The following is an 82,038-nucleotide window of genomic DNA, read 5'->3' as shown; positions in this document are numbered from 1 at the left end:
AATTAAGGGGCGGGCCATCCATAAACGGATATGCGTTTCGCCCGTGACCAGCGGGTTATCGGCAAAGCGCGGGTCTGCCTGCGCATCGGGCACCTGAAGCGCCTCGGACCCGAGCATCGCATGGGCACAGAACGAGGTCGGTCGCGGCGTTTCCAGCGCATCGAGCCCGGTACGGGCGATGAACCGCTGGCGTTCCTGTTCGACCAGGCTGACAAGGCAGATCGGCGCATCGCACAGCTGCGCGGCGAAGGCGGTGATCTCGGCCAGTTCGGGATCGTCCTGCAACGCATCGACGCCGAAGGCGGCCAGCACCGACAGGCGCTCGTCCTCGCCGCAAAAGGCAGGGGAAGGGGCCGTTCCGGCGGGCCATTGCTGGGCGACAGGCGCATTCATCGGCAGCGCCCATACCGCTTCTGCCTGCGATTCCCAAGTGTTGCTCTGCCGCGCACGATATTTGCGCCGCGCCCCCCGCGCCGCTATGCGCCGGAACGCACGAGGAGAGACTATGCGCGCCACCCCCGATTTTGATTTCCAACTCGGCGAAAGCGCCCAGATGATCCGCGAGGCGGCGGCCCGCTTTGCCGACGAACAGGTCGCCCCGCTGGCCGAACGGGCCGATCGCGAGGACTGGTTTGCGCGCGAATTGTGGCCGGCAATGGGCGCGCTGGGGTTGCATGGCATTACCGTCGAGGAAGCGGATGGCGGGCTGGGCCTCGGCTATCTCGAACACGTCATCGCGGTCGAGGAAGTGAGCCGCGCCAGCGCCAGCGTGGGCCTTTCCTATGGCGCGCACTCGAACCTGTGCGTCAACCAGATCCGCCGCTGGGGGAACCCCGAACAGAAGGCGCAATATCTGCCCCGCCTGATCAGCGGCGAACATGTCGGCAGCCTGGCGATGAGCGAGGCGGGTGCGGGCTCGGACGTCGTCTCGATGAAGCTGCGGGCCGATGCGGTTGAAGGTGGTTTCCGCCTCAACGGCACCAAGTTCTGGATCACCAACGCTTCGGAAGCCGATGTTCTGGTGGTCTATGCCAAGACCGCGCCCGAAGGTGGCAGCCGGGGCATTACCGCGTTTCTGATCGAAAAAGATGATGCGGGTTTTTCCATCGGCCAGAAGATCGACAAGATGGGGATGCGCGGCAGCCCGACCGCCGAACTGGTGTTCGACGATTGCTTCGTGCCCGAGGATCGCGTGATGGGCCCGCTGCACGGCGGCGTCGGCGTGCTGATGAGCGGGCTTGATTACGAGCGCGTGGTGCTCGCCGGCCTTCAGCTCGGCATCATGCAGGCCTGTCTCGACACCGTCATCCCCTATCTGCGCGAGAGGAAGCAGTTCGGCAAACCGATCGGCAGCTTCCAGCTGATGCAGGCCAAGGTGGCCGATATGTATGTCGCGCTGCAATCGGCCCGCGCCTATACCTATGCCGTCGCCAAGGCGTGCGACGCCGGCCAGACCACCCGGTTCGACGCTGCCGGCGCAATCCTGCTGGCGAGTGAAAACGCCTTCCGCGTGGCGGGCGAAGCGGTGCAGGCGCTGGGCGGCGCGGGCTATACCAAGGACTGGCCGGTCGAACGCTATCTGCGCGACGCCAAGCTGCTCGACATCGGCGCAGGTACCAACGAAATCCGCCGGATGCTGATCGGGCGCGAACTGATCGGAGCGGCGGGATGAGCAATCTTCCCAGGAAGAAGATTTATCCCCTCGTGGGAGAAAGCCAAAAAAACCGTGACGGGACTTACCGGCAAGCAATTCTCCAACGGGCAATGCCTGGCGAGCACATTAAGTTGGCTAGGGAGCCGGACAACGAGCACGATCGGAATTGCGTGCTTGCAGTGAACGAGGAAGGTTGCGCGATCGGATCACTGAGCAAAGAAGACTCGGCGATCATTGCGCCGCTGCTGGACTCGGGATTGAAGCCGACCGCCTTTATCCATGAACTGACCGGCGGAATGCGCGACTACCCAAACTTTGGTTGCGTTGTGAGCATTGTTTGGGAGGGCAGAGCCAAACCAGAGCCAAAACGCCTCAAAGGTGAGCAAGAGTTCTACGAGCATGCTCCGCTCTGGGAAACGCGGTCGACGCGATCTGAATCCACAAAGCGAAAATCGGCATCATCGGGCGGGTTTCTCCAATCCTTGTTGAAAGCTCTACTGAAGTGACCGCTCCCATACTCACCACCAAACTCGACCGCGACAGCGCCGAGGCGAAGGCGCGGTTCGCGCACAATAAGGGGCTGGCGGACGAGCTGCGCTCCAGGGTCGCCGAGGCGGCGCTGGGCGGGCCCGAGAAGCATCGCGAGCGACATGTGTCGCGCGGCAAATTGCTCCCGCGCGAGCGGGTCGAGCGGCTGCTCGATCCGGGCTCGCCGTTCCTCGAGATCGGGCAGCTTGCCGCCAATGGAATGTACGAGGGCGACGTTTCAGGCGCCTCGATGATCTGCGGGATCGGGCGGGTCAGCGGGCGGCAGGTGATGATCGTCGCCAACGATCCGACGGTGAAGGGCGGATCGTACTACCCGATGACCGTGAAGAAGCATTTGCGGGCGCAGGAAGTCGCGCAGGAAAACCGGCTGCCCTGCATCTATCTGGTCGACAGCGGCGGGGCGAATCTGCCCTATCAGGCCGAGGTCTTCCCGGACCGCGATCATTTCGGTCGCATCTTCTTCAATCAGGCGAATATGAGTGCGCTCGGCATCCCGCAGATCGCCTGCGTGATGGGCAGCTGTACCGCGGGTGGCGCCTATGTGCCGGCGATGAGCGACGAGACGGTGATCGTGCGCGAACAGGGCACCATCTTCCTCGCCGGCCCGCCGCTGGTGAAAGCCGCGACGGGCGAGGAAATCAGCGCCGAGGATCTGGGCGGCGGCGACCTCCATGCGCGGAAATCGGGCGTGGTCGATCATCTGGCCGAGAATGACGAACACGCGCTGACCATCGTGCGCGATATCGTCAGCCACCTGGGCGAAAACCCGCAAGCCGCCCGCGCGGTCGAGCTGCGCGAGCCGAGACCGCCCAAATTCGACGCCGACGATCTTTATGCGCTGATCCCCGATGATGTCCGCGCGCCTTATGACGTGCATGAGGTGATCGCGCGGCTGGTTGACGGCAGCGCGTTCCACGAATTCAAGCAGCATTTCGGCAGCACGCTGGTCTGCGGCTTTGCCCATATCTGGGGGATGCCGGTCGCGATCCTCGCCAATAATGGCGTGCTGTTTTCCGAAAGCGCTCAGAAGGGGGCGCATTTCATCCAGCTTGCCTGCCAGCGCCGTGTACCGCTGCTGTTCCTGCAGAACATATCCGGCTTCATGGTCGGCGGGAAATACGAAGCTGAAGGCATCGCCAAGCACGGCGCCAAGCTTGTCACCGCGGTCGCCACCGCCACCGTACCCAAAATCACCGTGCTGATCGGCGGCAGCTTCGGCGCGGGCAATTACGGCATGGCCGGCCGCGCCTATTCGCCGCGCTTCCTGTTCAGCTGGCCCAATGCGCGCATCTCGGTGATGGGCGGCGAACAGGCGGCTTCGGTGCTGGCGACGGTCCACCACGACGCGGCAAACTGGACCCCCGAAGAGGCCGAGGCGTTCAAGGCGCCGATCCGGCAGAAATACGAGGATGAGGGCAACCCCTATTACGCCACCGCGCGGATGTGGGACGATGGGGTTATCGATCCGGTGCAGACCCGCGACGTGCTCGGCCTGGCGCTGGCCGCCACGCTGGAGGCGCCGATCCCGGAACGCCCGGCCTTCGGCGTGTTCCGGATGTGAGCCGCCGCCCGGCTTTCCTCTCGCGGGCCGTCCATCGGATCCTGATCGCGCTGTATGATTGGCGCGGTTACCGCTTTACCGGCGTGCCGCCGGGGGTGACGAAATGCATCATCACTGGCGCGCCGCATACCTCGAACTGGGATTTCATCTTCGTGCTTGGCGGGGTCAGGGCGCTGGGGTTGAAACCGGCCTTCATGGGCAAGAACACGCTGTTCCGCTGGCCGATGACGCGGTTCATGCACGATATGGGCGGCATTCCGGTCGATCGCAGCCGGCGCGGCGGGCGCTATGTCGAACAGGTTGCCGCCGCCTTTGCCGAGGCGGACGAACTGGCGCTGGTGATCGCGCCCGAAGGCTCGCGCAGCGGTGACGGCATCTGGCGCAGCGGCTTCTGGCATATAGCCAAGGCCGCCGGCGTGCCGATCGTGCCCGCCTGGGTCGATCAGGCCAACCGGCGCGGGGGAATTGGCGAGCCGATCTGGCCGAGCGACGACTACGCCGCCGACCTGGCGCAGATTGCTGCCTTCTATCGCGCTCACCGGCCCGATTGTCCGCGTTTTGAGCGGCTTGCCGCGCAGAGCCGGCGATTGGCAGCGGACCTTCATTAATCCGCCAGAAACAAAATTGCCATTGCGCACCTCATCGGGCGAAACGAACAACGCGTTCGACCGTTCGGGCAGCGAGTTCAACCAACGAGGAGTCCCCTTCATGCGCACTCAATTCGCCCTTGTCGCCCTTGCCCCGCTGGCCCTTGGTATGGCGGCCTGCGGCAAGAAGGAAGAGACCGTCACCACCCCTGACGACACGACGGCGACGGCCACCACGGCCGGCACCCCGACCACTGCGGCGACCGATTTCCCGGCCGTGGCGGCCAATGCCCGCACCAGCGTGCAATATGCCGGCACCTATACCAATGGCGCCAATTCGCTGACCCTCAACACCGACGATACCTACACCTTGGTGCGGGACGGCAAGACCTCCAACGGGACCTTCAACTGGTATTCGGACAACAGCCGCATCCTGATCCGCGACGGCGGCACCACCCACGTCTTCGCCATCGCCAATGGCGCGCTCTACAAGCTGGCCAGCGCCGATGCGCCGACCACCGGCACGATGACCGCCGAACAGACCTGGCGCCGCACGGCAAACTGATTTCCCCAAGGGGGCGGCAGCGCCTCCGCGAGCAGGCGGGCGGCCGGAGCGATCCGGTCGCCCGTTTTGCTATTCGCGGGTGAGATCGGCGATCCGCCCCGTAGCCGGTAACGCCAGCGCCGGATGGGCGGCGAGCCAGGCCTCCAGCGCGTCGAGATCGACCGCCCCGGTCACCGCATCGCGTCCCTCGTTGAAAAGCGTGAAGCTGTCGCCACCGGCGGCGAGGAACGAGTTCATCGTCACCCGGTAGCTGGCCGCAGGGTCGATCGGCTGGCCATCGAGCGCCGCGCGGACCACGCGCGCACCCGCCGGCCGGCCCATGTCGAAGGCGTAGGTGAAGCCGGCGGAGGGCGAAAAGGTCTGCACGAAGCCGTCATCATCGAACTGTTGTTCGAGCAGCGCCAGCAATTGCGCGCCGGTAAAGCTCTTGGTGACGAGCGTGTTACCGAAGGGCTGGACGGCGTAGATGTCGCCATAAGTGATCACACCACCTTCACGCGGGGTCAGTGCGGCGCGGATGCCCGAATTGTTCATCAGCGCAATCTGCGCGCCCGCACCGCGCGTGGCGGCCAGCTGCGCGTCGGCGATCATATTGCCGAGCGGGGTTTCCTCGGTCGCCGGCCCGCCCTTGCGTCCATCCCCGGTAATCCGCCCGACCGGCCGTTCGGACGCGGCCCGCGCCGCTTCGACATAGCGCCCGACATAGGCGGCGATTTCGGGATGCGGGGCCAGCGTATTCAGCGCCGGGTCGAGCGGCAGCGGATTGCCGCGCGCATCGCGCCCTTCGCTCTGCACCACGATATTGTCCGCCCGCTTCGCCACCACCCCGCGCACCGGATCGACGCTGAGGACGATGTCGGTCAGGAACGAGCCGCCATAGCCGGCACTGGTAACAAGGAACGGGCGCGCCGGATCAATCGTGCCGTAATCACAGACATAGGTCGCATGGGTGTGACCCGAAATGACCAGATCGACCCGCGGATCGAGCCGGGCAAGGATGCCGAGCAGCGGGCCCGAAACGCCGCCGCAGCTCTTGTCATTGTAGCCGACCTCGGTGCGCATCCCCTGATGGATCGCGACCACGATCGCATCCGCCCCCTCGGCTTCGAGCCGGGGAACCAGCGCGTTGATCGTCTCGGCCTCGTCGGCAAAGGTCAGCCCGGCGACCCCGCTCGGCGTGACCAGCGTCGGCGTGTCCTTCAGCGTCAGCCCGATCACGCCGACCGCCACCTCGCGCGCGCCGGTGCCGAACCGGCGGATCGCATAGGGTGCGAACAGCGTGCCGCCATCGGGTGTGCGGACATTGGCGGCAAGGAACGGGAAGCGCGCGCCGGGATAGGGGTTCTCGACCGCGCAGGGCTCGCGCAGGGTCAGCTTTTCGCAGCCGCCCTGCTGGATGCGGCGCAATTCCTGCCAGCCACGATCGAATTCGTGATTGCCGACCGCGTTGAAATCGAGCCCCAGCCGGTTCATCGCCCCGATCGCCGGTTCGTCGAGGAACAGCGAAGAGGCCAGCGGACTGGCCCCGATCAGATCGCCGGCCGCAATCGCCAGCGAATGTTCGCTCCTGGCGCGGATCGCCTGCACTGCGCTGGCCAGCCAGGCGACCCCGCCGGTCGGCACCGGCCGGTCGCTGCCCTCGGCCTGGCGGATCATCACCGGGCGGCGGATCGGTTCAAGATTGCCGTGAAAATCATTGAGCCCGACAATGCGAATCTCCACCGGTTCCGGCGCCGCGGCCGGTATCGTCGCGCAGCCGGCCAGCAGCGCGGCAGGCAGCAGGGTGACAAAGGCGACACCGTGTCGCCTTTGGTTGGATTTCGCAAAGGTCTGGCGCATAAGGCTTTTTCCGGCTTTGACGGCGGGTGACATGGCGGGCGGCGACAGGGGCACCGGCCGCGCCGCCTGATCGCGCGACCTTTGTGCCAGAGCGGGCCGGCGTAGGACAGGGCGTGTTGCCGCCTTTCGTCATTGCCCCGCGCTGCGGGGCTGTGCGTCCGTGGATTGCTTCGCTCCGCTCGCAATGACGAGGGATACGTAGGTCGTCATTGCGAGGCGCCGCAGGCGCCGCGGCAATCCAGGGCGGCAGGGCCAAGTGCCTAGATTGCTTCGCTACGCCCGCAATGACGAAGTGATGATGCGCGCGCGAACCACTCCCGTCACGTCAGATGTCGAGATTGGCGACGTTCAGCGCATTGTCCTGGATGAATTCGCGGCGCGGTTCGACCACGTCGCCCATCAGCCGGGTGAAGATCTCGTCGGTCACGTCGGCATCCTCGACCTTGACCTGCAGCAGCGCGCGGTTGTCGGGGTCGAGCGTGGTTTCCCACAGCTGTTCGGCATTCATCTCGCCCAGCCCCTTGTAACGCTGGATCGAAAGCCCCTTGCGCCCTGCGGCGAGCACCATGTCGAGCAATTGCGTCGGGCGCGAGATCGTGCCGGCCTGACGGACGGGTTCCTCGCCCGCAGCTTCCGCGTCGTTCTCGCCCGCCGGTTCGGACGGCTCGGCGGCGGCGCTTTCGCGTGTCAGCCGCACCGGCGCGGTATAGCTGGCGGCCTGTTCGGCGGCGAGCGCGTGCAGCTTCCTCGCCTCGGCACTGCCGAGGAAGGCGCCGTCGATCTCGTGCACATCGGTCACCCCGCGCCATAGCCGTTCGAAGCGGACCATTCCGTCCGCGCCGAGCGCTGCCGACCAGCGGGCATCCTCGTCGCCCGCGGTCAGCCGCGCGGCGGCGAGGTCGAGTGCGCTGGTCCGCGCCGGCCCATCCGCTTCGGGATCGAGCGCGCCCGCCAGCGCCATCTGTTCGACGATCCCGCTATCATAGCGGCGCGGCACGAAGGCGAGCAGATTGCGCATCCTCAGCGCATGATCGACCAGTTCGCGCAGTTCGTTCTCGCCGCGCCGGCCGGTTTCGGTTTCGAGCAGCCGCCCGGCAAGGCCCGCATCGACCAGATAACGGTCCAGCGCGGCATTATCCTTCAGATAGACCTCGCTGCGGCCCTTGCTGACCTTGTACAGCGGCGGCTGGGCGATGAACAAATGCCCGGCGCGGATGATGTCGGGCATCTGGCGGTGGAAGAAGGTCAGCAGCAGCGTGCGGATATGTGCGCCATCGACATCGGCGTCGGTCATGATGACGATCTTGTGATAGCGCAGCTTGTCGAGATTGAATTCCTCGCGCAGACCGGTGCCCATCGCCTGGATCAGCGTGCCGACCTCCTTGGACGAAATGATCCGGTCGAACCGCGCGCGTTCGATATTGAGGATCTTGCCCTTGAGCGGCAGGATCGCCTGCGTCTTGCGGTCGCGGCCCTGCTTGGCGCTGCCGCCGGCGCTGTCGCCTTCGACCAGGAACAGCTCCGATTTTGCCGGGTCGCGTTCCTGGCAATCGGCCAGCTTGCCGGGCAGGCTGGCAATGTCCATCGCCCCCTTGCGCCGGGTCAATTCGCGGGCGCGGCGGGCGGCTTGGCGGGCGGCGGCGGCATCGATGATCTTGGCGATGATCGCTTTCGCGTCGGCCGGATTTTCCTCCAGCCATTCGGTCATCTTCTCGCTCATCAGCGATTCCAGCGGCTGGCGCACTTCGGAGGAGACCAGCTTGTCCTTGGTCTGGCTGGAGAATTTGGGGTCGGGCAGCTTGACCGAAACGATCGCGGTCAGCCCTTCGCGCATATCCTCGCCCGACAGCGTGACCTTTTCCTTCTTCATCAGGCCCGAGCGCTCGGCATAATTGTTGAGCGTGCGGGTCAGCGCCGCGCGGAAGGCGGCCAGATGCGTGCCGCCATCGCGCTGCGGGATGTTGTTGGTGAAGGTCAGCACGTTCTCGTAATAGGAATCGTTCCATTCGAGCGCGACGTCGATCCCGATGCCGTCCTTTTCCGCGCTGACCGAGATCGGCTCGGCGATCAGCGGCTGCTTGTTGCGGTCGAGATATTTGACGAAGGCCGCGATGCCGCCTTCGTAATAGAGGTCGTGCTCAGCCACTTCCTCGTGGCGCTTGTCGCGCAGCAGGATGCGCACGCCCGAATTGAGGAACGCCAGCTCGCGATAACGATGCTCGAGCTTGTCGAAATCGAATTCGGTGACGTTCTTGAACGTGTCGGTGCTGGGCAGGAAGGTGACGCGCGTGCCGGTGCGCTCGCGCCCGGCAGGGCCGCGCACTTCGAGCGGGGCGACCGCATCGCCATGTTCGAAGCGCATCCAATGTTCCTTGCCATCGCGCCAGATGGTCAGTTCGAGGAATTGCGACAGCGCGTTGACCACCGACACGCCGACCCCGTGCAGCCCGCCCGATACCTTGTAGGCGTTGTCGTCGCTGGTGTTCTCGAACTTGCCGCCAGCGTGGAGCTGGGTCATGATGACTTCGGCGGCCGAGACGCCTTCTTCCTTGTGCATCCCTGTGGGAATGCCGCGGCCATTATCCTCCACCGAGACGCTGCCATCGGGGTTGAGCTCGATCAGCACCAGGTCGCAATGGCCGGCCAGCGCCTCGTCGATCGCGTTGTCAGAAACCTCGAACACCATGTGGTGCAGGCCGCTGCCATCGTCGGTATCGCCGATATACATCCCTGGCCGCTTGCGGACCGCGTCGAGCCCCTTGAGGACCTTGATCGAATCGGCGCCGTAATCGCCGCTGCGGGGGGCATTGGGGTTGGTGCTGGCAGGGGTATCGTTCATGCCGATCATATAGGGATGAGCGGCCCGTTTCCCAAGCGCGGAACGCCCCGCTTCCACAGCTGCCACAATTGTTTCAGCGGCAACTACTTGATTCGCGAGCGGCGCTGGCGCAAGCCGGGCCATGCTCTCGGTGCTCGACATTTTCCGGATCGGCATCGGGCCGTCCTCCTCGCACACGGTCGGGCCGATGCGGATCGCCGCGCTGTTCGTCCGCGCGCTCGACAAGGCCGGGGTGCGCACGGCGACGGCGCGCGTGGCGATCGACTTGCAGGGCTCGCTGGCACTGACCGGGATCGGCCATGGCACGCCCGAGGCGGCGATCCTGGGGCTGATGGGGTTCGAACCCGAGACGACCGACCCCGACGAAGCCGCTGCCGCGCTGGCGGACCTGACGACACGCGGAGTGCTTGCGCTGGGCGGAAGCGGGCCGGATATCGCGTTCGAGAGGCAGCGGGACATCGCCTTGTCGGGGCACATCATCCCCGTGCTGCATCCCAACGGCATGGTGCTGACCGCCTATGCCGCGGCGGGTGCCGCGCTGTATTCCGGCACCTGGTATTCGACCGGCGGCGGCTTTGTCGCCAGCGAGGCGCAACTGAGCCGCCCGGCCAAGGACGACCGCGTCGCCGCCGGTGCCGCCGTGCCCTACCCGTTCGGTTCGGCCGAGGACTTGCTGGCGCTGTGCGCGCGCGAGGGCCAGCCGATCTGCCGGATCGTGCTGGCGAACGAAGACGCGATGCGCCCGCGCGCCGATACCGAAGCCGGGCTCGACCGGATTGCCGCCGCGATGGAAGCCTGCATCGCGCGCGGGCTGACGCAGCGCGGGCTGCTCCCCGGCGGATTGCAGGTGGAACGCCGCGCGCCCGATCTGTGGGCCAAGTTGGAGGCCAATCCGCAATCGAACGAGCGCGAACAATTGTTCGACTGGCTCAATTGCTATGCGATGGCGGTGAACGAGGAAAACGCTGCCGGTGGCCGCGTGGTCACCGCGCCGACCAATGGCGCGGCGGGCATCATCCCGGCGGTGATGCGGTTCTATTGCGGGGAAGGTTCATCGGCCGATTGCACCCAAGCGCGCCGGCGTTTCCTGCTGACGGCGGGCGCGATCGGCCTGCTCTACAAGCAACGGGCGAGCATTTCGGGCGCGGAGATGGGCTGTCAGGGCGAGGTTGGGGTCGCTTGTTCGATGGCCGCGGGCGCGCTCGCAGCCTTGTGGGGCGGCACCCCGGCGCAGGTCGCCAGCGCGGCGGAAATCGGCATGGAGCACAATCTGGGCCTCACCTGCGACCCCGTCGGCGGGCTGGTGCAGGTGCCCTGCATCGAGAGGAACGCGATCGGCGCGGTCAAGGCGGTCAACGCCGCGCGCCTCGCGCTCCACCGCACCGGCGCGGAAACGCTGGTCACGCTCGACCAGGTGATCGAAACGATGCGCCAGACAGGGCTCGACATGTCGAGCAAATACAAGGAAACGAGCCAGGGCGGGCTCGCGGTCAACGTGATCGAGTGCTGAGTTGGGCTCGGCCCGGTATGTGAGGGTGGTGGGCAATGCGCATGATCCGGACTTTCGCCGCAACCGCGCTGTTGACCGCGCTGGCGGGCTGCGCCGATCCGCCGCGCGATCCTGCCCAGACGACTGAGCGCGTGCGCGACAGCGGTATCGTGAGGCTGGGTGTCATTGCGGGCGCCCCGCCCGATGCGCGCGCCGATGCGGCGGTAGCTTCGGTCGCCCGCGCGCTCGGCGCCCGGGTCGAGCGGCGCGAGGACCACACCGAGGAACTGCTCGAAGCGCTCGAACTGGGCGAACTCGACCTCGTCTATGGCCATTTTTCCGACGCCTCGCCCTGGGCGACGCGAGTCCATTTCGGCGACCCCCCGGGCTGGGGGCGCAAGGCAGGGGCTACCGAGACGGCCCCGCGCTTTGCCTTTCGCAACGGAGAGAATGGCTGGATCATGCGGCTCGAACGCGCCGGTGGCGCGCAGTGAGCCGACAGCCACCCGAGATCGCAAAGGATTTCCGCCACGCGATCCGCCTCGAATGGTGGACGCTGGTGTGGATGAGCACCGTCATCGCCGCGATGTGGCTGACCATGGGCGGCAGCAAGGCGATGCAGTCCGCGCTGATCGAAGATGTGCTGAGCCTGGTGCCGGCGCTTACATTTCTGCTCGCCGCGCGGTTCGAGAACCGCGAGCCGACGGCCAAGTTTCCCTTCGGCTTCTACCGCGTCAACTCCCTCGCCTTCCTGGTCTCGGCGGTGGCGCTGGGGCTGGTGGGGGCGTTCCTGATCTATGAAAGCGCCACCACGCTGCTGGCGCAGGAACACCCGACGCTCGCCCCGGTGGAGATGTTCGGGTATCAACTGTGGTCCGGCTGGCCGATGATCGCCGCGCTGGTCTATTCCGTCGTTCCGCCGGTCATAATCGGACGGATGAAGGAGCCGGTCGCCAAGCGCCTGCATGACAAGGTGCTGCATACCGACGCGCTGATGCAGAAGGCCGACTGGCAGACCGGCCTTGCCGGCATTCTCGGCATCACCGGGATCTATTTCGGATATTGGTGGGCCGACAGTGCGGCAGCCTTGTTCATCGCGGCCTCGGTGATGAAGGACGCGCTGACCAATATCCGCATCGCTTCGGCTGAGTTGCTCGACGGGGCTCCGCGCGCGCTCGACAGGGCGGATATCGCCGCGGATGCGCAGCGGCTGCACGCGCGGCTCAGCGCGCGCTGGCCCGAGGGGGAGGTGCGGCTGCGCGAATCGGGGCGCTACATCGTCGCCGCGGTGGACGGGGTCGGGCCTGACAGCGCCGAAGTTCCGCCGCTCGAAACGCTGATGGGTGACGATGACGGCTGGCGGCTTTCCCGGCTGGGGCTCGCCCCACGCCAGGCCGCAGCGGACGAATAGCCGCGGCGGCCCATCGCCGGCTTGCGGGCGCGCAGCCTGTGGTTAGGGTGGGCGGCATGACCGACAGCCCCGCACCGCTTCTAGCCGCCGAATACGGCTCGTTTTCGCACATCATCGCCCACTGGGCCGCAACGCAGCCCACTGCGCCGGCGCTGGCGGACGATGCCGGCACCCTCAGCTGGGGCGAGGTGGGCGATCGGGTTGAACGGATCGCCGCGCGGCTGCAGGCCGGCGGGCTGGAGCGCGGGCAATCGGTGGCGATCCTCGGCACGAGCAGCGTGGCCTATGCGCTGATGTTCCTCGCCGCGGTGCGCGCGGGCGGGGTGGCCGCACCGCTGACCACCAGCGCCAGCCCGGCGCAACTGGCCGGCATGGCCGCCGATAGCGGCGCGCGGCACCTGTTCATCGACCGCGCCAAGCTTACCGAGCTGGGCGATGATTTCATGCCCGACATGACCCATATCGTGCTCGACGAGGAACTGGACGCCTGGATGGCGCCCGTCGGCACGGTCGCGGCGCCCTATGATCCGGCCCCCACCGATCCGTTCAACATCATCTATTCGTCCGGCACCACCGGCACGCCCAAGGGCATCGTCCATTCGCATCTGATGCGCTGGCGGCAATTCGCCACGACCGCCGCGGCGCTAGCCGCATCGGGCGGACCGGTGCGGGCGCTCGCCTCCACCCCGCTCTATTCGAACACCACCATGCTCGCCTTCCTCTCGCCGCTGCTGGCGGGCGGGTTCGTACGGATCATGGGCAAGTTCGACGCCGCGCGCTGGCTGGCCCATGCCGAGCGGGACCGCACGACGCTGACCATGCTCGTGCCGGTGCAATATCAGCGACTGCTCGGCTCAGACGCGCTCGACGCCACCGACCTGTCGGCGATGCGGCTCAAATATTGCACCTCAGCGCCCTTTTCCGCCGCGCTCAAGGCCGAGGTGTTGCGGCGGATGCCGGGCGGGCTGGTCGAAGCCTATTCGATGACCGAAGGCGGGGTGGTCTGCACGCTGGCTGCCCACGAATTCCCGGACAAGCTGCACACGGTCGGCCGCCCGGCGCCGGGCAGCTATCTCAAGGTGCTGGACGACGAGGATCGCGAGGTACCGCCGGGTACGGCCGGGCATCTCGTCGGGCGCAGTGGCACGATGATGAGCGGCTACAAGAACCAGCCCGACAAGACGCGCGAGGGATACTGGACCGACCCGGCGACGGGTGAGATCTGGCAGCGGATGGGCGATATCGGCCGGGTCGATGAAGACGGCTTCGTCGAGCTGGTCGGCCGGGCGAAGGACATGATCATTTCGGGCGGGTTCAACATCTATCCGGCCGACCTCGAGGCCGAACTGGAAAAGGAACCGCAAGTGGCCGAAGCCGCGGTGATCGGGGTCGAAAGCGAGCAATGGGGTGAAACCCCGGTCGGCTTCGTCGTGCTGGCCGACCCCGCCGCCGATGTCGAGGCGGTGCGCGGCGCGGTCAATGCACGATTGGGCAAGACGCAGCGCCTGTCGGCGCTCCACGCGATCGAGGCAATGCCGCGCAGCCATATCGGAAAGCTGCTCAAGACCGAGCTGCGCGCGCTGATCGCCGGGGTGCAGGATAAGGGGCCGGCGACGGGGGATCGGGGGGGGGAGAGGAGCCCGGCCGCCGGCTTGACCGTCATGTAGGCACGCTCGCCACCACGGCAAATGCGAAAAGCCGAACAGGTGTTGCGTTTGCTGCAACGATCTGATCGCGTCCCGTTCGCTTTACGACGCCCGGTGCCTCGCCTATCCGCCCGCCATGACGCCCGACCAGCACCCCGATTCCATCCTGATCGTCGATTTCGGCAGCCAGGTGACCCAGCTCATCGCCCGGCGCGTGCGTGAGGCCGGGGTCTATTGCGAAATTGCCTCGTTCACCCAGGCCGAAGCCGCGTTCGCGCGGATGCAGCCCAAGGGGGTCATCCTCTCGGGCTCGCCCGCCAGCGTGCCGTCAGAAGGCAGCCCTCGCGCGCCCGAAGAGCTGTTTGAAGCCGGCGTGCCGATCCTCGGCATTTGTTACGGCCAGCAGGTGATGAGCCATCAGCTTGGCGGCGAAGTGCGGCCCGGCCACGAGACGGGCGATGGCGGCGAATTCGGCCGGGCGTTCCTGACCGTGACCGAGCCGTGCGCGTTGTTCGACGGGCTGTGGCAGGTCGGCGAACGCCACCAGGTATGGATGAGCCACGGCGACAAGGTGACCCGCTTTGCCCCCGGCTTCCGCATCGTCGCCACCAGCGACGGCGCGCCCTTCGCGGTGATCGCGGATGAGGACCGGCGCTTCTACGGCACCCAGTTCCATCCCGAGGTTGCGCATACGCCCGACGGGGCGAAGCTGATCGCCAATTTCGTCCACCGGGTCTGCGGGCTCGCCGGCGACTGGACCATGGCCGCCTATCGCGACACCAAGATCCGCGAAATTCGCGAACAGGTCGGAAACGGGCGGGTAATCTGCGGCCTGTCGGGCGGGGTGGACAGCTCGGTCGCGGCGATCCTGATTCACGAGGCGATCGGCGATCAGCTGACCTGCGTGTTCGTCGATCACGGCCTGCTCAGGCTGAACGAGCGGGCACAGGTCGAAAGCCTGTTCCGCGACCATTACAACATCCCGCTGGTGGTGGTCGATGCCGAGGAACGCTTCATGCGCGGCCTCGCCGGGGTCACCGACCCCGAAGCCAAGCGCAAGTTCATCGGCGGCGAATTCATCGCCGTGTTCGAGGAGGAAGCGGCGAAGCTGGGCGGGGCGGAGTTCCTCGCCCAAGGCACGCTCTATCCCGATGTCATCGAAAGCGTCAGCTTCACCGGCGGGCCGAGCGTGACGATCAAGAGCCACCACAATGTCGGCGGGCTGCCCGAACGGATGAACATGGCGCTGGTCGAACCCTTGCGCGAATTGTTCAAGGACGAGGTTCGCGTGCTCGGCCGCGAGCTGGGGCTGAACGACCAGTTTGTCGGCCGCCACCCGTTCCCCGGGCCGGGCCTCGCCATTCGCATCCCCGGCGAGGTGACCAAGGAGCGTTGCGACGTGCTGCGCAAGGCCGATGCGATCTATCTCGAGGAAATCCGCGCGGCCGGCCTGTATGATGCGATCTGGCAGGCCTTCGCCGTGCTGCTGCCGGTCAAGACCGTCGGCGTGATGGGCGACGGACGCACTTACGACAATGTCTGCGCGCTGCGGGCCGTGACCAGCGTGGACGGGATGACCGCCGACATCTATCCGTTCGATGCTGGCTTCCTCAGCCGCGTCGCCACCCGCATCATCAACGAGGTGCAGGGCATCAACCGGGTGGTGTACGATTACACCAGCAAGCCGCCGGGCACGATCGAGTGGGAATAAACGCGCGGCCGGGCACAAAGGCCCGGCCGCGTGTCAGGTGTCGTTTTCGTCAGTTGAACGCGAACTGGCCGCGGATTGCGCCGTTCGGGTAATCGCTCGTATTTATCTGGATGTAATAGGCGGCCGGGTTGCTCTCGATCCGGTCTTCGGTCCATTCGGCGCGGCCGACGCAGTTCTTCCAGCCGCCCTCATTGGCCTGGCTGAGGTTCAGCACCGCAGGCCCCGTTGCACCGGGGGCGCCGCGGTGAATGCGGACCGAGGTGACGCTGCCCAGATTGCGGACATTATTGACGTCGTAACACACCTGGTTGAGCTCATCGGTGACGGTGAGATCGGCCGTGGCATAGCCATCGGGATCGCCGCGTCCCACCACCTGTGCCCCGGTAAGCGTCGCGTGCCGGGTTTCGGCGACCAGTTCGGCCGCGCCTTCTTCCAGCGTCGCGCAACCTCCCAGCATGGCCGCACCGCTCAGCGCCAGCGCGCCGGCCATCAGCTTGAATTTTGTCATCATCCTTCTCCTGCACCTGGGGCCGCTTCATGATGAGCGCTGCCCGGCAGGAGAACGCGCTGCGGCGCCCTAGCGTTCCGGCGCTCAGCTGGCGGTGCGGACGCGGCGGTAGGGGACGAAATCGGTCAGGAATACCGTCCCAGTCTGCATTCCGATCATCGTGTCATACGTATGGACGATATCGGTGTTGCACAGGCGATTGCCGAAGGTGCGGGTAAGCAACGCATCGCTATCATCGAGAAAGCGCGCGTCGCGCGGTACATTGACCCACAGCGTGTTACCCTGGCGAAAGACGATCGCGGTGCCGTCGATCACTGTCGATTGCATCGTCGGGAACGAGCGGATGCAGCTTTCAGGTGCCCCCGGTACACGCCCTTCGAGCATGCGCGCGAGCCGTTCCTCGCCCCGAGTCGGCTGCGGCGCATCCGCCTGTGCCGCGGTGCCAGCGGCAGCGGTCATCAGGCCGGCAAGGACAAAGGCGGCGAGTGTGCGAATCGGGCGGGCCATGCGACATCTCCGGCAGCGCACAACGCGCTGATCAGCGCATGGTGCGCGCGCGATCCTTAACCGGCGCTGAGTATTATGCTGGTGGAGGGACGGGCGTGTCTGCCGGGTCGGCACCCGTGTCATTCGGTGCGAACGTTTCGCCCGTCACGGCCGGATCGGCAGGGCCGCCGGCGAGGATGAAGCGGCGGTCGCAATAGCCGCAATCGACAAAGCCATGCTCGTCGATCTCGAGCCAGACGCGCGGATGGCCCAAGGCGGCGGCGGCAAAGCGGTCGCCGCCGCGGATCGCGCCGGCCCCGTCGCACGACACGCGGGCGGTTTCGACCAGGGTGGTTTCGGGCGGCTGAGTGATCATCTGCGCGCGCATAATCCGCCGCACTGTGCTTGGCAATTACCGCGCGGGGCCGGGCCTACTGATAGGCTATCTCTACCCGGAAGGTGCCGACATAGAACCCCGGCGGCTGGTTAGGCGGTACGGTCAGCCGGCCACCGACCCGGAAGTCGAAATCGGTGCTGAAGAAATAGGCCGGCAAGCCAAAGCCGCCGCGCCGCTGGAAATCGGTCGTGAACGCAGTCACCTGCATGGTATGCGCGGGGTTGGTGCGGCTCGTCAGTACGATCGTGTCGGTACCGTCGGGGCCGAGATAATTGAGATAGTCGCGGCCGATCCGGCGCTTGATATTGAACACTGCCGGATGCGCGCCGCTCACCGCGACAACCCCGCCCGACGTGCTGACAAAGCCGTCAGGGGCGATGGTGATCGAGCCGCTTCCCGCCCCGCTGCCGGGAAAGATTCGCCCGAAATCGAGGTCTTCGACCGTCATCACCCGCAGACTGTCGCGCACGCGGATCGTCGCAATGCCTTGCGTACTTCCCGCCGCCGCCTGGAGCGGCGCGCACAGCAGCGCGCCCGCCAGCCCGGCAGCAGCGGCCCCCCGCCAGTCGCACAATGTCCGTCCGTGTCCCATCCACTGGCGGTGTTAGCGGGAAAGCAATGACGCTGGGGCAAACGCAGATGGTTAACACCGCCTCAACGCTCGCCCGCTTGTCGCTGGCGGCCAGACCGCGCTAGGGCGGCCGTATGGACACGCCTGCCCCACCCGCCATCGAAATCCGCGATCTCGTCAAACGCTATGCCCCGGCCAAGGGGCAGGCGGAGGGCAAGCTGGCGCTGAAAGGGGTCAGCTTCGACGTCCCGCAGGGCGGCATCTTCGGCCTGCTGGGCCCCAATGGGGCTGGCAAATCGACGATCATCAACATCCTGGCCGGGCTGGTCCGCAAGACCGGTGGCCATGCGGCAATCTGGGGGTTCGACATCGACGAGCACCCGCGCAACGCCAAGCGCAGCATCGGCATTGTCCCGCAGGAAATCGTTTTCGACCCGTTCTTCACACCTTACGAGGTGCTGGAAAACCAGGCTGGCTTTTACGGTATTGCCCGCGCGCTGCGGCGGAGCGAGGAGCTGCTGCGCGCGGTGCATCTGGCCGACAAGCGCGACGCCTATGCCCGAACGCTGTCGGGCGGGATGAAGCGGCGGCTGCTGATCGCCAAGGCGATGGTCCATGCCCCGCCGATCCTGGTGCTCGATGAACCCACCGCCGGGGTCGATGTCGAATTGCGCCGGCAGCTATGGGAACTGGTCACGCAGCTCAACGGCGAAGGGGTAACGGTGGTGCTGACCACGCATTACCTCGAAGAAGCCGAGCAATTGTGCGACCGGATCGCGATCATCAATCATGGCGAGCTGATCGCCAACAAGCCGACCCGCGAACTGGTGGGCATGATGGGCGAAAAGGTTGTCGAGGTGACGCTCGACCGTGACATTGCTGCTCCGCCGGCCGACCCGGCCTTCCTGCGCAGCGAGCTGGCGGGCGAACGCAGTGTGGCGATCACTTACGACAAGGCGCAGGTGACTGCCGGCCAGGTGCTCGCCCGCCTGCAGGCGCTGGGCTACGCAATCGAGGACGTCACCACCCGCGAGGCCGACCTCGAGGACGTGTTCGTCCAGCTGACCGCCGATCAGCCAGGCTGATTGTCAGCTGCCCCGCGCTGAGCTTTTGCCCCGCCGCCCGCGAGCCGCTTTCGCGGCGCCAGTCCCGATAGGCGTGCCGGCGGATTTGGGCGCGGCAATGGCGGCACTGGCCGGTCAGATCGGCGCTGCCATCGGCTGCCGGGCGCACGCGGTTGCGGTCAGCCTCGTGCCGGTTCAGCAGGCAGTGCAACAGACGCATGAGCCGCGACCCTCCGCGATCGGCCGGCTCGCGAATCGCCGCCGGCTGTCGGCACCTGCTTGCGGCGCGTCTGCGCAACAGCCATGACGGGGCAATGACAGAAGTTCGACACGAGGCGCCGATGCGGCATGACGTGATCGTCGTGGGCTCGGGCGCGGCCGGGCTGACCACGGCGCTGGCGCTGGCGACCACCCGCAAGGTGCTGGTGCTGGCCAAGGGCGGACTCGACACCGGCTCGACCGCCTGGGCGCAAGGGGGGATCGCCGCCGTGCTCGATGCCGGCGACACCTTCGAAGATCACGTGCGCGACACGATGATTGCCGGTGCCGGCCTCAATGACGAGGAGGTTGTGCGCCACGTGATCGAAAGCGCGCCGGCGGCGATCGACCGGCTGTGCGATCTCGGCGTGCCGTTCAACCGCGAGAGCGGCAATCTCCACCTGACGCGCGAAGGCGGGCACAGCCACCGCCGCATCGTCCATGTCAACGATGCCACCGGCTGGGCGGTGCAGGAGGCGCTGATCCGCGCGGCGCAGGCCAATCCCAACATCACCCTGCTGCCGGGGCGCGCCTGCATCGACCTTATCACCGGGCGCCATGCCGAGAAATATTCGGGCTCGGGCCGGGTCTGGGGGGTCTATGCGCTCGACCAGGACAGCGGCCAGGTCGAAGCCCATGTCGCCCGCGCGACCGTGCTGGCGACCGGCGGGGCGGGCCGGGTCTATCAGTTCAGCACCGCCCCGCGCGGCGCGACAGGCGACGGAATCGCCATGGCCTGGCGCGCCGGCGCGCGGGTGTCGAACATGGAGATGATGCAGTTTCACCCGACCTGCCTCTACCATCTCGAAACCAAGAACTTCCTCATCACCGAGGCGGTGCGCGGCGAAGGCGGGCATCTGATCAATCCGCGCACCGGCAAGCGGTTCATGGCGTTCTACGACGCCGACCGGATGGAGCTAGCCCCGCGCGACGTGGTCGCCCGGGCGATCGATTCCGAAATCAAGCGCTTCGGGCTCGATTATGTCCATCTCGACATCAGCCATATGCCGGCCGACTTCGTGGCGGCGCATTTCCCGATGATCCACGACAAGCTGCTATCACTGGGCATCGACATGACCACCGGGCCGATCCCGGTGGTCCCGGCGCAGCATTATACCTGCGGCGGGGTGCTGGTGGGGGTGGATGCGCGCACCGACCTGCCGGGCCTGTGGGGCGCGGGCGAATGCACCGAAAGCGGGCTGCACGGGGCCAATCGCCTCGCCTCCAACTCGCTGCTCGAATGTTTCGTGTTCGGCGATGCCGCCGCGCGCGACATCCTCGCCTGCTGGGACGAACTCGACCAGCCGCCGGCGGTGCGCGCATGGGACGAAAGCAGGGTGATCGATTCGGACGAAGAGGTGGTGATCAAGCAGAACTGGACAGAGATCCGCCGCTTCATGTGGAACTATGTCGGGATCGTGCGGACCACCAAGCGGCTCGAACGCGCGGCGCACCGGATCGACCTCTTGCGGCGCGAGATTGGCGAGTATTACGGCGCCTTCCGCGTCACCACCGACCTGATCGAATTGCGGAACCTGCACCAATGCGCCGAGCTGATCGTCCAGAGCGCGCTCAGGCGCAAGGAAAGTCGGGGCCTGCACTATACGCTCGACCATCCGCAGACCGACGCGGTGGCCAGGGATACCGTGCTCGTTCCCTGATGTCCCTGACGCGGGTTGCACCGCGCGCAACAGCGGGTGCGCGCTCGCCGATTGACCGGCCCCTGGCAACGGGCCGAAACTGATCGCTTGAAGCCGGCGCAACCGGCGAGTCGCGCATTCGAGGGAGAGGCACCCATGGCCACACGCAAGACCGGTACGAACAAGGACAGCAAGCCTGCCCGCCGGCGCGGCCCGGCGCGGACCAAGCTCGCCGCGACGCCGCTCGACAAGGGGCTGGCCGACGAGCGGGTCGCGGCCAAGCGAGAGGCGGAGGTCGCCGCTGCCAAGGGCGTGGTCGCCGGCGGCAATCCGCCCACCGGCGAGGGGGTCGGCGCGCTGGTTGCGGGCGCTGCGCCCGATGATGCCGTCCGCCTGCGCCGCGAGCTGGGCCTGCCCAAGCCCGAGGGCCGCCCGCGCCGCACCAGCAACGAGCTGGCCGACGACTGGCGCGACGGTTGCTATCCCTACAAATACAAGATGCTGCGCAAGGATTACGAGCGCGAGAAGTTCATCCTCCAGACCGAGCTGCTCAAGCTGCAGCAATGGGTCAAGGAAGCGCAGCAGCGGGTGATCATCCTGTTCGAAGGGCGCGACGCTGCCGGCAAGGGCGGCACGATCAAGCGGTTCATGGAGCACCTCAATCCGCGCGGCGCGCGCGTCGTCGCGCTGGAAAAGCCGAGCGAGGTCGAACGCGGCCAATGGTATTTCCAGCGTTATGTCGGACATCTGCCGACCACCGGCGAAATCGTCATGTTCGACCGCAGCTGGTACAACCGCGCCGGGGTGGAGCGGGTGATGGGCTTCTGCACCGAGGAGGAGTATCGCGAATTCCTCCGCCAGGCCCCCGAATTCGAGCGCAATCTGGTGCGTAGCGGCATCCACCTGATCAAGTTCTGGTTCTCGGTCAGCCAGGAAGAACAGCGCCGCCGGTTCAAGGAGCGCAAGGTGCACCCGCTCAAGCAATGGAAGCTCTCGCCGGTCGATCTCGCCAGCCTCGACAAGTGGGACGATTATACCCGCGCCAAGGAGGCGATGTTCTTCGCCACCGACACCGCCGACAGCCCGTGGACGGTGATCAAGAGCGACGACAAGAAGCGCGCCCGGCTCAACGCCATGCGCTATGTGCTCCATTCGTTGCCCTACAAGGGCAAGGACAATGACCGCATCGGCCAGGTTGACGATCTCATCATCGGCCGGCCCAACATCATCCACGAACGCGGCGAATATCGCTTCGGCCGGGGCGGCAAGGACGACTGAGCGCCCCTAGGCGCACAAACTTGCCGGGCTCGATTCGATTGCTACCAAGAGCGGCGCGGCGATCTTTGCCCGGCAAAATTTTTGCCCAATTGCATTTTCCGGCTTGCGCGGCGCGCGGGCCCAGCAAATCCGCCGCGTCGCGGCGTTGCAGCAGACTAACACACCCTTGCGGAAGCCCGGTCCGGCACGGTTAACCGCCGCAAACCCTATTGCGCGCGAGTCGTGTCTGATTCACTATCTAGTGGTTGGACGCCTGGGGGCACCAACAAGAGGTTGTAATGAGCGGGGCGATAAAGCCGGCCATCTCGGCGTTCCGATTCGCGCCGGTCAACAGGCTCGGGGCCCGCTGGCGGGGATAAGTTTTGGCCCGGCGGGGGCCCGCAGATGCTAGGGCGGTCAGCCGCCTGATTCGAACGGAGCGGGAACATGAGGTCCCGCCCAAACGGGGGTGGGAATGGAATTGAGAACCGGGGACCAGACGGCGATGCATCTTGATCATGACGATACAGCCGCCGCCACCACCGCGCCTGAGCGGGCCCCTGACATGGCAAGGACGAGCGCGATGACGATGGACCGCAGCGACAAGGGTAGCGAAGCGCTGGTAACCGCCGATGGCGCCGCCGCGCTGGCCGGTGCGGCACTGGCGGCGGCAGCTTCTGTCGCCCCGGCCGAAAGCGATTCCAGGAAGGTCAACGATCGCCGCTTCACCATTGTCATCGATGCCAGCCGCGACGCGCTGCTGACCGATTTCGGCAAGGCGACGCTCGATGATCGCTATCTCCTGCCGGGCGAAGGCTATCAGGATCTGTTCGCCCGCGTGGCCGATGCCTATGCCGACGATCAGGATCATGCCCAGCGGCTGTACGACTATATCAGCCGGCTGTGGTTCATGCCGGCAACCCCGGTGCTGTCGAATGGCGGGACCGGGCGGGGCCTGCCGATTTCGTGCTATCTTAATTCGGTCGATGACAGCCTCGAGGGGATTGTCGGCACCTGGAACGAGAATGTCTGGCTTGCCAGCCGCGGCGGCGGGATCGGCACCTATTGGGGCTATGTCCGCGGGATTGGCGAGCCGGTTGGCCTGAACGGCAAGACCAGCGGCATCATCCCCTTCGTGCGGGTGATGGACAGCCTGACGCTGGCGATCAGCCAGGGCTCGCTGCGGCGCGGATCGGCCGCCTGCTATCTCGACATCAGCCATCCGGAAATCGAGGAGTTCCTCGAAATCCGCAAACCCAGCGGCGATTTCAACCGCAAGGCGCTGAACCTCCATCACGGCGTGCTGCTGACGGACGAATTCATGGAAGCGGTCCGCAATGGCGCCAAATTCGCGCTGCGCAGCCCCCGCGATGGCAGCGTGCGCGGCGAGGTCGATGCCCGCAGCCTGTTCCAGAAGCTGGTCGAAACCCGCCTTGCCACCGGCGAGCCCTATATCGTCTTCTCCGACACGGTGAACCGGATGATGCCCAAGCATCACCGCGATCTGGGGCTCAAGGTTTCGACCTCGAACCTGTGCAGCGAGATCACCCTGCCGACGGGTCGCGACCATCTCGGCAATGACCGCACGGCGGTGTGCTGCCTGTCCTCGCTCAACCTCGAAACCTGGGACGAATGGGCCGGCGACAAGGCCTTTATCGAGGACGTCATGCGCTTCCTCGACAATGTCCTGCAGGATTATATCGATCGCGCGCCCGACGAGATGGCGCGGGCCAAGTATAGCGCCGCGCGCGAACGGTCGGTCGGATTGGGCGTGATGGGCTACCACTCCTTCCTCCAGGCCAAGGGCCTGCCGATGGAAAGCGCCATGGCCAAGGTGTGGAACCTCAAGATGTTCAAGCACATCAGCACCGCGGCAAACGAAGCTTCGATGGTGCTGGCGAATGAACGCGGCCCCTGCCCCGATGCCGAGGACATGGGCGCGATGGAGCGGTTTTCGTGCAAGATGGCGATCGCGCCGACCGCCTCGATCTCGATCATCGCCGGCGGCACCAGCGCCTGCATCGAGCCGATCCCGGCCAATATCTACACCCACAAGACGCTGTCGGGCAGCTTCGTGGTCAAGAACCCCTATCTCGAAAAGCTGCTCGCTGCGAAGAGCAAGGATTCGACCAATGTGTGGAACTCGATCCTCGAGAAGGGCGGCTCGGTCCAGCACCTCGATTTCCTGACGGCCGAGGAAAAGGCGGTGTTCAAGACCAGCTTCGAGATCGATCAGCGTTATCTGCTCGAATTCGCCGCCGACCGCGCGCCGTTCATCGACCAGGCGCAGAGTTTGAACCTGTTCATCCCCGCCGATGTCGACAAATGGGATCTGATGATGCTGCACTTCCAGGCGTGGGAGAAGGGCATCAAGTCGCTCTATTACCTGCGCTCGAAATCGGTCCAGCGCGCCGGGTTCGCCGGCGGGGTCGAAGCCGACAACACCTCCGACGCCCCGCGCATCGAGGTCGCCCCGGTGGGCGGCGAAACCGATTACGAGGAATGTCTGAGCTGCCAGTGAGGGCCGCCTCGCCCGATCATGCGCTGGATCAAAGACAGGGCTTTGCGGTTCTGGCATGAGATAGGGCAAGGGCGGGGAGCATCCGCGCCGGGCAGGGTTTTGAAGGGGCAGTTGGCATGGGAAATCCGTTTATCTGGGTGATGCTGATTTCGGCATTGCTGTTCCTCGGGACGGCGGGGCATCTGATCACCAACATCCCGACGCTCGCGGAAATGTTCGGCAAGCGCCGGCGCGATGCGCATGATGGCGAGGTGATTGTCGACCGCCGGTCCGAAGGGCACGGCGCCAGCCACACCACGATGTGGGCCTCGCTCGCGCTGCACGTGCTGGGGATTATCGGGCTGGTCGTATCGACGCTGGGTCTTGCGGGCATGGTGTTCAAGCGCGACCCGGCGCTCGACGGCGCGCCCGCCGAAGTGACCCCGCTGCCGGTCGATGGCGGCGAAGGCGTTGCGCCGGGCGGCGGCGATCCGCGCGCGGCCGCCGGCACGCAGGCCGGGTCGGTGGTCACTGGCGAAAAGCCGCAACCTGCCGGCGCGGTCAAGGCGCTTGAAGAGCGGGCTGCCCCGGGTGAGCCGGCGGCGCCCGCAGCGCAGCCCGGGGTGCCGCCCAGGCCGGGCGAAATCCCGGGTAACCAGACCCGCCAGTAATCCGCGCCGGGGCGGCCGGCGCGCCGCCTAGTCCATCTGGCGGCCTTCGCCTTCCTGCGGTTCGTCGAGTTGCCCGCCATCGACCGGGCGCGGCGCGGGGGCGGGGCTGTTCTTGTCCAGGGGTGCAGCCTCATCAGCGGCGGGCGCCGGCCCGGTCCGGTCCGGGCGGGTTGCCAGGGACGGGCGTGGCCGTTCGGGCGGCGGCTGGCGCTGCGGTGATGCGGGCGTGCGATCGGCCCCTGCCAGCTCGCGGTCAGTGCCCGTCGCCGCGATTTTGACCGCCGGCGTCGGCTCGGCGGTGTTTTCCAGCGGGGCGTCCTCGCCCGAGATTTCGGCAGGGTGGGGGTCGGGCATGGTCATCGCGGTGTCGCTCTCCTCTGGGGCGACAACGCACCGGGCCCCGCCCCCGTTCCGCCGATCGCGCCGGCCCCCAATGTTCGCGCTTTATCCCCCACTTCCTCGCCCCACTTCGCTATCGAATCGCCGGCGATTTTCCGTATAGTGGAGGTTCGCGATCACGCCCACGGAGACACAAGATGTCGTTGCTCGAAGCCCGCAAGACCTACAAGCCCTTCGAATATCCGTGGGCCTACGATTTCTGGAAGCGCCAGCAGCAGATCCATTGGATGCCCGAAGAGGTGCCGCTGGGCGAGGATTGCCGCGACTGGGCGCAGAACCTTTCGGCGCACGAACGCAACCTGCTGACGCAGATCTTCCGTTTCTTCACCCAGGCCGATGTCGAGGTGCAGGATTGCTACCACGAGAAATACGGCCGCGTGTTCAAGCCGACCGAGGTCAAGATGATGCTGGCCGCGTTCAGCAACATGGAAACGGTCCACATCGCCGCCTATTCGCACCTGCTCGACACGATCGGGATGCCCGAAAGCGAATATGGCATGTTCCTCGAATATGAGGAGATGAAGGCCAAGCACGATTATCTGCAGCAATTCGGCGTCGACAGCGACGAGGATATTGCCCGCACGCTGGCGATGTTCGGCGGCTTTACCGAAGGGCTGCAACTGTTCGCCAGCTTCGCCATGCTGATGAACTTCCCGCGCTTCAACAAGATGAAGGGGATGGGGCAGATCGTCAGCTGGAGCGTGCGCGACGAGAGCCTCCATTGCGAAGGCATCACCCGCCTGTTCCACGCCTTCGTCACGGAACGCGACTGCCTGACCAAGACGGTGCGCGAGGATATCATCGATTGCTGCATGAAGACGGTGCGGCTGGAAGATGCCTTCATCGACCTCGCCTTCGAGGACGGCCCCGTCCCCGGCATGACCGCGGGCGAGATCAAGCGCTATATCCGCTACATCGCTGATTGGCGGCTGGAGCAATTGGGTCTGCCCAAGCAGTTCCTGATCGAGGACCACCCGCTGCCCTGGCTGACCCCGCTGCTGAACGGAGTGGAGCACGCCAACTTCTTCGAAACCCGCGCGACCGAATATTCGAAAGGCGCGACCAAGGGCAATTGGCAGGACGTCTGGGCCAGCTTCGACAAGCGCCAGTCCGCCCGCCGGGGCGAGGTCGAGCCAGCCAACGAGGCCGGCGCCGATGCGGGCGAGCCGGACATGTTCGAAGCCAAGGGCGTGGCGGCGGAGTGAGATAAGGTTGACGCCACGGCGGACAGGGACCAGAAGATCTCGTTATGTTCGCTTCTGACAGCCCGCTCGCCGCACACCTTGACCTGATACGCACCGCGCGTGGGCGGCAGTTCGGCACTGCGTGCGCGGCTGGGGCGGAAAGCGCCGAGTGTATGCGTTTGCAGGCCGAGCTTGCCGAACTGGCCGGCACCTATCGCGCCGAGCTGTTGCGACCCTGCGCCCTGGATGACGGCGCGCTGCCCGCTGATGGTTTCCGCCAACTCTGCCGCGCGCGCCGGACGGCGCTGGCGCGGGAGGTGGACGCGGCCGAACGGCGCGAAGCGGCCACCCGCCGCGCCGCAGCCGAACTGCTTGGCGAACATCATGCGCTGGCCCAAGCGGCGGAACGCTACCGCGCCGAGCTCCGCCGCGCCGCTGACCGGCGTGAGCAAACACGGGCTGACGATTGGGCGGGGCGCAGTTTATCCGCGCGACGATAGCTGGTGCGGCGCTTTCGGGGCGCGCAGCATGAGCGGCGCGGTCACACAGCGCGATGTGGCGGCCGGCCTTAGCCCCGCGCAGCGCGCGCAGCTGATCTATGCGCAGGCCCGCAGCGAGATGAGCCAGCGCCTGTGGCAGGCGGCGCTGGGCGATGATGAGGGGGATCGGGCCGGCAGCAGGGCGCAGGCCGCCGATCTGCTCGGTTTTGGGGGGCAGGATTGCCGCCACAGCTGCGCGGTTGGCGGGCCGATGATCGCGGCGCTGTCGTCGCCGCCTGTTCCGCAGGAGCCGGAAACGCCGCCGCCCGTGCCGCTCGTGCCGCTCGCTGCCGTGTCCGCTGCGACGTCCACCCCACCCTCTGTCGCCGGCGCCGGTCTGGGGCCGAATGCGGCGCTGGCGCCGGCGCTCAATGCTGCGGCCGAGCGCACCGGGCTCGCCCCATCCGCGCTGGCGGCGATTATCGATGCCGAGGCCGGCAAGCACCCCGACGGGCGCTGGAACACCCATTCGCGCAACCCCCGCTCGAGCGCGGCGGGGCTGGGACAGTTTCTCGCCGGCACCTGGCTCGACCTCGCCGCGCGTCCGGGCAGTTGGCTGGCCCAGCGCGTGCGCGAGGCGGGGCTGACCGATGGCGCGGGGCGCGTGCTGCCACAGGCGCGCGCACGGGTGCTGGCGATGCGTTATGATCCGGTGGCCTCGATCGAGAGCATTGCCGATTTCGCGCGCGGCAATCTCGACCGGCTGGCGCGGTCGGGTGCCGCGATCGGCGCGGGCGAGGAAGGGCAGGCGCGCGCGGCCTATCTGGCGCATCATCTCGGCCTGGGCGATGCGCTTACCTTCCTGCGCGGCGGGATCGGCGAAGGGCGCGCGCGGGTGCTGCTGGCGGCGCAGATCGGCAGCGATGCGGCCGCGCGGCGGATTGCCGCCAGCGGCAGCGCGGCGGCGGCGCACCGAGAATGGCTGGGCAGTTATATCACGCGCAAGATCCGCCCCGACCGCTACGCACTCTGACCCCCGTGCTGCGTATTACCCCTTACGCAAAAGCACGGGGGCCTTGGGCAAAGAGGTCTTACCCATAACCGCCGCATTCTCCCCTTCGACACGCGACGGGACGTGTCCTGACGGGGGTTCGAAAAATGTCCAAGACCACGCGCAAACTGGAGGAGCTGGTGCTGGCCGCGCTGGCCAACCGCGCCGCTGCGGGCGATGCGCCCGGCGCCCGGCAACGCGCCGAATATGACCGGCTGTTCAGCGGTATCCTGACCCTGATCGCGCCGCGCATCCGCCATTTCATCCGCCAATACGGCTTGGCCGACCACTGGGACGATGCCGAACAGGTCTGCGCCATCGCGGTCCATACCGCGCTCGCCAGCTACGATCCGGAGAAGGCCAAGTTCACCACCCATATCAACTGGCAGCTGCGCGGCGAACTGCAGGGCCTGCGCTTCCGCCTGATGGCCGATCAGCGCCCCTCCGCCCGCAAGGTCGCGGCCAGCACCATTTCGCTCAGCACGCTGGTCGGCGGCGACAGCGGCGAGGGCAGCACCACGATCGAGGACACGCTGGAGGATGAAGGCGCGCTCGACATGGCTGAAGCCGGCGCCAGCGCCTATCTCGCGCGCTCGGCCACGGCGGCGCTGATCGATGCCTATATCGCCGAAGACCGCGCCGCCGCGATGAAGCAGCTCAAGAAACGCGCGCGGCCGTGCAAGGCGCTGGTGCGCGAGCAGCGGCCCGACCTGCCGGTGGGCTTTCGCGCCGGCAACGCCTTCATCGATCCGCGCGAGATCGAGCGGCTGGAGGAACGGCTCGAACGCGACCGGCTGATCGTGGTGCGGACCCTGTTCGAACAGGACAGCCAGTACCAGATCTCGTCCGATACCGGGCTTACCCGCGAACGGATCCGCCAGATCAGCCGGCGCGCGGCGCGCGGCATGGCCGGGCTGTCGCAGCGCGATCCGCGTTTCCAGCTGGTCGCCGAAGGGCCGGTCGCCGGCCACGCCTGAGCGGCCAGACCGGACTGTTGTTCAACCGAGCAGGAACACCGCGTGCTCGGCCCGCCAGCCCGCCGCCGCCGGGCTGGTCAGCCGGTCGCCGCTGAGGAACCAGGCCTGTTCGACCCGGATGCCCCTTTGGGCGGCAAAGGCACGGAAATCGCGCACGGTGACATGGTGGATATTGGGCGTCTCGTACCACGCCACGGGTAGCAGCCGCGTCACCGGCATCCGCCCGCTCCACAGCAAGCTCGCCCGCACGCGCCAATGGGCGAAATTCGGGAAGCTGACGAAGGCCCGCTTGCCAATGCGGAGCAATTGTTCGACCACATCGGCCGGGCGGTGCATGGTCTGCAAGGCCTGCGACAGGATAGCGTAATCGAACGCCCCATCGCCATAATCGGCAAGGTCGCGGTCGGCATCGCCCTGCATCACCGACAACCCACGCGCGACGCAGCGTTCGACGCAGGCCCCGTCTAGCTCCATCCCCCGCGCATCGACCCCGCGCGCACCCAGCGCCGCCATCAGCGCCCCATCGCCGCAGCCGATGTCGAGCACCCGCGCGCCCGGCGCGATCTGTGCGGCAATGATGGCGAGATCCGGGCGCAGCGCCGCGCTCATCCGAGGAACCCCGCCACCACCCGATCAAGCGCCGGTACGTCGAGCAGGAAGCTGTCATGTCCGAACGGTGCGCTCAGCTCGACGAAGCTGACCGGCGCCCCGGCAGCGTTGAGCGCGTGCGCGATGTGCCGCGATTCGGCCGTCGGATACAGCCAGTCGCTGTCGAAACTGACGAGGCAGAACCGCGCGTCGCAGCCGACAAAGGCATCCGCCAGCCGCCCGCCATGTTCCTCGGCGAGATCGAAATAATCCATCGCCCGGGTGATATAGAGGTACGAATTGGCATCGAACCGGCGGGTGAAGCCGCTACCCTGATGGCGCAGATAGCTTTCGACCTGAAAGTCCGCATCGAAGCCGAAGGTCTTGGCATCGCGGTCCTGCAGGCGGCGGCCGAACTTGTCGGTCAACCCGTCTTCCGACAGATAGGTGATGTGCGCTGCCATCCGCGCCACGCCGAGCCCGGCATCGGGCGCGCGGCCGGCGGCGTAATAGGCGCCGCCCGCCCAGGCCGGATCGGCCATGATCGCCTGCCGCCCGACTTCATGGAAGGCGATGTTCTGCGCCGAATGGCGCGCCGTGGTGGCAATCGCCAGCACCCGCGCGGCCCGCGTCGGAAAATTGGCGGCAAGGCTCAGCGCCTGCATCCCGCCCATCGATCCGCCGACCACCGCGTGCAGGCGCGCGATCCCCAACCCGTCCAGCAGCGCAACCAGCGCGCGGACCATGTCGCGGATGGTGATCACCGGAAAGTCGAGCCCGTAGGGCTGCCCGCTTGCTGGCGCGATGCTCGCTGGCCCGGTCGAACCCATGCAGCTGCCGATGACATTGGCGCAAATCACGTGATAGCGGGCTATATCGATCGGCAGGCCCGGCCCGACCATCCGGGTCCACCAGCCGGGCTTCCCGGTCAGCGGATGCGGGTCGGCAAGATACTGGTCGCCCGTCAGCGCATGGCACACGAGGATGGCGTTATCGCGCGCCGTGTTCAGCTCGCCATAAGTGCGATACGCAATGACGGCGCCATCGAGCACGCGCCCGCTATCGAGCGGCAGCGGCGCGGGCAGGCGATAGACCGGGCTGTGCAGGGGCGCATCCATGAAGGCTCCCGATTGCGGGAGGGGGCACAGGCTGTCAATCGCGGCCAAGCCGCGCTATCGCGGCGCGCCATGACCCCCGCGCCCGACCGCCAGCCTTCGCCCAAACCGTGGATCGCCGCCATCGCGCCCTATGTGCCGGGCGCGGCCAAGGCGGCGGACGGGCGGGCGCTGATCAAGCTGTCGGCCAATGAGAACCCGCTCGGCACCAGCCCGGTCGCGCTGGCGGCGCTGTCCACAACGGGCGATCTGGCGCACTATCCCGATCCCGACAGCACCGCGCTGCGGGCCGCCATCGGGGCGTTGCACATGATCGATCCGCAACGCATCGTCTGCGGCACCGGATCGGATGAATTGCTCAATCTCGCGGCGCAGGCCTATGCCGGGCCGGGCGACGAGGTGCTGTTCACTCGTTACAGCTTTGCCGTCTACGATATCGCCGCGCGCCGCTGCGGGGCGACGCCGGTGATCGCGCCCGATCGCGAATACGGCACCGATGTCGATGCGCTGCTGGCTGCCGTTACCCCGGCGACGCGCGTGGTGTTTGTCGCCAATCCGAACAACCCGACCGGCACCTGGATCGACAGAGAGGCGATGGCCCGGCTGCACGCCGGCCTGCCGGCGGAGGTGCTGCTGGTGATCGACCAGGCCTATGCCGAATATCTTGCACCGGGCGAGGATGATGGCGGGCTCGCACTGGCTGAGCAACACGAAAATGTGCTGGTCACACGAACCTTTTCGAAGATCTACGGGCTTGCCGGCGAACGGATCGGCTGGGCGACCGGGGCGCCCGCGCTGATTGCCACGCTCGGCGCGATCCGCGGGCCGTTCAACGTGACCACGCACGGCCAGCTCGCGGCGGTTGCGGCGCTGGCCGATCAGGCCTTTGTCGAGCAATCGCGCGATCACAATCTCGCCGAAGGGGCGCGATTTTGCGCTGCGATCGCGGCGCTCGGCAATCACGGGCTACGCGCGGTGCCAAGCAAGGGCAATTTCGTGCTGGTGCTGTTTGAAGGGCGGCTGAGCGCGGCTGCCGCGCTCGCGGCGATCAATGCGGCGGGCTATGCCGTGCGTCATCTGCCGGGTCAGGGGCTGCCTGATGCCTTGCGGATTACCATCGGCAGCGCGGCGGATATGGCTGCGGTGGCCGGCGCGCTGGCCGCGGCGTGCGGGGCTCCATGAGCTTCGAGCGCGTCGTCCTGATCGGTCTCGGGCTGCTCGGCGGCTCGATCGGCCTTGCGATGCGCGAGGCGCTGCCCGGCACGGTGACCATCGGGTATGATGCCGATCCCGCAACCCGCGCACGGGCTCAACAGCGCGGTTTGACGCAAAGCGTTGTCGAGAGTGCCGCAGAGGCCGTGGTAGGTGCCGATCTGGTCATCCTGTGCGTCCCTGTGGGCGCCATGGCGTCGGTCGCGGCCGAGATTGCCCCGGCGCTGCGAGAGGACGCGATTATCAGCGATGTCGGATCAGCCAAAGGGACAGTCGCCCGCGCGCTGGCGGCGGCGCTGCCGGGGCATCAGATCATACCCGCCCACCCTGTGGCCGGGACCGAGCGCAGCGGACCGGATGCGGGCTTTGCCGAACTGTTCCGCCGCCGCTGGTGCATCCTCACCCCCGGCCCCGAGGTCGATCCTGCCAGCCTCGCCCGGCTCAGCGCCTTATGGGAAGCGCTAGGCGCGCGGGTCGAGGTGATGGATGCCGACCATCACGATCTGGTCCTCGCGGTGACCAGCCACATCCCGCATCTCATCGCCTATACAATCGTCGGCACCGCTTCCGACCTCGAACAGGTCACCGAGAGCGAGGTAATCAAATATTCGGCCGGCGGTTTCCGGGATTTCACCCGCATCGCGGCGAGCGATCCGACCATGTGGCGCGACGTGTTTCTCGCCAATCGCGGCGCGGTGCTCGAAATGCTCGGCCGCTTTACCGAGGATCTCACCGCCTTGCAGCGGGCGATCCGCAATGGTGACGGCGATGCGCTGTTCGACCTGTTTACTCGCACCCGCGCGATCCGCCGGCAGGTGATCGAACAGGGGCAGGACGATGCTCGGCCCGATTTCGGGCGATCTGACCATTGATAGCAGAAGTGACGGTCAGCCCGGATTGAGCGCGTTGAGCGCCTCGCCGACCCTGCGCTCCATTTCTTCGCGCGGCAGGCCCGGTGCGATAATCTCGCCGAACCGATACGTGATCGTCCCGGGGCGCTTCCACCGCCGGTGATAGAGCGGGCCGCTATCGACCGCTACTGGCACCACCGGCAGACCGAGCATCTTGTAGAGTCCGGCAAAGCCTGCCTGCAGCGGCGCGGGGCCCCCGTGGGGCACTCGGGTGCCTTCCGGGAAGATCACCAATTGTCGGCCTTCAGCGGCATAGCTGCGTGCCTGCCCGACCATCTGGCGCAGCATCTTAGCGCCCTGTTCGCGTTCGACCGCAACCGCGCCCCAGGCACTCGATGCTGCTGCCCAGCCGGGAATTCGGAACAGTTCGGCCTTGGCGAAGGGAACCGGGCGGTCGAGCAGAACTGGCGCGTCTATCGCCTCGAAAAAGCTTTCGTGCTTGATCGCATAGAGCGCCGGGATTCCCGGGTTAACCCCCTCGGTGCGGACCGCGATGCCGAGCAGGCGTGTCACGCACCAGCGATGCCAGTTCGACCACGCCTGGATTGGCCCGCGCGCCCATGGGGCGTGGATCGTGCCCATCAGTCCGGCAAACGGCACCAGCACCGCCGATCCGCTGTAGAAAGCGACATAGAAAGCCAAATTGCGCAGCGCGATCACAGCACATCGCCCGCCACCGCCGCCAGCCGGCTGGCGATCAGCTTGTGATACTCAAGAAACAAGGTCCTCAGCGACGGTTCGGACCTGACCGCATCCTCGACGATCGACACATGGGCCGGGAGAGTGCGCTCCAGCTCGGCCCGGGCGCGGCGCATATGCCAGTCGGTCGTCACCAGCCGCAGACTGCGCAGGCCCTGTTCGCGCACCCAGTCGGCGGTTTCGGCGGCGTTGCTGCGCGTATCGACCGCCGCGAAGCCGAGCGTGACGCAGCATTCCATCGTTGCCGGCGGCACGTTGAACTCCGCGGCAAATTCTTCGGGCCTGACTTCGCGATCAACGCCCGAGACCAGCATCATGCGCGCTTGCCCGGCGTCAAGCACGTCGAGCCCGCGCGCGATTCTGCCGCTGCCGCCGGTCGGGACGATCACCGCATCGGTCTTCACCGCGGCTGCAGGCTGCGGAAGCGCGGTCACGAACCACAGGAACCCGAGCGCCCAGACCAGCGCGATCGCGGCGGCGAAGCGGCGTATCACAGCACCCGCCCCAGACCGCGCAGCACGGTAACCCGCGCGGTCACCAGCGCCAGCGCGAGCCCGATCAGCGGCACGCTGGCGATCACGATCCAGTCGGACAGGGAGAGGCCGCCGCCACTGACCAGCCCGGATTGCAGCTCGCCGAACCGCCGGCCCAGCAGCAGGACCGCGCCGCTACCCAGAGCGAGCCCGGCCAGGCCCCCCAACAGCGCGTCGACGCCCACCGAACGCTGGAACAGGCGGGCGATCTGGCGATCGTTACCGCCCAGCAGGTGAACGATTTCGATCGTGTCGCGATTGGCGCCGAGCGCGCTGCGCACGGCGAGCACCACCGCCGCCGCGCCCGATGCGGCCAGCAGAATGACCAGCAGCAAGGCCGCCAGCCGCAGCGAGACGATGGCCGAGAAGACCGGCCGCAGCCAGCTCGACTGCGCGTCAATCCGCGCACTCGGGGCGATCGGCGCGAGGCTGGCGCGCAGATGGGCAAGCTGTTCGGGCGAGGCATCCCTGTTCAGCCGGACGTCGATCATCGCCGGCACCGGCACGCCCTGTTCCCCGACATGATCGCCCAGCCACGGTTCGAGCAGCGCCTCGATCTCGGCCTGCGGGATCGCGCGGACCGAGCGCACGGCAGGGTCGGTCACCAGCGCTCGGCGGGCGCTCTCCGCGTCGCGCGCGCGGCCCACCGGGTCCGCATTGACGATCTGGACAGTGAGCCCGCCGGCAAGGTCGCTGCGCGCCTGCTGAACTATATTGCTCAACGCCAACCCGCCGGCGACCGCGATCACCGTCAGCGTGACCATGATCGCGATCACCCACGGCATCGGCCCCGCCAGCCGCGCCTGCGGCAGGAGCGCATCGGCGCGCGGGCCGGGCAGATGGGTGCGCCAGCTTCTCATGCGCCGGCTTCTTCGCTCGGCGCAGGGCGCGGGGGGTACCGCAGCGCCCCGGTCGGGTCGGACAAAGTGCCCCGGTCGAGCCGCATGATCAGCGAATCTGGCACCTTGCGCAGCAGATGGACGTCGTGTGTCGCCACGACGATGGTGGTGCCCAGCCGGTTGAGCGCCTCGAAGAGCCGCAGAAGCTTCAGGGCCATGTCGGGATCGACATTGCCGGTGGGCTCGTCCGCGACCAGCAATTCGGGCCGGCCGATCACTGCCCGCGCGATCGCCACGCGCTGCTGTTCGCCGCCTGACAGGCTCGCCGGACGCGCTTCGGCACGGTGGGTCAGGCCCACCCACTCGAGCATATCGGCGACCGGCTTGGAGATCTCACTTTCGGCAACGCCCGAGATGCGCAGTGGCAGCGCAACATTATCGTAGGCCGACAGGTGCGGGATCAGGCGGAAATCCTGAAACACCACGCCCAGCCGCCGGCGGAACCCCGGCAGGCGCGCGCGCGGCATGGTAATGATATCCTCGCCGAACATGCGGATCGCCCCGCGCGACGGCCGCTGCGCCAGATAGAGCAGCCGCAGCAGCGACGTCTTGCCCGCCCCGCTTGCCCCGGTGAGGAAGTAAAAGCTGCCCGGATAAAGCGTGAAGGAAACGTTGCTCAGCACCTCGCGCTCGCTGCCGTAACGCAGCCCAACATTATCGAACGTCACGATGTCGCTCGCGCCGGTCATCGATGGCGCGCCAAGGCTAAGCGGGATCGGGGTGTAAGGCGCATGATCGGCGCGTCCTATAGCCGCGCTGCGATGTGGAAAAAAGGCGTTGCCGGGCCATGTCACCGACCGCGAGCCTTGTCGGGCAGGGGGGTTTGCGTAAAGCAAGGACATGATCATCGCCTGCCCCGCCTGTTCGACACGCTATGTCGTGCCCGACAGCGCCGTGGGCGCGCAGGGCCGGACGGTGCGCTGCGCGAAATGCCGGCACTCGTGGTTCCAGGATGGGCCCGAGCAGCCGGCGGCCGTTGAGCAGGCGCCGCCGCTCGCCGTTGCTCCGCCGCCCGCCGTTGAGACGGCTGCGGGGCCCGTGCCAGCGCCTGCGCCGATGCCTGCGTTCGAACGACCGGCGGCGGCCGCGATGCCCCCGCCAAGTCCGGTCGACGAGCCGGACACCTCGCCCTTCGATCACGCGCCACTCTTCCGCGCTCGCCGCAACCCGGCCCGGATGTGGACGCTGGCAGCATCCCTGTTCGCGTTGGTCGCCATCGGCACGATCGCCGCCACCAGTTGGTTCGGCTTGCCCGACTGGGTGCCGGTCGCGCGTCCTACTTTCGGCGCGCAGCAACCCGATTTGCTGCTCGAATTTCCCGGCGACCAGCAGGATCGCCGCACCCTGCCAAGCGGGGTGGAGTTTTTCGGTGCGAGCGGGACGATCACAAATACCGGGCGCGAAACCCGCTCGATCCCGCCGATCCTGATCGTCCTGCGCGATGGCCAGGAACGGATCGTCTATACCTGGGAGGTTGCGCCCCCGCAGGCGACGCTCGCCCCGGGGGAGACGGTGGCGATCAACGAGGCGGTGACCGATGTTCCGCGCTCGGCGCGGGTCGCGGAATTCGGCTGGAAACCCGACTGACGCGCGTCCTCAGCTGAACTCGGCCCACACCGTGCCGGCCGCATCGCGGCGCACGGTGACCTCGGGGCCGGGCTGCGTGTCAGCACGCATGACGATCTCGCGCACTCGGCGCGTTGGCAGCACGCGAACGCTGGCGCGCGCCTCCGCCCGTGCAGCCGGGCGCACCGTGGCATCAGGCACCAACGGTGCGGAACCACTGACGGCAAGCAGCAGGAATACGGCGGCAGGGGTCATGCGCATGGTTAGCGCGCGGTGAACCATCTGGTAAATGCGGGAAAACACCTGTCCCCGACCGGGCCAATGTTCCCCTTGCCCGGCGCCAGCCCCTTTGCTAGAGGCGCGCGCCTACCCCGCAGGTCCGCCCTGGCCGACCTGATGACTGTGCGGTCGTGGCGGAACTGGTAGACGCGCAACGTTGAGGTCGTTGTGGGCGAAAGCCCGTGGAAGTTCGAGTCTTCTCGACCGCACCATTACTGGCTCTTGCTCAGCTTGTTGGGAAAAACCTATTCACAGATAATACTGGCAGTGCACCCAACCCTTGCACAGGTGTCTGACCTCTGCATACTCGGCGGCGCGGATAAGGTAGCTTCCGCCGAAACGCTTGACCCGTGCCGCCGCCGCCGGCGGGAGCCCGGTCATAAGCGCCGCCGGTCGGTGACCCGTGCAGTGATGATGAGTAATTCGCCGAACGGGAGGCAGGCAAGCAGAATGAGTAGATCGCCCTTTTCGCCAGACGTCCGCCACCGGCACGCGTGACTAGTGGCTGGCGTGATTTGCCGACCAGGTTGTCGCATTCGCGCGCGTGCTCGATTTTTCGTGAGACGTTCGATCCCCCACCCCGGCGTCGAGCAATTCGGCGCGCGCGTTCTTGATCAGGCCGAGGGCTTTGGCAATCGCCTCGGCCGACGGCGCATGGATGGCTAGATTGCCCTGTCGATCGACATCAATCGGGCCATTGGGGCAATAGCGCTCGTCATCCCATCCCACATGGCCAAGCACCGGATAGAGACAAATCCCCTCCACCGGGATCCCGCGCGCGATGGCGGCCGCGACCTCCTCGCCGATATAATTGATCCAGGCGCTGCGCTCGTCGCCTTCGATCCCCGTCTCGGAGATCATCAATGGTCGGCCATAGCGGGCATAGACTTCGGCGAGGAGGTCGCGCAGCCGCCGGCGCCGCGGATCGGTCCACGCCATCGGCTGCTCGCCATGGACCCATTGATTATTGTGATAGAAATTGACCCCGACAACGTCGAGCAGATCAGGCGACCCGTCAAGCTGCGGCCACTGCTCGCCGGTCAGCATGTCGAACGCCTGGAATTGTGCCAGCCGATGCTCCTCGGCGCGCGGAATGGCATGGGGCTGGTCTGCATGTGCCATGATGTGGATCATCGGCTCGCAAGTGAAGAAGCGGGTCGCCGGATGTGCCGCTCGAATTGCCCGGGTCGCCTCGATCGTCGCCCGCGCCAATTGCACCTTGAATTCGTGGCCCCGCTCACGGGCGAAGGGATTGAGGTAGGCGACGTCACCGCCCGCCCACGCGAAAAAACTGATTTCGTTGATCGGGCACAGCAGCATCGGCCCGTCGCTGTCGCGTGCGATCCGATCTGCAGCTGCCACGGCAAAATCGGTGAACCGGTTGACGAAGTCGGTGCCCAGAGGATCGAGATCCTCAGGATAACCATAATGCATCAGATCCCAGATGACCGTGGTCCCGGTCGCGCGCGCGGCAGCCAATTGTTGGGCGATGCTGCTCCAATCGTAGTGCCCGGGCGTCTGTTCGATAAGGTGCCAGCGCAGCCCGTCGCGAACGGTGGTGATCCCCAGCCGTGAAACAGCCCGATAATGCGCGACAGCGTTTGTGTCATGCGCGCTCAGCGCAATCATGTCGCGCCGCTGCCGATCATGCGCCCGCCGGTGGGAGGAACATTCGAAGCCGCCCAGGATCGGCGAACCAAACAAGGGTGGCGCCTGGGTCAGCTCGCGTTCGGCGGCAACTTCGGCCAGCAGGGCCGACCATTGCGGCAGGACGGCCTCGGTGGCGTAAACGCTGGCCACTTTTGCATGCAAGGCGCGGCCCAGCCTTTGGCGCAGGGCTTCATCGCGCGCCAACCGGGTTATCGCCGCCGCCACCCGGGGCGGATCCTCGTGCGGGACGAACAGGCCCGACACCTGGTCGGCAATCTGTTCGAGCGCGCCATTGTCGGGCGTGGCAATCACCGGCAGTGCGGCGGCGCCCGCTTCGGCGATGACGTGCGGCATCCCTTCGCCGCGCGACAGCCAGACGAAGATGTCGAGGGCAGCGAGTAGCTGCGGGATGTCCTGCCGGTCGCCGAGGAACTGAAGCCGACCATCGAGGCCTGCCTCGCGCGCCCGAGCGTACAATGCATCGGCATATTCGGGCATGAACGCATCGGGGCCGCCTATGATCACGAAATGCGTGCGGGGATCGGTGCGGGCGACCAGCGCGGCGGCGTCGATGAAATCCTCGACCCGTTTCTTGGCATCGAGCCGGCCGACCCAACCGACGAGCACACCGTCTGAGGCGATACCCAGCGCTGCACGGGTCGGTATACGGTGCGCCGGATCGAAGGCACGCATATCGACCATTGACGGTATCTTGAGCGCATGGTGCTCGCGCCCGGGCATCTTGCTGGAAGCGGCCTCGCGGATCGTTTCGCACACCCCGACATAGCGGTTGGTGAAATGTTTAGGGCCAGCCAATGCTTCTGACACCAGCCCGCCATGTTCGATCAGCGGCGGGCGGTAGTGCAACCGTTCTAGCGCCGGGTAGATGTCAGCCACGTTCTGGCATGAGACGACCACATCGTACGCCGGCAGTTTCGAGGCGAGGTAGGTGACCGTTCCTTCGAAATCGAGGTGATAGGGCGTAGTATCTACGTTGACGCCGGCTGCCCGCAATTGGTCGTGCGTCTGCTCGGGCATGCCGGGCTTGCGAAAGCAGGCGACCACATCGATCACAAAGCGCGCCGGATCGAGCCCTTCTGCCAACAGACGGACTTCGGTCTCTTCGCCGCCCACCACCAACCAGGCGAATACGAACAGGACGCGGATCGGCGCCGGCGGCGGCTCGCCGCGGACGAACGAGACACGCCCTGTCATGTGTAATCGAAGACGATCTGGATGAAGTCGGGCCGCTCGGCGACGAGGTGGCGGAGAAAATCAGGCGCTTCGTCGAACGGGACGACATGGGTCACCAACTGGTTGCCGATAGCCGGTCCGCGTTCGGCCAGCAGGTCGATTGTTTCCCGCCCCAGACGCTCGTGATCCCACAGGCGCTCCATCCCCGGGGGCACGCGGCCGATCTGCGCGCAGCGGATCGAGAGCCAATTATGGTGGAATTCCTCGCCAAGGCGGACGGGATCTGCGCCCGCCTGGTAGAAAGCAAGATCGATAACGCAGCCATGCGGACGCAGCGCCTTCATCGCTTTGTGGAGGCTTTCACCGCTCGCGCGGGTCTGGAACACCAGATCCGCCCCGCGCCAGCGAGCCTTGGCATAATCGACCGCCTCGTGTTCCTCCATGGCCAGCATACCGAGCGTTTCCGCCCGTAACCGCCGGAAGGGCGACGGGTCGGCAATAACCACCTCGCTCGCGCCGGCGCGCTGGGCAAACAGCGCAGTGAAAAAGCCGACGATACCGGCGCCGAACACCAGCACCGGCCGCCCCGCCAGCGAACTGCCGAGCCGCGTGCTGCCCGCGCCGGACAGCTCGTGATCGGCATAGAGCAATCCGTTGGCCGCGATAGGCCCCATCTGCCCGACATAGATGCCAAGCATTGGATCGATCGTATCGGGCAGGACAAAGAACCGGTCGCGATCAGGCGCGATGACATGGCCGCTTTTGTGCCCCCAGGCGCCGGCAATGGTTGTTCCGGGCCCCGCACCGCGGGTTTCCCCTTCTATCACCGTGCCGACTTCCATGTAGCCGACAAAGGGTACGGGATAATGCATGCCGGCCTCGCCCTGCACGAAGATGCGCCGCCCCTCGTCCCAGCGCGAATGGAGGTAAGGGTTGGTGCCCTTCATGAAAGTGAGTTCGGTGCCCGCCGAGAACCCGGAATAGGTCGTCGCGAGGCGCAATTCCCAAGGGTGCGGCGGATGTTCGTCATAACCCGCGAAATAGGGCACGCCCGGCGCTTCGAAACCGAGGCTGCGGATATGGCGCACGCTCATGCGGCCTGCTCCAATGCGCGCTCTGGGGCAGAAATCTTGACCGCCTGTCCCGAGGCGACCGATTGCCCGATGGCATCCATCACCCGCAGCGTCTCGACCGCGTCGCGATAGGTGCAGCGAATGCGGTTTTCGCCCCCGCGCGCCGCATCGACAAAGGCGCGGTCCTGATGCCACACGGGGTCGGAGCGATTGCCCGTAACGGGCCGTCCTGCCCCGACATCGATCATCACATTGTGGTCGGTCAGTTCAATCGCGAACCCGTCGCCAAACAGATGGAGCCCCACCCGATGGTTCCACCCGAGCAGGCAGGTCGCGGCAAAATTGCCAATCGCACCATCGGCAAAAGCGAGCGTGGCGATCGATGCCGTGGCGACATCAAGCTCTGGATGCGATGCACGGGCACTGTGCTCGGCAAGCCCGTACGCGCTCACAACATCGCCGCATAGATAGCGGGCCAGATCGACGATATGCGTTGCCTGCTCGAGCATCTGTCCGCCCGATTGCTCCTGGCGCCACCACCATGCGACCGGCGGAGTCGAATCGAGCCAATAGCCGGATACCAGCCGCGGCCGGCGCTCACCCATGGCATGGCGCACATCGTCGAGCGTATCGAGCCAGCGCCAGTGATAACCGACCGCGGTGACCAGTCCGTGGGCATCGGCGGCGGCCGCGATCCGCTCCGCTTCGCCGAGCGACAACGCCACCGGCTTTTCGACGAAGAATGGCAGACTTGCGGCGATCACGGCATCCTCGATCGGTCCATGGGCGAAGGGGGGCACGCAGATGAACACCGCATCCACCTCGCCTGATGAAAGCATCGTCTGCCAGTCGGCGTACACCTTGGCGCCCACCTGTGCCGCAAAGTCGTGGGCGCGCTCGGTGTCGGTGTCGCAAGCGGCTGCGATGCGCACATCCTCCATGGTCTTCAAGACATCGCGGTGGCGGCAGGCGATGCCGCCTGCGCCGATGAAACCGATACGAAGCTGGTCCACAGAGGGCCCCTTTCTGGCGTGAAGCGAATAAAGCTGGGCGGTTTCTGCCGCCATGCGCTCGGCAGCGAATTGGCGCTGCTGGCGGTCCCGCGCGCGCGTCGCCCGCGCCCGGCATCGGGCAGGATCGTCGAGTGCGGCGCGGATTGCCCGGGCGAGGGACGCCGCATCGTCGCCGGCGACCAGCGCGGCGGTGTTTTGGTCTAACGCTTCGTCGACCCCGGGGGCGGAACGCGCGACAATCGGCAGTCCAGCCGCCATTGCCTCGAGCAGAACAAGCGGCAGACCTTCGAAATCGGACGCATGGACGTAAAGATCGGCCTGCTGCATCAACGCAGCAACATCGGCGCGCTGCCCCATAAGTCGGACATGCCCCTCGGCGCGCGTTCGCTGGATGTGCGCGATGATCCGCGCGCGGTCCGGCCCGTCGCCGACCAGCACCAGATCGACACCGCGGCCTTCTGCCGCCAGTTGCATCACCGCATCGATCAGCAAGGGCTGGTTCTTTTGCGCAGCCAGGCGCCCGACATTGAGCAGCATCGGTCGGGAGGCAGTCCGCTCGAAACGCGCAGCACCGGGGGCGACACAGTGGGGCGGGACAATCCCGTTACGTATGACCGCCAGCGGCTGCGAGGTCAGGCCGCTCGCGGCATAGGATTGTGCCACCGCATCGCTTACCGCAATTGTCGCCGCGACTGACTGGTGGGCAGCTGCATAATCCGACTGCTCGTCGGCATCGGTCAACAGCTGGGGAAGATGCTCGGTGCGGATGAGCGGGACTCCGGCCGCAGCTGCCGCGCGGGTGATCGTATGCCCTTCCCAGCCGATGCCGGCGTGAAGGTGCACAACATCGAACCCGCCCTGCCGAAGATAGAGGGCAAGCGCATCGGCATCGCTTGGCAGATCCTTGACCGCGAAGCGGCCGCGCGCATTGCAAAACAGGTCGGTATGTGACGGCGCGAGGATTACGCAATCGTGGTCGGGCAACGCTTCGGCGAGCGCCAGCATATGGACGCCCATCCCGGATGGTGCCGGGCTTTCCGTTGCCAGACAGATGCGCATCAGTCGGCCACCCGGGCCTGCCGCATCCCCGCTTCGGCGGGGCTGAGGCCCATGCGCCGATAGGTGGCCAATGCCTGTCCGACGACCTGATCCATATTGTAATACCGGTAATTCGCCAGCCGCCCGACGAACGTCACCTCCCGCAGTTCCCGTGCGAGCTGCTCGTAACGCTTGAAAAGGTCCTGATTTTCGGGGCGCGGAATGGGATAGTAGGGGTCACCCTCGGCGGTCGGGTATTCATAGCTGATTGAGCTTTGCGGATGGTCCTGCCCGGTCAGCTTCTTGTATTCGGTGATCCTTGTGTAGGGAGTAGCCTCGTCCGGGTAATTGACCACCGCCACCGGTTGATATGACGGCGTGTCGTGCGTTTCATGATGAAACCGCAGGCTGCGATAAGGCAGCTTGCCGAATCGGTAATTGAAATATTCATCGATCGGCCCGGTGAAGACCGTGTGATCAGCCAGCGTCGAGGGATCAAGTGCGGCAAATTCCGTGCCCAGCCGCAACTCGATCGAGGGGTGATCGAGCATGCGCTTGAACATCGCCGTGTATCCATCGGCCGGCATCGCTTGAAAACTATCCTGGAAATAGCGGTCGTCCCGATCGGTCCGCGTCGGCACGCGGCTGGTGACCGTCCGATCAAGCTGCGAGGGGTCGAGCCCCCATTGCTTGCGCGTGTAACCGCGGAAGAATTTTTCATAAAGCTCCTGACCAACCACCGAAACCACGACATCTTCCGAAGTGACAATCGGTTCACGCGGTTCAGCCCGCGCGGCCAGAAATTGTTCGGCCGCAGCATCATCGGTCAGCGCGACGCCGTAGAGCTTTTCCAGCGTGGTGCGGTTTATCGGCATCGGCACCAGCTGGTCGCCGACCTTGGCGAGCACCCGGTGTTCATAGGGCCGCCAGCTGGTGAATTGCGACAGATAGTCGAAGACTTCGCGGCTGTTGGTATGGAAGATGTGCGGGCCGTAACGGTGGATCAGCACCCCGGCCGCATCGGTTTCGTCATACGCGTTGCCGCCGACATGCGGTCGCCGGTCAACGACCAGCACCTGTTGTCCGGCATCGCGCGCCAACCGTTCGGCCATCACCGACCCCGCAAAGCCAGCGCCTACGATGAGCGTGTCATAAGGTTTTGACCCACGCAGGATCGCCGGCGCAGCGCCGCCCGCTCCGCGCTGTGCATGTCGTTTGCGATAGCATTGCGCCATCAGCGTGCTCATCTTTCCTTGGGTTTGGTCCCAGCTGATGCGGTTCAGGCGCTGGTCGATATCGGTCAGCCACGCACCCTGCGCCGGCAGTGCGCCGAAACGGCGGACAGCCTGGGCAAACTCCTCTGCGTCGGCGGCGATAGCGACGCCCTCTGCACTGCCCCAATCTGCGATGACGTCGGCGATCGGGGTCGAGACCACCGGGCGGCCTCCTGCGAGATATTCCGGCGTCTTGGTCGGGCTGATGAATCTGGTCGCTTCGTTGAGCGCAAACGGCATCAGCGCGACGTTCCAACGCGCCAGCATGGCGGGCAGATCAGCATACCCGCGCGGACCGATCCAGCTGATATTGGGGCGTTGCGGCAATGATGCAGGATCGATCTTGACCACCGGCCCGACCATTTCGATCCGCCATTCGGGCAGAGCATCGGCCATGGCCGCAATCAGTTCCAGATCGAGCCGCTCGTCGATGACCCCGAAGTACCCGGCGGTCCGCTGTGCGGGATCGCGCGCCGTGATCGTGCGCGCAGCCGCAAAATGGGCGCGGTCGACCGCGGAGGGAAAGGCATGAACGTTTGGATTTCGGTTTCGCTTCGCCTCGTAAAGGCTTTTGCCGCCGGTGAAGACGATGTCTGCGCGCGCCAGCAGAGCCGCTTCCTGGGCGATCAACTCAGCATCCGCATGGGCAAACGCAGAAAGTTCGTCCATGCAATCGTAAACTGTCAGTTCCGCCCCACCGTTGGCCAGCACAGGAAGCATCGCCGCAGTATAGAACCAGGCAATTGGGGTGCGCTGCAAGGTCTGTTGCTGGAAGAGCCGATACAGCTCGGCCAGGGCATTCGCACGTGCCGGCTCGGTCCAGGAATGCGGCACACGGGGGCGCAGGGCGGTAATCTTGTCCTCTGCGAAGTGATGATATTCGAGGTAGGGCAGGTGGTGATCGCACGGGATCGGCTCCTCCCAGAACCACACGGCCCGCTCGCTGGCGAAGCGGCTCAGCAAATGCTGCGGCCGCTGGCGCACGAAGTCCCACCGAAGATGCGAAAAAGCCACGAGCGGAACTTCCTGCGGGATCGCCTCGGGGACGTGCGGGGCATCCCGCGCTGCAGGTGCACGGTCGCCCGTAAGGTCGTCGACAGGGCGCAGTTGGTGGTCTTTAAGCATCACAATCCTCTAGGGTAATTGGGGCACGGCCGAGCGCATGACGGGCGGCAACGGCATCATCGTAGATTGACAGGAAGCGCGCGGCCGACACTGGCCAGCTCCAGCGGGACAGGGCAATTTCCCGCGGGCGGTAGTGATCCAGCTGCTGCAGCATCCTGGTAACGGCGGCAGGCCATTGCGCCGGGTCGGCGACCTCCCCGGTCCCCGGTAGGAGGTATTGCAGCCCACAGGTCAGCTGGGCGTTGGCCAGCACGGGCAGACCGGCCAGCATGTATTCGGTGATGATCGCCGGAGCGCCATCATCGACCCCCGCGACAATCCCGATCCGCGCGCGGTTCATCAGCCGATTGACCTCGGCGAAGGGAACCACAGGCGGCATTACGCAATCAATCGGGAGCTGACGCGCGGCGATCTCGTCGCGGAACGCCTCGGCCAACTCGCCGTAACCGAACACGCATAGCGCCGACACCGCGCCATCCAGCCGCTCAATGGTGTCGAACAGGATATCATGGCGTTTGTAGGGCTGGGCGGCCGCGGCATAGATCAGGTCGTAATCCTTTTCGCCGGATAGCGGGCGGAATTGATCCGTCCCGGCAAATTCGGGGCCGACCGGCAGGATCGGTGTGGGCATCTCGGGATGCCGCCGGTTGACCTCGTCCGATTGCCATTGGGCCCCAGTCAGCACGATGTCGCACCGTGCCGAAACCTCCTCCGGCACGCGCAGCGCTGGCGCATCGATCGAATTGTAAACGATGATCGACCGGTCGGCCGCGTCGAGAACAGCTGGCGAAACGCCCAAGCCATAGATGAGCAGCAGGGCAGGCGCGCCGTGCCGCGCCAAGTGTTCCGCCATGGCGCGATTGTCGAACGGCGCGGTATGCTCGCCCAATGGAAAAACCCGTCGGACGAGATGCGGCGAACAGCGGCGCGCGATCGGCCGATCAAGGCCGTTGCCATGATGCCAGACTTCCACTTCGGCGAACCGGCCGGCAGCAATCAGCGATAGCGGCAGCCGTTCGAGATATCCCCCTTCGACGACGACCGCCGCGCTACAATCATCAACGGTGGGTTCGTCGCCTGACCAGCCGTCGGGAATATCGGCGAGGTGTTCGATCCGGTCCGAGATGACGATGATTCGCCCTGGGTGGGCAGCTCCGCGCCTCATGCCGCGTCCCCGATCAGCGCGTCGAGGGCATTGGCAGCATCCTCGATCGGCCGGGTGTCGGGCCGGCGATCAGCAATGATACGCTCATCGCTCACCCGCTGGCCGGCGCCAGGTTGGAGGGCGATGCCGGCATCGCGCGCCGACAGGGCGAGGCGCTGGGTCGCCAGCAGGGTCAGCGCCGGGGCTGGCAGCGCGCCATAGCGATCTTCCAGTTCGTCAGCGAACCGGTCGAGTTCGGCAGTGTCGTCAATTCGGGCAAGACTGACATACGCCGCGATCCGCGCTTCGCTGTCGACGATCCAGTCGTCCGGAAGCAGCGCGTCCTCACCGGTGGAGATTTTCGGCAGCGGCGGCGCGGGCTCCCCACCCGCCAATTGGCGCAACGCATGGGTAAGCAGCGTCTGGTACAGTTCCAGCCCGATCAGCTTCAGGTGGCCCGACTGATCGTCGCCGGTCAGATCGCCGGCGCCGCGCATGTCGAGATCGTTGGCCGCCACCGCGAACCCTGCCCCCAGAGCGGAATGCGTGACAAGCTGGTTGAGACGCGCCCTTGTCTTCTCGGTCAGCGCTGTACCCGGGGCACTCATCATCAATACGTGCCCGCGCCGTGCCGACCGCCCGACCCGGCCGCGCAACTGATGCAATTGACCGACGCCAAAGCGGTCGCAGCCGGCGATGACCATGGTGTTTGCCCGCGGCACGTCGAGGCCGGTTTCGGTGATGCTCCTCGCCAGCAGAATATGCTCGCGCCTCCCGGCAAACCCGATCAGCGCCTCATCGGCTTCGGCCGAGCCCATCTTGCCGTGCACGGTGATCACTTCGAGATCCGGCACCAGTTTGGCGAGCAACTCCTGGATTGCCGGCAGATCGTCGATCCGCGGCACCACGACGAAGGATTGCCCGCCCCGGGCATTTTCGCGCAGCAGGGCCGCGCGCACGGCTACCTCGTCGATCGGCACTTCGACCAGCACGCGCGCTGCATCGGCGGCCAGTGCGTCGATAAGCGACGGTGCCACCGGCAGATCGTCTGGTAGCAACTTACCAAGCCGGCGCGCGAAGAAGCGGACATCGCGCACGCTGCCGGCGATCACCACTTTGCGCCCGGCGTCATGCTCGGCGGCAAGACACGTTTTGAGTGCCTTGATCGGTCGGCGCTTGCCAGCAAAGCGCGGGGTATCAGCCCCCTCGATCAGCGGCTGTGCAGCGTGTTCGGACAGCGCTTCATCCCACACCTTGGCCGAAATGCGGAGGGCGGCAGCGACAGGGTCGATTTCCTTGGCAAGATCGAGCAGGCGCGCACGCGCCTTGGCGAAACCCGGATCGACCAGCACCATAGCGCCGGCAGCATGCGCCAGCAGCGTCGCCGCGTCTTTTGGTACGGGCGGTGCGGAGGCGATCCCGAAAGAGGCGCGCTCGATTTCCTCAAGGGTGGTTTGCGACAGCGGATCATAAAGGCGCAGCGAGCGGACGCGGCCATCTTCCAGTTCGATCCGCACCGGACGCTGCGCATCGACGGGATAGACATTGAGCACGGCGCCCGCATCCCCTACCTCGCCCGGCTCGTCGATCCGCTCGTCCGCGCGATAGCCGATGGCGATCAGTTGTTCGCGCAAATCGGCCAGATCAATCTGGTCGCCAAGTTTTACCAGCGGTGGTTGGGCCACGAAGGCCTCAGGTGGCGGATATGCGGCAATTGTCGCCCCGGCCCCGCAAATCAGAATCGGCGGCACATCATGCGGCGCACCCATCGCCGTCAGCGCGGCCACCCGCTGCCCGGCATTGACCGCCGAAGCACCCGCGCTGTCACCGGGAAGCGCGTCTGTCGCGGGGCAGCAGAGCACCGGTATATGGGGAAAGGCGCCTCGGGCCAGCAGCGCCAGTCGCTCTGCATCATGGTCGGCGGACAGCAGCACGACAAGCGGCGCTTTGCCGACATGGGCGGCCATGCCAAGCAGACAATCTGCCATGCGAACCAAAGGGGCGACTTTCATTGATGCGTGCCGCGGTTGCGGCCGCATCGAACAAACAGCGGACAGCAACCAACGTTCCGCACCTAATGTTGTTTAATGTTGAGGCTCCGAGGCCGCATTCTTGAAGCGGCCCAGTCCGCGATCAGTGTCGCACAGTCGATCCCAGAAGCGGAAATAGAGGCCGTAATTGCAATTGTAGCGATCATGGTGCTGCTGGTGATGCGTAGCAGTGATCAGGTGGCGCCCGGCGCGCCCTTCGACCAGCCAGCGGGGGAACAACTCCCAGCCCATGTGATTGAGGGTGCCCATTACGGTCATGATCGTCAGCCACGCCCCTACGACCCCCAGATGCATAGGCAGCACGAATACGGTCAGCGGCACGACGATCGCGCCGGTAATCGCCTCGAGCGGGTGGAAGCTCATCGCTGCCCAGGCGGTCGGCGGGCGGCTCGCATGGTGCACGGCGTGCACCCGCCGGAACACCGCCGGGCGGTGCATCCACCGGTGAGTCCAGTAAAACCAGCTATCCTGGATGAACAGCGCCAGCAGCAGCGATAGCGGCAGCCACCACAGCGGATAGGCGCCCAGGTCGGTATAGATGCGCGTCCAGCCGCGCTCCTGCCAGGCCCAGACCGCCGCCGCCGCCGGCGCGGCATAGATCGCCGTGCTGGCCAGCGACCAGCCGATTTCGCGGCGGATTTGCCGGGCCAGCCCGTCATGCAACTGCGGATGGCGGCGCAGGCCGAGCCAGGCGAACGCCCCGCTGACCGCGAGATAGCGCACCGCCACGATCAGCGTCATCGCGATGATCGTCGAAAAGAGCGTCAGCCGGGTCATTGCCGCGCTTGCATAGCAGGGTCTGACCACTAGAACACCGCCATGTGCAAAGGGCCGCTGATTATTGCCGGGGGCGGGCTGGCCGGCGGTCTGGCGGCGCTGGCGCTGCAGCGCGCGCAGCCCGAGATCGAGTTCGTGCTGGTCGAAGGCGGCTCCAGCTTTGGTGGCAACCACACCTGGTCGTGCTTCGACACCGATGTGCCGCCGAGCGCGGCCGAACTGCTCGCCAGCCTGTCGCCGAGGCGCTGGCCCGCCCATCAGGTGCGCTTCGGCGCGCACAGCCGGACGATCGAGATCGGCTATCTGTCGGTCGCCAGCGAGCGCCTGCACGAAGCAATCATCGCTCATATCCCGCCCGAACGGCGCCGCCTCGACAGCGCGATCGCGCGATTGGCCGCGGATCATGTCGCGCTGGCTGACGGCAGCGAGATCGCCGGCAGCGCGGTAATCGATTGCCGGGGTCCGGCCGGGCCGATGCCGGGGATGGAGCTGGCCTGGCAAAACTTCGTCGGGATCGAATATGATGCCACCAGCGGCGTGCCGGCAGTCCCGATGGTGATGGACGCTACGCCCGACCAGATCGGCGGCTACCGTTTCGTCTATCTGCTGCCGTTTGCGGCTGACCGGGTGCTCGTGGAGGACACCTACTACACGCTTGACCCGGCGCTCGACGTTCCGACCGTCAGCGACCGGGTGGCCGCGCTGGCGGCCGAGCGCGGCATCACCGGCACGCCTGGCCGAACCGAAACCGGGGTGCTGCCGCTGGCGCTTGACGGCGATCCGGCCGTGTTCTGGCCAGAGAGCGATCCCGTCCCCCGGCTCGGCATGGCCGGCGCCTTCTTCCATCCGACCACCGGCTATTCGATCGGGCTGGCGCTCCGCAATGCGGCCGAACTGGCCGCGCTGCCCAATCCGCTGAGCGCGCCCGTGCTCGCGCAATGGTCGCGCGGCGCGTTTCTGCGCCATTGGCAGGCGACGAGCTTTTTCCGCCTGCTCAACCGGATGCTGTTCTGGGCCGCCCCGCCGGGCGAGCGCCGCCGTATCTTCGCGCATTTCTACCGCCTTGATGCGGACACGGTGGCGCGGTTTTACAGCGGGCAACTGACCGCGCTGGACAAGCTCCGCATCCTCAGCGGCAAGCCGCCGGTTGGAGTCGGCGCGGCGATGATGGCGCTGGCGGGGCGCAGGCCGTCGTGGCGCCAGTGATGGAAACCGCGTGGAGCGGCCCACGCGGCGAACTCGTCGAGGTCACGCGATCGATCATCGCGCGCGGATCGACCAGCTTCGCGATGGCCAGCAGGCTGCTGGCGCCGCAAGTGCGCGAACGCGTCTGGCTGCTCTATGCATGGTGCCGCGCGGCGGACGACCTGACCGACGGGCAGGAGGTCGGGCATAGTGCCGCCACGCCGGGCGCCGAGGATGCCCGGCAGCGGCACGCAAGGCTCACCGCTTGGACCCATGCGGCTCTCGACACTGAGGTGTCGGTGCCGCTCCCTTTTGCCGCCCTGCGGCAGGTAGCGCGCGAAGTTCCGCTCGACCGCGCGGCAATCGCGGCGCACCTGTCGGGCTTCGCGCTCGACGCGGCAGGCTGGGGGCCGCAGACGACCGACGACCTGCTCGATTATTGTTACCGGGTGGCGGGCGCGGTGGGGGTGCTGATGGCGCCGATCCTCGGTGCGCCAGCGGGTGATGCCGATACGCTCGACCGCGCGGCCGATCTCGGTATCGCGTTCCAGCTCGCCAACATCGCCCGCGACATCGTGCCCGACGCAGCGCAGGGCCGGTGCTATATTCCCGCCGAATGGCTTTCCGCCGCCGGGGTCAGCGCACGCGCGCTGGCCGGGCCGGAAACGCGCGCGATCAGCGCCATGTTCGCCCAAGGGCTGGCGCAGATGGCGCTAAGCTATCGCCGGTCTGCGCGGGTCGGCGCGGTGCGGTTGCCGTTCCGCTCGCGCTGGGCGGTGCTGGCGGCCGAGGGCATCTATGGCGCAATTGGCGAGGCGGTCGCCGCGCGCGGGGCCGCAGCGTGGGATGAGCGGGTGATCGTGCCGAATACCGCCAAGCTCGCCGTCGTGGGCCGCAGCCTGTTCGGCGCTGCCGGTCGAGCGCCCGAAGCTACTGCGCGCGACGGGCTGTGGCAGCGCCCGCCGGTTTCAGCCGCCGCCTTGCGGTAGGCGCTGGCGGCCTTCCTTTGATTGCTCCAGCTCGGCCAGCAGGCGCGAAATGGGCGGCGCATAGAGGAACCCGAAACTCACCGCGCCCTTTCGGCTGGCAATCACATGATGCAGCCGGTGCGCCTGGACGATCCGCTTGAAATAGGGCGAGCGGGGCACGATCCGGTGGGGCAGCCGGCGATGGACGATCCAGTCGTGGAACCCGAAATAGATCGCCCCATAGGCGGCGATGCCCGCGCCGATCGCCGTGGCCTTTGGTCCCCAGCCGCCATGCACCCCGGCCCAGATCAGCGCGATCGAGGGCAGAGCGAAGATCGCCGCATAGGCATCGTTCCATTCGAACCAGCCGGTCCGTTCGCGGTGATGGCTGGCATGGAGGAACCAGCCCGCCCCGTGCATCACCCACCGGTGCATGGCATAGGCAAACAGCTCCATGAACGCGACGGTCAGCACGAACAGGGCGACAAGCGTGAACATGGATCTATCCTAGGCCGGGGCGATCAGATCATCAAACCGGCAGTCGCCTTGGCGCTGCCGACCACGCCCGGAATGCCGGCGCCCGGATGCGTCCCCGCGCCCACCAAATACAAATTGCCGAAATGATCGTCGCGGTTGTGCCCTCGGAAGTAGGCGCTCTGCAGCAGCGTCGGCTCGAGGCTGAAGGCACTGCCGAGATGGGCGGACAGATCCTGCGTGAAATCCTGCGGGGTATAGCAGAACTGCACGGTCAGCCGGTCGCGCAGGCCCGGCAGCACCGTCTGCTCCAGCCGGTCGAACACCACCTCGCGGTAGCGTTCGGCCTCCGCGTCCCAGTCGACATCGCCCTTGGCGAGATTGGGCACCGGGGCAAGCGCATAGAAGGTCGAGTGGCCCGGCGGGGCCATGGACGGATCGGTCGCGGTCGGGTGGTGGAGGTAGAGCGAAGGGTCGCCTGCCACCACCCCATGCTTGTAAAGATCGTCGAGCAGCGGGCCGTAGCGGTCCGAAAAGATGATCGAGTGGTGCGCGATCTCGGGATAGTGGCCCTCCAGCCCGAAATGGACCACGAACAGGCTGGGCGAAAACCGCTTGCGCTCCAGCCGGCGCACCGCCTGGCGGCCGCGCGGATGATCGCCAAGCAGGCGATAGGTGTGGACGATATCGCCGTTTGACGCGACCATGTCGGCCTGATGCGCGCCCGACGCGGTGATGACCCCGGTTACGCGCTTGCCGGCATGGGTGATCGCCTGCACCGGCTCGCCGCAGTGGATAGTGCCGCCCAGCCGCTCGAACAGGGCCACCATCCCCGCGACCAGCCGGTTGGTCCCGCCGCGCGCGAACCAGACGCCGCCCGATTTCTCGAGGTGGTGGATCAGCGCATAGATCGAACTGGTGGTCATCGGGTTACCGCCCACCAGCAATGTGTGGAAGGAAAAGGCCTGCCGCAGCTTGTCATTGGAGATGTGGCGCGAGACCGCGGAATAGACCGACTGCCACGCCTGATAGCGCGCTAGCGCGGGGGCAGCGCGGACCATCGAGCCGAAATCGAGGAATGGCACCGCACCCAGCTTCTCGTAGCCTTCGCGATAGACGCCCTTCGAATAGTCCAGAAAGCGGCGATAACCGGCGACATCGCGCGGCTCCAGCGCGGCGATATTGCGTTCGAGCACATCATTGTCGCCGGCGTAATCGAACCGCGTGCCGTCGTTCCACACCAGACGGTAGAACGGTTCGACCGGGATCAGTTCGACATCATCGGCCATCTCGCTGCCCGACAGCGCCCATAATTCGCGCAGGCACGCCGGATCGGTGATAACGGTGGGGCCGGCATCGAACACATGGCCTTCGCGTTGCCACACATAGGCGCGGCCACCGGGCCGGTCGCGCGCTTCGAAGATCGTCGTGGCGATCCCTGCGCTTTGCAGCCTGATGGCGAGCGCCAGCCCGCCAAAGCCGCTGCCGATGACGATCGCCGTGCGGTGGGGGCCGCTCATATTACGCGCTCCTGTTGGCCGGTCCGCAGCGCCGGCACCGGCGCGGGACATCACACTTGCCCTATCGGGGCGCGCCGGCGCGGCGGCAAGCCTTTGCGGCCGAGATTCTGCGCGCGCTACGCGTCATCCGGCGTTAAGCTGGGCAAAGGCAGCCTGCTGGGGCAGAGCCAATAGGGGGTAATGATGACGCGAAGGGTGTGGCAGGCAGGGATTGGGGCAATCATCGCGGCGGCGCTGCTCGCCGGACCCGCGCAGGCGCAGGAGCAGGAGCGGATCGCTCCGCCGCGCCCGCCGCTTCCCGCCCCGCCGACAGCGCCGGTGGCGCCCAACACCGATCCGCTCGCGAACCCGTCGCTGGTGGCCTATCCGCGCGGGGTCAGGACCGAGGAGAATAAGGTCGCCCTGCGGCTGCTCGATTATGCGCTGACGGTGCGGCCGCGCGGCGCGCTGGCCGATTACGACCTTGAAATGCGATTCGCCGGGCATGGGCGGGAACAGCTTGAAGGGCATCTCAATGTCGCGCTCCCGGCGGGCGCGATCGTCACCGGTTACGCGCTCGACATTGGCGGGGTGCTGATCGATGGCTCACTGGTCGAGCCCGCGCGTGCGGTCGCGGCGTATGAGGCGCGGGTGCGCGAGCGGGTGGACCCGGCGATCGGCCAGGTCGACCGGGCAACCGGCGGCTTTTCCACCCGCGTGTTCCCCATCGGTGCCGAAGGGCGGCGCATCCGCCTGCGCTTTGTCGCGCCGATTGGCGAGGGCGCGATGCTGCCGATCCGGCTCGACCGACACACGCAGAGCTGGTCGGTCAGCGTTGAACCCGACCGCGAAGGTGGGGCCACCGCCGCGCTGGGTGGAACGCGGCTGACAGGCACGGCGCGGGGGCGCGGGGCGATGGCGCGCGAATTGCGCGTGGCGCCGGATGATGCCCGCCGCCCTCTTGCCGCTGCGCATCCCCAGACCGGCGAGCGCAGCTGGCAGATCGGCGGCCGGCTGCCCGCGCGCGAGGCCGCTGGCGGCGGGACCTTGCGTATCCTGTGGGACCGCTCGCATTCGCTGCAAGGAGTCGATCGCGCGCCGCTTATCGCACGGCTCGAACAGGCGGTGGCGGCGCTGCGCCCGGCGCGGATCGATCTGGTCGCGTTCGATGCCGAGGGGCAGACGACCAGCACCGTCGCACCCGAAGCGCTGGCCGCCGCGATTGCCGCGATCCGGGCGGGCGGGGCGAGCGGGTTTGACGCGCTGGCGGCATTGCCGGCGGCCGATCACTGCATCCTCGTCAGCGACGGGCGCGCCAATCTGGGCGGCGCCTTGCCGCAACTGCCTTGCCGCAGCTTTGCCATTCCCGCCGGGCGCGGCGCCGACCGGGCCGCGCTTACCGCCGGCGGCGCGCAGATCGTCGAGGCCGACGGTGCGCGGTTCGACTGGCTGCGCCCCGCCGTGACGGCAGTTGCCGGGGCCAATGGCGCACCGGTCGAATGGCTGGCGCTGCCGGCCCCTGCGGGCGAATGGCGCGCGGTCATCGCCGATCCGGGCGCGGCTGAGGTTACGGTGCAGATTGGCCGCGAGCGCCAGCGGATCGCGCTTTCGGGCGAGGCGTCGCCGCTGGCCGCGCCGCACACGCTGCTTGCCGCGCGGCGGATCGCCCGGCTCGACCCGTTCACCCAGCGCAGCGCATTTCTGGCCGAAAGCCGCCGCTACGGCGTGCCGTCCGAAACACTGGCTTACGTGGTGCTCGAAAGCCCGCAGGATTACGTCGCCAACCGGATCGAGCCGCCGGCAAGCTACCCGAAATATGCCGAATGGCGGGCGCGTGCCGACGAAGCGGCACAAGCGGCAGAGGAAGCGCGGATCGACCGGTTCGCGGTGGTCCTCGCGCGCTGGCAGTCCGAGGTCGAATGGTGGCAGCGCCGGTTCGATCCCGCTGCCCGCCCGGCCGAAAACCGCCCAAGTTCAGGCGGCCCGCCGCCGCCGCCGATGCCTGTGCCCGTTGCGGCACCCCCACCGCCTCCACCCCCACCCCCCCCTCCGCCAGCTGTGCGCGAGCAGGCGGCACCGTCGAGCGACAGCGCTGCCGAGCGCTTTGACGATTCCGGGAGCATCATCGTCACCGGCAGCTCTGTCTCGCGCCGCACAAGTAGCGACGCGGCAAGCGCCGAAAGCGTGGTTGAAGAGGATGGTTCGATCCGCATCGCAGTCGATGCATGGCGCCCGTCGCGCGACTATATCGACGCCTACGATGCCGCGCCCGCTTCCTTTGAAACGGCCTATGTCGAATGGGTCCGCAAGGCGGGCGGGGTGCCGGCCTTCTATCTCGACACGGCCGACTGGCTGCACCGCAAGGGGCAGGCTGCGCGGGCGCGAGAGGTGCTGCTCTCCGCGCTCGACCTGCCGACGGCCGATCACGCCACCATCGGCGCGGTTGCCGCGCGGCTTGAACGCTGGGGCGGGGCGGCCGATCTCGCCGTGCGGCTGCGCGAGCGTCAGGCGCAGCTCGACCCCGACCGGCCGCAGCCCAGACGCCTGCTGGCGCTCGCGCTGGCCGAACGTGCGCGGTCCCATCCCGCCACTGCACGGGCCGATCTCGAGCGCGCCATCGCGCTGCTTACCGAAGTTGCGCTCACCAACACCGATCCGCGGTGGGACGGTATCGAGGTGATCGCCTTGCGCGAAGCCAATGCGCTGATCCCGCGCCTGCGCGCGCTGGGCGGCGAGGTGCGGCTCGACCAGCGGCTGATCGCCAATCTCGACAGCGATGTGCGGGTGGTCATCGAATGGGACCGCGATGCGACCGATATCGACCTGTGGGTCGAACAGCCCAATGGCGAAACCGCGATATACTCCTACCCGCACACGTTGATCGGCGGGCGGCTGTCGAATGACATGACCAACGGGTTCGGGCCGGAGGAATACTGGCTGCGCCGTGCTCCGGGCGGGTCTTACAAGATCAAGGCCAATGTGTTCGCTTCCGACCGACTTGATCCCAACGGCTCCAGCCGGCTCCGCGCCCGGTTGATCCGCGATTTCGGCCGCCCGACGGAGCGCGAGGAGGCAATCGATTTCGACCTCAATGCCGGTACCGCACGCACACTGGATGTCGGCACGATCCGCATCGAAGGCGGCGTACGGGCCGAACCTGTCCCGCCACGTCGCGGCAAGTGAGGCCGGCGCTCAGCCGCCGGTAAAGCGCGGCGGGCGCTTGTCGAGGAAGGCGGCGACCGCTTCGGCGTGATCGGCGGTGGTGTGCGCCACCGCCTGCATCGCCGCGGCCATTTCGAGCAGGGTGCCAAGTTCGCTCGAGCGTCCTTCCCACAAGAGCCGCTTGGTCATGCGGACGGCGTGCGGCGGGTTGGCGGCGATGCGCTGCGCGAGCCGGCGCGCGGCGGGCAGCAGATCGTCCGCGGCGACCACCTGCGACACCAGCCCGCAGGCCAGCGCGTCTGCCGCATCGATCGGATTGCCGGTCAGCGCCATCTCCGCCGCCTTGGAAAAGCCGACCACGCGCGGCAGCAGCCACGCCCCGCCATCGCCGGCGATGATTCCCAACTTGACGAAGCTTTCGGCGAATTTCGCATCCTCGGCCGCGATCCGTAAATCGCACATACAGGCAAGGTCGCAGCCCGCGCCCATGGCCGCCCCGTTTACGGCGGCGATGATTGGCACCTCCAGCTTGGCGAAGGCCAGCGGAAGCCGCTGGATGCCGGTCTTGTAATTGCGCCGCGTCCGCACCGGATCGCCGGCATTGAGCCCGGCGCCGGGCACCATCGACTGGATATTGCCCCCGGTGGAGAAGCTCTTGCCCGCGCCCGTCAGGATGGCGACGCGCGCCTCGGGGTCGTCCTCCAGCCGGTCCAGCGCGGCGAGCAGCGCCTCGACCATGTCAGGATCGGAGATGGGGTTGCGGATTTCGGGCCGGTCGAGCGTCAGGGTGACGATGCCCCCATCGCGTTCGTAGCGGACGGGCGGGGCAGCTTGGGGTTCGGTCATCGCGCTCTCTCCGGCAACAGGAACGGCCCTTCGCGTAGCGGGCGGCTGCCACCTCGCCAAGCGGGCGTGCGGCGGCTAAGGGCCGGCGATGCGCGATTTGCTGGTCATCGGCGGGGGGATCAACGGTGTCGGGATCGCCCGCGATGCTGCCGGGCGCGGGCTTTCGGTGACACTGGTCGAGCAGCACGATCTGGCCGCGCATACCTCGTCGGCCAGCAGCAAGCTGATCCATGGCGGCCTGCGCTATCTCGAACAGTACGAATTCCGGCTGGTGCGCGAGGCGCTGCGCGAACGCGAGGTGCTGCTGCGCGCCGCGCCGCATATCGTCCGCCCCTTGCGGTTCATCCTGCCACACGACCGCCATCTGCGCCCGCGCTGGATGCTGCGGGCAGGTCTGTTCCTCTACGACCGGCTGGGCGGCGGTCGGTCGTTGCCGGCAAGCGCGGCTGTGCCGCTGGCAGGAGGCCCGCTTGCCCCGCGCTTCACGCATGGCTTTGCCTATTGGGATTGCTGGGTGGAAGATGCCCGGCTGGTGGTACTGTCCGCCCGCGACGCGGCCGAGCGCGCGGCCGACATCTGCCCGCGCACGCGCTGCGTGGCTCTTACCCGCCATGCCGATCGCTGGGTCGCGCGTCTCGTCGGCCCGGAGGGCGAGAGCGAGATCGCCGCGCGCGCATTGGTCAATGCCGCCGGCCCATGGGTTGACGAGCTTGCCCGCATGGCGCTCGGCCCGGCGACGCCGCGCCGCGTGCGGCTGGTCAAGGGCAGCCATCTCGTCGTGCCCCGCCTCTATGATGGCGACCATGCCTATATCCTCCAGCAGCGCGATGGCCGGGTGGTGTTCGCCCTGCCGTTCGAGGGGCGCTTCACCCTGATCGGCACCACCGACACCGCGTTCGACGGCGATCCGGCCACCGTGGCGATCGACGCGGCCGAGCGTGCCTATCTGCTTGCCGCCGCCAGCGACGCTTTCGGCCGGCAGGTGGACGAAAGCGAGGTTCACGCGACCTATTCCGGCGTACGTCCGCTTTACGATGATGGCGCGGCGCGCAATTCCACCGTCACCCGCGACTATGCCTTCGCGCTCGATAGCGCGGGCGGCGCGCCGCTGCTGTCGGTCTATGGCGGCAAGATCACCACCTATCGCAAGCTCGCCGAACACGCGCTGGCGCGTCTGGCGCCGCATATCCCGGCGATGGGGCCAGCCTGGACCGCCGGGGCGGTGCTGCCGGGCGGCGATCTGCCGGCGGGCGGGGCCGCCGCGCTGGCGGCGACCCTTAGCGAGCGGCATCCGGCGCTTGTCGGCGGCGTGGCGCAGCGCTGGGCGCGCAGCTATGGCACAAGGGCGCTCGATATTCTTGCCCCCGGCGCGGCGCCCGGCCCCGAAATTGCGCCTGGCCTGTTCGCCGGCGAGCTCGAATATCTTGCCGCGCAGGAATGGGCCGCCGGCGCCGACGACGTGCTCGACCGGCGCACCCGGCTCGGCCTGCATTATTCTGCCGGTGAACGCGCCGCGGTCGCCCGCTGGTTTGCCAGGCGGCTTGAAACCGCCGGCGCTGCAGTCCAAGGCGCGCTCGACCCTCCCCGGTAGCGAGACCAGCCATGACCGACCACGCCCCGCTCGACCGTTCCGCGTTGCGCCGCGTCTATCGGCAGGACGAGGCGGCGTGTATTGCCGAGAGGCTCGATCAGGCAGCCGGCTCGCGCGCGGTGCACCCGCAGGCGGCGCGCATCGCCGCCGGGCTGATCGAGGGCGCGCGCCGCCGCAAGGCCAGCGGGATCGACGCCTTCCTCCAGCAATACGGCCTCGCCACCGAAGAAGGCATCGCGCTGATGTGCCTTGCCGAAGCGCTGCTGCGCGTGCCCGATGCCGAGACCGCCGACGCGCTGATCCGCGACAAGCTGGCCGGGATCGAATGGGCCGAGCATCTCGGCGCCAGCGATTCGACCTTCGTCAACGCGGCCACCTTCTCGCTGATGCTGACCGGCGAGGTGCTCGATCGGCCCGAGGCCGCGCAGCGCGGCATGGCGGGCACGCTGCGCCGCACCGTCAGCCGGCTGGGCGAGCCAGTGATCCGCAAGGCGACGCTGCAGGCGATGCGCATCTTGGGCGGCCAGTTCGTCTATGGGCGGACGATTGACGAGGCGCTGCAGCGCGCCGCGCCTGAACGGCGCCGCGGGCTCGGCCATTCGTTCGACATGCTGGGCGAAGCGGCGATGACCTTGGCCGATGCCGAACGCTACCGGCTGGCTTACGAGCAGGCACTGGCGCGCGTCGCGGCGGAGGGTGATGGCGACCTACATTCCTCGCCCGGCATTTCGGTAAAGCTGTCGGCGCTCTATCCCAAATACGATGTCTATCACGCCGATGCGGCGAAGGCGGCGCTGGTGCCGATGCTCCGCGCGCTGGCCGAGCGGGCGCGCGATGCCAATGTTCATTTCACGATCGACGCCGAAGAGGCCGAGCGGCTCGAACTCTCGCTCGACATCATTGAGGCGCTGGTCGCCGATGACAGCCTGTTCACCCGCGCTGACGGCAGAAACTGGGAAGGCTTCGGCCTCGCCATCCAGGCCTATCAGAAGCGCGCCGTCCCGCTCTGCGACTGGATCGTGGCGCTCGCCCGCCGGCATGGCCGCAAGCTGTTCGTCCGGCTGGTCAAGGGCGCGTATTGGGACGCCGAGATCAAGCTGAGCCAGGTCGGCGGCTATGCCGATTACCCGGTGTTCACCCGCAAGGTGGCAACCGATGTGTCGTACCTCGCCTGTGCCGCGCGGCTGCTCGATGCGGGCGATGCGCTGTTCCCGGCCTTTGCCACGCACAACGCCTATACGATCGGCGCGATCACCGCGCTCGCTGCAGGCCGCTCGTTCGAATTCCAGCGCCTCCACGGCATGGGCGAGGATGTTTACGAAGAACTCGCCCGCACCCAGCGCGAGGCGGGAGGCGCGCCGACGCGGGTGCGGATCTATGCGCCGGTCGGCTCGCACGAGGATCTGCTGGCCTATCTGGTGCGCCGGCTGCTCGAGAACGGGGCCAACAGCTCGTTCGTCAACCGAATGGCCGATGCCGATGTGCCGGTCGGCGCGCTGGTGATCGACCCGGTCGGCGAACTCGCCGCCACCGAGCCGAAGCGCAACCCGGCGATCCCCCTGCCGGGCGACATATTCCCCGGCCGCCGCAACAGCGCCGGGGTGGACCTTGCCGATCCGCTGGTGCGCGAACCGCTGCTCGCGCGGCTCGCCGGGCTGGCTGGCAAGCTGTGGGAGGCCGCGCCCACCTTTGCCGAGGGCCCTGCCGGCGAGACGGTCGCCATCACCGCACCGCAGAACCGCAGCGACCGGGTCGGGACGATGCGCGTTGCGACTGCGGCCGACGTCAGTGCCGCGATCGGCCGCGCCGCCGCCGCGCAGCCGGGCTGGGACGCGTTGGGCGGCGCCCGCCGGGCCGACCTGCTCGACGCCTGCGCCGATGCGTTCGAGGCCGAAACTGACGCCTTCCTGTCGCTATGCCAGCGCGAGGCGGGCAAGACGCTGATGGACGCGGTGCTCGAACTGCGCGAGGCGGTCGATTTCCTGCGCTATTACGCCGCCGAGGCGCGCACCCTGTTCACCCGCCACGAAGTGCTCCCCGGCCCGACGGGCGAGGAAAACCGCCTCTATCTCGCCGGGCGAGGGGTGTTCGCCACGATCAGCCCGTGGAATTTTCCGCTGGCGATCTTCATCGGCCCGGCCGCGGCCGCGCTGGCGGCGGGCAACACCGTGATTGCCAAACCCGCCGAGCAGACCCCGCTGATCGCCGCGCTGGCGGTGCGGCTGTGCCACCAGGCGGGCGTGCCGGCCGAGGTGCTGCAACTGCTTCCCGGCGGGGGCGAGGTCGGGGCGGCGATCACCTCCGACCCGCGCATTGCGGGTGTCGCCTTCACCGGCTCGACCGCCACCGCGCAGGCGATCAACCGTAGCCTGGCCAACCGCGACGGCCCGCTCGGCATCCTGATTGCCGAAACCGGCGGGCAGAACGCGATGATCGTGGACAGCTCGGCGCTGCCCGAACAGGTCACCCGCGATGTCGTCGCCAGCGCGTTCCAGAGCGCCGGGCAACGCTGCTCGGCGCAGCGCGTGCTCTATGTGCAGGACGATGTCGCCGACCGGATGGTGACGATGATCCGCGGTGCCTTCGAAACGCTCAATGTCGGCGACCCGGCGCAATTCGCCACCGATGTCGGCCCGGCGATCGACGAGGAAGCGCGCGCTTCGCTTGAGGCCCATGTCGCCGACCATATTGCCGCTGGCGATCCGGTCTGGCGACTGGCACCGGGCGCGGGGGCCGATCAGGGCACCTTTGTCGCCCCGACGATCATCGAGATCGGGTCGATCGCCGATCTCGACAAGGAGAATTTCGGCCCCATCCTCCATATCGCCCGCTTCGCCGGTGACCGGCTGGAGGCGGTGATCGACGAGATCAACGCCATCGGCTTCGGTTTGACGCTGGGCCTCCACAGCCGGATCGACGCGACCCGCCGGCTGGTCGAGGCGCGGGCGCGGGTCGGCAACCTCTATGTCAACCGCAACCAGATCGGCGCGGTGGTCGGCAGCCAGCCATTCGGCGGCGAGGGGCTGTCGGGCACCGGGCCCAAGGCCGGCGGGCCGCATTATGTCGCCCGCTTTGCCACCGAGCGGGTGGTGTGCATCGATACGACGGCAGCGGGCGGCAATGCCACGCTGCTGGCCGGCTGAGCTTCACTGGCGGTTAAGCGGCGGCGCGGCTAAGGGGCGGGCATGAGACGGTTTTTCGCCCTGCTGCTCGGCCTGTGGGCGCTGGCGCTGGCCGGCCCGGCAGCGGCCGAGGTGCGCGTCAGCTTCCACAGCTTCAACGGCTCGGTGGTGGTCGGGCGTTACCCCCATGCCTTCGTCGTGTTCGAAGGGACGCTGGCCGATGGCACGCCGGTGAACGAGAATTACGGCTTCACCGCCAGGGTCGCCGGCCCGGCCGTGCTGCGCGGCCCGGTCGAGCACGAAATCATGGTCGAACAGCCGCGCTATATCCGCAGCACCAACCGCCATTTCACGCTGCCGGTAAGCGATGCGACCTATCGCCGGATGGTGGCCGAAATGGTCCGCTGGCGCGATGCACCGGGGCGCTATTACGATCTCGACACGCGCAACTGCATCCATTTCGTCGGGCGGATGGCCGAGCTGGCGGGGGTGCGGGTGGATTATCCGGCCAATCTGCTGCGCCGGCCCAAGGCGTGGCTCAACCACATTACCCGGCTGAACCCGCAACTGGGTGCCCGCGAAATCCGCTGACCGGGTGACAAAGGCGACAGGTGTCAACTTTGTGACCTTCCAGCAAACATTATATAAACCAACATGATGCGATGCTGCGCCGTGCGGGTGACGGGTGACAGATAGCGGGCGACAGGGGCACCCGCCTGGATTGCCGCGGAGCCTGGGGCGCCTAGCAATGACGAGGCTGGGGCCTGTCCGCATGTCGTCATTGCGACCCCGGCCCGGAGCCGGGAAGCAATCCAGCCGCCGCCGCGCGCCATACAATCGGCAAGGTCAAAGAGCGCCCGCACCCTACCACACCTCCGCCCCTGTAGGAAAACCGGCACCCACGCGCCGCGCCCCCTTGCCCGGCGCGGCGGGGCGGGCAATGCCGGCATCATGGCGATTCTTTCCGACCGGTGGATCCGCGAGGCGGCGACGACCCGCGGGATGATCGAACCCTTCGTCGAAGCGCAGCGGCGCGACGGCTGCATTTCCTACGGCCTGTCGTCCTATGGCTATGACGCGCGGGTGGCCGACGAGTTCAAGATCTTCACCAATATCGACAATGCCGTGGTCGATCCCAAGGATTTTGCCGCCACCAGCTTTGTCGACCGGCAGACCGATGTCTGCATCATCCCGCCCAACAGCTTCGCGCTCGCCCGCACGGTCGAATATTTCCGCGTGCCCGAGGATGTGCTGGTCATCTGCCTCGGCAAATCGACCTATGCGCGCTGCGGCATCATCGTCAACGTGACCCCGCTCGAACCGGGCTGGGAAGGGCACGTGACGCTGGAATTTTCCAACACCACCCCGCTTCCGGCGAAGATCTACGCCAATGAAGGCGCCTGCCAGTTCCTGTTCCTCCAGGGCAATGAACGCTGCGAGGTCAGCTATGCCGACCGGGCGGGCAAATATATGGGCCAGCGCGGGGTGACGCTGCCCCGGCTTTAGAATGCCCCGGCTGCAGCCCGCCCCCGGTTGTAGGCTGGCCCGGTGGCCCACTGGCCCTGCGCGGCGCGGCGTGATAATTGTGTGGCTTCAAGGGGAAGGAGCCACACGCCATGTCCACGCTTGCCGCCATTCTCGGCCGCATCCTGCTCGCCGCGATCTTCGTTATTTCGGGCATCAACAAGCTGCTCGATCCGGCCGCCACCGCGCAGATCCTCGAAAGCGTCAGCCTGCCGGCCAATTTCGCGCAAGGCGTGGGCATATTCGAGGTGGCGGCCGGGCTGCTGCTGGCGATCGGGCTGATGACGCGGCTGGTGTCAATCGTACTCGCGGGGTTTACCCTGCTGACGATCTTCTTCTTCCACAACCAGTGGGGCGACCCGGTACAGGTCAGCGCTGCGCTGAAGAACCTCGCGATTACCGGCGGGCTGCTGCTGATTTTTGCCTATGGTCAGATGCGCGGATCGTATGACCACATCCGCAGCGAGAAGCGGCTGCACGATGCCAATCTGCGTGCTGCCCATGCCGAGGGGGTCGCCGAAGGCGCCACGCAGGCCCCGCGCCCCGTGGTGGTGGAGCGGCACGAGCCGACCATCGTAGACCGCGGCCTCGATCATGACGGCGACGGGCGGATCGGCTGACCCGCCCACATATCTGCGGCCAGCCGTACGTCAGAAGCTGGCGCGCGCGCTGATCCTGAAATTGCGCCCGGCGAGCGGGGCGAAATCCTTGGTGAAGCTGGCGTGCCGGCGGGCATCGACGTCGAAGATGTTGTCGACCGCCGCCACCAGCGTCAGATTGTTCGATCCGGGCCACGGCTTGAACGACAGGGAGGCGTTGACCAGCGTGAACCCGTCGGTCGGCGTTTCGTATTCGGCCACGCGGTTCTGCGCGTCGAACCATTGCACTTCGACCCGTCCATCGACCACCTCGCTCTGCGCCTCGAGCGCGCCGAGCAGGCTCAGCGGCGGGATACGCGGCAAGGGCGAACCATCGGCGAGACTGGCGCGGACATAATCGCCGCGCAGATCGGCCAGCAGCGATATGGGGCCCATCTGGCCCAGCGGCAGGCTCACCTCGCCCTCGACGCCCAAATAGTCGGCATCGCCCTGGCGGTACTGGAACACCGGCAGCCCGTCTTCTTCCGCGCCGGTGGCGGCGAGGTAGATGTAATCGGCAAACCAGTTGCGGAACAATGCGAGGCTGACCGTCGCGGGCCCGGCCTTGCCGCGGACGAAGCCTTCGAGGCCGAGCGCGCGTTCGGTATCGAGACCGAGATCGCCGACCTCGAATGCCTGGGTGGCGATGTGCGGGCCGTTCGACAGCAGCTCCTCGGCGGCCGGCGCGCGTTCGGAGCGCGAGGCGCTGATCCCGACCCGCAAGCCCCCGGGCACCTGATAGGCAAGGCTGGCCGCGCCCGACACACTGTCGAAGGAACGATCGAAGCCTGTCGGCACCGAGCGGATGTCGGCCCGTTCCCAGCGCCCACCCAGTTCGAGCTGCCACGGGCCGAAGCCGACTTCCTGCAGCGTGAACAGTGAAAGCTGGCGCGTGTCGTTGGGGGCAATGAACGCCTCGGCTCCGGTGGCGGCAAAATCGCGGGTGTAATACTGGATGCCGCTCGCGCCGCGCCATGTGCCGCGGACATTCTGTTCAAGCTCGGCCCGCGCCTCGATCCCCTTGACGTCGAACACCGTGCCGATCTCGTCGCCTTCGAATTCGGTGTGCGTGTAATCGGAGAAGCCGACGCGCGTTTTCAGGCGGTGGAACAAGCCATCGCCCAGCGGCAGCACCCCGCGCAGATCGGCGCGATATTGCCGAAGGCCGATGGTGACATTTTCCTCGCCATGCTCTTCCTCGCCGCCGCCCTCGTGATGATGGCCGGCACCGGGGCGCAGCGGGATGCCATAGGCGGTGTCATAAACGCCGAAGGAGGCGCCCAGCGACCCGCCGCCGGCGAAGAAGGCGAAACCGGCATTGGCGCTCCAAGTCTCTGTCGCGCTGTTGGGCAGCGTACCGCGCGCATTGGCGAGTTCGGTCAGCTCGCCGGCTTCATCCGCATGGCCCTCGGCCAGTTCCTCGGCCGCGTTGGCCAGCACCTCGGCGCGCAAGGCTGGGGCCAGCAGCTTGCCGCCAATGGCGAGATCGTCGGTCTTGCGCCACGCGCCATCGAGATGGACGACGAACTGGCGGCCCAGCGGCAGATCGACCGAGGCGCCTGCCTGCCGCAGGTCAGCCGCGCTGTCGGCCCCGGCGATGAGGTCGAAATGAACCGGCTCGTTCAGCCGGCGCAGCGGGATACGCTTGTCGATCACATTGATCGCCCCGCCAATCGCCTGCCCGCCATAGAGCATCACTGCCGGGCCGCGCAGCACCTCGATCCGCTCGGCAGTCAGCGGGTCGATCGAGACGGCGTGGTCGGCCGAGGTGTTGGACGCATCGATCGCGCCGATCCCGTCGACCAGCACCTTGACCCGCTCGCCTGAAAAACCGCGCAGCACCGGGCGCGAGGCGCCCGGCGAAAAGCTGGTGGCGGACACACCCGGCTGCTTGGCCAGCACCTCGCCGATCTGGCCGTGCATCTCGCGCTGCAATTCGGCCGCTTCGACCACCGAGGTGCCGGCGATGATGTCGAGCTGCTCGAGCCCGGTGGCGGTAACGACGATCTCGCCTTCGGTATCGACGCGGCGGTCATGCAGATCGTCGGCCGGCGCGGCAGATTGCGCCAGCGCAGGCGACGCGGCGAACGCCAGCGCGGCAAGGCTGCCGCCAGCAAGCAGGCGGACAGGACGGGTGAAGCGCGTGCTATGATATGACATATCGTGCCGCTAGCCGAAGCTACAGCTGCTCGCAAGCGCTTATCGGCCAGGCTGACCCGCGCTGCGATATGTCGATGCTGAAAGAAAACTGGAGCGGGCGAAGGGATTCGAACCCTCGACCCCAACCTTGGCAAGGTTGTGCTCTACCCCTGAGCTACGCCCGCTCACGGCGTCACGGGGCGGCTGGCCCCGGTGGGAAGCGCGCGGTTAGCAGCGGTTCCCCACGGCGGCAAGGGGAAATTGCCCGCCGGCGCGGCCCCATGATTGCCCGGCGATTTAACGCTTCACTTTCGCGCCCGCCGCCCCACATTGGCGCCGACAGTTTGCCGCAGGAAGGATCAGCGCATGGCCAGTATGGGCCTCAATCTCGACGAGCAGAAGGCCGTGGACCGGTTCCGCACCGAGGTGGTCGAACCCTCGATGACCAAGCTCGTAATCCTCGATTTCTGGGCCGAATGGTGCGGCCCGTGCAAGGCGCTGACCCCGGTGCTGGAAAAGGTCGCCGCCGACTATGCCGATAAGGGCGTGGTGCTGGCCAAGATCAATGTCGACGAGGAACAGTTTATCGCCGCACAGTTCCAGGTCCGCTCGATCCCCACGGTCTATGCGATGTTCCAGGGCCAGCCGGTCGCCGACCTGACCAATGCGCGCAGCGAATCGCAGCTGAAGCAGACGCTCGACCAGTTGCTCGCCCAATTGCCGATCGATGGCGCGGCGGGCGATGCGGTCGCGCCCGATGTCGGCCAGTTCATCGCCATGGGCGAAGAGGTGCTGGCCGCGGGCGAGGCCGAGCGGGCCGCGGGCATTTTCCGCCAGGTGGTCGAGATGGCGCCGCACGATGCCGCCGCGCAGGGCGGGCTGATCCGCGCGCTGGTCGCTGGGGGCCAGGCGGACGAGGCGCGCGCTGTGGCGGGCGCGCTGCCGCCCGAGATTGCCGAGAGCGCGCCGGTGCGGCAGGCGCTCGCCGCGCTCGAGCTTGCCGCGGAACGCGTCGATGACAGCGAGTTGCAGGTGCTGCGAGCCGCCGCGGCCGAGGCGCCGGCCGATATGGACCGGCAGTTCGCCTTCGCGCAGGCCGCCTTTGCCGCCGGCGAGCGGGACGAGGCGGCCGAGGTGCTGCTGCGGATGATCGCCAGCGACCGCGAATGGAACGAGGGCGCCGCGCGCGCCCGGCTGCTGCAGATGTTCGAATCGGTCGGCCTTGAAGATCCATGGACGGTCGCCACCCGCCGCTGCCTGTCGCGCGTGCTGTTCGGCTGACGGGCTTCGCAATGGCGCGGCGCCTGTCGATCTTCCCGCTGTCGGGCGCGATCCTGTTTCCCGGGATGCAATTGCCGCTGCACATTTTCGAGCCGCGTTACCGCGCGCTGGTGTCCGATGCGCTGGCCCGCGATCGGCGCATCGCGATGATCCAGCCGCAGCGCGCGGCCGAGGGGGCGGAGCTGTTCACGATCGGTTGCATCGGGCGCATCGGCGAGGTCGAGGCGCTCGAGGATGGCGGCTTCAACCTCGTGCTCGAGGGCGAGGCGCGCTTCCGCCTGCTGCGCGAACTGGAGGTGGCGACCCCGTTCCGCCAGGTGGAAGGCGAGGTGCTCGACGAGCCGGCGGGCGAGGTGCTGAGCGCGGTCGAACGCGCCGGCTTCGAACAGGAAGCCCGCGCCTTCGCCGATGCCCAGGGCTACAGCGTCGATTGGGATTCGGTTGCCCGGCTGGACGATGAGACGCTGATCAACGGCGTCTCGCAAATTGCCCCGTTCGACCCGGCCTCGAAACAGGCGCTGCTCGAAGCGGGTACGCTGGGCGAACGCTGCGAATTGCTGATCCAGCTGATGCAATTCTACGGCCTGCGGAACAGCGACGAGGACCGGGTGACGCTGCAGTAGGGTGCGTCTGATTTCAGGCGCTGCGCGTCTGATTATGAATGACCGACGTGGGGTGGTTAACTGACTGTCGGCCCTCGGATGTAAATCGACGAGCCGGACCTTTCATCAACGTCGAAGGTTGAGCCAAATGCGACCTAACTGCTCTCAAGGGAATCGCAGAAGGCTCAGGACAATCGAACTGTTCTTGTTTGTCCAGCGGCTCCAATTGCCACACGCCGCCGACCGATTGGAAAGATTAGGCCCACTTAACGGTGAAAAGGCGGTAATGCTCAACGAGCGGGTGGTGCTTTATCCGGTCGAGGCCGTCTTTTGTCATCGGCATATCGAAGCATGTCAGCAAAAGGCAAAGCGCCTCAACGGCAAAGATTGAACGGGCGAAGGACTCGCTCTCAGCATCGTCTTTGGGCTCATAGTGGCCATGAGCGACCTTTCCTCGAAAGTCGCGAATAGCCGCGATGAGGTGGTCCGGCATATCTTTATGGACCACGCGTGGGCCAAACCTGTCTGCAACTCTTGCAATGAGCCGTTCAAAGCGTTCCCGATGTGATTCAAGCGTCAACCGTTCGAGGGCCTGCGGAATGCGAGCCTTCAACCGATCTTGGCCAAGTTCATCAGCTGCTTGTAACGCCGCATCCGCAATTGTTTTGATGATCCTGTCATCGGTCACGCGAACGGCTTTGGCTGTTGGAACTTCCTCAAGCCATTTGCAGGCGGCCAGCATCCGTTCTGCGCTGATCTCTCGTTGCAGACGAAGACATTCGATCATCAAAGCATTGGACCGCGCCCATTCCGGATCGCGTTCAATCCAGAGGCGAAGGCAGGCGCAGAACGCACGCATCTCTTCTTCATCGAAAAGGCCAGCGAAGGCGCGATAAGAGCACGCTTCCCCGTCGTCCTGGTGCGATTTTCTGAACCACATTTCTGTGACCGAATGGTCGCCAAGAAAGTCACCCGTCTCGACGCTTGAGCGCATCTCTTCATCGGAAACGCGCCGGATGCGTATGTCTTCGGGGTGCATTGTGATGCCAAGCGCCGACGAAACGAACCGTACAATGGTTTGAACGTCTTCGAGATAGGTCTTGATCGAACGCGGCTGAGCAAAATCGATGACAAACACGGGCGCTTCCACGCGCACCCGCTCGGAGGCCATGGAAACGGTGCTGCGATAGCCCAGCCGGACGGTCAGTCCGGGGAGCTCGACCGCGAAAGCGTAAGTGTCGATCTCGCTCCGAGGTGAATTGGACTCCAGCTCCTTGATCTTCGGGTCGTAGCGGAGAAACGCCTTCACGCGCGGCAACTCAAAGGTGACATGCCGGATGGGATCGTCGGGTTTCCATTCGTCCGGGCCGTGTATGAGAGTGCTCGTAGAGATGGTTTGGTTGTGGGTCGTCTCCGTTCTCGATGAGCAGCTTCCCGGCCCACCAAAAAAGGCATTGTGCATCGTCGTATAACTATTGTCTTCGAGCCGGAGCGGGAGATGCTCAGTGTCCCTGTCGATGAAGAAAAAGTCATCGAAGGAGACCAACCGCACTTCGATCCGATCGTCAGAGAGGCGAAGCTCGCCCTGGACGGCACGGCCTGTCACCTGCTCGCAGCAGACATAGTCCGTTTCCTTTCCAAGCCTATCGCGTGCCATGTCTGCTCTTAAGTCTAACTCGCAGTTTCGCTTCGTCAGCAATCGGGTCGCACGCCGACACCCCGCACGCCCCCTCAAACCCCGAAGCTGCCCCGCAACCCGTCGATCACATATTGTGCGGCGAGCGCGGCGAGCAGGACGCCGAGCAGGCGGGTGATGACCGCTTCGACGCGGTCGCCGAGGATGCGGATCAGGGGGCCGGCGGCGACCAGGGCGGCGGCGGTGATCAGCAGCACCGCGCCCAGCGCCGCCAGCACCACGCCGCGCATGTTCCAGTCGCCCGCTTCGTTCATCAGCAGCATGATTGCCGCGATCGCGCCCGGCCCGGCGAGCATCGGCATGGCCATCGGGAACACCGAGACATCCTCGATCTCGGGCGTGGCGGCGACTTTCTCGGCCCGTTCCTCGCGCCGCTGAGTGCGCTTTTCGAACACCATGTCGAACGCGATAAAGAACAGCATCAGTCCGCCGGCGATGCGAAAGGCGTCCAGTTCGATATGGAGCGCGGCGAGCAATTCCTGCCCGAACAAAGCGAAGATCAGCAGGATGATCGCGGCGATGAAGGTCGCCCGCAGCGCCATGGCGGTCGCCTGCGCGCGGCTGGCGCCCTTGGTCAGCCCGGCATAGATCGGCGCGCAGCCGGGCGGGTCGATCACCACGAACAGCGTGATGAACGCCGAGACAAAGATTTCGAACACCGCGCGCTGCCTCAGGCCGGCGTGCAGCTCGGCGCGGTGCCGCCGGCACGGGCGGGCGGGGCCGGTTCGCGGCGGGCGAGCACGGTTTCGCGGCCGCCTGCGCGGGCGATGGCGACCCGCACGGTGCGCGAACAGTCGGCGGCGATGCGGGTTTCCCAGGTCAGCGTGCCATCGTCGGATTCGCCGCTGCCCCAGGCCTCACCCCGGCGCACCTTCTGGCGGAACTGGCGCGCTGCCGGGCAGTCGGCGACGATGCCGCTGGCCATTTCGGGCCGCTGTGCGCCGGGCCGTTCGGACAGCGCCTGGTCGAGCACCCAGCGATAGGAGCCATCGCGCTGGCGCTGCCAGATGGTGAGGAATTCGCCCTTGCTGCCATCGGGATGGTCGGCCCAGCCGGTGCTGGCGGCGAACGATCCGTCACAGCTCGACCACACGCGGGTCGGGCTCCAGATGATCGGCTGCGCCGGATCGGCCCAGCCGGCGAGCGAGCGGTGGACGTTGACGAGGCCCGGATTGGGCCACAGCGCATCGGGCGTGGCGTATTCGCGGAACGCGGTCCAGGTGCCGCGTTCGCGCGCCGCGCGGGCAAAGGCGAGCTCGGCCGCGATCACCGCGCTGGGGTTGGCCGAGGGGCGCAAGGGGCCGTGATTGGGCAGCGGCCCCTCTACGCAGGCGGCGGTCGCGGCGATGAGCGCAGCGGTGGCGGCAAGTTTCGGCCAGATCCTCACAGCGCATCGCCCTCCATTTGCAGCCCTGCATGGCGATAGGCGGCGACCAGCGTGTTGCGCAAGAGCACCGCGATGGTCATAGGCCCGACCCCGCCGGGGACCGGGGTGATGGCCGCTGCCACCCCGGCTGCCTCGTCATAGGCGACATCGCCCACCAGCCGCCCCTTGGGCGCATCATCGGTGGGCGCCAGGCGGTTGATGCCGACATCGATCACCACCGCGCCCGGTTTCAGCCAGTCGCCGCGGATCATCTCCGGCCGGCCGACTGCGGCGACCACGATATCCGCGCGGCGCACCACCGCCGGCAGATCGGCCGTGCGGCTATGCGCGATGGTGACGGTAGCATTGGCGTTCAGCAGCAATTGCGCCATCGGCTTGCCGACAATGTTGGAGCGGCCGATCACCACCGCTTCCTTGCCCGAAAGATCGCCCAGAGCATCCTGCAGCAGCATCAGGCAGCCGAGCGGGGTGCAGGGGACAAACCCCTCCTGTCCCACGGCCAGCCGGCCGGCATTGTCGATATGGAACCCGTCCACGTCCTTGTCCGGCGCAATCGCGGCGATCACTGCCTGCTCGTCGATCCCGGCGGGCAAGGGGAGCTGGACGAGGATGCCGTCCACCGCCGGATCGGCGTTGAGCTGGGCAATCAGCGCCAGCAGCTCGGCTTCGCTGGTGGCGGCGGGCAGGCGATGTTCGAAACTGGCCATGCCGGCCTCAAGTGTCGCCTTGCCCTTGGCGCGGACATAGACCGCGCTTGCCGGGTCTTCGCCCACCAGCACCACGGCGAGCCCCGCCTTGCGCCCGGCCTGGGCGGCAAAGGCTGCGGCCGCCACGCCGACGCGCTGGCGCAGACCTGCAGCGAAGGCCTTGCCGTCGATGACCGCCGCGCTCATGCCAGCGAATAAGCGAGATTGCGCAGCACGATCATCACGATCTGCAAGCCGATGATCAGCACCAGCGGCGAGAAATCGAGCGCGCCGGTGCGCGGCATCAGCCGCCGGATCGGGGCCAGCACCGGATCGAGCAGCGAATTGATCGCGTTATAGAGGGTCATCATGAATTCATTGCGGCCGCTGATGGCGTTGAATGCCAGCAGCAGCCCGATCACCATCTGGACGATCAGCAGCATGACCAGCACATTGGTCAGCAAGTCGACGATCTGGATCAGCGTTTGCAGCAGCACGGGTCAGCCTGTCTTATGCCCCGCGCGGATGGTGGCGGGCCGGTCAAGGCGGCTCTACAAGATCGCGCGGCGGCTTAACAGCCCGCTTATTCGGCGGGATCGCTGGCGGTTTCGCCTTCGCCGGCAGGTTCTGCCGCGGACGGTTCGGGGGTTGGCACCAGATTGAGCGACGAACCGGTCAGATGCCAGCGCAGTTGCCATTCGCGCGCGCCGGGCACATCGTTGATCCGCCGCCAGGTGAGCGAGCCCGAGCGCGTTTCGCCATCACCGGCACGGTCGCTCACGGTAACCTCGACCGTGCAATAGACCGATCCGGCAGCGCCCTCTTCCTGCGCCGCGCCAATGCCGAGGCGCGGGCGCAGATAGGGGCGATAGGCGGCTGCCAGGCTGGTGGGCGTCATCTTGCTGCGCTGCGACCAGCTCGCGGCGGCGGCAGCGAAATCGCGCGCGGCGATCGCGGCGCCATAATCGGCGGTGGCCTCGCGGCAGGTGCGTGTCTCGGCGCTCGGTGCGTCCGCCGCCGGGGTTGGGGCATCCGCTGGATCGGGCGCCGGCGAAGGCGCGGGGCCGGCGGTCGGCGCGGTGACGGGTGTCGGCGTTGCGGCAGGTGCGGGCGCGGTGGGCGAGGGTGCGGTTTCGGCGGGCGCGGGCGCAACCGGCGTGGCCGCGCGGTCACACGCGGCCAAGGCTGCACAGCCGATCAGCAGGGCGATCGAACCGCGCATCATGCCGCCCGGATCAGCGTGCCCGCGCCGCGCGAGGTGAAGAATTCGAGCAGCATGGCGTGCGGCACCCGTCCGTCGAGCACGACCGCCGCATCGCAGCCCGCCTCAACCGCATGGATGCAGGTTTCGAGCTTTGGGATCATCCCGCCGCTGATCGTGCCATCCTCGCGCAAACCGGCAATGTCGGCAGGCGTCAGATCGGTCAGCAACCCGCCCTGCTGGTCGAGCACGCCCGGCACATCGGTCAGCAGGAACAGCCGCGCCGCGCCCAATGCGGCCGCAATCGCGCCAGCCATGGTGTCGGCGTTTATATTGTAAGTATGCCTGTCAGTCCCGGCGCCGATCGGGGCGATCACCGGGATCATCCCGGCGGCGCTGACCGTGTCGATCACCGTGGTATCGACCGCTGCCGGCTCGCCGACGAAACCCAGATCGACCGCCCGCTCGATCAGCGAATCAGGGTCGCGCGCGGTCCGCTGCACCGGGCTGGCAGTAACGAGCCCGCCATCCTTGCCGGAAATGCCGATCGCCCGCCCGCCGGCGGCCGCGATCCAGCCGACCAGTTCCTTGTTGATCGCACCCGACAGGACCATCTCGGCCACCTCTGCGGTGGCCTTGTCGGTCACCCTCAGGCCATCGACGAAGCGGCTTTCCACGCCCAGTCGGCTCAGCATGGCGCCGATCTGCGGGCCGCCGCCATGAACCACGACCGGATTGATCCCGACCGCCTTCAGCAGCACGATATCCTCGGCGAAATCGCGCGCCGCCTCGGGGTCGCCCATCGCATGGCCGCCATATTTCACCACGAAGGTGCGCCCGGCATAGCGCTGGAAATAGGGCAGCGCCTCGATCAGGGTTTCGGCCTTGGCCAGCATGGCGGGGTCGGTGGTGTGCATCACGCGAGCGATTAGCCCGCTCTGCGCCCCGACGTAAAGCGCCAGCTATCGCCGCGGGGCCCGCCCGGCTATGCGGCGGCGGATGAGAGGATGGCGCCGGGCGCCGCGCGGGGGCCGGCCGCTGCGGTTCGACGAAGGCTGGCAGCGCCGCCGCGCGCGCTGGCGCGCATGCGCGCATGGCGCTGGTGGCTGGTGCTGGCGGCCATCCTCGGCGGCATTGCGGCGCTGCGCTGGCTATGGCCCGCCGCGCCCCGAACGGGCGAGGAACTGGCCGGGCCGGTGGCGGTGTGCGGGGGAGGGCGCGCGGCGATCTGCGCGCCCGATGGCGATACGCTGATCATCGGCCAACGGCGCGTCCGGCTGACCGGCTACAACGCGCCCGAGATTGCCGGAGCCTGCGCGGCCGAACGCCAGCTCGCGCTGCGGGCGCGGGGCGATCTGGTGGCCTGGACCGCGCGCGGCCCGTTCCTGCTGGATGGCGGGGCCGACCCTCCGCGCGACATCTATGGCCGCGAATTGCGCGCCGCCTGGCGGATCGGCCCCGACGGGCGCGAAGATGATCTGGCCGAAGCGATGATCGCCGCCGGTTCGGCGCGGGCGGACGGGGATCGCGACTGGTGCAGCCGCTAGTTGCCGCGCGCCCGGCTTGCTGGCACATCGGGTCGATGCGAATGCCTCAGATCGCTCTCCCAGCCGTTCTCGGCGCGCTCGCGCTGGCGGGCTGCGCCACCCTGCCGGCCCCGCTGCCAGCGCCCCAGGAGGCGTTCTGGAGCGCCCTTAGCAGCCATTGCGGCAAGGCTTATGCCGGCCAGCTGGTCAGCACCGAAGCGGTCGATGCCGACATGGCGGGGCAGGCGATGATCATGCAGGTCAGCCAGTGCAGCGCCGAGCGGATCGCCATTCCGTTCCATGTCTTGCGCGCCGATGGCAGCTGGGATCGCTCGCGCACCTGGCTGATCACCCGCACGCCCACCGGCCTCAGGCTGAAGCACGATCACCGGCACGAGGACGGCAGTGCCGATGCGGTCACGCTCTACGGCGGCGACACCGCCAGCGCCGGCACCGCGCGCGCGCAGGATTTTCCGGTCGATGCGGAAAGCATCGCCGCGTTTCGCGCCAATGGGCTGGACCGCTCGGTCACCAATGTCTGGCGGGTGGATGTTGACCCGGCCGGCACGCGGGGCGCGACATTCGCCTATCAGCTGACCCGCGCGGCGCCCAATGACCGGCTGTTCCGCGTCGAATTCGCCGCCGACCGCCCGGTTGCCCCGCCGCCTGCCGCGTGGGGCTGGTGAGCGGCGCGGCGCTTTCCCCCGCGGCCGACGCGCCGGACGGGCGCGGCGGCTGGCTGGCGCTGGCCGGCGGCTTTGTCGCCGCCATGCTCGTGGTCGGCGCGCTCAATTATCCCTTCGGCCTGTTCGTCGAGCCGCTGAGCCGCGAATTCGGGCTGAACCGGGCGGAGGCCAATCGCGGGCTGGTGCTGATCCTGCTGGGGATGATGGTGTGGAGCCCGCTCGCCGGTCAGCTTCACCGCCTGTGGCCGGCGCGGGGATGGCGGCGAGCGCGCGCAGCCCGGCCATGCTCGGCGCGGCGCTGGCCGGTCCGCTGGCCGCGGGTGCGATTGCCGCTGGCGCGCTGACGGTCAACATGCTGGTGACGGGCTGGTTCGTCGCCCGCAGCGGGCGCGCGCTCGGCATCGCCCTGCGCCAGCAGCAGATCGACGTGCAGACAGCGGCGTGGCTGATGTCGGCAATGACCGCCTCGGCGATTGCCGGCAAATTGCTGGTCGGCTGGGCGGCCGACCGGATGCGGCTGCTGCCGCTGTTCGCGATCGTCATCGCCTGTCATCTGGTGCTGCTGGCCGTGCTGTCGCTGACCGCGGCGGTGCCGGTGCTGTTCATCACCGTGCTGACCGTGGGCCTTGCGCTGGGCGGGGTGTTCCCCTTGTGGAGCCTGCTTATCGCCAGCCGCTTTGAACCGCGCGAATTCCCGCTCGCTTACGGGACCAGCGCGGTGATCACCACGGCGGCGACGATGGCGATGGTCGAAGTCGCCGGCCGGCTGTTTGACGGGGCGGGCAGCTACCGCCCGGTCTGGCTGCTGCTGGCCGCGCTCGCCACCCTGTCGCTGACCATCGCCATCATCGTCCTGCGGCGCGATGCGGCGCCGCTGCGCGCGGTCACAACGTCCGGTTGAGCGCGATCGGCCCGGCGCCCTCGGCGGTGCTGAGCGTGCCGCTGGCGGCATAGACGATCCCGCCACGCCCCGATGCCCGGCGCGCTTCGCGGGTCAGCGCGGCGAGCAGGTCGCTCGACAGATCGAGCTGGCGCTGGAGCATCGCGGCATTGACCTCGGCCACTGCGATCAGCTCGCCAATGGTGGTGGCAAGATCGGCCTGCTCGTCGCCTGACAGGCGGTTGGGCCAGTCGGGCCCGAGCGCGTCAAGCTTGACGAATTCCGCCTCCAGCTGGCCGGCCAGCACCTGCTTGGCCTGACCCAGCGCGGCATGATCGCCCAGCCGGGCGGTCTGCGCCAGTTGCGCGGTTTCGTCGTCCATGATCTGCGCCAGCGAACGCGCAATATCGAGCAGCGCGGCGATCATTGCCCGCCTCCTTCGATCCGCTCGATCTGTGCGGCAACGGCAGCGGCGATGCCCAGGCCACCGCGCGCGGCGATCATCGTGCCCAGTTCCTCGGCCATCACGCCGCGAAACATCGCCTCGCCCTCACCGCCCGAAAATTGCGGATCGAGTTCGACCGATTCGAGCATCAGCTTAGTCACCTGCCCAAGAAACACCGCCTCGAAATCGCGCGCGGTGTCGAGCCGCTGGGCAGGCGTGGAGGGCAGGGCGGCGGAGAGGGGAGCGAGTGCGGTCATTGGACGATAATCTCCGCCTGAAGCGCGCCGGCGGTGGCCAGCGCCTGAACGATTGCGATCAGATCGCGCGGCGAAACGCCCAGCGCGTTCAGCCCGTCGACGAGCGATTGCAGCGATGCGCCGCCGCCGATCCGGGCCAGCGCCGCGCCGCTGCCATCATCGACCGCCAGCGCGGTATCGGGCGTCACCACCGTTTCTCCGCTTGATAGCGGCGCGGGCTGCGACACGAACGGGCGCTCGGCGACCGAGATCGTCAGCCCGCCCTGCGCGATGGCGACCGGGCTGATCCGCACATCGTCGGTCAGAACGACCGTGCCGGAGGCTTCGTTGATGACGATCCGCGCCGGCTGTTCGACCGCGATGGCAAGGTTCTCGATCCGGCCGATCAGGCGCATGATATCGGGCCCGGCGACGGCCAGTTCGACCGTGGCCGGGTCGCTCGCACGGGCGATGCCGGGGACCTCGCGGTTGATCGCCTCGGCAATGCGGTGGGCGGTGGTGACATCGGGGTGGCGCAGCGCAAGGCGCATGGCGCGCGCATCGTCGAGCGCAAACGGCACCTCGCGTTCGACGATCGCGCCGCTGGCGATGCGCGCGGTGGTCGGCACCCCGCGGCTGACGCTGGCGCCCGCGCCGCGCGCGGCAAAGCCGGCAATCGCCACCGGACCCTGCGCCATCGCGTAGATCTGCCCGTCCATCCCGCGTAGCGCGCTGGCCAGCAGGATGCCCCCCTGCAGGCTGCTGGCATCGCCCAGCGCCGAAACCTGCACGTCGATCCGCGAGCCACTGCGGGCAAAAGCGGGCATGGTCGCAGTCAGCGAGACGGCGGCGACATTCTTGGTGCGGAGCGGCGTATCGCGGGTGTTGATGCCCATCCGCTCGAGCATTGCCTGCATCGATTCCTCGGTGAACGGCACGTTGCGGACCTTGTCGCCGGTGCCGGGCAGGCCGACCACCAGGCCATAGCCGACCAGCTGATTCTCGCGGACATTGTCGAACTCGACGATATCCTTGATCCGCACCTGCGCTTGCGCCTGCGCGCTGGCCATCGCCGGCGCGGCCAGCGCCAGCAGTGCCAGCGCGGGGCCGAGGAGGCCGCCAATCCGTGGCATGGAGCGCATCTGCCGTCCCTCTTTCCTGCGGGGGCCGGTTTGGCCCGGTGCATCGCTTGCGCCTATTATAGGACAGGGTCGGCGCGAGAGGCGCGCTAGGCAGTAGCACGGGGGGCGGGACATGAGCGGAGCATTGCCGCCACTTGGGCCGCCGCTGGGCTCCGTTCTAAGCGCGCTTGGCGCCCCGCGCAGCGCTGCCACAACGCCCTCGGCCGTAGAGTTCCTGCCGCCCGCGCCGCCCGCTCCTGCCGCCGCCAATGCGCCGCTGGGGGTGCCGATGGCGGCCATGCCCGCTTTGCTGGCGATGGCCAGCGATCCGGCGCGCGAACTGCGCCGCCGCCTCGTGCGCCCGGCTGAGGAGGCGCTGGAGCGGCTCGACGCGCTCGATCACGCGGACGAAGCCATGCCGGTCGCGGCGCTGGCCGCCTTGCGCGGCTGGCTGGAGGAGCCGCGCGATCCGGCCGATGATGCGGCCTTGCGCGCGCTGATGGACGAGGTCGAATTGCGCGCGCGGGTGGAACTGGCGAAATACGACCGCCGCGTGTGATCTAACGCTGCGTGGCGGCCAGCCGCATGACGTAGGAGATGATCTCGGCCACCGCGGCATAATGTTCGACCGGGATCGGCTGCTCGATCTCGCTCTGGGCGAACAGGGCGCGGGCGAGCGGCGGGCTTTCGATCACGGGAACGCCCGCCTCGCGGCTGATCTCGCGGATCCGCAGCGCCACCGCATCGACCCCCTTGGCGACCACCACCGGCGCTGCCATCGCCGCGTGGTCATATTGCAGCGCGACCGCGTAATGGGTGGGGTTGGTAACGATGACGGTCGCCTTGGGCACCGCGGCCATCATCCGCTGGCGCGCGCGCTGGCGGGCGATCTGGCGCATCCGGCCCTTGATCTCGGGATTGCCTTCGGCCTCCTTCGCCTCCTGCTTGACCTCTTCGCGGGTCATCATCATCCGCTTGCGGAAGGCGCGGTGCTGCCACAGCCCGTCGCCCAGCGCGAGCGCGGCGGCCAGCACCGCCACTACCGCCAGCATCCGCCAGCTCAGCTCCGCCGCCAGCGCGCCGATTGCCGGCACCGGCGCGCCGACCATTCCGCCCAGCACCACCAGTTGCGGCCACACCGCCAGCAAAGCCGCCGCCAGCACCAGCGCCAGCTTGATCAGGACCTTGGCAAATTCGCCCAGCGCGCGCGGGCCGAACAGCCGCTTCAGCCCGGCGGCAGGCGAAAGCTTTTCCCATTTGAGCGCCAGGCGCGCGGTGGACCAGCTGGGCCGGCCCTGCGCCAACGCCCCGACTACAGCCGCGAGCATCAGCACAATAAGCAGCGGCAAAATCGCCCACAGGCTGCCGCCGAGCGCCTGGCCCGCCAGCAGGCGCCCGTCGCCCGCGCTGTGCAGCCGCATCTGGCCAGCGCCGCCCCACAGCCCGGCGGCCATTGCAGCAAGCGCCTGCGTGCACCACCCGGCCACCCCGACCGCCAGCGCCGCGCCCCCCAGCATCGCCGCGTGGCGCGCCTCGGCGGCGGTGGCGGTCTGGCCCTTCTTGCGCGCATCGGCGAGCTTCTTCTCGCTCGGGGCAAAGCTCTTCTCGCCGGCATCATCGGCCATGTCAGAGCGCCCAGCCGCCGCGCACGAACGCTTCCATCGCCTCGGCAAAGGCGAGGATCATCGCGCCCCTGATCACCCCCATCAGCGCGAGGCCGAACAGCAGGGTCAGCGGCTGCGCGATGAAGAAGATCTGGATCGTCGGTGCAAGCCGCCCGGCAAGACCGAGCGCGAGGTTGAATAGCAGCCCGAAGATCACCAGCGGCGCGGCGAGCGACAGACCGAGCGCCAGCGCGCGGCCCGTCACCGCCACCAACAGCTGCGCAAAATCACCCGCCGGCGGCAGCGTGCCGGGGGGAAACAGGCGGTAGGAATCGACCATTGCGGCGATCCACCAATGGTGGAGGCCGGCCGCGAGGCAGGCGGTGGTCGCCGCCAATGTCAGCAACCGCGCCAGGATCGGCACCTGTCCGCCCATGCTGGGATCGGGCGCCATCGCCGCAGTCAGCCCGGTCTGCAGGCTGGCAATCGATCCGGCCACCGTGATCGCGGTGAACAGGATGCGGATGATCATCCCGATAGCGAGGCCGATCAGCATTTCGCCCACCACCAGCAGCGCCAGCGCGATCTCTCCCATCGGGAGCGTGATATGCTTTTGGACCAGCCCGGCAATCGCCGCCGACAGGCCGAGCGTGATCATCAGCCGCACGCGCACCGGGACTGCGCTGTCGGCAAAACCGGGCAGCGCCATCACCAACGCACCGATCCGCGCGAACACGGCGGCAAGGAGGTAAAGCTGCGGCAGCATCGCGGCGGCGCTCACTGAGTTATCGCCCGCGCGTAATCAGCTGGCTGGTCTCGGCCATGAACCCGCCCATCGCGTGGCCGATCATCGGCAGGCTGAGCAGGAACACGCCGCCGATCACCAGCAGCTTGGGCACGAAGGTCAGGGTCATTTCCTGCACCTGCGTCAGCGCCTGCAACAGCCCGATGCCGACCCCGACGACCAGCGCCGCCAGCAGCATGGGGCCGGCAATCGCCAGCACCACCCAGAACGCCGACTGGGCCAGCGCCGCGACTTCGCTGCCGCTCATCAGATCTGCATCCGCATGATTTCGCCATAGGCGCCGACCACCCGGTCGCGCACGGCGACCACCGTGTCGAGCGCCTGTTCGGCGGCGTTGATCGCGGTCACCACGTCGATCAGATCGCCCTTGCCGGCGAGCTGGTTGATCCCCGCCGCCTCGGCCTGGCGCAACGCGCTGGTGGTACTGCCGACCAGTTCGCTGACCATCTGCCCGAAGCCCGGCGCCTCTGGGGCTGACGAGGGAGAGGTTGCGGGCAATCCCTCGCCCACTGGGTCAGGCCGCAAGCGGGCATAGGCGGTGGCTGCGTCCAGGGCGCCAATCGACATTGTCTGTTTCTCCTGATGGGGTGGATTTATTTGAGCAGATCGACTGTCCGCGCGAGCATTGCGCGGGCCGCCTGGATCGCGCCCAGATTGGCTTCGTACGATCGCTGCGCGGCCTTCATGTCGGCGCTTTCGATCAGCGAATTGACATTCGGTAGGCGGACATAGCCCGCCGCATCGGCCGCCGGGTGGCCGGGCTGATAGGACAGGCGAAAATCGCTCTGATCGCGAGCGATGCCGGTGACCTCGACCCCGGTTTCCGCCCCGTCCAGCGCCGCGCGGAAACTCGCCACGCGGCGGCGATAGGGATCGCCGCCGGGCGTATCCGCGACGGAATCGGCATTGGCGAGATTTTCCGCCACCACCCGCATCCGCACCGATTGCGCGCGCAGGCCGCTGGCAGAAATGGCGAGCGAGCGGTCGAGATCGGCAGGCATCGGTCAGTCTCCCCAGTGTTCCGGCTTTCGCCATCGTAGGAAAAATTTGCCGGGTGGCGGGGCGGGGGGCGGAAAAATCTTCCTAGGATGGGCCCGAGGGAGACATTGATCATGACGCTGCCGGCCGCCGATGTGCCGCTCTTTACCGAGCTTGAAGTGGACCTCGCGGTGGTGCTGGGCCAGGCCCGCGTGCCGCTGCGCGAAATGCTCAAGATGAGCCGCGGGGCGATCATTGCGCTCGATACCGCGTTGGACGATCCATGCGCGGTGATGGTTGGTCTGAGCCCGAAGTTTCTACC

The 82,038-nt window shown here is 67.2% G+C and carries 79 protein-coding genes and 2 tRNA genes; 39 read left to right on the top strand and 42 right to left on the bottom strand.

Annotation, left to right across the window (positions count from 1 at the left end; genetic code table 11):
- The coding region (locus ILT46_RS10850) for a GAF domain-containing protein (RefSeq protein ID WP_199504664.1) at positions 1 to 393 on the bottom strand (393 nt) is incomplete at its 3' end.
- Between the two features lie 112 nt (positions 394 to 505).
- On the opposite strand from ILT46_RS10850, the gene ILT46_RS10845 reads away from it, so the two are divergent.
- From ILT46_RS10845 to ILT46_RS10825, 5 genes are all read left to right on the top strand, one after another.
- A complete protein-coding gene (locus ILT46_RS10845; protein WP_199504663.1) occupies positions 506 to 1,672 on the top strand; it encodes an acyl-CoA dehydrogenase family protein in 1,167 nt (388 codons plus the stop codon).
- Positions 1,669 to 2,160 carry an HIRAN domain-containing protein gene (locus ILT46_RS10840; RefSeq protein ID WP_199504662.1) on the top strand — a complete coding sequence of 164 codons (492 nt, stop codon included), beginning with the start codon at positions 1,669 to 1,671 and terminating at the stop codon, positions 2,158 to 2,160. The genes ILT46_RS10845 and ILT46_RS10840 overlap by 4 nt, the downstream gene beginning before the upstream one ends.
- Positions 2,157 to 3,764: a carboxyl transferase domain-containing protein gene (locus ILT46_RS10835; RefSeq protein ID WP_199504661.1), complete on the top strand. Its 1,608-nt coding sequence runs from the start codon at positions 2,157 to 2,159 to the stop codon at positions 3,762 to 3,764. The genes ILT46_RS10840 and ILT46_RS10835 overlap by 4 nt, the downstream gene beginning before the upstream one ends.
- Entirely contained in the window at positions 3,761 to 4,372 is a 612-nt protein-coding gene (locus tag ILT46_RS10830) for a 1-acyl-sn-glycerol-3-phosphate acyltransferase (RefSeq protein ID WP_199504660.1), read from the top strand. Before ILT46_RS10835 ends, ILT46_RS10830 begins: the two co-directional genes overlap by 4 nt.
- A 100-nt stretch (positions 4,373 to 4,472) precedes the next feature.
- Positions 4,473 to 4,916, top strand: coding sequence for a hypothetical protein (locus ILT46_RS10825; protein ID WP_199504659.1), 444 nt, complete (start codon positions 4,473 to 4,475; stop codon positions 4,914 to 4,916).
- A gap of 69 nt (positions 4,917 to 4,985) precedes the next feature.
- Here ILT46_RS10825 and ILT46_RS10820 read toward each other — a convergent pair whose 3' ends face one another.
- Positions 4,986 to 6,755 carry a bifunctional metallophosphatase/5'-nucleotidase gene (locus tag ILT46_RS10820; RefSeq protein WP_199504658.1) on the bottom strand — a complete coding sequence of 590 codons (1,770 nt, stop codon included), beginning with the start codon at positions 6,753 to 6,755 and terminating at the stop codon, positions 4,986 to 4,988.
- 325 nt (positions 6,756 to 7,080) lie between these two features.
- Positions 7,081 to 9,603, bottom strand: coding sequence for a DNA topoisomerase (ATP-hydrolyzing) subunit B (gyrB, locus tag ILT46_RS10815; protein WP_370592424.1), 2,523 nt, complete (start codon positions 9,601 to 9,603; stop codon positions 7,081 to 7,083).
- Between the two features lie 112 nt (positions 9,604 to 9,715).
- On the opposite strand from gyrB, the gene ILT46_RS10810 reads away from it, so the two are divergent.
- From ILT46_RS10810 to guaA, 5 genes are all read left to right on the top strand, one after another.
- Positions 9,716 to 11,104, top strand: a complete 1,389-nt coding sequence (locus ILT46_RS10810; protein ID WP_199504656.1) for an L-serine ammonia-lyase — start codon at positions 9,716 to 9,718, stop codon at positions 11,102 to 11,104.
- Positions 11,105 to 11,145: 41 nt separating this feature from the next.
- On the top strand, positions 11,146 to 11,577 hold the full coding sequence (locus ILT46_RS10805; RefSeq protein ID WP_199504655.1) for a hypothetical protein: 432 nt from the start codon (positions 11,146 to 11,148) through the stop codon (positions 11,575 to 11,577).
- Positions 11,574 to 12,494: a cation diffusion facilitator family transporter gene (locus tag ILT46_RS10800; protein WP_370592423.1), complete on the top strand. Its 921-nt coding sequence runs from the start codon at positions 11,574 to 11,576 to the stop codon at positions 12,492 to 12,494. The genes ILT46_RS10805 and ILT46_RS10800 overlap by 4 nt, the downstream gene beginning before the upstream one ends.
- A 56-nt stretch (positions 12,495 to 12,550) precedes the next feature.
- Positions 12,551 to 14,161, top strand: coding sequence for a class I adenylate-forming enzyme family protein (locus ILT46_RS10795; protein WP_199504654.1), 1,611 nt, complete (start codon positions 12,551 to 12,553; stop codon positions 14,159 to 14,161).
- A gap of 115 nt (positions 14,162 to 14,276) precedes the next feature.
- Positions 14,277 to 15,851 carry a glutamine-hydrolyzing GMP synthase gene (guaA, locus tag ILT46_RS10790; RefSeq protein WP_199504653.1) on the top strand — a complete coding sequence of 525 codons (1,575 nt, stop codon included), beginning with the start codon at positions 14,277 to 14,279 and terminating at the stop codon, positions 15,849 to 15,851.
- Positions 15,852 to 15,900: 49 nt separating this feature from the next.
- Here guaA and ILT46_RS10785 read toward each other — a convergent pair whose 3' ends face one another.
- From ILT46_RS10785 to ILT46_RS10770, 4 genes are all read right to left on the bottom strand, one after another.
- Complete coding sequence (locus tag ILT46_RS10785; RefSeq protein WP_199504652.1) at positions 15,901 to 16,359, bottom strand: CHRD domain-containing protein; 459 nt, start codon at positions 16,357 to 16,359, stop codon at positions 15,901 to 15,903.
- 84 nt (positions 16,360 to 16,443) lie between these two features.
- Positions 16,444 to 16,866 (bottom strand): hypothetical protein, encoded by a 423-nt coding sequence (locus ILT46_RS10780; RefSeq protein WP_199504651.1) that lies wholly within the window; start codon positions 16,864 to 16,866, stop codon positions 16,444 to 16,446.
- Positions 16,867 to 16,939: 73 nt separating this feature from the next.
- Complete coding sequence (locus ILT46_RS10775) at positions 16,940 to 17,221, bottom strand: zinc-finger domain-containing protein (RefSeq protein WP_199504650.1); 282 nt, start codon at positions 17,219 to 17,221, stop codon at positions 16,940 to 16,942.
- A 55-nt stretch (positions 17,222 to 17,276) separates the two neighbouring features.
- A complete protein-coding gene (locus ILT46_RS10770; RefSeq protein ID WP_199504649.1) occupies positions 17,277 to 17,816 on the bottom strand; it encodes a DUF4402 domain-containing protein in 540 nt (179 codons plus the stop codon).
- A gap of 131 nt (positions 17,817 to 17,947) precedes the next feature.
- Here ILT46_RS10770 and ILT46_RS10765 point away from each other — a divergent pair, with 131 nt between their 5' ends.
- The 5 genes from ILT46_RS10765 to ILT46_RS10745 all read left to right on the top strand — a co-directional run bounded on the left by ILT46_RS10765 (position 17,948) and on the right by ILT46_RS10745 (position 25,203).
- A complete protein-coding gene (locus ILT46_RS10765; protein ID WP_199504648.1) occupies positions 17,948 to 18,898 on the top strand; it encodes an ABC transporter ATP-binding protein in 951 nt (316 codons plus the stop codon).
- 293 nt (positions 18,899 to 19,191) lie between these two features.
- A complete protein-coding gene (nadB, locus tag ILT46_RS10760; RefSeq protein ID WP_199504647.1) occupies positions 19,192 to 20,796 on the top strand; it encodes an L-aspartate oxidase in 1,605 nt (534 codons plus the stop codon).
- A gap of 135 nt (positions 20,797 to 20,931) precedes the next feature.
- Positions 20,932 to 22,053: a polyphosphate kinase 2 gene (gene ppk2 / locus ILT46_RS10755; protein ID WP_233397195.1), complete on the top strand. Its 1,122-nt coding sequence runs from the start codon at positions 20,932 to 20,934 to the stop codon at positions 22,051 to 22,053.
- Between the two features lie 454 nt (positions 22,054 to 22,507).
- The gene (locus tag ILT46_RS10750) at positions 22,508 to 24,553 is read left to right on the top strand and encodes a ribonucleoside-diphosphate reductase subunit alpha (RefSeq protein WP_199504646.1); all 2,046 of its coding nucleotides are present in this window, start codon (positions 22,508 to 22,510) and stop codon (positions 24,551 to 24,553) included.
- Positions 24,554 to 24,669: 116 nt separating this feature from the next.
- The gene (locus tag ILT46_RS10745) at positions 24,670 to 25,203 is read left to right on the top strand and encodes a hypothetical protein (RefSeq protein ID WP_199504645.1); all 534 of its coding nucleotides are present in this window, start codon (positions 24,670 to 24,672) and stop codon (positions 25,201 to 25,203) included.
- 27 nt (positions 25,204 to 25,230) lie between these two features.
- On the opposite strand, the gene ILT46_RS10740 is transcribed toward ILT46_RS10745, so the two are convergent.
- Positions 25,231 to 25,563, bottom strand: a complete 333-nt coding sequence (locus tag ILT46_RS10740; protein WP_199504644.1) for a hypothetical protein — start codon at positions 25,561 to 25,563, stop codon at positions 25,231 to 25,233.
- A gap of 176 nt (positions 25,564 to 25,739) precedes the next feature.
- Here ILT46_RS10740 and ILT46_RS10735 point away from each other — a divergent pair, with 176 nt between their 5' ends.
- The 4 genes from ILT46_RS10735 to ILT46_RS10720 all read left to right on the top strand — a co-directional run bounded on the left by ILT46_RS10735 (position 25,740) and on the right by ILT46_RS10720 (position 29,293).
- Positions 25,740 to 26,807, top strand: coding sequence for a ribonucleotide-diphosphate reductase subunit beta (locus tag ILT46_RS10735; RefSeq protein ID WP_199504643.1), 1,068 nt, complete (start codon positions 25,740 to 25,742; stop codon positions 26,805 to 26,807).
- A gap of 44 nt (positions 26,808 to 26,851) precedes the next feature.
- Positions 26,852 to 27,286 (top strand): hypothetical protein, encoded by a 435-nt coding sequence (locus ILT46_RS10730; RefSeq protein WP_199504642.1) that lies wholly within the window; start codon positions 26,852 to 26,854, stop codon positions 27,284 to 27,286.
- A 28-nt stretch (positions 27,287 to 27,314) separates the two neighbouring features.
- Positions 27,315 to 28,298 carry a peptidoglycan-binding protein gene (locus tag ILT46_RS10725; RefSeq protein WP_199504641.1) on the top strand — a complete coding sequence of 328 codons (984 nt, stop codon included), beginning with the start codon at positions 27,315 to 27,317 and terminating at the stop codon, positions 28,296 to 28,298.
- Between the two features lie 125 nt (positions 28,299 to 28,423).
- Positions 28,424 to 29,293 (top strand): sigma-70 family RNA polymerase sigma factor, encoded by an 870-nt coding sequence (locus ILT46_RS10720; protein ID WP_199504640.1) that lies wholly within the window; start codon positions 28,424 to 28,426, stop codon positions 29,291 to 29,293.
- Between the two features lie 21 nt (positions 29,294 to 29,314).
- On the opposite strand, the gene metW is transcribed toward ILT46_RS10720, so the two are convergent.
- Both metW and metX read right to left on the bottom strand, forming a co-directional pair.
- Positions 29,315 to 29,902 carry a methionine biosynthesis protein MetW gene (gene metW, locus ILT46_RS10715; RefSeq protein ID WP_199504639.1) on the bottom strand — a complete coding sequence of 196 codons (588 nt, stop codon included), beginning with the start codon at positions 29,900 to 29,902 and terminating at the stop codon, positions 29,315 to 29,317.
- On the bottom strand, positions 29,899 to 30,999 hold the full coding sequence (gene metX / locus ILT46_RS10710) for a homoserine O-acetyltransferase MetX (RefSeq protein WP_199504638.1): 1,101 nt from the start codon (positions 30,997 to 30,999) through the stop codon (positions 29,899 to 29,901). Before metX ends, metW begins: the two co-directional genes overlap by 4 nt.
- Positions 31,000 to 31,068: 69 nt before the next feature.
- On the opposite strand from metX, the gene ILT46_RS10705 reads away from it, so the two are divergent.
- Together ILT46_RS10705 and ILT46_RS10700 are read left to right on the top strand one after the other, a co-directional pair.
- Positions 31,069 to 32,178: a pyridoxal phosphate-dependent aminotransferase gene (locus ILT46_RS10705; protein WP_199504637.1), complete on the top strand. Its 1,110-nt coding sequence runs from the start codon at positions 31,069 to 31,071 to the stop codon at positions 32,176 to 32,178.
- Complete coding sequence (locus tag ILT46_RS10700; RefSeq protein ID WP_199504636.1) at positions 32,175 to 33,080, top strand: prephenate/arogenate dehydrogenase family protein; 906 nt, start codon at positions 32,175 to 32,177, stop codon at positions 33,078 to 33,080. Before ILT46_RS10705 ends, ILT46_RS10700 begins: the two co-directional genes overlap by 4 nt.
- A gap of 15 nt (positions 33,081 to 33,095) precedes the next feature.
- Here ILT46_RS10700 and ILT46_RS10695 read toward each other — a convergent pair whose 3' ends face one another.
- Genes ILT46_RS10695 through ftsE form a run of 4 tightly spaced genes read right to left on the bottom strand, consistent with a single transcriptional unit; the run spans position 33,096 to position 35,939 of the window.
- Positions 33,096 to 33,779 carry a lysophospholipid acyltransferase family protein gene (locus ILT46_RS10695; RefSeq protein ID WP_370592422.1) on the bottom strand — a complete coding sequence of 228 codons (684 nt, stop codon included), beginning with the start codon at positions 33,777 to 33,779 and terminating at the stop codon, positions 33,096 to 33,098.
- Entirely contained in the window at positions 33,776 to 34,312 is a 537-nt protein-coding gene (locus ILT46_RS10690) for a YdcF family protein (RefSeq protein WP_199504635.1), read from the bottom strand. Before ILT46_RS10690 ends, ILT46_RS10695 begins: the two co-directional genes overlap by 4 nt.
- The gene (locus ILT46_RS10685) at positions 34,309 to 35,211 is read right to left on the bottom strand and encodes a cell division protein FtsX (protein WP_199504634.1); all 903 of its coding nucleotides are present in this window, start codon (positions 35,209 to 35,211) and stop codon (positions 34,309 to 34,311) included. Before ILT46_RS10685 ends, ILT46_RS10690 begins: the two co-directional genes overlap by 4 nt.
- On the bottom strand, positions 35,208 to 35,939 hold the full coding sequence (gene ftsE, locus ILT46_RS10680) for a cell division ATP-binding protein FtsE (protein WP_199504633.1): 732 nt from the start codon (positions 35,937 to 35,939) through the stop codon (positions 35,208 to 35,210). Before ftsE ends, ILT46_RS10685 begins: the two co-directional genes overlap by 4 nt.
- A gap of 151 nt (positions 35,940 to 36,090) precedes the next feature.
- Between ftsE and ILT46_RS10675 the strand changes: the two genes are divergently transcribed.
- Entirely contained in the window at positions 36,091 to 36,837 is a 747-nt protein-coding gene (locus ILT46_RS10675) for a zinc-ribbon domain-containing protein (protein ID WP_199504632.1), read from the top strand.
- A gap of 9 nt (positions 36,838 to 36,846) precedes the next feature.
- On the opposite strand, the gene ILT46_RS10670 is transcribed toward ILT46_RS10675, so the two are convergent.
- A complete protein-coding gene (locus ILT46_RS10670) occupies positions 36,847 to 37,077 on the bottom strand; it encodes a hypothetical protein (RefSeq protein ID WP_199504631.1) in 231 nt (76 codons plus the stop codon).
- 143 nt (positions 37,078 to 37,220) lie between these two features.
- Here ILT46_RS10670 and ILT46_RS10665 point away from each other — a divergent pair.
- Positions 37,221 to 37,307 (top strand) — tRNA-Leu (locus tag ILT46_RS10665).
- A 286-nt stretch (positions 37,308 to 37,593) separates the two neighbouring features.
- Here the strand turns inward: ILT46_RS10665 and ILT46_RS10660 are convergent.
- The 7 genes from ILT46_RS10660 to ILT46_RS10630 form a co-directional block, all read right to left on the bottom strand.
- On the bottom strand, positions 37,594 to 39,960 hold the full coding sequence (locus tag ILT46_RS10660; RefSeq protein ID WP_199504630.1) for a glycosyltransferase family 4 protein: 2,367 nt from the start codon (positions 39,958 to 39,960) through the stop codon (positions 37,594 to 37,596).
- Positions 39,957 to 41,033: a zinc-dependent alcohol dehydrogenase gene (locus ILT46_RS10655; RefSeq protein WP_199504629.1), complete on the bottom strand. Its 1,077-nt coding sequence runs from the start codon at positions 41,031 to 41,033 to the stop codon at positions 39,957 to 39,959. Before ILT46_RS10655 ends, ILT46_RS10660 begins: the two co-directional genes overlap by 4 nt.
- Positions 41,030 to 43,084, bottom strand: coding sequence for a glycosyltransferase (locus ILT46_RS10650; protein WP_199504628.1), 2,055 nt, complete (start codon positions 43,082 to 43,084; stop codon positions 41,030 to 41,032). The genes ILT46_RS10655 and ILT46_RS10650 overlap by 4 nt, the downstream gene beginning before the upstream one ends.
- Positions 43,084 to 45,462, bottom strand: a complete 2,379-nt coding sequence (glf, locus tag ILT46_RS10645; RefSeq protein WP_233397194.1) for a UDP-galactopyranose mutase — start codon at positions 45,460 to 45,462, stop codon at positions 43,084 to 43,086. Before glf ends, ILT46_RS10650 begins: the two co-directional genes overlap by 1 nt.
- The gene (locus ILT46_RS10640; protein ID WP_233397193.1) at positions 45,455 to 46,627 is read right to left on the bottom strand and encodes a glycosyltransferase; all 1,173 of its coding nucleotides are present in this window, start codon (positions 46,625 to 46,627) and stop codon (positions 45,455 to 45,457) included. Before ILT46_RS10640 ends, glf begins: the two co-directional genes overlap by 8 nt.
- The gene (locus ILT46_RS10635; RefSeq protein ID WP_199504627.1) at positions 46,624 to 48,594 is read right to left on the bottom strand and encodes a TRCF domain-containing protein; all 1,971 of its coding nucleotides are present in this window, start codon (positions 48,592 to 48,594) and stop codon (positions 46,624 to 46,626) included. Before ILT46_RS10635 ends, ILT46_RS10640 begins: the two co-directional genes overlap by 4 nt.
- A gap of 96 nt (positions 48,595 to 48,690) precedes the next feature.
- Positions 48,691 to 49,434 (bottom strand): sterol desaturase family protein, encoded by a 744-nt coding sequence (locus ILT46_RS10630; RefSeq protein ID WP_199504626.1) that lies wholly within the window; start codon positions 49,432 to 49,434, stop codon positions 48,691 to 48,693.
- 42 nt (positions 49,435 to 49,476) lie between these two features.
- Here ILT46_RS10630 and crtY point away from each other — a divergent pair, with 42 nt between their 5' ends.
- Both crtY and ILT46_RS10620 read left to right on the top strand, forming a co-directional pair.
- Complete coding sequence (gene crtY, locus ILT46_RS10625) at positions 49,477 to 50,640, top strand: lycopene beta-cyclase CrtY (protein ID WP_199504625.1); 1,164 nt, start codon at positions 49,477 to 49,479, stop codon at positions 50,638 to 50,640.
- Positions 50,640 to 51,608: a phytoene/squalene synthase family protein gene (locus ILT46_RS10620; RefSeq protein WP_199504624.1), complete on the top strand. Its 969-nt coding sequence runs from the start codon at positions 50,640 to 50,642 to the stop codon at positions 51,606 to 51,608. Before crtY ends, ILT46_RS10620 begins: the two co-directional genes overlap by 1 nt.
- On the opposite strand, the gene ILT46_RS10615 is transcribed toward ILT46_RS10620, so the two are convergent.
- Both ILT46_RS10615 and ILT46_RS10610 read right to left on the bottom strand, forming a co-directional pair.
- Entirely contained in the window at positions 51,588 to 52,085 is a 498-nt protein-coding gene (locus ILT46_RS10615; RefSeq protein WP_199504623.1) for a sterol desaturase family protein, read from the bottom strand. The two genes, ILT46_RS10620 and ILT46_RS10615, sit on opposite strands and share 21 nt — an antisense overlap.
- Positions 52,086 to 52,108: 23 nt before the next feature.
- Positions 52,109 to 53,581: a phytoene desaturase gene (locus ILT46_RS10610; RefSeq protein WP_199504622.1), complete on the bottom strand. Its 1,473-nt coding sequence runs from the start codon at positions 53,579 to 53,581 to the stop codon at positions 52,109 to 52,111.
- A 183-nt stretch (positions 53,582 to 53,764) separates the two neighbouring features.
- Here ILT46_RS10610 and ILT46_RS10605 point away from each other — a divergent pair, with 183 nt between their 5' ends.
- Positions 53,765 to 56,743, top strand: a complete 2,979-nt coding sequence (locus ILT46_RS10605; protein WP_199504621.1) for a VIT domain-containing protein — start codon at positions 53,765 to 53,767, stop codon at positions 56,741 to 56,743.
- A gap of 9 nt (positions 56,744 to 56,752) precedes the next feature.
- Here the strand turns inward: ILT46_RS10605 and ILT46_RS10600 are convergent, their stop codons facing one another.
- Positions 56,753 to 57,568, bottom strand: a complete 816-nt coding sequence (locus ILT46_RS10600; protein WP_199504620.1) for a crotonase/enoyl-CoA hydratase family protein — start codon at positions 57,566 to 57,568, stop codon at positions 56,753 to 56,755.
- An 88-nt stretch (positions 57,569 to 57,656) separates the two neighbouring features.
- Here ILT46_RS10600 and glpD point away from each other — a divergent pair, with 88 nt between their 5' ends.
- The 5 genes from glpD (at position 57,657) to ILT46_RS10575 (ending at position 64,425) form a co-directional block, all read left to right on the top strand.
- Positions 57,657 to 59,159, top strand: a complete 1,503-nt coding sequence (gene glpD / locus ILT46_RS10595; RefSeq protein WP_199504619.1) for a glycerol-3-phosphate dehydrogenase — start codon at positions 57,657 to 57,659, stop codon at positions 59,157 to 59,159.
- Positions 59,160 to 59,170: 11 nt separating this feature from the next.
- Complete coding sequence (putA, locus tag ILT46_RS10590) at positions 59,171 to 62,302, top strand: bifunctional proline dehydrogenase/L-glutamate gamma-semialdehyde dehydrogenase PutA (protein ID WP_199504618.1); 3,132 nt, start codon at positions 59,171 to 59,173, stop codon at positions 62,300 to 62,302.
- A 42-nt stretch (positions 62,303 to 62,344) separates the two neighbouring features.
- Positions 62,345 to 62,872, top strand: a complete 528-nt coding sequence (locus ILT46_RS10585) for a hypothetical protein (RefSeq protein WP_199504617.1) — start codon at positions 62,345 to 62,347, stop codon at positions 62,870 to 62,872.
- Between the two features lie 360 nt (positions 62,873 to 63,232).
- A complete protein-coding gene (dcd, locus tag ILT46_RS10580; protein WP_199504616.1) occupies positions 63,233 to 63,787 on the top strand; it encodes a dCTP deaminase in 555 nt (184 codons plus the stop codon).
- 110 nt (positions 63,788 to 63,897) lie between these two features.
- On the top strand, positions 63,898 to 64,425 hold the full coding sequence (locus ILT46_RS10575; RefSeq protein WP_199504615.1) for a DoxX family protein: 528 nt from the start codon (positions 63,898 to 63,900) through the stop codon (positions 64,423 to 64,425).
- Between the two features lie 30 nt (positions 64,426 to 64,455).
- Here ILT46_RS10575 and ILT46_RS10570 read toward each other — a convergent pair whose 3' ends face one another.
- Positions 64,456 to 66,603 carry a TonB-dependent receptor gene (locus ILT46_RS10570; protein WP_199504614.1) on the bottom strand — a complete coding sequence of 716 codons (2,148 nt, stop codon included), beginning with the start codon at positions 66,601 to 66,603 and terminating at the stop codon, positions 64,456 to 64,458.
- Between the two features lie 89 nt (positions 66,604 to 66,692).
- Positions 66,693 to 66,767 (bottom strand) — tRNA-Gly (locus ILT46_RS10565).
- A gap of 190 nt (positions 66,768 to 66,957) precedes the next feature.
- Here ILT46_RS10565 and ILT46_RS10560 point away from each other — a divergent pair.
- Positions 66,958 to 67,863: a tetratricopeptide repeat protein gene (locus tag ILT46_RS10560; protein ID WP_199504666.1), complete on the top strand. Its 906-nt coding sequence runs from the start codon at positions 66,958 to 66,960 to the stop codon at positions 67,861 to 67,863.
- Between the two features lie 11 nt (positions 67,864 to 67,874).
- On the top strand, positions 67,875 to 68,486 hold the full coding sequence (locus ILT46_RS10555) for an LON peptidase substrate-binding domain-containing protein (RefSeq protein ID WP_199504613.1): 612 nt from the start codon (positions 67,875 to 67,877) through the stop codon (positions 68,484 to 68,486).
- Between the two features lie 235 nt (positions 68,487 to 68,721).
- On the opposite strand, the gene ILT46_RS10550 is transcribed toward ILT46_RS10555, so the two are convergent.
- The 7 genes from ILT46_RS10550 to argB all read right to left on the bottom strand — a co-directional run bounded on the left by ILT46_RS10550 (position 68,722) and on the right by argB (position 74,352).
- Positions 68,722 to 70,122 carry a hypothetical protein gene (locus tag ILT46_RS10550; RefSeq protein ID WP_199504612.1) on the bottom strand — a complete coding sequence of 467 codons (1,401 nt, stop codon included), beginning with the start codon at positions 70,120 to 70,122 and terminating at the stop codon, positions 68,722 to 68,724.
- A 74-nt stretch (positions 70,123 to 70,196) separates the two neighbouring features.
- Positions 70,197 to 70,820: a MarC family protein gene (locus ILT46_RS10545; RefSeq protein ID WP_199504611.1), complete on the bottom strand. Its 624-nt coding sequence runs from the start codon at positions 70,818 to 70,820 to the stop codon at positions 70,197 to 70,199.
- Between the two features lie 11 nt (positions 70,821 to 70,831).
- Positions 70,832 to 71,548 (bottom strand): hypothetical protein, encoded by a 717-nt coding sequence (locus ILT46_RS10540; protein WP_199504610.1) that lies wholly within the window; start codon positions 71,546 to 71,548, stop codon positions 70,832 to 70,834.
- The gene (gene folD / locus ILT46_RS10535; RefSeq protein ID WP_199504609.1) at positions 71,545 to 72,441 is read right to left on the bottom strand and encodes a bifunctional methylenetetrahydrofolate dehydrogenase/methenyltetrahydrofolate cyclohydrolase FolD; all 897 of its coding nucleotides are present in this window, start codon (positions 72,439 to 72,441) and stop codon (positions 71,545 to 71,547) included. Before folD ends, ILT46_RS10540 begins: the two co-directional genes overlap by 4 nt.
- Positions 72,438 to 72,731 carry a YggT family protein gene (locus tag ILT46_RS10530; RefSeq protein ID WP_199504608.1) on the bottom strand — a complete coding sequence of 98 codons (294 nt, stop codon included), beginning with the start codon at positions 72,729 to 72,731 and terminating at the stop codon, positions 72,438 to 72,440. The genes folD and ILT46_RS10530 overlap by 4 nt, the downstream gene beginning before the upstream one ends.
- 86 nt (positions 72,732 to 72,817) lie before the next feature.
- Complete coding sequence (locus ILT46_RS10525) at positions 72,818 to 73,456, bottom strand: hypothetical protein (protein WP_199504607.1); 639 nt, start codon at positions 73,454 to 73,456, stop codon at positions 72,818 to 72,820.
- Complete coding sequence (argB, locus tag ILT46_RS10520) at positions 73,456 to 74,352, bottom strand: acetylglutamate kinase (protein ID WP_199504606.1); 897 nt, start codon at positions 74,350 to 74,352, stop codon at positions 73,456 to 73,458. The genes ILT46_RS10525 and argB overlap by 1 nt, the downstream gene beginning before the upstream one ends.
- A gap of 168 nt (positions 74,353 to 74,520) precedes the next feature.
- On the opposite strand from argB, the gene ILT46_RS10515 reads away from it, so the two are divergent.
- From ILT46_RS10515 to ILT46_RS10500, 4 genes are read left to right on the top strand one after another with little or no spacing between them, the layout of a single operon-like run.
- Complete coding sequence (locus tag ILT46_RS10515) at positions 74,521 to 74,982, top strand: thermonuclease family protein (protein WP_199504605.1); 462 nt, start codon at positions 74,521 to 74,523, stop codon at positions 74,980 to 74,982.
- Positions 74,983 to 75,023: 41 nt separating this feature from the next.
- Positions 75,024 to 75,647, top strand: a complete 624-nt coding sequence (locus tag ILT46_RS10510) for a hypothetical protein (RefSeq protein WP_199504604.1) — start codon at positions 75,024 to 75,026, stop codon at positions 75,645 to 75,647.
- Positions 75,644 to 75,991, top strand: coding sequence for a hypothetical protein (locus tag ILT46_RS10505; protein ID WP_199504603.1), 348 nt, complete (start codon positions 75,644 to 75,646; stop codon positions 75,989 to 75,991). The genes ILT46_RS10510 and ILT46_RS10505 overlap by 4 nt, the downstream gene beginning before the upstream one ends.
- Positions 75,931 to 76,548 carry an MFS transporter gene (locus tag ILT46_RS10500; protein WP_199504602.1) on the top strand — a complete coding sequence of 206 codons (618 nt, stop codon included), beginning with the start codon at positions 75,931 to 75,933 and terminating at the stop codon, positions 76,546 to 76,548. The genes ILT46_RS10505 and ILT46_RS10500 overlap by 61 nt, the downstream gene beginning before the upstream one ends.
- On the opposite strand, the gene ILT46_RS10495 is transcribed toward ILT46_RS10500, so the two are convergent.
- From ILT46_RS10495 to ILT46_RS10485, 3 genes are read right to left on the bottom strand one after another with little or no spacing between them, the layout of a single operon-like run.
- Entirely contained in the window at positions 76,532 to 76,954 is a 423-nt protein-coding gene (locus ILT46_RS10495) for a hypothetical protein (protein WP_199504601.1), read from the bottom strand. The two genes, ILT46_RS10500 and ILT46_RS10495, sit on opposite strands and share 17 nt — an antisense overlap.
- Positions 76,951 to 77,229 (bottom strand): rod-binding protein, encoded by a 279-nt coding sequence (locus tag ILT46_RS10490; protein WP_199504600.1) that lies wholly within the window; start codon positions 77,227 to 77,229, stop codon positions 76,951 to 76,953. The genes ILT46_RS10495 and ILT46_RS10490 overlap by 4 nt, the downstream gene beginning before the upstream one ends.
- Positions 77,226 to 78,350: a flagellar basal body P-ring protein FlgI gene (locus ILT46_RS10485; RefSeq protein WP_199504599.1), complete on the bottom strand. Its 1,125-nt coding sequence runs from the start codon at positions 78,348 to 78,350 to the stop codon at positions 77,226 to 77,228. The genes ILT46_RS10490 and ILT46_RS10485 overlap by 4 nt, the downstream gene beginning before the upstream one ends.
- 112 nt (positions 78,351 to 78,462) lie before the next feature.
- Here ILT46_RS10485 and ILT46_RS10480 point away from each other — a divergent pair, with 112 nt between their 5' ends.
- Complete coding sequence (locus tag ILT46_RS10480; RefSeq protein WP_199504598.1) at positions 78,463 to 78,888, top strand: flagellar assembly protein FliX; 426 nt, start codon at positions 78,463 to 78,465, stop codon at positions 78,886 to 78,888.
- 1 nt (position 78,889) lies between these two features.
- On the opposite strand, the gene ILT46_RS10475 is transcribed toward ILT46_RS10480, so the two are convergent.
- From ILT46_RS10475 to flgC, 5 genes are read right to left on the bottom strand one after another with little or no spacing between them, the layout of a single operon-like run.
- A complete protein-coding gene (locus ILT46_RS10475; RefSeq protein ID WP_199504597.1) occupies positions 78,890 to 79,954 on the bottom strand; it encodes an EscU/YscU/HrcU family type III secretion system export apparatus switch protein in 1,065 nt (354 codons plus the stop codon).
- Between the two features lies 1 nt (position 79,955).
- Positions 79,956 to 80,714, bottom strand: a complete 759-nt coding sequence (fliR, locus tag ILT46_RS10470; RefSeq protein WP_370592420.1) for a flagellar biosynthetic protein FliR — start codon at positions 80,712 to 80,714, stop codon at positions 79,956 to 79,958.
- A gap of 4 nt (positions 80,715 to 80,718) precedes the next feature.
- A complete protein-coding gene (locus ILT46_RS10465; protein ID WP_199504596.1) occupies positions 80,719 to 80,985 on the bottom strand; it encodes a flagellar biosynthetic protein FliQ in 267 nt (88 codons plus the stop codon).
- Entirely contained in the window at positions 80,985 to 81,305 is a 321-nt protein-coding gene (locus ILT46_RS10460; RefSeq protein WP_199504595.1) for a flagellar hook-basal body complex protein FliE, read from the bottom strand. Before ILT46_RS10460 ends, ILT46_RS10465 begins: the two co-directional genes overlap by 1 nt.
- Positions 81,306 to 81,331: 26 nt before the next feature.
- A complete protein-coding gene (gene flgC, locus ILT46_RS10455) occupies positions 81,332 to 81,739 on the bottom strand; it encodes a flagellar basal body rod protein FlgC (protein WP_199504594.1) in 408 nt (135 codons plus the stop codon).
- A gap of 111 nt (positions 81,740 to 81,850) precedes the next feature.
- Here flgC and ILT46_RS10450 point away from each other — a divergent pair.
- Positions 81,851 to 82,038 (top strand): FliM/FliN family flagellar motor switch protein (locus ILT46_RS10450; RefSeq protein WP_199504593.1); only part of this gene is annotated, 188 nt, incomplete at its 3' end.

This window comes from Qipengyuania sp. YIM B01966, assembly GCF_016461955.1.
GTDB lineage: Bacteria > Pseudomonadota > Alphaproteobacteria > Sphingomonadales > Sphingomonadaceae > QFOP01.
This window is presented reverse-complemented; position numbering and strand designations above follow the sequence as displayed.

What these genes read in the sequence shown, in the direction of transcription:
- ILT46_RS10845 (WP_199504663.1), top strand. Translation starts at nt 506, where the DNA reads ATGCGCGCCACCCCCGATTTTGATTTCCAACTCGGCGAAAGCGCCCAG.
- ILT46_RS10840 (WP_199504662.1), top strand. Translation starts at nt 1,669, where the DNA reads ATGAGCAATCTTCCCAGGAAGAAGATTTATCCCCTCGTGGGAGAAAGC.
- ILT46_RS10825 (WP_199504659.1), top strand. Translation starts at nt 4,473, where the DNA reads ATGCGCACTCAATTCGCCCTTGTCGCCCTTGCCCCGCTGGCCCTTGGT.
- ILT46_RS10820 (WP_199504658.1), bottom strand. Translation starts at nt 6,755, where the DNA reads ATGCGCCAGACCTTTGCGAAATCCAACCAAAGGCGACACGGTGTCGCC.
- gyrB (WP_370592424.1), bottom strand. Translation starts at nt 9,603, where the DNA reads ATGATCGGCATGAACGATACCCCTGCCAGCACCAACCCCAATGCCCCC.
- ILT46_RS10810 (WP_199504656.1), top strand. Translation starts at nt 9,716, where the DNA reads ATGCTCTCGGTGCTCGACATTTTCCGGATCGGCATCGGGCCGTCCTCC.
- ILT46_RS10805 (WP_199504655.1), top strand. Translation starts at nt 11,146, where the DNA reads ATGATCCGGACTTTCGCCGCAACCGCGCTGTTGACCGCGCTGGCGGGC.
- ILT46_RS10795 (WP_199504654.1), top strand. Translation starts at nt 12,551, where the DNA reads ATGACCGACAGCCCCGCACCGCTTCTAGCCGCCGAATACGGCTCGTTT.
- guaA (WP_199504653.1), top strand. Translation starts at nt 14,277, where the DNA reads ATGACGCCCGACCAGCACCCCGATTCCATCCTGATCGTCGATTTCGGC.
- ILT46_RS10785 (WP_199504652.1), bottom strand. Translation starts at nt 16,359, where the DNA reads ATGACAAAATTCAAGCTGATGGCCGGCGCGCTGGCGCTGAGCGGTGCG.
- ILT46_RS10780 (WP_199504651.1), bottom strand. Translation starts at nt 16,866, where the DNA reads ATGGCCCGCCCGATTCGCACACTCGCCGCCTTTGTCCTTGCCGGCCTG.
- ILT46_RS10775 (WP_199504650.1), bottom strand. Translation starts at nt 17,221, where the DNA reads ATGATCACTCAGCCGCCCGAAACCACCCTGGTCGAAACCGCCCGCGTG.
- ILT46_RS10765 (WP_199504648.1), top strand. Translation starts at nt 17,948, where the DNA reads ATGGACACGCCTGCCCCACCCGCCATCGAAATCCGCGATCTCGTCAAA.
- nadB (WP_199504647.1), top strand. Translation starts at nt 19,192, where the DNA reads ATGACAGAAGTTCGACACGAGGCGCCGATGCGGCATGACGTGATCGTC.
- ppk2 (WP_233397195.1), top strand. Translation starts at nt 20,932, where the DNA reads ATGGCCACACGCAAGACCGGTACGAACAAGGACAGCAAGCCTGCCCGC.
- ILT46_RS10750 (WP_199504646.1), top strand. Translation starts at nt 22,508, where the DNA reads ATGGAATTGAGAACCGGGGACCAGACGGCGATGCATCTTGATCATGAC.
- ILT46_RS10745 (WP_199504645.1), top strand. Translation starts at nt 24,670, where the DNA reads ATGGGAAATCCGTTTATCTGGGTGATGCTGATTTCGGCATTGCTGTTC.
- ILT46_RS10740 (WP_199504644.1), bottom strand. Translation starts at nt 25,563, where the DNA reads ATGACCATGCCCGACCCCCACCCTGCCGAAATCTCGGGCGAGGACGCC.
- ILT46_RS10735 (WP_199504643.1), top strand. Translation starts at nt 25,740, where the DNA reads ATGTCGTTGCTCGAAGCCCGCAAGACCTACAAGCCCTTCGAATATCCG.
- ILT46_RS10730 (WP_199504642.1), top strand. Translation starts at nt 26,852, where the DNA reads ATGTTCGCTTCTGACAGCCCGCTCGCCGCACACCTTGACCTGATACGC.
- ILT46_RS10725 (WP_199504641.1), top strand. Translation starts at nt 27,315, where the DNA reads ATGAGCGGCGCGGTCACACAGCGCGATGTGGCGGCCGGCCTTAGCCCC.
- ILT46_RS10720 (WP_199504640.1), top strand. Translation starts at nt 28,424, where the DNA reads ATGTCCAAGACCACGCGCAAACTGGAGGAGCTGGTGCTGGCCGCGCTG.
- metW (WP_199504639.1), bottom strand. Translation starts at nt 29,902, where the DNA reads ATGAGCGCGGCGCTGCGCCCGGATCTCGCCATCATTGCCGCACAGATC.
- metX (WP_199504638.1), bottom strand. Translation starts at nt 30,999, where the DNA reads ATGGATGCGCCCCTGCACAGCCCGGTCTATCGCCTGCCCGCGCCGCTG.
- ILT46_RS10705 (WP_199504637.1), top strand. Translation starts at nt 31,069, where the DNA reads ATGACCCCCGCGCCCGACCGCCAGCCTTCGCCCAAACCGTGGATCGCC.
- ILT46_RS10700 (WP_199504636.1), top strand. Translation starts at nt 32,175, where the DNA reads ATGAGCTTCGAGCGCGTCGTCCTGATCGGTCTCGGGCTGCTCGGCGGC.
- ILT46_RS10685 (WP_199504634.1), bottom strand. Translation starts at nt 35,211, where the DNA reads ATGAGAAGCTGGCGCACCCATCTGCCCGGCCCGCGCGCCGATGCGCTC.
- ftsE (WP_199504633.1), bottom strand. Translation starts at nt 35,939, where the DNA reads ATGACCGGCGCGAGCGACATCGTGACGTTCGATAATGTTGGGCTGCGT.
- ILT46_RS10675 (WP_199504632.1), top strand. Translation starts at nt 36,091, where the DNA reads ATGATCATCGCCTGCCCCGCCTGTTCGACACGCTATGTCGTGCCCGAC.
- ILT46_RS10670 (WP_199504631.1), bottom strand. Translation starts at nt 37,077, where the DNA reads ATGCGCATGACCCCTGCCGCCGTATTCCTGCTGCTTGCCGTCAGTGGT.
- ILT46_RS10660 (WP_199504630.1), bottom strand. Translation starts at nt 39,960, where the DNA reads ATGACAGGGCGTGTCTCGTTCGTCCGCGGCGAGCCGCCGCCGGCGCCG.
- ILT46_RS10655 (WP_199504629.1), bottom strand. Translation starts at nt 41,033, where the DNA reads ATGAGCGTGCGCCATATCCGCAGCCTCGGTTTCGAAGCGCCGGGCGTG.
- ILT46_RS10650 (WP_199504628.1), bottom strand. Translation starts at nt 43,084, where the DNA reads ATGCGCATCTGTCTGGCAACGGAAAGCCCGGCACCATCCGGGATGGGC.
- glf (WP_233397194.1), bottom strand. Translation starts at nt 45,462, where the DNA reads ATGCTTAAAGACCACCAACTGCGCCCTGTCGACGACCTTACGGGCGAC.
- ILT46_RS10640 (WP_233397193.1), bottom strand. Translation starts at nt 46,627, where the DNA reads ATGAGGCGCGGAGCTGCCCACCCAGGGCGAATCATCGTCATCTCGGAC.
- ILT46_RS10635 (WP_199504627.1), bottom strand. Translation starts at nt 48,594, where the DNA reads ATGGCAGATTGTCTGCTTGGCATGGCCGCCCATGTCGGCAAAGCGCCG.
- ILT46_RS10630 (WP_199504626.1), bottom strand. Translation starts at nt 49,434, where the DNA reads ATGACCCGGCTGACGCTCTTTTCGACGATCATCGCGATGACGCTGATC.
- crtY (WP_199504625.1), top strand. Translation starts at nt 49,477, where the DNA reads ATGTGCAAAGGGCCGCTGATTATTGCCGGGGGCGGGCTGGCCGGCGGT.
- ILT46_RS10620 (WP_199504624.1), top strand. Translation starts at nt 50,640, where the DNA reads ATGGAAACCGCGTGGAGCGGCCCACGCGGCGAACTCGTCGAGGTCACG.
- ILT46_RS10615 (WP_199504623.1), bottom strand. Translation starts at nt 52,085, where the DNA reads ATGTTCACGCTTGTCGCCCTGTTCGTGCTGACCGTCGCGTTCATGGAG.
- ILT46_RS10610 (WP_199504622.1), bottom strand. Translation starts at nt 53,581, where the DNA reads ATGAGCGGCCCCCACCGCACGGCGATCGTCATCGGCAGCGGCTTTGGC.
- ILT46_RS10605 (WP_199504621.1), top strand. Translation starts at nt 53,765, where the DNA reads ATGACGCGAAGGGTGTGGCAGGCAGGGATTGGGGCAATCATCGCGGCG.
- ILT46_RS10600 (WP_199504620.1), bottom strand. Translation starts at nt 57,568, where the DNA reads ATGACCGAACCCCAAGCTGCCCCGCCCGTCCGCTACGAACGCGATGGG.
- glpD (WP_199504619.1), top strand. Translation starts at nt 57,657, where the DNA reads ATGCGCGATTTGCTGGTCATCGGCGGGGGGATCAACGGTGTCGGGATC.
- putA (WP_199504618.1), top strand. Translation starts at nt 59,171, where the DNA reads ATGACCGACCACGCCCCGCTCGACCGTTCCGCGTTGCGCCGCGTCTAT.
- ILT46_RS10585 (WP_199504617.1), top strand. Translation starts at nt 62,345, where the DNA reads ATGAGACGGTTTTTCGCCCTGCTGCTCGGCCTGTGGGCGCTGGCGCTG.
- dcd (WP_199504616.1), top strand. Translation starts at nt 63,233, where the DNA reads ATGGCGATTCTTTCCGACCGGTGGATCCGCGAGGCGGCGACGACCCGC.
- ILT46_RS10575 (WP_199504615.1), top strand. Translation starts at nt 63,898, where the DNA reads ATGTCCACGCTTGCCGCCATTCTCGGCCGCATCCTGCTCGCCGCGATC.
- ILT46_RS10570 (WP_199504614.1), bottom strand. Translation starts at nt 66,603, where the DNA reads ATGTCATATCATAGCACGCGCTTCACCCGTCCTGTCCGCCTGCTTGCT.
- ILT46_RS10560 (WP_199504666.1), top strand. Translation starts at nt 66,958, where the DNA reads ATGGGCCTCAATCTCGACGAGCAGAAGGCCGTGGACCGGTTCCGCACC.
- ILT46_RS10555 (WP_199504613.1), top strand. Translation starts at nt 67,875, where the DNA reads ATGGCGCGGCGCCTGTCGATCTTCCCGCTGTCGGGCGCGATCCTGTTT.
- ILT46_RS10550 (WP_199504612.1), bottom strand. Translation starts at nt 70,122, where the DNA reads ATGGCACGCGATAGGCTTGGAAAGGAAACGGACTATGTCTGCTGCGAG.
- folD (WP_199504609.1), bottom strand. Translation starts at nt 72,441, where the DNA reads ATGAGCGCGGCGGTCATCGACGGCAAGGCCTTCGCTGCAGGTCTGCGC.
- ILT46_RS10525 (WP_199504607.1), bottom strand. Translation starts at nt 73,456, where the DNA reads ATGCGCGGTTCGATCGCCCTGCTGATCGGCTGTGCAGCCTTGGCCGCG.
- argB (WP_199504606.1), bottom strand. Translation starts at nt 74,352, where the DNA reads ATGCACACCACCGACCCCGCCATGCTGGCCAAGGCCGAAACCCTGATC.
- ILT46_RS10515 (WP_199504605.1), top strand. Translation starts at nt 74,521, where the DNA reads ATGCGCGCATGGCGCTGGTGGCTGGTGCTGGCGGCCATCCTCGGCGGC.
- ILT46_RS10510 (WP_199504604.1), top strand. Translation starts at nt 75,024, where the DNA reads ATGCCTCAGATCGCTCTCCCAGCCGTTCTCGGCGCGCTCGCGCTGGCG.
- ILT46_RS10500 (WP_199504602.1), top strand. Translation starts at nt 75,931, where the DNA reads ATGCTCGGCGCGGCGCTGGCCGGTCCGCTGGCCGCGGGTGCGATTGCC.
- ILT46_RS10495 (WP_199504601.1), bottom strand. Translation starts at nt 76,954, where the DNA reads ATGATCGCCGCGCTGCTCGATATTGCGCGTTCGCTGGCGCAGATCATG.
- ILT46_RS10490 (WP_199504600.1), bottom strand. Translation starts at nt 77,229, where the DNA reads ATGACCGCACTCGCTCCCCTCTCCGCCGCCCTGCCCTCCACGCCTGCC.
- ILT46_RS10485 (WP_199504599.1), bottom strand. Translation starts at nt 78,350, where the DNA reads ATGCGCTCCATGCCACGGATTGGCGGCCTCCTCGGCCCCGCGCTGGCA.
- ILT46_RS10480 (WP_199504598.1), top strand. Translation starts at nt 78,463, where the DNA reads ATGAGCGGAGCATTGCCGCCACTTGGGCCGCCGCTGGGCTCCGTTCTA.
- ILT46_RS10475 (WP_199504597.1), bottom strand. Translation starts at nt 79,954, where the DNA reads ATGGCCGATGATGCCGGCGAGAAGAGCTTTGCCCCGAGCGAGAAGAAG.
- ILT46_RS10465 (WP_199504596.1), bottom strand. Translation starts at nt 80,985, where the DNA reads ATGAGCGGCAGCGAAGTCGCGGCGCTGGCCCAGTCGGCGTTCTGGGTG.
- ILT46_RS10460 (WP_199504595.1), bottom strand. Translation starts at nt 81,305, where the DNA reads ATGTCGATTGGCGCCCTGGACGCAGCCACCGCCTATGCCCGCTTGCGG.
- flgC (WP_199504594.1), bottom strand. Translation starts at nt 81,739, where the DNA reads ATGCCTGCCGATCTCGACCGCTCGCTCGCCATTTCTGCCAGCGGCCTG.